We start from the raw sequence: 115,343 nt of genomic DNA on the forward strand, positions 1-115,343 counted from the left end.
TGAGTCCGTAGACTTTTAATTTTTCGTCTCGCAAGTGCCCACACAGATTGTCTGTTTCTTCTTTTTAAAGAGCTGACAGCTTTAAGTTAACTTCGCGATTTCTTGCTTCAGTTTGCTGTCTCAAGGGCTGCGTATACTACGCTACACCTTTTTATTCGTCAAGATCTTTTTTCAAAATTTTTGATCTTGTTCACCAACTTCATTATCGTCTGCTTTCGCTGACGCCGTGTCAGTGGATGCGCATTATAGGCACTTCTTTTTTTTTGGCAAGTGAAAAATCACTCTTAGAATTCCGTTTGTTTTTTATTTGTTCAGCAGCAATATTGATATACTCTAGATAAAGCAAAAATTGTTACTATAAAAATTCGAAAAATCAAAACGTTGCTTCAAGATACATATTGTTATATGTTTTGAACCATAAAAACACATAATTTCTATCAAGTATTCGTTTAACTATCATAAATATTAACGATTACCACCAATCAAATATTTTGCTTTATCTTTGAATACTAATTTAATGGTATACGCAACAAGAACACTTATAGTTAATGTACATATTAAAAAGCTAATAGCACCAAGTGATGCTAATTCACCATTATCTGTTTTGATAATGTATCCAAAAGGTGAGTTCAGTAACTGTGCTTCTAAAAGAATTACGATAATTTCATGAACAAAATAGATGGGAAAACTAACATTTGCCATAAAAGAAAAAAACTTAAATGTTTTACTTTCATTATTTTTATGGTTCAAGCCATCCAAAAAATAAAGTGCTAAAATAAATAAAATAATCTTTTGTAATGTATCATAATAAAGTTTTTCAACACAAAGATGATCAACATAGCGATAAGCAAATGGAATAAAAAAGCATAAACCAAAAAAGAAAATCACCAAAACTAAATTATCTTTAACTAGTTTCATAATTTTTTCATAATTTTGCTTTATCATCATTCCTGTCAAATAAACAGGTCCATAATGCAATAAATTTAGCAATGGCTGGGTATAATCAGGCTTGGTGAACATAACTACCCAGAACATCGAAACTAACCCTACGATAATCAAACTTTTTTTTGACCATTTATATAATAAAGGGCTAATTGCGAAAATAATAATAATCATCGGCATAAACCATAATGGCAAAAGCTGGGTTCCGGTCAACATCATTTTAATGATTGAAGTACTCGAACTTGGTTCCGTTAGCGAAAATATAGGTAAACTGGATAGATATTGGTAATGAAAATATAGGAAACAAAATATCGATACAGAAATATATGGGCAAACTACTGTTTTAAACTTAGATAAATAATACGCTTTTACATTATATTTATAAGTTAAATGCTGAAATAAAAACCCCGCAATTAATACAAAAAATGTTGTGAAATTAAAAGCAAATAAATTTAAAAAAGAAAATAAATAACTATTAGCAATTAAATGGCTATTTTTAAATACACCTAAACAATGGCTAAAAACAATCATAATGATGGCTACGCCACGCAATACATGAATAGAATGAATTTTTTGGGGTTTGACTATTGTCATTTCAGTTATCAAAACATAACAAAGAAAATTTGCTATACATTAGCACAAAATTTCAAGATAAAAACTAGTATTATTTTAGAAAATGCACAAAATATTTCTTGACAAATTTCTGAAAAAATTACAAATATTTATCAAATATAAACACAATTAGTTGTCTAGCTTACTCGCAGCAAAAGAACATAAAGGTATGATTTCACGTTTTTCTTGCTTTAATGTTTTTATCACAAGCTCAAGTAACTTATCTGCTATTCCTTGTCCACGATAATTAGGATCTGTATAAGTATGATTGATGGTTGCTTTATCTTGCCCAATTCGAGTAAACGTCATTTCTGCTATTTCTTGATTATTGTCATTACACACATAGAAACGATCGTTATCTTGTTTATATTGTAATGTCATAAAATTCCTCAATTAGTATGATTTTCATCGAAATTAATTAAATAAGAAAAGAAAAATTTGTTGGAATTTATTAAAAAAATAGTTTTAAACTTATAAAGTGAATAATTGATAAACCAAAATCAAACTATAGTATATCAATTATCCACATCTTATTAGATTATCAATGGAGCAATATTTAGAATAAACGTTTCGCTGTATTGTAAAGATCCATATCAAATGGTCTTTTCATATTATTGATAGCATCAATGATATCATGATGAACCAATTTACCATTTTGAATTCCGACGCAACGTCCAGCATGACCATCAATGAGTAATTCAACCGCATAAGCCCCCATACGTGAACCTAAAATTCGATCATAAGGTACAGGTGAACCACCGCGTTGTACATGGCCTAGGATAGTTGCTCGCGTTTCATGATGTACTGCTGCTTCAATATCTTTTGCTAATTGGTTTACATCACACATATGTTCAGTAACAGTGACTATTGCATGTTTTTTACCTTTAGCAAAACCTAATTTTATCTCTTCAATTAAGTCTTCTTTAGTATAAGAAACTTCAGGAATGATCATAAATTCACAACCACCAGCTACTGATGCACTTAATGTCAAATCACCACAATCTCGCCCCATAACCTCAATTACAGAAATTCGGTGATGTGAAGAACAAGTGTCTCTCAATCTATCTATAGATTCAACAACTGTACTTAATGCAGTAAAATAACCAATCGTGTAATCAGTTCCTCGGATATCATTATCAATGGTGCCAGGTAAACCAATACATGGAAAACCTTCTTCAGTTAATCGCATCGCACCCATATATGAACCATCACCACCGATAACCACTAAAGCATCAATTTGATGTTTCTTTAAATTAGCAATCCCTTTTTTTCTAATTTCTTGATCTTTAAATTCAGGAAATCGAGCTGATCCTAAAAATGTTCCACCTCGGGTAATGATATCTGAAACACTAGAACGATCTAACTTGACAATGCGATCTTCACAAAGACCCAAGTAACCATCATAGATACCGAAAACCTCTAAGCCTTCAGTTAACGCAGTTCTCACAACTCCACGAATAGCTGCATTCATCCCTGGCGCATCACCACCACTGGTTAAAATACCTATTTTTTTTATCATAAAAAATAACTCCAATTTATAAACCTTTGGCTATTATAAAGTCATAATAAATAACTAACAATATAAAGTTTAGAAGCTATTTTGAATAGTTTTTCAGCTGATTTGTTTCAAGAGGAACAACAGAAATCGGATCTTGATGGATAATCACTGTTGCTGGAGCAAATTCTCTAGAGATATGTTTTTCGATTGTATCAGCAACTGCATGAGCTTTTATTAATGGCATATCATCATCTAATTCAAGATGTAGTTGTATAAACTTCACCGGGCCTGCTTGTCTAGTTTTCAAATCATGAAAACCACGCACATTTGAATAAGAAGAGACAATTTCACTAATTCTTTGGTTATCACTTTCAGGTAAAGCCTTATCTAATAAGTCTTGAATTGCACTATAGGCTATTTTACAAGCATTATAAAAAATATATAACGCAATAAAGAATGCAAAACAGGCATCAGCATACGTAATACCATACCAGCTTAAAAATAGTGCAATAATAACTGCAATATTCATAAACAAATCTGAAGAGTAATGCAACATATCTGCTTGAATCGCTTTACTATTTGTCTGTTTTATCACATGCTTTTGATATAAAACTAATGTGGCAGTCACAACAACCGAAATCATAGATACGATAATACCGAATAAAGGGAACTCTATTGCAGTTGGATGAATAATAGATTTAATACTTGATAATAATAAAATGGTCGCCGAACCAATAATAAAAGCACTTTGTGCTAATGCGGCTAATGATTCAGCTTTTCCATGACCAAAAGTATGATCATCATCAGCAGGTTTTAATGCATAACGGACTAAGAAAAAGTTAAGCCCAGATGCAAGCAAATCAATACTTGAATCCAACAGTGATGCAAATAAACTCATTGAGCCAGTGAACCAGCACGTAATTAATTTAATAATGATAAGGAAAATAGAAATTAAAACTGCACTCAATGTCGCCTTTTTAATTAATTTTTCATACAAATGTGATTTTGACATTTGTTACCTATTTATTGGTAGGATTCTATCCCTTGTGGAAGCACCAATTGCGCAGCTACTTCGGCTGCAATCTTTTTGTCTAATAAAACTTCAATAATTTTTAAAGCAAAATCAATTGAAGTTGCAGGGCCTTGACTAGTAATAACTCTATTTTGAACATCAAAATAAACTCTATCCGATTTCCAATTTTTTATAGCATCTTTGGTTGATGGATAACCAGTCATATATGCATTAGGGAATAAATTATGATGTTGAAGAACCATCGCTGGGGTTGCACAAATAGCTGCAATAACAACTCCGGCTTGATGAGCTTGCTTTAATTTTTCAATTAATTGTTGAGAGTCTCGAAAGTTTTCAGCTCCAACTAATCCACCAGGTAAGATAATCGCATCAAAATGAATATCACTAACTTCAGAAAACGTTTTTTGAGTTAGGATAGTGACACCGCGAGAACATTGAACTATTTTATCTTCAGTAATACTTGCATAGGTAACTTTAATTCCAGCTCGTGTCAACAGATCAATTGTTGTCACGGCTTCAGTTTCCTCACAGCCATTTGATAAAAAAACTAATGCTTGCTTTGTCATATTACACCCCTTCCTATCAACTAACTGTCTTTACAAAATGTTAAAAATAGAACTATTTAACACGTTCAATGTTAGCGCCTAATTTTCTTAGCTTATTTTCAATATTATCATAACCACGATCGATATGGTAAATACGATCAACAATTGTTGAACCTTCAGCTATACATCCAGCCAAAACTAGACTCGCAGAAGCACGTAAATCAGTTGCCATTACTTGAGTTCCACTAAGTTTCTCAACGCCATGAGTAATCAGAGTATTACCTTCGATTTCGCCATGAGCTCCCATACGAATAAGTTCTGGTACATGCATAAAACGATTTTCAAAAATTGTTTCTTTGATAATTCCAGTGCCTTCTGCCACCATGTTTAATAATGAAAATTGGGCTTGCATATCAGTTGGAAAACCTGGGTGAGGTGCAGTATGAATATTAACGGCTTTTGCTCGTTTACCTTGCATATCTAAACAAATCCAATCTTCGCCAGTTTCAATATTGGCTCCCGCTTCCTTCAATTTTGATAATACAGCATCAAGTAAGCTTGGATCAGTTTTACGACAAGTTATTTTGCCGCGTGAAATAGCTGCAGCAACTAAAAATGTTCCAGTTTCAATACGATCAGAAACGACTGAGTGTACACCACCACCAAGACTAGCAACACCTTCAATTTCAATGCGCATAGTACCGGCACCAGTGATTTTAGCGCCTAACATATTTAAAAATTTTGCGGTATCAACTATTTCTGGCTCACACGCAGCATTTTCAATTATCGTTTTACCTTCAGCTAGAGTTGCTGCACACATAATAGTAACTGTCGCACCAACACTAACCTTATCCATTACAATATGAGCGCCTTTTAAACGACCATCAACTGTAGCTTTAACATACCCCTCATCTAAAGTAATTGTCGCACCTAATTGTTGTAGTCCAGTAATATGTAGGTCTACTGGCCTTGCACCTATTGCACATCCACCTGGTAATGAAACTTGCCCTTGACCAAATCGAGCAACAAGAGGACCTAGAGCCCAAATTGAAGCTCGCATCGTTTTTACAAGTTCATAAGGCGCACAATAGTTATCAATCTGACCTGCATCAAGATGAATAGAACCATTCCGTTGATATTTCACGCCTAATTGCTCAAGAAGTTCCAGTGTAGTATCAATATCTTTTAACTTGGGAACATTTTGTAATTCAACTGGTTTTTCAGCCAAAATTGCAGCAAATAAAATAGGTAGCGCCGCATTTTTAGCGCCAGAAATGACAACTTCTCCATTTAAAGAAGTTGGGCCTGTAACGTGAAACTTTTCCATTGTTAACTCTTATTCATTTTAAATGGCGATTATTATAAAAGTTATTCACTAATAGATAAATGAATTTTATCAAAATATGGTGACTATATTTGTCATCACCAATCCATAACAAAATAATTTCAATTATTTATTATCAATAAATAATTTGTTATCCCATACAAAATCAGATAAATATTAAATAAAAAATTCTTAATTTTGTTTTTAAATCAACTAGTAAGAAGTATAAATAGGTTTCAAAAACCCCGTTCCTCAACTTTTTTTACTAAAATTGATTAATTTCCTTATTTTCCTATTCACTACAATTTTATCGAAGTATGGTAAAATAGATAATATTCAATCTTATAAATCAAACAATACAATAATATGGATTACGATATTGCTATCATTGGACTTGGACCTGGAGGTAGTACCCTCGCACGTCTACTTAACCCATCTTTTAAAATTATTGCATTAGATAAAAAGCATCAAGCTGGTAATGAGGGTTTTCATAAACCTTGTGGTGGATTATTAGCAGATGACGCTCAAAAAGCATTTGTGCGACAAAAGTTAAATTTACCTACTGATATATTGACTGATCCACAAATTTTTAGCGTTAAAACGATCGATCTTCAATCCAAACTTATTCGTAATTATCAACGTAGTTATGTTAGTTTTGACCGACATAAATTTGACCTATGGTTAAAATCATTAATTCCCAACACTGTTAATGTTTTACATAACACACTATGTAAAGAAATCAGAAGAGTAATCGATGGATATCAAGTTACTTACATCGATGAAAATAAAATCGAACACAAAATTACGGCTAAATATGTAGTTGGTGCAGATGGCGCTAACTCGATTGTTAGACGAATGCGTTATCCTCATCATTCCATCAGACAATATGTTGCTATTCAACAATGGTTTACTGAAAAACATAAACGTCCTTTTAATACATGTATTTTTGATAATCAATCAACAAATTGTTATGCGTGGAGTATTTCTAAAGATGGATATTTCATTTTTGGTGGTGCTTTCCCGAAAAAAACAGCGAATCAACACTTTGAATCGTTGAAAGAAAAGCTAACAAAGCAAGGGGTTATTTTTGGAAAACCGTTAAAAACTGAAAAATGTCTTGTGGTTTATCCAAATCGCTTCCAAGATTTTTATACAGGCAATGAAAATATCTTTTTAATCGGTGAAGCAGCAGGTTTCATCAGCGCAAGCTCATTAGAAGGTATTAGTTATGCACTTGATAGCGCAGAGATTTTAAGCAAGATATTAAATAGTGGTATAGCAAAACCAAATAAGCGTTATTATCAAAAAACAATTCCATTACGCTTAAAGCTTTATAGCAAAATTATCAAGGCTAAAATACTGACTACACCATTGTGGCGTAAATTAATTATGAAAAGTAAAATTCAACATATCAAAACAATTTAATTTATAAAAAATGAAATAATGAAATATAACAAGGAAAAGACATTATGTTTGATGTCAACGATCTAATTCGCTTTAATCATGAATGGTCAGAAAAGATAGCACAGGAAGATCCTGAATTCTTTAAACAGCTCGCGGTTGCGCAAAATCCTAAATTTTTGTGGATCGGTTGTTCCGATAGTCGCGTTCCAGCAGAAAAGCTTATCAAACTAAAACCAGGTGAAATGTTTGTTCATCGGAACGTTGGCAACCAAGTGATTCATACGGATCTAAATTGCCTTTCAGTTGTCCAATACGCAGTTGATGTACTTAAAATCGAAGATATTATTGTTTGTGGTCATTTAGATTGTGGTGGTATCCGTGCCGCAGTTGAAAATCCTGATTTGGGCCTAGTTAATAATTGGCTACTTCATATCCGTGATTTATGGTTTCGCAACAGTTCTTTACTTGGTAAGTTTCCTGCTGATATTAGAATGGATATTTTATGTGAACTCAATGTAATTGAACAAATCTATAATTTAGGGCATTCGACCATTATTCAAGCAGCATGGCAACGTGGTCAAAAGGTTAATTTACATGGTTGGGTTTATGGGATCGATAATGGAAAAATTACAGATTTGCATATTACATCATCAAGTAGTGAAAATCTCGAAATCAACTATCGTGAAGCGATTTCTTATCTGTTAAATCTGCATAAATTACAATAAATTTATTTGAATCGATGGATAATTTGATTACTGCTACCTCGCCATAAAAGTTTAGGATCAGCGAGATCTTGTACAAATTTTCCATCAATCAAGACATCAATATAAGGCACTACAGATTGCTGTTCATCGGTTAATTCATTAAGTTTATAACCTGTCCATAACCAAATATCTTTATTATCACATTCGGCTTTTACTCGTTTAACTAATTTCAAAATGGTTGGCACATTTTTAGGGTGTAAAGGATCACCACCAGAAAGTGATAATCCTTGGCGTTTTATTTCGGTATCTTGTAAATCTTTAATGATTTGATCTTCAAGTGATTGTGTAAATGGCTTACCAGAGTTTATTCCCCATGTGCTTTTGTTATAGCAGCCAGGACATTGATGTACACAACCTGCTACAAAAAGTGTACAACGAGTCCCTTCGCCATTAACAACATCAACAGGATAATAACGATGATAATTCATAATAACAAAATTAATTTTTTAGCCTATTTGGCCATTATCCAAATGTTTAACTCGACGTTTTACTTCTTCTTGCTTACCGGCATTAAATGGACGAGCATCAGGACTTCCTAAATAACCACAAACACGGCGAGTAACAGAAACTTTTGACGAATCATGGTTACCACAACTAGGGCAAACAAATCCTTTGCTAGTACATGAAAACTCACCGGTATAACCGCATTCATAACATTCGTCAATCGGGGTATTAGTGCCATAATAAGGTACACGAGTGTAGCTGTAATCCCAGACATCCTCTAATGCTTTAACATTATTAATCATGTTAGGATACTCGCCATAACAAATAAATCCGCCACTTGCTACTGCTGGATAAGGTTTTTCAAACTCAATTTTTTCATATGGGTTAACCTTTTTCTCAACATCGAGGTGGAAACTATTCGTATAATAACCTTTATCTGTTACTCCAGGAATAATACCAAATTCAGCTGTATCTAAACGGCAGAATCGGTCACATAAATTTTCACTTGGTGTACTATATAAGCTAAATCCATAGCCTGTTTCTTTCTTCCATTGGTCAACAGCTTTAGCTAAGTGTTCAACTATTGCTATACCTTTTTTGCGTAAAGTTTCACTGTCAAATGGATGGGTTTGGTTTCCGTATAGTGCATTTAGTGTTTCATGTAGACCAATATAACCTAATGAAATTGATGCACGACCATTTTTAAAGATTTCAGAAACACTATCATCTTCTTTCAATCGAACGCCACACGCCCCTTCCATATATAAAATCGGAGCAACACGTGCTTTTACTCCATCAAGGCGAGCAATACGCGTCATCAATGCTTTTTTACAAAGGTTTAAACGTTTATCTAAAATTTCCCAAAAACGAGCTTCATCACCTTTTGCTTCAATTGCAATACGAGGTAAATTAAGGCTAATTACACCTAAATTGTTACGCCCGTCATGAATTTGTTGTCCGTCTTCTTCATAAACACCTAAAAAGCTTCGGCATCCCATTGGTGTTTTGAATGATCCAGTTACTTCAACAACTTTATCGTAATTTAAAATATCTGGATACATACGTTTGCTAGCACACTCTAATGCCAATTGTTTAATATCATAATTAGCATCACCTTGTTTATGGTTAATACCATCTTTAATAGCAAAAACAAGTTTTGGAAATACTGCTGTTTTATGATTTTTTCCTAACCCTTTTATACGCACTTTTAAAATTGATTCTTGGATAAGTCGTGATTCCCAACTGGTTCCTAAACCAAAACCAAAAGTAACAAAAGGCGTTTGTCCATTTGCAGTATGAAGTGTATTAACTTCATACTCTAAAGATTGAAATGCATCATAACACTCTTTTTGCGTACGGCTTTCTGCATACGCTTCAGGATTTGGAATATCCCACTCTTCTGCAACTTTTTTATGCTTTTGATAACTGATAGTCACAAATTTTGCTAGAATTTCATCAATTCGATTAATGGTTGTACCACCATAAATATGACTAGCGACTTGTGCGATGATTTGAGCGGTTACCGCAGTTGCAGTTGCAATAGATTTAGGTGGCTCAATTTCAGCATTACCCATCTTAAAACCGTTTGTTAACATCCCGTCTAAATCAATTAACATACAGTTGAACATTGGGAAAAATGGCGCATAATCGAGATCATGATAATGAATTTCACCACAATCATGTGCACGAGAAATATCTTTAGGTAACAAATATTGTTTAGCATAATGTCTTGCAACAATACCCGCTAATAGATCTCGTTGAGTTGGAATAACTTTACTATCTTTATTCGCATTTTCGTTCAAAATAGCAACGTTACTTTGTTCTATTAAGCCACGAATATCTTGATTCAAACGGCTACGTTCTTCACGCGCGCGATCACGATCATGTCGGTATTCAATATAAGTTCTTGCCAATTTTTTATAAGGCCCTGACATAAGTTGATTTTCAACGACATTTTGAATTTCATTGATATCAACACTTTCACGATCCATCATTTGATTGGTCACAACGCGAGCAACGGAGGCACAATAGTCTGGGTCATTAACATTGGCCGCAACAGCTGCTCTTATAATAGCGTCTTTAATACGAACCTCATTAAATGCAGTTTGACAGCCATCACGTTTGATTACTACGGGCATATATACTCCTCAATATTCATTAATAGTTAGCGCTTGGCATGAGTTTTATATCAACCTTAATAGTTGTTGTGGCTATTCAAAACTATTGATTTTTTATTAAAATATGGGCCTTTTGATATAAACTCGGATTTTCACATCGCTTTAGAAAACACTATATGTAGTAAATATTAGTAAATTATACACCATATATTGTGTTTTTCTAGTTTATTTAAAAAATAAATTTGCTTGACAAGGCCAACGCTAATAATTGCAAGTCTTTCGATGATTAATTTGAGAAAAATTTGGGTAGATTGGATATAAAAGATGGATAAATTTTGTATGAGTGCAACTGATTTTGCACTCATACATCGAATACAACAACAGATCTTAATCAGAATTAAGATTCAATATTTAACCAATCAGTATGGAACACACCTTCTTTATCGATACGTTTATAGGTATGAGCACCAAAATAGTCTCTCTGAGCCTGAATTAAATTAGCAGGTAGCACAGCTGAACGATAGCTATCATAATATGCTATTGCTGCCGACAAAGTAGGAACAGGAATACCTTGCGAAACCGCTAGACAAATAACATCACGTAATGATTGTTGATAAGCCTCAACCGTTTTACGAAAATATGGTGCTAACAGTAAGTTATCAATATTGTTATTTTCAGTATAAGCATCAGTAATTTTTTGTAAAAATTGCGCTCTAATAATACATCCTGCTCTAAAAATCTTTGCAATTTCACCATAATTTAATTGCCAATTATAATGTTCTGATGCAGCTTTTAACTGTGCAAATCCTTGCGCATAAGAGATAATTTTACCCATATAAAGTGCTTTACGTACTTTTTCAATTAAAGTTTGTTTATCTCCTGTAAAATCTACTTTTTCCGGCCCTTTAAGCACTTTTGATGCAGCTACTCGCTGATCTTTAATCGCTGAAATATAGCGAGCGAATACAGATTCAGTTATCAAAGATAAAGGCTCACCTAAATCTAATGCACTTTGGCTTGTCCATTTTCCGGTACCCTTATTACCAGCAGCATCAAGGATCATATCGACCAAATAATCGCCATTTTCATCTTTATATTTAAAAATGTCCGCTGTTATCTCAGTTAAATAGCTGTCTAATTCGCCTTTATTCCAATCAGCAAACACATCGGCAAGCTCATCATTTGTTAAACCAACAACATGTTTTAGTACACTATAGCTCTCTGCAATTAATTGCATGTCACCATATTCAATTCCATTGTGCGCCATTTTAACGTAATGTCCTGCTCCATCAGGACCGATATAAGCCACACATGGTTCACCATTCGCTTTAGCCGCTATTTTTTCTAAAATCGGAGCAACTAACTCATACGCCTCTTTTTGACCACCAGGCATAATTGAAGGTCCTTTTAATGCACCTTCTTCACCTCCAGAAACACCTGCTCCTATAAAATTAAAGCCTTCATCGGATAACATTTTATTACGACGAATAGTATCTTCAAAGAAAGCATTACCACCATCAATAATGATATCCCCTTTATCTAATAAAGGTCTCAGCTCATCAATTACGGCATCTGTTCCTTTACCTGCTTGCACCATAATTAATATACGCCGTGGTTTTTCTAATGAGTTAACAAAATCTTCAATACTATAATAAGGAACCAATCGTTTATCAGAATGTTCAGCCATTACTTGTTCTGTTTTATCTTTAGAACGATTATAAATTGATACTGAAAATCCTCGACTTTCGATATTAAGTGCAAGGTTTCGCCCCATAACGGCCATTCCAATAACACCGATTTGCTGTTTAGACATAATTTGGCTCCTTTATTTAATCTCTATAACCTTAACAAGGTTTGGTACTGTTACCTTAACGCTTATTAACAATATAAGTTATATATTGCCATAAAAAAAACCGTATCAATACATAATACGGCTTTTTTTCATTATTTTAATTAAAATGCTTTGGAATTAAGCGAATTATGAACGCTTCATCATTTCAAAAAACTCATCATTAGTTTTTGTCATGGCAAGTTTATCAATTAAGAATTCCATTGCATCAATTTCACCCATTGGGTTGAGGATTTTACGCAAAATCCACATTTTTTGTAGTTCATCAGGTGAAGTCATTAGATCTTCTTTACGCGTACCTGAACGATTAAAGTCAATAGCAGGGAATACACGTCGCTCAGCAATTTTACGTGATAAGTGAACTTCCATATTACCGGTACCTTTGAACTCTTCGTAAATGACTTCATCCATTTTAGAACCAGTATCAATTAAAGCAGTAGCAATAATTGTTAAACTACCGCCCTCTTCTACATTACGTGCCGCACCAAAAAAACGTTTAGGGCGATGTAACGCGTTAGCATCAACACCACCAGTCAATACTTTACCTGATGATGGAATAACGGTATTGTACGCACGAGCTAAACGAGTGATTGAGTCTAATAAAATAATGACATCTTTTTTATGTTCAACTAAACGTTTTGCACGCTCAATTACCATTTCAGCGACTTGAACATGTCTTGCTGCTGGTTCGTCAAACGTAGAAGCTACAACTTCGCCTTTAACTAAACGTTGCATTTCAGTAACTTCTTCTGGTCGTTCATCAATCATCAATACGACTAATTCACATTCAGGATGATTTACCGCTAAGCTTTGTGCAATGTTTTGTAATAACATTGTTTTACCCGCTTTTGGCGGAGCAACAATTAAACCACGTTGACCTTTACCAATTGGTGAAGCTAAATCAAGTACTCTTGCGGTAATATCTTCTGTAGAACCATTACCTCGCTCCATACGTAAGCGAGAATTAGGATGTAAAGGAGTTAAATTTTCAAAAAGGATTTTATTGCGAGCGTCTTCAGGTTTATCGTGATTAACTTCATTTACTTTTAATAAAGCAAAATATCTCTCACCTTCTTTCGGCGGTCTAATTTTGCCGGCAATGGTATCACCAGTTCTTAAATTGAATCGTCTAATTTGACTAGGTGAGACATATATATCGTCAGGTCCAGCCAAATAAGAACTATCTGCAGAACGCAAAAATCCAAAACCGTCTTGCAAAATTTCAAGTACACCATCGCCAAAAATATCTTCACCACTTTTAGCGTGTTGTTTTAATATTGCAAAAATAATATCTTGTTTTCTAAGGCGGGCAAGATTCTCAAGCCCCATATTTTTCTCACCAAGCGCTACAAGCTCGGAAACAGAAGTGTTTTTTAATTCAGTTAAATTCATAGTTTATAAATTCTTGAGGATAAAATTGATATGTTTACAATTACTGCTATTTTTGTATATTTCTTTCATTTACTTATAAAAAATTTTCTTTCTAGCAATATATAAAATTAATTTATTAATCAGCTTTTTCGATGATAATTATGTATTTGGGCATTGAATTTTAACCACTTTATCAAGAAAAACAATGGATTGCTGAAAGGGGTTTATGTAAGAAATTAGCAATTTACACTAAAATTATAGGTATGTCTATACTTAATTGCGATTTTTGGGAATAAAAAATAATAAGCGTAATAAAACGCTTATTATTTATATTTTTTCAATTGATTAAAGCTGTGGATCAATAAATGCTTTAAGTTGTGCTTTTGATAACGCACCTACTTGAGTGGCAACAACTTGACCATTTTTAAAAATTAATAGGGTTGGAATACCTCTAATCCCAAATTTTGGGGCAATATTCGGGTTTTGTTCAACATTTAATTTGGCGATAATAATTTTATCAGCATATTCTGGAGCTATTTCTTCCAAAATCGGGGCAACCATTTTACAAGGTCCACACCACTCAGCCCAAAAGTCAACCAATACTGGTTTAGTTGATTCGCTTATTACTTTATCAAATGTAGCTTCAGAAAGTGCAACAATGTTATCACTCATTTAATTATCTCCTAGAAAATTTGTCTAAAAATATATTAGGATATTTTCATACCTACCGCTAGTAATTATTCTAATAGGACATAATTATTAGTGAAGTTGTTGTATTTAGTATGCTACAATTACCAAATTCTGATAATTATATTCTAAACAATAATGATTCAATCATATCTTACAAAAACAACTTTCAATCAATTTCCCCTACACCCATTAGTCATAAAAGCGTTGGAGAAAAAAGGTTTCGTTTACTGTACCCCAATTCAAGAACAAACATTACCATTTACAACAAAAGGAATTGACATTGCCGGGCAAGGACAAACTGGAACGGGTAAAACGATTGCGTTTTTGGCATCAACATTTAATCATTTATTGAATAGTGCTCCATTACCCGATCATAAATCTAATCAACCAAGAGCTGTCATTATTGCTCCAACACGTGAGTTGGTTGTACAAATATACAATGATGCTCAAACTCTCTCAGAAGAAACAGGTATTAAATTAGGACTAGCTTATGGCGGTGATGGTTATGATAAGCAACTAAAGATGCTTTCTGCTGGAGTTGATGTATTAATTGCAACAACAGGAAGACTCATCGATTATGCAAAACAAGATTATATTAATTTAGGTGCAATCCAAGTTGCAGTTCTAGATGAAGCGGATCGTATGTTTGATTTAGGTTTCATCCGTGATATCCGATGGATATTTAGACATATGACATCGCCACAAAATCGTCTTACCATGTTATTTTCAGCGACGTTAACTCATAATGTTCGTGAATTAGCTTTTGAATACATGAACGAACCACAATATGTTGAAGTTGAGCCTGAACAAAAAATTGGTCACAGAATAAAAGAAGAGCTGTTTTTTCCGTCAAACGAAGATAAGTTAGCTCTATTACAAACGCTTATTGAAGAAGAGTGGCCTGACCGTAGCATTGTATTTGCTAATACTAAAGTTGCCTGCGAAAAAATCTGGCGTCATTTAGTTGCAGATGGCCATCGAGTAGGACTACTTACTGGTGATATCGCACAAAAAAAACGTTTATCCATTCTTGATAAATTTACCCAAGGTGATCTTGATATTTTAGTCGCAACAGATGTTGCTGCCCGTGGCTTACATATCCCAAATGTAACCCATGTTTTTAACTATGATCTTCCTGATGATTGTGATGATTATAGACATCGAATAGGTCGTACAGGACGCGCCGGTGCCGAAGGTTATTCAATTTCATTAGCTTGTGAACGTTATTCACAAAACTTACCTGCTATTGAAAAAGCCATTGATCACACTATTCCTGTTAGTCAATATGATCCTCAGGCGTTATTAACTAATTTACCAACACCTAAACCATTCAAAAGACCAACTCGTAGAAAACCATCATAATAAAGATTGTTGGTTAATCCCTAATTAGCATCGAATTTAATACCATCATTAAAAACTAAGTTTAATGATGGTATTTTCCTTATTAAAAGTAATTGATTAAATCAAATCTTGTTTTGTATTCAAGAAATTTTGATAAGCTAATTCAATTTCTTCTTTAGTTTCGGATGATAATGTTCCTACATGTCGATCATGTAGGGCTCCATATAAACCAAACAGAACATTAATTGACAGTTTTGGATTTTTACTTTTTATTCGATAAAAAGTTTCCAAATAACCGACTTCTTTAAATGTTTCTATATCGGTAATATCAGAACTTACCATCAATTTTTCCAAAGAAACCGTCATGTTGGGTAAAGATTTTAAACGACTTTGGTATCTAGCTACTTTTTCATCTAGATCTTGTTTTGCATGTTCAATGACCATTTTCACTATATCATGCAATTTTTTTCGATCTTGGCGTAACGCATCACTTGCTTTATAGTAATCAAGCAATTTATGTGATCCATCAAATACCAGATCAAGTGGTTGCATACCGAGTTCAACAAACATTGAACGATATTTATCATGGGCTCTCAGATAAACATCATTTTGATCGACCCAAGCAAACATAACTGATTCACTATTAAGACTAAATCCTCCAAAAAATGACCTTAATGAAATGTCTTCAATGCAAGAAAACTCCTGTTTAATATTCACTGCTAATGTTTTAAGCATATAAATTCCCTTTCACTTACCTTTATAAATAACTTTAACTAATATGTTTATGCTAAACTATATTAATTTTATTAATATTAAAACAACTAATTAACATTAATTAATAAATATGGGATCTGTCTTCCATAAATGAATATTTGTTTGATTTGTACTTGATTAATTAAATTTTTTTTGCTCTAAAAAAATTTAAGGTTTTTTTTAGCGGTTAAATATTTGTCAAATCTTAATATTTCTTAAAAAAGAAAAAATGCATTAACATTGTTATTCTGCTGTAATAATTATACAATCATCAATAATTAACTAAATGGTATCTATTATTGTCAACTTCAATCAACATGCTCAAAAACGTTATAATCCCGCTTTTTATGTTTTGTTCATTTGCCGTATCAGCAGATAAATTACCGCTGATTGAAGAATTGACATCCTGTAATCCTGACTTTTTTAATCATGTCTATGAGCATAGAGAAGAGTTAAAAAATCATACTAATGTTGAAATTTTTAATCATAATCAGGCTTATATTCCAGTCGAAAACCGCACAGACACGAATAAAAACTTCATTTATTTCAAAACGCCTATTCAATATAAAAACTTAAAACTCATCGGTTATTATGATAGTGCGATGGATTTGAAAAAAATGGGAAAATATTATTTCTGGGGATTCATCATTGATAATAATATGAATGAGATACGTGAAAGTTTGGACTTTTTAGAGTGGAAAAATATGGAAGATGATCTTCTGTATATTGCCAATCCAAGAATTCGAAATATTACTGACGATATCCAGGTTTGGCATAAAAACACAGGAACAGTAGTTGGAGTAAAAACAATACCAGCTCCAAATACTACCGAAAAGTTATTACTGCTTGAAAAAGGTGATAATATGCAACTCCTTATTTGTTCGATTCAGGGCGTTGTCACCAATAATCTACTTCGGCAAGAACGTCCCGATATTCAAATCGATAAAGTTAAATAGCTGACTCATCCATTTCACCAGTACGTATACGTATTACTTGCTCAACGTTATAAACAAATATTTTTCCATCACCAATTTTACCTGTTTGAGCGGTTTTCATGATAGTATCAATACATGTTTCTAAAATATCGTCAGCGACAACAAGTTCTATTTTTACTTTTGGTAAAAAATCAACCATATATTCAGCACCACGATAAAGCTCAGTATGCCCTTTTTGGCGACCAAAACCTTTCACTTCAGTAACGGTCATCCCCGTAATTCCTTGATCAGCAAGAGCTTCTCGAATATCATCTAGTTTAAAAGGTTTAATAATTGCTTCAATTTTTTTCATATCTCTTTGCCCTTAATTCGAGATTACCAATTCTTAAATCCAAAAGCAGAAGTAATTGGATATCGTCTACCTTTACCAAAATTACGAGTTGTAATTTTAGGACCTACTGCTGATTGACGTCTTTTATATTCGTTAATATCAACTAATTTAATCACTCGCCTTACAGTTGTTTCATCATAACCTTGCGCAACCAGTTGTTCAACGGAAAAATCGTGTTCAACATAGCCTTTTAATATCCCATCTAAAATATCATATGGAGGCAAACTATCTTCATCTTTTTGATCTGGTGCAAGTTCAGCTGAAGGTGGGCGTGTAATGACTCGTTCAGGAATAACAGGCGATCTACTATTTCGATATATAGATAACGCAAATACCATGGTTTTAGGTACATCTTTAAGTACATCAAAACCACCAGCCATATCACCGTAAAGTGTTGCATAACCAACCGACATTTCACTTTTATTGCCTGTCGTTAAAACTAATCTACGACGTTTGTTTGAAAGCGCCATTAAAATCACACCGCGGCAACGTGCTTGTAGATTTTCTTCAGTTGTATCTTTTTGTGTACCCATAAACATCGGCGTTAAAGAAGACATAAAAGCATCAAACATCGGTTCAATTGAAATAATATCAAATTCAACACCCAATATTTCAGCCTCTTCTTTTGCATCAGCAATACTAATATCTGCCGTATATCTGAACGGCATCATAACCGCTTGTACTTTATCTTTACCCAAAGCATCAACTGCAATTGCCAATGTTAAAGCGGAATCAATTCCACCAGATAATCCTAATACTGCACCTTGAAAACCATTTTTAGTAATATAATCGCGAGTCGCTAAAACTAATGCATCGTAAACATTTGCTAATGGATCACTTTTAGAATCAACAACTGGTTTATAATTATGTCCAAGATGAAAAATAGAAATTTGTTCTTCAAAAAAGTTGAGCTGATGAACGATATGGCCTTTATCATCACATACAAATGAGCCACCATCAAAAATAAGCTCATCTTGACCACCAATTTGATTCACATAAATAATCGGTAAGCCGGTTCTTAAAGCATGGTGTTTTATAAGTTCTTCGCGATTTTTCTGTTTTTCATAAGCATAAGGTGAAGCATTAATAGAAATAACCAGATCCGCATCCTGAGCGCCAATTCGATCAATAGGCTCACATTGCCAAAGATCTTCACAGATCAATAAACCAATTTTTTTACCTTTAAAATCGATAACACAAGTCTGCTCACCAGCACTAAAATAACGTTTTTCATCAAATACATCGTAATTAGGTAACTGCTGTTTATGGTAACACGCTATTTGTTGTCCTTCAGAAAACAATGATAACGCATTATAAACCACTCCATCTTGCCAATGAGGATGACCAACAATAACACTACATTGTTGACTAGCTTGCTTGATAGTCAATAAAGCTTGTTGACAACGAATTTTAAAATCATCGCGATAAATTAAATCTTCTGGAGGATAACCACAAATTGCAAGCTCAGATAAAATAATTAGATCATTAGAGGAATAGTTTTGTATCAATTCAATGATTTGCTGAGTATTACCTTCAATATCACCTACACGCCAATTTTTTTGTGCTAACACGAAAGATAAAGTCATATAAATTCAACATTACAGAAAAAAATTGCCAATAAGTTTAAATGATTCTAAGTTGCGCTGCCACTTTTTTATCGTTAACATTAAAGATTAAATTGGCATGAACTTATCTGGAAATAATTATGCAAAAGATACTAAATGTTGCGTTAGATAATCGCAGTTATCCGATCACTATTGGTGAAAACTTACTTAGTCAATTTGAATATTTCAAACTACATAGTGGCCAGAGAGTCCTCATTGCTACAAATGACACTATTGCTCCAATTTATTTACAGCAATTAATTAAAATGCTTGAAGATCATGGGGTCAAAACTGATTTCATTATTGTTCCTGATGGCGAGCAATACAAAACTATGGAAACTTGGAATAAAATCTTGACTGCTTTACTGGCCAACAATCATACTCGCAGTAGCATACTTATTGCACTTGGTGGTGGCGTTATTGGAGATGTGGCAGGTTTTGCAGCTTCCGCATATCAACGTGGCATAAAATTTATACAGGTTCCTACTACTTTATTATCTCAAGTAGATTCTTCCGTTGGTGGTAAAACTGCAATTAATCACCCTCTAGGTAAAAATATGATTGGTGCATTTTATCAGCCGCAATCAGTCGTAATTGATATTAATTGTTTAAAAACTTTACCACAAAGAGAACTTTCAGCAGGTCTAGCTGAAGTGATTAAATATGGCATTATAATGGATTGTGAGTTTTTTAATTGGCTAGAATTACATATAGATGATTTACTTAATTTAGATGTCGATGCATTAAGTTACTGTATTTATCGATGTTGTGAATTGAAAGCTCAGGTTGTCGCTGCTGATGAAACAGAACAAGATATGCGCGCTATATTAAATCTTGGCCACACCTACGGTCATGCAATTGAAGCTGAACTTGGCTATGGGAATTGGTTACATGGTGAAGCAGTTAGTGTTGGAATGCTAATGGCAGCTCAAACAGCTAAGTTACTTGGCAAATTTACTGATGAAGGTTTTGATCGGATTAAAAAGTTATTAATTAAGGCTAAATTGCCAGTAAAAAGACCTACACAGATGCCAAATGAATCTTATATTCCTCACATGTTACGAGATAAGAAAGTTCAATCTGGGCAAATTAGATTAGTTTTACCGACTAAAATAGGTTCTGTTGAAGTCATTGATGTTATTGATAAACAATTAATATTAAAAGCAATATCTTCTATCTAAATCTTATTTATCCTCATTGATATACGAGTACTTGTAATTAATTCAAGTATTCGTACACATTTGTTTCCACTCATTTGAATTAAACCCTTAAAATGTAAATAAATGTTTACAGGCTAATATTGTGTTTTATCTAACAATAAGTAAAATTTTAATTTACTATTTCGTAATTTTGTGTTTACATATTAAGTGTTTATGTAATCAATATTTTACATATAAAAAATATGCATGATTTTAACAAGGAAAATAAAATGTTAAAAGACACACTAAATAACGTTCGAATTAGAGATGAGCACATGTTAATTACACCAGAAGAAATTAAGAATCTTTATCCATTATCATCAGAATTAGAAAATCAAATTGCTTCATCTCGTCAAACTATTGTTAATATTTTAGAACGTCGTGACCATCGATTACTTATTGTTTGTGGTCCTTGTTCTATTCACGATACTGAAGCCGCAATTGAATATGCACATAAACTAAAAAAACTATCTGATGAAGTTAAAGATAACTTATTTATCGTTATGCGTGTTTATTTTGAAAAACCAAGAACCACTGTTGGTTGGAAAGGCATGATCAATGACCCACATATGGATAGTTCCTTCGATATTGAACATGGTTTAAAAAAAGCACGTAAATTACTTCTTGATATCACTAAAATCGGGTTACCAATTGCAACTGAAGCATTAGATCCAAATACACCTCAATACATCGGTGATTTAATTAGCTGGTCAGCTATTGGTGCAAGAACCACTGAATCACAAACTCACCGAGAAATGGCGTCAGGATTATCCATGCCAGTTGGCTTTAAAAATGGTACAGATGGTAGTTTAGATGTGGCGATTAATGCAATGAAATCAGCTTCAATGGCACATCGATTTGTAGGTATTAATCAACAAGGGCAAGTTACGGTATTACAAACTTTAGGTAATCCACATGGTCACGTGATCCTAAGAGGAGGAAAAACACCTAACTTTGATGCCGAAAATGTTGCATTATGTGAAGTTCAAATGAACAAGGCTAAATTAGTGCCTAATTTAATGATAGATTGTAGTCACGCCAACTCAAATAAAGATTACCGTAATCAACCAATTGTTGTTGACTCAATTATTGAGCAAATTAAGCAAGGCAACAATTCAATTATTGGTGTCATGATCGAAAGTAATTTATTTGAAGGAAATCAATCATCTGAGCAACCAAAAGAAAACTTTAAGTATGGTGTATCAGTTACTGATGCTTGCATCAATTTTGAAACAACTGAGCAATTATTGCGAAAAATGAACAATGACTTAGCAGAGCCTCTAAATAATAGGCAAAAGTAACCGATTAAAGTTTATATTATTTTTATGAAACTAAATCGCCGACAGAAGTCGGCGATTTTTTTATCCAAGTTGCTTGCGTGCATTGCGGAAAATTCGCATCCAAGGACTATCTTCGCCCCAATTATCAGGATGCCATGAATTGGTTACAGTCCTAAAAACTCGCTCTGGATGTGGCATCATTATAGTTGATCGACCATCACTTGACGTTACAGCTGTAATACCATTTGGTGATCCATTCGGATTTGCAGGGTACTGCTCTGTCGCTTTTCCAAAGTGGTCAATATACCTGACTGCCACTAAACCTGAAGCCTCTAAACGAGTTAAATGATCTAGATCTCTAGTTTCAACTTGACCTTCACCATGAGAAACCGCAATAGGCATATGCGAACCAGCCATATCAGTAAAGAGTAATGAAGGACTTGATTGGATTTTGACCAAACTAAAGCGTGCCTCAAAGCGTTCCGATACGTTTCGTACAAAACGAGGCCATAACTCAGCACCTGGTATTAGATCTTTGAGATTTGACATCATTTGGCAGCCATTACATACACCTAATGACAAAGTATCATTACGATGGAAGAATTGCTCAAACTCATGGCGAACTTGTTCATTAAATAAAATAGACTTAGCCCATCCTTCGCCTGCACCTAATACATCTCCGTAAGAGAAACCACCACAAGCAACGATGGTATTAAATTGATTCAATGTCACTTGCCCAGATAATAAATCCGTCATATGGACATCAATTGATTCAAATCCAGCTCGAGCAAATGCAGCAGCCATTTCAACATGCGAGTTGACTCCCTGTTCGCGTAAAATTGCAACTTTAGGCTTCACACCTTTGGCTATATAAGGTGCAGCAATATCTTGTTCTGAATCAAAAGTAAGGTGAACATTTAATCCCGGATCGTCATCATTTTGTTTGGCTTGATGCTCCTGATCAGCACATGCTGGATTATCTCGCAAACGCTGCATTTGCCAAGTGGTTTCTGCCCACCAAGTTCTCATGGTTAATCGAGATTCGCTATATACCACAGCACTGTTATTACGCACAATAAATTGCTGTCCGGCTTTAGCTGAACCTAATTTATAAATCGCATGGGACAGTCCAAAATGCTTAAAGCATGTCATGACTTCGTCTAAATCACTACCACGAATTTGAATAACTGCCCCTAGCTCCTCATTAAATAACGAGGCAATCACATCACTACCGAGAGAATGAATATCAACATCAATACCGCAATGCCCTGCAAATGCCATTTCAGCCAAAGTAACCAATAACCCACCATCTGAGCGATCATGATAAGCCAGTAGATTATTTTGAGCGACTAGCGTTTGTATCGCTTGATAAAAATCAGCTAATTCTTTAGCGTCATGAACATCAGCAGTTCTTTGTCCAAGATGGCGATAAACCTGCGCCAATGCCGTTGCACCTAATGCATGGTGACCTTTAGAGAGATCAACAAACAACAATAGATTATCCTGATCGGTGCGAAGTTGTGGCGTAACCGTTTTACGTACATCTTCAACTCGAGCAAATGCCGAAATCACTAATGATAAAGGTGAGGTTACCGTTTTTTGTTCACCATTTTGTTGCCATGTTGTTTTCATTGACATGGAATCTTTACCAACCGGAATAGCCAGACCCAACGTTGGGCATAGTTCTTCACCAATAGCTTTAACTGCTTGATAAAGGCCAGCATCCTCACCCGGATGACCTGCGGCTGCCATCCAGTTAGCCGAAAGCTTAATTCGCTTAATGCCGCCAATGTTTGTCGCCGCAATATTGGTAATTGCTTCACCAACAGCTAATCGTGCTGATGCAGCATAGTTAAGCAATGCAACAGGGGCACGTTCACCCATTGACATAGCTTCACCATAATAACTATCTAAACTTGCTGTTGTCACTGCACAATCGGCAACAGGTACTTGCCAAGGTCCAACCATCTGATCACGAGCAACCATGCCAGTTACCGAACGGTCACCAATCGTAATTAAAAAGGTTTTTTCGGCCACAACTGGTAAATGCAGTACCCGTTTCACTGCATCATATAAATTGATTTCAGATGTAGAAAAATGGTCACCTTCGGCTTGGCTTGACTTTACATCACGTAACATTTTAGGGGTTTTACCAAGTAAAACATCTAAAGGTAAATCTATCGGATTATTATTAAAATGCTCATCATGTAAAACTACTGCTTTATTTATTGTAGCTTCCCCGATAACCGCATAGGGTGCGCGTTCACGTTTACAAAGTTCATCAAATAGCTCAAGGCTTTCCGGATGAATAGCCAGTACATAACGCTCTTGTGATTCATTACACCAAATTTCTAACGGCGACATCCCCGGCTCATCACTTAATATTTTGCGCAATTCAAACTGACCACCACAGCCACCATCACTAACAAGTTCAGGCATAGCATTAGACAAGCCTCCCGCGCCTACATCATGGATAAATAAAATAGGATTTTTATCGCCAAGTTGCCAGCAACGGTCGATGACCTCTTGGCAACGACGTTCCATTTCAGGATTATCACGTTGAACCGAGGCAAAATCGAGATCCGCATCCGATTGCCCAGAAGTCATTGAGGACGCAGCACCACCACCTAAACCAATATTCATAGCTGGTCCGCCTAAAACAATTAGTTTGGAACCAATAGGAAATTCACCTTTCTGGATATGTTCTCGACGGATATTTCCCATACCACCAGCTAACATAATTGGTTTATGATAACCTCTGACCTCTTCGCCATTAAAGCTGTTTACTTTTTCTTCATAAGTACGAAAATAACCTAACAATGCTGGACGACCAAATTCATTATTAAATGCAGCGCCACCTAAAGGTCCATCCATCATAATATCGAAGGCGCTCACTATTCGATCCGGTTTACCAAAATCTTGTTCCCAAGGTTGCTCAAAATTAGGAATTCGTAAATTTGAAACGGAAAAACCAACTAAACCAGCTTTGGGTTTGGCGCCTTTTCCTGTCGCACCTTCATCCCGAATCTCACCACCACTACCAGTTGCTGCTCCTGGCCAAGGAGATATCGCAGTTGGGTGATTATGCGTTTCAACCTTCATGAGAATATCTGCATATTCCTGATGAAAATCGTAAGTTCGATTTTCATAATCAGCAAAAAAACGCCCCACTTTTGAGCCATCCATTACCGCAGCATTATCTTTATAAGCGGATGACACATAATCTGGCGTATTTTCAAAGGTGTTTTTTATCATTTTAAACAATGATTTTGGTTGTTTTATACCATCAATCACCCAGTCAGCATTAAATATCTTATGGCGACAATGTTCAGAATTCGCTTGACCGAACATATAGAGTTCAATATCTGTAGGATTACGGTTTAATTTTTGGAAACTTTCAACTAAATAGTCAATTTCATCCGGCGCTAAAGCTAAACCTAATTTTACATTAGCCTCTTCTAAAGCATTGCGCCCTTTTCCTAATAAATCAACAATGGTTACTGGTTTGGGCTGTTCAGTCTTAAATAATTGCTGAGCTTGCTCAAAGCTACTTAATACCGTTTCCATCATTCGGTCATGAATTAATGAAAGAAAAGTATTTTGTTGTATTGCCGTTAAGGATGAACTAACTTGTACATAATAAGCAATTCCACGCTCTATTCGATGGATTTGTGATAGTCCACAATTATGTGCTATATCGGTGGCTTTAGATGACCATGGTGAGATAGTGCCTTCGCGTGGGGTAACTAAAAAGAGTATTTTATTTGCTGGATTTTCTATCTTTATCTGCGCACTTTTGGGACCATATTGTAACAGCTTATCCAAGGTTAAACTCTGTTCGGAATTCAGCTCATCAGTCAGATCGATAAAGTGAATATATTGAGCTTCGATATTGACAATGGGGATAGATTGTTCACGACATGAGGATAGAATTTTATTAATACGAAATGTCGATAGAGCAGAAGAACCAGCTAAAATTTTCATGCTAAGTACTCTTTTTAAGCAAAAAAAGGAAAAAAATAGAACAACATTATAAAAGAAAGTAGCTAAAGAGGCTATCTTAAAAATCATTATATGATTTAATAAAAAAAGTTGAGGAGCGGGGTTTTTGAAAGCTTATTTACTCATTTTTACACTAATGTAGCACTTTGATTAACATATAAAAAACCGATTTCTTACAAATCATCTCTTTCATCTATAGGGTTAATTTTGGAGAATTAATACTAGAAGAATTATTTTTAATGCTTATAGCTATAAGATTGCTAAAAGAAGTAAAAAGGTAGAATAATATCTCAACAGCGATGACAATAAAAAACGCCAACTAAAGTTGGCGTTTTTTATTATATAACTAAGCTTCTCTATGATTAAGCTTCGTTCCAACTATCTCTTAAGCCTACGGTTCGATTAAAGACTAATTTATCTTCTGTCGCATACTTACTATCAAGACAGAAATAACCTTCACGTTCAAATTGATAAGCTTGTTCGGCTTTGGCTTTTTTCAAACTAGGCTCAACAAATCCTTGTTTAATAATTAAAGAATTTGGATTGATAGTTGATAAGAAATCCTCAGCGCTACCAGGATTTGGGGTACTAAATAAGCGATCATAAAGACGAATTTCAGCAGGTTTACCATACTTGGCTGATACCCAATGAATAACGCCTTTAACTTTACGTCCATCTTCAGGATTTTTATTTAATGTTGCCGGATCGTAACTACAATAAATAGTTTGAATATTACCTTCTGCGTCCTTTTCAACACGATCAGCGCGTATCACATAAGCATTACGTAGACGGACTTCTTTACCTAATACTAAACGCTTATAATTTTTATTAGCTTCTTCTCTGAAATCAGCTCGATCAATATAAATCTCGCGTGTAAATGTTACTTCGCGATGACCGAGTTCTGGCCTGTTAGGATGATTTGGCATACTTAAGACTTCATCAAGTGTTTCTGAAAAGTTTTCAATTACCACTTTAACCGGATCAAGTACCGCCATTGCTCGTGGTGCATTTTCGTTGAGATCTTCTCGAATACAAAATTCAAGTGTACTCATTTCAACGGTATTTTCTTGTTTGGTTACCCCGATTCGACGACAAAATTCACGAATTGAAGCTGGTGTATAACCTCGACGGCGTAAACCTGAAACGGTTGGCATACGAGGATCATTCCAACCATCAACAATTTCTTCGGCAACCAATTGTGTTAATTTACGTTTTGAGGTAATAGCATATTCTAGATTTAATCTAGAAAACTCATACTGATGAGGACGAGCTTGAATAGTAATATTATCTAAAACCCAGTCATATAAACGACGGTTATCTTGGAACTCAAGCGTACAAAGTGAATGGGTTATATTTTCAATAGCATCCGAAATACAGTGAGTAAAATCATACATCGGATAGATACACCATTTATTACCAGTTTGGTGATGCTCGGCAAATTTAATACGGTATAAAACTGGATCACGCATAACAATAAAAGGTGAAGCCATGTCGATTTTCGCTCTTAAGCAAGCTTTACCTTCAGCAAATTTACCCTCTTTCATTTGGATAAATAATGCTAAATTTTCCTCTATGCTTCGATCACGATAAGGGCTATTTTTACCTGGTTGTGTTAAGGAGCCTCGATACTCTCGAATTTCTTCAGGAGATAGTTCATCTACATAAGCTAATCCTTTATTGATAAGCTCTATGGCATATTCATATAAACGGTCAAAATAGTCAGATGAATAGCAAATCTCACCATCCCATTCGAATCCTAACCAGCGGACATCTTCTTTAATTGATTCAACATATTCAATATCTTCTTTGGCTGGATTGGTATCATCAAACCGTAAATTACATTTACCGTGATAATCTTGGGCAATACCGAAGTTTAAACAGATAGATTTTGCATGGCCAATATGTAAATAGCCATTAGGTTCTGGCGGAAAACGAGTATGCGTTGTTTTATATTTTCCCGCAGCAAGATCCGCATCAATAATTTGACGAATAAAGTTATTTGGACGAGTTTCGTTCTCTGTCGGTAAATCACCGCTCATAAAAAACCTCTGATTATATATGTTTACTCATAACCAATTTAGAAATGAGATTTATCACTTTTATCACTTCGACCGACGAATATAGCAAATTTTTTGTCTTTTCGAAACGTTAAAACAAGAGATTTCAGTTACCTGAAAAAAATAATTACCCTCAAACGGATAACACTCCTAAATAATTTTAACAATTATTTTAATTTTAACTTCAGTTATTCCTCTCCTGATTTTATCGAAACGACAAATCTTGCACCACCTAGTGGGCTAGTAACCACGAATGCTTTACCGTCATGAAATTCTGCCATTAATTTTACATAAGCTAAGCCTAACCCATAGCCACCAGTTGATCGTGTACGACTGGTGTCAAGGCGAGCAAAAGGCATAAAAATTTTTTCTCGAGAATCGAAAGGAATGCCTGCACCATCATCATCAATTTCCAAAATAACTCGGTTATCTTGTTTGGTTATATTTAATACTGCTTTATGGGCTGCATATTTAAACGCATTAAGTAGCAGATTTTTGACAATAGTTTCTGCCAAATTGATATCAATTTTAGCTTTAGCATCTTGGCTATGGCAAATGAGCTCAAAGCCCTTAGGTTTAAATAGTGCTAATGACTGACAAACTTTTTCACCCCATTGTTTTAACGATACAGTAGTAAAGTTTAATTCAATATTACTTTGCTGCATTTTAAAATAATTCAAACTAGCATTAATGAGGGTTTCAAGTTCATCTATATCATCACTCATTCCTTTTTGTAAATCAGATCTTTCTACTTCGTCTGTAGATTCTTCAAGCATACTTAACTCAAATCGCATTCGTGCAAGAGGGGTTCGTAGTTCATGTGCCATCGCATGTGAAATTGTTTGGTTAGTGCTGACAAGATGCTCAATGTGAGTCCCCATATTATTTAAAACATTGGCTAATGGTTTGAATAGCCAACCTTTCACATTTTCCGTTCGAGCCTTCAAATTGCCCTGTCCAAGTTGTTCTGCGGTTTGACGTATGTTGACCAGATCTTTCCATACAGCACTAAACGCGAAATAGATTAATATAAAAAAGATTATGGCACTAAATAATGCCCAAATAATAAGGAAAACGCTCAACGACATGGTATTTGATTCTAATATATCTCGCATTAGAATCGGCCCCAATTGTAATAAATGACCATCATTGAGATTGATATAGACAACTTCGTCATCACCATCATAAGCAAAATCAAGTTTTTCAAGTTCTTTTTTTACAGAATGAGATAATTCTGTATTTGCAGGTAACACTTTGATTGGATAACCAAAATATGGTTGTAACTCGTCAACTACTGCTTGCAGTGGACGCTGTTTATTTTCATCAATGTGTTTGCGAATTAAGTTGACTGTTCCTCTTTGTGATTCACGAAAAACGATATGATCATCTGGCATATCAGTTAATGATGAAGGTAGTGAATCAAACACTAATAATGCGCCATAGGCGATAATACATTGCAATGAAAGTAAAATAACTAGATAGAAGACGATGCGGCGGTTAAAAAATAGCGGTTTAGCTAATAACTGTCTCAATGGTTTTCCCCTTCGCGCATGAATAAATACCCCTTTCCTCGAACCGTTTTAATTCTTGAAGGATTATCAGGATCATCAAGGAGTTTACGTCTTAACCGAGAAATTCGGGCATCAATTGAACGATCGCTACCGTCAAAATCAATCCCTCTAACTTGGGAAAATATATCGTCTCTAGATAGAATCTTACCTGCGTTATTAGCTAACAACCAGAGTAAGTCAAATTCGGCAGTCGTTAAATCTATTTCATGCCCGTCTAATAACACTTTACGATTTTCACCATCAATCACTAAATTTTCAAAGGCTAAAGTATTATTGTTAAATAAAGCAATTTGCTCTTTTAGGCCTTCTTTTTCTGTTTCATTTTGCTTTCGGCGTAGCAATGCTCGAATCCGAGCTAGTAATAATCGTGGTTCAACCGGTTTAGCTAAATAATCATCAGCGCCTAACTCTAATCCCACGATTTCATCAATATTATCTTCGCTAGCCGTCATTATAAGAATATAGTTACTGAACCATGAACGTATATCTCGACAGATATCAAATCCAGTTTTTTCAGGTAACATTACATCTAAAATAACCAAATCAGGGTTGATTTGTTGTATTTTTTCTTCTGCTCCTTCACCACTATTATGCCAATCTACCCTATATCCTTGACGGATTAGGTAGACTTGTATTAAATTGGCTAATCTTTCATCATCTTCGATAATTAATATGCGTTCACTCATTTCTGATTCTCTTTACCGTAAAGTGGACTTCGAGATGCTTCATTATACAGGCAAATAGAGCCTCGTTACAAAATATATACAAAGAGCCAACAAAGTTAGCTACCACTTTGTGAGAAAATTGTCGCCAATATCTATAACTAGCAATTTTTACTTGGAATATGAATACTTTTTCATCAATTACTAATCATCTTTTTCAACCATCTTACACTCGCTATCACAACCCTATTATTTTGTGTGATTTTGATGGCACAATTAGTGTTAAAGATGTAACTGATACTTTACTTAGTCAGTTCGGCCAAGATGGCTGTGATGAGCTCGAAGAGTTGTGGGTTAGTGGTAAAATTGGTTCTCAAGAGTGTATGAGTAAACAGATTGCCTTAATGGACGCAAGCTTAGAGGAGCTTAATCAAGCATTGGCAAAAATTGAAATTGATTCTAGCTTTAAATCATTCATTAAGTATACCGAAAAAAAACATATACCAGTTCATGTAGTTAGTGATGGTTTAGATTATGCTATCCAATTTGTATTAAAGCGTCATGGTATTGAACATTTACCTATTTATGCTAATAAACTATTGCATGATAATCACAGAAGTTGGCGCCTTGAGTTTCCTTACGCTAATAAGGATTGTATAAAACAAAGTGGTAATTGCAAATGCAATCATGTAAAACAACAGCAACATTTTCCTCAAATATTGTATGTTGGTGATGGTACTTCTGATTTTTGCGTTTCACATCATGTCGATCTGGTTTTTGCTAAAGATAAGCTGATCAATTACTGTGAAAAAAATAACATTAAGCACACTGCTATTGTTAATTTTGCAGATGTAACAGAGGCTTTAAAACAAGCAGAGCAATCACTAATTCCAGTCATGATGGTGAAATAAAGGAACAATAATGAGTACAATTGAAGATTTATCTTATTTTTTACCAGGAAATAAAAATGGCGTGCTATTAATTCATGGTTTAACTGGCACACCAAATGAAATGCGTATTTTAGCCAATGGTTTACATAAAGCAGGATTTACTGTTTATGCAATACAATTGGCAGGTCACTGTGGTACTGAAGCAGATCTATGTAAAACAACTTGGCAAGATTGGTATAAAAGCGTTCAAGATGGCGCTGATTATTTAGCTAAACATGTAGACAACCTTTTTGTCGCAGGTTTATCAATGGGCGCACTTTTGGCGTTGAAACTTGCTGCAGATCGTCCAAATCAAGTTAAAGGTGTTGGTGTTCTAGCACCTACATTTTATTATGATGGTTGGAGTATGCCATTTTGGGCTAAAAAGTTTTTCTTTTTATTGGTCTATTTTAAAAAACTTGGCATTTTTCAAAAAGTCTCTTTTATTGAAAAACCGCCTTATGGTCTTAAAGATGAGCGTATCCGAGCGGTGGTATCAGAAAGCATGTTAAGTGGCGATGCTGCATCCGCTGGACTTGCTGGAAATCCATTTCCTGCATTAGCAGAAATGCAATTATTGGCAAAACATGTTCGCCAAGAATTACCAAAAGTTACGTCACCTTGTTTAATTATGCATTCAGGTAATGACGATATTGCCAATATTGAAACTAATGCAAAATTAGTTGAGAAGCATGTTTCTGGTCCAAAACGATTAGTTGTATTAAATGATAGTTATCATTTAATTACTATTGATAGCCAACGCCGTGAAGTAATTAAAGAGTGCGCTTCATTTTTTAATAATCTGGCAGAAGGAACTTAAGCATAATGTCATCCTTAGTTATTTTTCTTTGGGTTAGTAATATTTGTTTTGATACCTTAGGACAAGTTGCTTTTAAATATGCTGCAATATCACCTACCAATAGAGATGGATGGTACTATTGGTTAGATCTCGCCAAAAATCATTGGATTTGGATAGGAATATCATCTTACATTGCCGAATTTTTACTGTGGTTAGCTTTTTTAACTTTAGTTCCACTTTCCCAAGGTGTATTGCTCGCCTCATTTAATATCATTACTATCATGTTAGTAGGTCGGATTCTATTTAAAGAATTACTGACGGTATATCGTGTTATTGGCATGTCTTTAATTACTGCTGGTGTGATCTTTGTGGGGTTATCTTAATATGGCTAAGTTCTATTTAATTGGTTTTACCGTATTATTAATGTTTGATACGATTGCACAATGTAGCTTTAAATTGGCTGCCGAACATGCCCAGCCACTTTCGATGAGCGTTGAATGGATAGTTAGGGTATTTTCCGGTCATTGGATCTATGTATCAATAGCTGGCTACATTTTTACTTTCTTTACTTGGATGACTTTATTAAAAAAAGCGCCTGTAGGACCTGCTTTTGCAGCTTCACATTTTGAAGTTGTTACCGTAATGATTGCTTCAGTTTGGTTATTTAATGAACCTATCACTTTATTTAAGTTAATTGGAACTATATTGATTGTTTCAGGGATTTTGTTTTTAGCACTAGCAGAAAGTAAACTTGCGAAGAAAGATACTCATCATCGTTCTAAATAACTTCAAGATAAGGATTAAAAACCTGGCAAACTATATCAGTTCTTGAATGCTAGGTTTTTAAAGCTTTTAATAATGTTAAATTAAGTTGATGTTGTTCTTGTTGCCAATCATTTAACTTTTCTAATGATATTTCGGGCTGTTTGTCCAGTGAACTTAGTAATCTCTTAAACCAATTTTTAGGCTGCCATATCGATAATTCGCCCGTGATATCACTACCGATAATCCGGGGCTTAATAGATGTAATAGTATCTAATAAATGATAGGTTTGTAGTTTTCCTTGGTCCCAATTGGTATGAATAACTTCTTCACTTAAGGCATCTTTATCTATCGATAAATATATCGGTTTAGTATTACGGTATTGTTCGGATAGAAACTGAGTAATAAGATCATCTGGCGAATCAAAATAGCGAAAAGCATGACTTAAACCAATTTTCTTAGCCCAAGAGACATTAACATCCATGCTCCAATAAGTCAGTTTTTTATGAAACAATGGTGACCATCTATTTTCCCAAAAATGCCATAGGCCAATATCATGTGATGTAATTCCTAATACATGTACATGGCTAACAAAAGGTAAACTAGCCACATAGCTAACCCATGATCCACAGTGAATGCCAAACAGATAACGCATGTTATCTGGATGGTTGTCGAAAATAACTATTTCAATGGGATTTTCTTCTGTATATTGCTTAGCTAGCTGCTCAATAAGTAATAACGAAATATGGTGGTAATCACCGCTACCCATTAATACCGTACCATAGCTTTCTGGTAATGATTGTTGTAATACCTTTTTAAAGTTTTGGAATTTTTTTGTACTACAACCAAAGCGAATGACATCTTGCCACTGAGTAAAATCAATCGTTTTAGCATTATCAATTTCACCTACACTTTGATCAAAGTTAAGGATAACTAGCGATGTCATGCTACTTTCTCCTTATCAGTTTCGAAATGGCCAATTAATCTACGCAAAACAGCCCTTAATAAAGGGTTTCGTATATAAACTAAGTGTTTAGTTAAGGTAAAACTAGCACCTAAAGAAGCTTTAACTTCTGGATCAGTCCAACCTGCAACATAATTACTAAGTTTTTGTTGTAATGCATATTCAAGATTAACAAACCAACTAACAAAATAGAGGTTTAATTCTCTTGCTTGAGGATAAACCATTCCTATGTATTTATCGATTAAAACATTGTTCACTACAAAACAGATGTTATAACCAATTAATTGTCCATTATGATGATAAGTAAAAATACGTCCATTTGAGGATTTGCTTTGCAGTAATTGGGTGAAAAATGGCTTAGTTAATAAATCAAAATGTACTTCACTCTGCTCATATACATTCAGATAAAGTTGATAATATAGATCAAGAGTCGCCTCATCAAAAAAACAATCATCACCAGTTTGTAAGATGTTAATCTCCAATTTTTCACGGGACTTTAGTTTTCTTCTTAAATTTTTACGACGACTGTATGATAGTTTTGCAAAAAAATCATCGATCGACTCAAAATCAATTGGAACCCAAGCTAAAGCTTGTCCTTCAACTTCAATAAACCCCCGTTCTTTTAAGGAACCAATAATCTGTTTAGAATATTGATTATCCTGCTTACTAAGCAGAGGTGAATCGGATGGCAAATCTTTAACAATAACAAATGGATATTTTTTTGTATAAGCTGCCTTAACATTGTCAGCTAATTGATGCGCATCGATTTTATTAGTCAATAAACTATATTCTGAAACGGTTGTACCCACAAAGCATGTTTTTGGTTGTAACCAATGCCGCCATTTTTTATAAAAAGGCAATTTATGAACTTTATGTTTAAAATCATCATCAGCAGTTATGAGCAAATCAAACTTAGCGGAAAAAGCAGGTATACCGTCTTCACTCATCCAGCTAGTAAACTCTCGCGGAGGATGAGAAAGAAAATTGTTGATTAATTCATTAGGTTCTAATTGATTGATATATCGCATAACTTTCTATAAATGATCTGAAATTCCCGCTAATTGATATTAGCGGGATTATTTTGATTTAAGACTTAAAGTTCTTTTTTAGCTCGAGTAATTAATTGATCAAGTAGTTCAATACCTTGATCAATCTCTTGACGAGTAATATGTAATGAAGGAGCAAAAGTGATAACATTTTTGTAATAACCACCAATATCAAGCACTAAGCCCATTTTGTTACCTTTCCAATCAAGATCACCTGACATACCAATATCTACCATTTTATCAACTAATGCTTTGTTAGCTGTAAATCCATCTTCGGTACAAATTTCAGCACGAAGTGCAAGACCTAGGCCATCAACTTCGCCTATTTCTTTATGTTTCTTCTCAAGTGTTTTTAATCCTTCAAGGAAATATGCACCGCTATCCATTACCATTTTTTCGTAATCTGTTTCAGAAGTCATTTTTAATACTTCTAGGCCAACTGCGGTACCTAAAGGATTTGAAGCAAACGTAGAGTGGGTTGAGCCAACTGGGAATACTTCTGGATTGATTAACTCTTCACGAGCCCATAAACCACCTAATGGATTTAAACCATTAGTTAATGCTTTCGCAAATACCACCACATCAGGTTTAACATCAAAATGTTCAATTGACCATAATTTACCAGTACGATAAAAGCCCATTTGAATTTCATCAACAACTAATAAAATACCATATTGATCTAAAACTTTTTTCAGACCTTTAAAGTAATTACGAGGAGGAACAATATAACCACCCGTTGCTTGTAATGGTTCAGCATAAAATGCAGCATATTCTGCTTGTCCGACTTTTGGATCCCATACACCGTGATATTCAGTTTCAAATAAACGTGCAAACTCAGCAACTAAGTGTTCACCATATTCTTCTGCTGTCATTCCTTTTGGACGACGGAACGGATATGGGAATGGTACAAACATTGCACGATCACCAAAATGACCATAACGACGACGGTAACGGTAGCTCGAAGTAATTGAAGATGCACCCAAAGTACGACCATGGTAACCACCTTGAAATGCAAACATCAGGGATTTACCACCAGTAGCATTACGAACGACTTTTAATGAATCTTCAATACATTGTGAACCACCAACATTAAAATGAACTCGTCCTTGGTAACCGAATCGCTGTTCCATACCTTGAGCAATTGTTTTTGCTAATTCGATTTTAGTTGGATGTAAATACTGGCTAGCACATTGTGGTAAAGTATCGATTTGCTTTTTAAGTACGTTATTTAAACGCTCATTAGCATAACCAAAGTTACAAGCAGAGTACCACATTTGTAAATCAAGGAAGGCTTTACCTTCTTTATCATACATGTAACTACCTTCACAACCATCAAAAATCTTTGGTGGTTCAACATAATGCACGGTATCACCAAATGAACAGTATTTTGCTTCATCCGCTAATAACGTTGCATCGTCGGGACGACTATTAATCATTTCTAAAGTTGGTTTACTCATAATTTATCTCACTAATCCATATTCAAATATGACAAAATGTGGCATTATTATCAGAGAAAATGGATTGTAACAATGTACATTTAATGTATAGATTTTGTGACAACAAGCCTTGAGTGACAAAATAACTACAATAATTGTCTTAAATCATATCAGTATGAGTGGTTATCAAAATGAAAAAATTAAGCTGCATAATCTCACTATTATCAATGTTTCCTTTAGGGTATACTCATATTGCGTCAGCAGATCCTACTTCATTAGGCGTCGGTTTGGGTTGGTCTAACTCACCATATAAAAATTATAGTTCAAGTTACTATCCGGTTCCTCATATTGATTATGATAATGGCTATTTTTTTATTGATGATCTATCAGCTGGTATTTACGCTTTTAACAACGATAATCAAAGTTTATCATTTGGCGTTCGTTATCTTGCTAATGAATTTAAACCTCATGATTCTGACAATCATAAGTTAAGACAACTTAATAGTCGTCATTCCACTGTGTTAGCTGAAATTGATTATGATATCACCACTAATTGGGGTATTTTTTCAAGTAGTATTGGCGCTGATATGCTCAATAATAGTAATGGAATCTTAGTTAATGCCGACTATACTGTTCCTTATATACAAGGTAATTTAATTATCGCACCTACTATTGGTATAAACTGGGCTGATGGTAAACATAATGACTATTATTATGGTGTATCTCATAAAGAATCTTCACGTTCAGGATTACGCTATTTCAATGCAGATAGTTCTTTTACACCTTACTTTGAAATCGGTGCGCAATATTCTTTAACAGATAATATCGCTACTTTTGGCGGAATTCATATTGATAAACTGACTGGTGATGCAGCTGACAGCCCTATGGTTGATGATAGTACGATAACATCCATTTATATGGGCTTATCTTATAAATTTTAATACTTTTATTAAATCTTATTAATAATACTTTATTTTCTGTGAAAATCTTATTTTAATTATTTTAATTAAATAATTTTCATGAATTAATTTTTGGAAAAATTACACTATGCTTTGGTTTAAAAACGCAATTATCTATCAACTTAATAATGATAATTTACTGGATAAACAGACTATTGAAAATGCACTCAAATCTGCTTTATTTTCTCCTTGTGGTAATTTAGATACCACCAAAATGGGTTGGGTATCCCCTTACGATGATAACAATTTGGATGATTTTATTATTGATATGCAAGGGCATTTATTATTAAAAATAAAGAAAGAAACTAAAATTTTACCTGCACCTGTCATCAAACAAGCCTTAAATGAGAAGATTGACAAGCAAGAGAAGGCATTAAGCCGTAAACTTAGTAAAAATGAAAAAGCGACATTAAAAGATGAAGTGATGATCGATTTAATGCCTAGAGCATTTAGCAAATATAACTATTATTGGTTATGGATCGACATTGAAAATAAAAGGATTATTATCGATTGCAGTAGTTTTAAACTTGCTGAAGATATTCTAGCGATTTTACGGAAAGAACTTGGAGCATTAGCATTAACGCCTCTTTCCATCGAAAAACCGCTTGAAAAGATTATGACAACTTGGGTTAGAGAAAAACTTAGTTTTCCTCCTTTTATATTGGGTGATGAAGCAGAATTAAAAGATCCACTTGAGGGTAATGGGATTATCAGTTGTAAAAATCAAGATATTACAAGTGATGAAATGTTAGTTCATTTAGATTCTGGTAAATGGGTCACCAAACTTAAAATCATTGATGAACGTGGAATCAATTTTATTATTAATCCTGACTTAACATTGAAAAGAATTAAATTTGATTCTGTTATTTTAGATGAAAATGAAGATATTGGATCTGATGAATTTGATAAACGTTTAGAAGCTGATTTCTATATTATGGCTAACACATTATCAAACTCAATTAACGATTTATATATTATTATAAATAAGATTGTTTAATTTTTTTACAATATATTATCAATTATTCTAGATCCGAATAATAATTGTGCTATAATACGTAATAGATTATGTGTAACATAATTGGTCATTAAGTATAAAACACCGTAAAAATTAAGTAAAATTAAACAATAAAAGCAAATTAAACAACGTCTATTACAACAAATAAGTTGAGGCAAAAAAATGAAAAAAACAACTCTAGCTCTAGCAATGGCTGTTGCAAGTTTAACCGCTACTGCCGCTAATGCTGCATATGAAGACAATACTTTTTATGTAGGTGCTAAATTAGGTTGGTCAGAACTTTATAATCTAGACGCAAATAAAGTTCGTGGTTATGATAAAGATGAAGCTGGTATTAAAACTTCTAATAGAAGTAATGTTGCTGGCGGTGCTTTCCTTGGTTTCCAAGCTAATCCTTACTTAGCTTTTGAATTAGGTTATGATTGGTTAGGTTCTGCAAAATATAAAAGAACTTATCTTGGTGATCATTCTAACGCTGGTAACAGTAAAGTTTCAGCACAAGGCGTTTCTTTAACTGGTAAATTAAGTTACCCACTATCATTCATTTCTGACGATTTAGATATTTATGGTCGTGCTGGTGGAATGGTAACTATTGCTAAATGGAAAAATAGTGGTGATATCAAAGAAGCTTACGGCCGTGGTAAAACAAAAACTGATTTATCACCAGTTTATGCTTTAGGTCTTGATTATCGTCTTAACGAAGATTTCTCTACTCGTTTAGAATACCAATATGTTCAACATATTCATACTAAAACTCACGCATCTCCAGATGCAGGAACTGTAAGCTTAGGTATTACTTACCGTTTAGGTTCTCCATCTGTTGCAGCTCCAGTTGAAATCAAAACTGAAGTAAATCGTTATGTTTTAAATGAAGATGTGCTATTTGCTTATGCAAAATCTGATTTAAAAGCAGAAGGTCGTCAAGCACTTGATAATTTATTAACAACTCTTGTTAAAATTAACCCAACTCAAAGTGCTATCGTAGTAATTGGTCACACTGACCGTATCGGTTCAGATAGCTATAATCAAAAACTATCAGAACGTCGTGCACACACTGTATTGAACTATTTAGTTCAAAAAGGTGTTCCAGCTGAAATAATCACTTCACGCGGTATGGGTAAAGCACAACCAGTTACTGGTAATAAATGTAATGCACTTCGTGGCGCTGACTTAAAAGCATGTTTAGCACCAGATCGTCGTGTTGAAATTGAAGTTAAAGCACGTAACGTGCAAGAAGTCCAAGTAATTGATCAAACAAAATAGTTTTTGTTATTAATTACACCTTTGAACCCAGCTTCGGCTGGGTTTTTTCATTTATATGTTAATAATTAAATTATATCTTGCTTGAACCCTACAAATTATCCACAAAAAAGATTATAATTATTCCAGTATTGTTAGTATCCCAATTAAAGGAGTAGCCATGTCTACCTCGATTTGGCAAGATTGTCTTTCTCAATTACAAGAAGCGCTTCCTACAACAGAATTCAATTTATGGATTCGACCGTTACAAGTGGAAATGGTTGAGAATAAACTTTATATTTATGCTCCAAACAGATTTGTATTAGATTGGGTTAAAAATAAATATTTAACGACTATTTCGCAATTATTGAATAATTTACTGGGTAATGATTCACTAAAATTATATTTGGAAGTTGGTTCAACTTTATCTGTAGAAAAAAAATCTAAAATTAATAAATCTGATGTTGTACCTTCTTGGAAAACAACAAAAGAGAATAATAATAATCACACTTATTATTCAGGTATTAATCATAAGCATACTTTCAACAGCTTTGTTGAAGGTAAATCTAATCAACTTGCTGTTGCAGCAGCTAAACAAGTAGCTGAAAATCCAGGAAAAGCTTACAACCCTCTTTTTTTATATGGCTCAACAGGTTTAGGAAAAACTCACTTGTTACATGCTGTTGGTAATGAAATTATGGCAGGTAAAGCTAACGCTAAAGTTGTTTATATGCATTCAGAACGCTTTGTTCAAGACATGGTCAAAGCTTTACAAAATAATGCTATTGAAGAGTTTAAAAACTATTATCGATCTGTTGACGCTCTCCTTATTGATGATATTCAATTTTTTGCAAATAAAGAGCGTTCACAAGAAGAGTTTTTCCATACATTTAATTCATTGTTAGAAGGCAACCAACAAATTATCCTAACTTCGGATCGTTATCCTAAAGAAATTGATGGTGTAGAAGATCGTTTGAAGTCAAGGTTTGGTTGGGGATTAACCATCGCTATAGAACCACCAGAACTTGAAACTCGAGTGGCTATTTTGATGAAAAAAGCAGACGAAAACAAAATAAAATTACCTGAAGAGGTCGCTTTTTTCATTGCTAAACGACTACGATCAAACGTACGAGAATTAGAAGGTGCACTTAATCGAGTTATAGCCAATGCTAATTTTACAGGCAAATCTATCACCATTGATTTTGTCAAAGATGCTTTAAAAGATTTACTTGCCTTACAAGAAAAATTGATTACTATTGAAAATATTCAAAAAACGGTTGCTGAATATTATAAAATTAAAGTTTCTGACTTATTATCTAAACGCCGTTCTCGTTCTGTCGCAAGACCAAGACAAGTAGCAATGGCGTTAGCGAAAGAGCTAACCAACAAAAGCCTTCCAGAAATAGGTGATGGTTTTGGTGGAAGAGATCATACAACAGTATTACATGCATGTCGGAAGATCGCAGAGTTAAAAGAAGAAAGCAATGACATTAAAGAGGATTATTCCAATTTAATTCGAACATTATCAACTTAAAAAAGAATTAACACTATGAAATTTATTATAGATCGTGAAAAACTTATCAAACCATTGCAACTTGTTAGTGCGCCATTAGGTAGTCGACCTACCCTCCCCATTTTAGGTAATTTATTATTGCAGGTGAGTGAAAACACGCTATCCATGACGGGAACAGATTTAGAAATTGAAATGATTTCTCATATTCCCCTAACAGAGCCTAGTGAAGCGGGTGCTACAACTGTTCCAGCTAGAAAGTTTCTTGATATCTGTCGAAATCTTCCTAGTGATGCTCAAATATCGATAAGCGTTGACGATAATCGATTGATTATTCAGTCAGGTCGAAGTAAATTTTCTTTATCTACACTACCTGCATCAGATTTTCCTAATCTAGAAAATTGGCAAAGTGATGTTGAACTTTCTATACCTCAAAAGACTATCAAACGACTTATAGACGCAGTTCAATTCTCAATGGCTAACCAAGATGTAAGATATTATTTAAATGGTATGCTATTTGAAATTGAAGATGGTCTATTAAAAACCGTTGCAACTGATGGTCATCGATTAGCTGTGTGTGCTCAACCTGTTGGTCATGAGATCTCTGAATCCTGTTCAGTCATTTTACCAAGAAAAGGCGTAATTGAACTGGCAAAACTAGTTGGTGATAATGATGAGCTAGTTAATATGCAAATTGGTAACAATAATTTACGTATTAGTCTTGGCGATTTTACTTTTACTTCAAAACTTATTGATGGAAAATTTCCTGATTATAAACGTGTAATGCCTCGTAATCCTGATAAACCACTTGAAGTATCATGTGAAGAACTAAGAAATGCTTTATCTCGTGTTGCGATTCTTTCAAATGAAAAATTTCGCGGCATAAGATTATATGTACATAGCAATCAGATTAAAATTACTGCAAACAATCCTGAACAAGAAGAAGCAGAAGAAGTTATTGATGTAAAATACGAATCTCAAGAGCTTGAAATTGGTTTTAATGTAACGTATTTATTGGACATATTAAACACATTAAAATGCGATAGCGTCCAATTATTATTAACCGATGCAACATCAAGTGTGCAAATTGAAGATATCAACAACCAATCTGCAACTTATGTTGTTATGCCAATGCGCTTATAATTAACGATCATTTAAACTTCCGGCCTCGGCCGGAAACTTTACCGACATGACACTTTCTCAAATCAAAATTTATCACTTTCGAAATATTGATTATGCTGAATTATCATTATCCAAACATTTTAATTATATAGTTGGTGATAATGGTAGCGGAAAAACCAGCCTACTCGAGGCGATTTATATGCTCGGACATGGTCGAGCTTTTAGACATATTCAATCCAATCGAATAATACAACATGAAAAACCAGAGTTAGTATTATTTAGTCAAATTGAATCTGCACAAAAAACTCGAACAATAGGTTTATCAAAAACACGCCATAACGATAATACGATAAAAATTGATGGTGACGAAGGGTTTCGGTTGACGGATTTAGCTAAATTATTACCAATTCAACTTATTACGCCTGAAGGATTTGATCTACTTACCGGAGGACCAAAATATCGCCGTGCTTTTATAGATTGGGGGTGTTTTCATCACTATCCTGAATTTGTATCACTTTGGAATAACTTAAAACGCCTCTTTAAACAGCGTAATGCTTTATTAAAACAGTCATCAAACTATAATCAATTATTACCTTGGGATAAAGAGTTAGCACCGATTGCAGAAAAAATCAGCCAGATTAGGGCTAGTTATAGTCAAAATATATTTCCTCAAATTATGCAAACCTGTCATGATTTTCTACCAGAATATCAACTTAATTGCCAATATTATCAGGGCTGGGAGCATGGAATCAGTTATTCAGATATATTATATAGACAATTTGAAAGAGATAAGTTCATTAATTATACTTCGCTAGGTCCTCATAAAGCAGATTTAAAATTACGAATAGATAATATTCCTGTTGAAGATTTATTATCTCGGGGACAATTAAAATTACTCATGTGTGCATTACGTTTGTCTCAAGGTGAATATTTCTCAGAAACAACAGGCCAATCCTGTATTTACTTAATTGATGACTTTGCTTCAGAGCTTGATAAAAATAAACGTAACTTATTAGCAAAACGATTAAAATCAGCACAATCTCAAGTTTTCATTACAGCGGTTAATCAAGAGCAAATTAGCCATATGATCGATGAAAATGATAAGATTTTTCACATAAATTCTGGTATAATTTCTTAAATATACAAAATGATATAAATAATCAAATAAGTCGAGAAATCCATGTCTAACTCTTATGATTCTTCCAGCATTAAAGTACTTAAAGGACTTGATGCTGTCCGAAAACGCCCAGGTATGTATATTGGTGATACTGATGATGGAACAGGGCTTCACCATATGGTTTTTGAAGTGGTAGATAATGCCATTGATGAAGCATTAGCTGGTTATTGTCACCATATTGAAGTTACAATCCATCCTGATAATTCCGTTTCTGTACGAGATGATGGTCGAGGTATACCTACTGGCATCCATGAAGAAGAAGGTATTTCCGCAGCAGAAGTTATTATGACTGTTTTGCATGCCGGTGGTAAATTTGATGATAATTCATACAAAGTGTCTGGTGGTTTACATGGTGTTGGTGTTTCGGTCGTCAATGCTTTATCCGATAAGTTAGAATTAGTGATTTATCGTGAAGGTAAAATACATAAACAAATTTATCATTTAGGCGTTCCTGAAGAACCGCTAAAAATCATTGGTGAAACAACTGAATCAGGTACATATGTTCGTTTTTGGCCAAGTCCAGAAACTTTTTCTAACATTGAATTTGTGTATGATCATCTGGCAAAAAGATTACGCGAACTATCATTCTTAAATTCAGGTGTTTCAATCAAACTCACCGATGAACGTACAGGTAAAAGTGAACATTACCATTATGAAGGTGGTATTCAAGCTTTCGTAGAATATCTAAATAAAAATAAAAACCCAATTCATCCAAAGATTTTTTATTTTAGTACTGAGAAAGATAATATTGGTGTCGAAGTTGCACTACAATGGAATGACGGTTACCAAGAAAATATCTATTGTTTTACAAATAACATTCCTCAACGTGATGGTGGTACTCACTTGGCTGGTTTCCGTGGCGCTATGACACGTACATTAAATAACTACATGGAAACCGAAGGCTATAGCAAAAAAGCAAAAATTAGTGCTACAGGTGATGATGCTCGAGAAGGGTTAATTGCTGTTGTATCAGTAAAAGTGCCTGATCCTAAATTCTCATCACAAACTAAAGATAAATTGGTGTCATCTGAAGTTAAATCAGCAGTTGAGTCTGTAATGGGCGAAAAACTAGCTGAATATTTACTTGAAAATCCTTCAGATGCAAAAATTGTAGTAGGTAAAATTATCGATGCAGCGAGAGCTCGTGAGGCAGCAAGAAAAGCTCGCGAAATGACACGTCGTAAAGGCGCTTTAGATTTAGGTGGTTTGCCTGGAAAACTTGCTGATTGCCAAGAAAAAGATCCAGCTTTATCTGAACTATACCTAGTGGAAGGGGACTCTGCAGGTGGCTCTGCAAAACAAGGACGAAATCGTAGAAACCAAGCAATTTTACCGTTAAAAGGTAAAATTCTAAATGTTGAAAAAGCTCGTTTTGACAAAATGCTTTCTTCACAAGAAGTAGCAACGTTAATTACTGCTTTAGGTTGTGGCATTGGCCGTGATGAATATAATCCAGATAAAATGCGTTACCATAGCATTATTATTATGACCGATGCCGATGTTGATGGATCGCATATTAGAACATTATTGCTAACATTCTTCTACCGTCAAATGCCTGAGATCATTGAACGAGGTTATGTCTATATTGCTCAACCACCACTATATAAGGTCAAAAAAGGGAAACAAGAGCAATATATTAAAGATGACGATGCAATGACTCAATTCCAAATCGCTTTGGCATTAGAAGATGCATCTTTACATGTTAATGACCATGCTCCAGCTTTAGCTGGCGAAGCTTTAGAAAAATTAATTGCCGAATATCAGAAAGTCGAAAAATTAATTACTAAAATGGAACGTCGCTACCCTAAAGCCTTATTATCAGAATTAGTTTATCAAGAAGTATTAGATGAAAATATCTTGAAAGATCAACACAAAGCTGAAAATTGGGCAAAATCTATTGTTGAAAAACTATCTAATAAAGAGCAACACGGTAGTACCTACCTTTATAGTGCGGATTACAACGAAAAAGCAGAATTGTATATACCTGTTATTAAAGTAAGAACTCATGGTGTGGATACTAATTATGCATTAGATCAAGTGTTTATTCATAGTAATGAATATCGAAATATCTGCCATTTAGGATCACAATTGAAAGATTTACTTGAGGAAAGCGCATTTATACAACGTGGTGAGAGAAAACAACCAGTTAGCTCATTTGAAGATGCAGTTGATTGGTTAATTCGTGAATCTCGTCGTGGATTAACTATCCAACGTTATAAAGGTTTAGGTGAAATGAACCCAGAACAATTATGGGAAACAACCATGGATCCAGCAAGCCGAAGAATGTTACAAGTAACCATTAAAGATGCCATTGAAGCAGATCAATTGTTTACTACATTAATGGGTGATGAGGTGGAACCTCGTAGATTATTCATTGAAGAAAATGCCTTGAAAGCAGCTAATTTGGATTTCTAATTAATTATCTAATAAAAAACCAGACATTGTGTCTGGTTTTTTTTTGCAAATTTATTAAAAATTAAAAAGTAATTTTATGTGATAAATTCCATCTATTAACTTTAATTACTGACAAACAGACCTATTGATTTTTAAGTCTGAAACAGCTTTATTCATCTGCCTAATCATATCTTTAGGACTTTGTGCAATATACACTTTGCCACCTGTCGCATTTGCGATACAGTCTATTTTATGTTCACCTGCAATATCTACTATATTTATCTTCAAACGAGGTTTTTGGGTAGCTATATGATTAGCAAGAGTACAAATATTTGCACGCGTACAATTATCCTCACCATCACTAATTATAAGAATATAATCATCACGTTTTACACCGTCAAGCATTTGGCTGGCTTTTTCTAATCCGCTATAAAGTGGTGTTCCTCCACCACCAGCAGCACTTGGTGTTAATCTATTAATTTTACTTTTCAAAGCACCTCTACTTGAATAATTATAAAAAGGCGTAGTATCGGCTACTGGGCAACCATTAAGTGCCACCAATGAAATATTAATATTTTGCTGTATTTTATCAATACTTGTTAATGCAACTTTTTTACTGGTTGATAAACGAGTGGGTAAACGCGTCATTCGTTTGTCATAATCTATTTTATCTTGCTGAGACATACCTCTCGGATAACCATAGCTTAAATAATTGAAATATTGCCCGACTTCCATTGGTGATTCAGCTAAAGTTACAGTCATCGATAATGAATTATCGAATATTAATGCCATTTTAGATGGATTACTATTTTTGGCTAATTCTTCTTTAGTAATACAATTTGGTGGATTTTTTACTTTTGGCTTTGGTTCAGGTTTAGGTTCAGGCTTAGGCTCAGGATTAGTAATCGGATCTGGAACCGGTTTTGGTTTAACAACAGGTTGAGGTTCAGGAGCTTTAGGCTCTTGTTTTACTTCAGGCTTAGACTCAGGATTAGTAATCGGATCTGGAACCGGTTTTGGTTTAACAACAGGTTGGGGTTCAGGAACGTTAGGTTCTTGCTTTACTTCAGGCTCTGGTTGAGGCTTAATAACTGGTTCTTTTGGTTGTTCAACAGTTGGCTCTACTTTTTTTTCTTCCTTGACAGTTATAGGCTCGACGTTTTTAGATTCTTTAAAAGGATTAAAAAAGTACCATAATAATCCTAAAGCTGCTAATAAAAGTAAGGCTAAAATCAAAGTATACCACCATTTCCAGAAAGGTTTTGGTACTATTACTGGAGCAATTGGTAGTTCGATAGGTTCAAATGTATCGACAATAACCGGCTCATTATTGATTACATAAATATTATTCTTTAGGTTTTTAATTCTCAGTAACCATGAAGAAACTAAAGTTTTTTGTTCATTAGTTAAAGAAATTAATTTTACTGCTGTTTCAATATCATTGATTCTAGTAGCTAGAGTTTGTTTAATTTCAGATTTATGAGATTCGTCAATTATGTCATTAAGTAAGGTGGGTTGTCCTTCAAGATTTGTATACCAACCTATATATTGATTGCCTTCAATTAATTTTGGTGTTGCAAAAATTGAATATGTTCTAGCGGTTAGATGTGGTTTAAGTATTGAAAGTAAAGAACCATACTGTTCCAGTAACTGCATCTTGTTTAAATTACTTTGTTCAAAAGCTATGCGAGTTATTCTTTGCATTTCTTAACTTAATCCTCATCATTAGCCGGTAATTTGAAAAATTACTCGGTATTTTATTCGCAAATAGGCTTACTAATATTCATATTTGAAACTGCATTATTCATTTGATTAATAAGCTCTGTTGGACTTTTAGCTATATAAACATTTCCCCCCGTTCTTTTTGCAACACAATCTATTTTATGTTGCCCAGCTATATCAACAATATTTATTTTTAAACGTGGTTTTTCTGCTGCAATTTTAGTAGCAAGGGTACAAATATTAGCACGAGTACAATTATCCTCACCATCGCTGATAATTAAAATATAATCATCACGATTAACGCCATCAAGGAGTTTACTCGCCTGTTTAACACCACTGTATAATGGTGTTGCACTGTTATAGTCTAAAGGACGCAATCGTTTAATTTTATTTTTTAGTTTTTCTCTATTTTGATAAGAATAAAATGGTGTTGTTTGTGCTGCCGGACAGCTTGTTAATGTCACAAGTGAAATATCGATATTTTGTTGTATTTTATCAATACTTGTTACTGCAACTTCTTTGCTTTTTGATAAACGATTAGGTAAACGGGTCATCCGCTTTTCATAAGCTTCAGCTTCTTTCCGAGTCATTGAATAAAAATTAGCTTTTAAAAACTTATTAATACTTGCTTGTGACTCCATTAAGGTAATTGTCATGGAAGCTGAATTATCGAAAATCAAAACCATTTTAGGTGCGTCTTTATTATTGAGCACTTCTTCTTTAGGTACACAATCTTTTGCTTTTTCTACTGGTGCAGGTGCAGGTTCAGGAATAGGTTCAGGAATAGGTTCAGGAACCGGTTCTGGTTTAACTTTAACATCTTCTGGTACCGATTTTATTTCAGGCTCTTTTGGTGGTTCAACTATTGGAGTTGGTTCTGTTTTATGTTCTTCTACATTTTGAGCAATTATTTGCTCAGGTATTTTTTCTTTTCCATATGGACAGAAGAAGTACCAAAGTAAACCAAGCAATCCAATTAAAAATAAGGCAAGCAACAAGAAATACCACCACCGCCAAAATGATTTTGGTGGAACTACCGGTGGTGTTATAGGAGATTTAGGTAAAATAGGTTCTTCAAAAGTATTAACTATAACCGGATCATCGTTGATAACATAAATTGTATTACCCAAACTTTTAATTCTCGGCAACCAGGTTGATATTAAAGTTTGTTCTTCGATTGTTAATGACATCGTTTTAATCGCTAATTCAATGTCATTAATCCGAGTATATAGCGTTTTTTCAATCTGCTTTTTATGTTCCTCGTTTTCAATATTACTAAGTAAGACAGGTTGACCTTCAAGATTACTATACCAACCAACATATTGATTATTATCAATTAACTTAGGAATACCTAAAATTGAAAACGTCCGCTCTGTTAAATTTCTTTTTAACAATGCTAACAAAGAATTATATTGTTCTAACAAAGACGCTTTATTAGGATCACCATTATCAAATATAATTCTTGTTATTCGCTGCATTGTTTCTTTATTTCCCTATGTTCAACAAATTTTTTAGTTAATCAATATCAAATCATTGTTAAATATTTAACGCTTTTTGTAATCTTTGAAGCTTTTTATTTAACTTATCTAACTCAACTTGTTTTTCAATGTCAGATGCATTTGAATTATTAACTTTATTCATCTGCTGTTCAATGTCTTTAACTTGAGCTTGAAGATCATTACGATTTTTAGCTTTTGCTTTGACCTCATTGGTTAACTGAGTTAACTCAGTTTTTAATTTTTGTAATTGAGCTTGTTTTTGTTTAACACTCAGTGATGTAGAATTTTTCTGTCTCTCAATAGTTGCGTAAATTTCTCTAAACTGCGCATTAGCTCTTTTCTCGTTTTCTAATATTTGTTCTTTCTTATCAATACGAGCTTGATAATTACCAGAATAATTACAGCTAATTTTGTCCAAAATACCAATGTTTGTATTGGTTGGATCGCACTGTTCTGGCGTTGTTGAACAACCACTCAAAAAAACGAGCGAGCTTAGTAATAAAATAAGTGAAATCTTTTTCATATTAGCTTACCTTCACTGCTGAGCGTTGCTGAGTAACAAGGTTGACTTGCTTTTCAAGCACAGCAATTTGTTTATGTAATTGGTTAATTTGTTTATCAAGTTTTGAAACGTTTACGCCTGATCGTCGTTCTTGAGCAGAAATTGATATCCAATCTCTTTCAACTTTTTTCATACGAGATAATTTATCTGTTAAATAAGCAATGTTAGCATCAATTTGAGTTAAATCACGTTTAGCTTCGGTTTTATTCACTGTTTGTGACTTAATTTGATTATTTAATGTTTTAAGTGTTGCTAAATTTTTATCTAATACAGTTTTAGCTGTTTCTGTTACAGCTTGAACTTCATAAGTATTTTGCTGAACATCTTGAATATAAACATCAAGTCGCATTTCGGCATCAGCGTATTCTGCACGTTTAGTATCAAGATAGTAATTTGCACCCATCATTACACCACAACCCACTGCAGCTGACGCAATACAAGTACCTGCTTTACCACCTAATAAAAAACATCCAACACCAGCTACACCTGCACCTACAGCGCAAGACTGCCATGCTGATTTACTAAAGAACTTAGCACTATTACTTTTAGTTAAGGTAGGATCTACACCTTTAGTTCTTGCCCCACCCGAATTCTGACAACCAGTTAAAACCATTGAGATACATAAGGTTATCGTTACTATTAGTTTATTCATTATTTTTTCCCTTTTATTTCATTACATGTTTGAAGCCAAGTGGAACGCTCGATCTTCCCTGATTCAATATATTGATTAATATGTTTGAAATAGAGTTTTAAATAATCACTCATATTAGCCTTACCACTATTTTCTAAAATAAATTGTGTGGGTTTAGATTGATTATTAATCGTGTCTATTTCATAATTTGTAGCAGTATTTACAATCGTATCAGAATAATATTTTAGTATAAAATCACGCGCCTTTTTAGATTCATCTAAGACATTTTTTAAATTATTTAATTTCACTTTCGAGCACATATTTTCATCATCTAAAGAATCTATTTCGTTTGGATCACAGATTTCTTCAGTCATTGTTTCATACAGATTATTATTATATTCAAATTTATCATTCAAATCTGATACATTAGCACAGAGGAAAGCACCTAATTGTAGTGCTGATTGAATCGAGCGGTCTCTTTGTTCATCTCGCGCTTGATTAGCGCTGCGTAATAAGGCATTTAGTTGATTCAATTCCTTTTTAGTTTTTTCATCATCAACTTGTTTAGTGATTTTTTCAAGTTCATTGACAACATTCTCATTCTTCGAAATGCCAGCACCATTACCTAATTCGTTCCATTCTTGATCGAGCTGTTTTACCAGATCATTCGACTGAATAACTTCACTTGTATAAACTAAACGAAAACCAACATCTTTGCTTTTATATGCACTTTGAGCATCATAATAAGGTTTTTCCGTTCTAATAGCTGTTGTCATTGAGGATTCAGGGGTTAAATAACTGCCTCCTCGAACAATCATACCGCCTTGTTGTCCATGGTAACGATCAAGCTTATTCATACGGAATGAATCAAACATCATTTCACTTGCATTACCCAAAATATCATAGATATCAAGAGGGTTAGGTTCTAATCGCCCAATAAGCTGCAATTTACCATTTGCTGATTTAGCACCTGAGAACCAAGCATAATTTTCTAAGTTATTAGTCATAGGAAATCTTGATTCTCTAAATTCCGATTCCGTAACTTTAGACCCACCTCGTGCTGCATATTCCCATTCAGTATTACTGGGTAATCGAACATAACCTTTAGGTACATCAATTGATTTAACTGTAGATTGATTAAGTAACCATCGATTATATTTATCAGTAAAAGCAACGGCATCAAACCAACTAACTTCAGTAATTGGGAAAATAAGATTAGGTTTAGCGGTTGGACAAGTATCATTCATAACAGCTTGATATTGAAGTGCAGTAATTTCATATTTACCAATAAGAAAATACCTTTCCTTACCAGCATCGGAAAAACTACCAGATATATAATTAGGAGTCGCATACTCAGCAAAACCTAATTCTTTATTATTACTACCTAAAACAATTTTGACATCATCTAGTAGTTTACGTGTTGGTGTAAAAACTTTTTTCATCACCAAACTGCCTTCACATGGCATAGGTAAAATAACGTCATCATTTGAAGGTTTGGGATTATAAAATTTACTATCCCATGGTTCAGCATAACTTATACTCGAAATTAAACCTAATCCAATTGCCAAGAAAACTGGTCTAAAATTACGCTTCGCGTAGGCTTTCTGCTGGTTGAATACTAATAGCACCTCGTCCTCCTATCGCAACAACAACAAATGATATAAATAACGTTAATACAAATGCGATAATAAAATGATAAAATTGTAATTGACTTACAATTGGTTGTGAAACTAAATTTTTACCTAAGACCAGATTAAATGTACAATTCCCTAATAAAAAAAGTACACATGAAACAATAAAAGCTAAACAACTTAATGCCATCGCTTGAGTAAGCAAATAAAACATCACTTCCTTAGACTTAAATCCGATAAGTCTCATAAAAGCAATATCTTTACGCTTTCGCTCAATATTAGATAAAAATGAACCACTAAAGGATAATATACAACCAAAAATTGCGGTAATAGCAATCACGCTGAAAATAAAACTAAGCACCTTATCAATTGCTTGCATATTTTCAATTGCATTTGCTTGTGTTCGAGTTTCTATATTTTTTTCACGTAATTTCAATGATAAAGGCGCAACATTATCAAGAGAATTGGCATAAATTCGCGCTCTGGCAAATGAATCAGGATAAGTAGAATTAGCCAAACCGGTTCCGGTTGAAAAAATTTCACTTTGAAAACCGTCGTAAAAATGTTCCATTTCAATTAAAAGGTCTAAACTTACAAAGCCGGCTGCACGTCCATAATAAGTTTCAGGCACAATGCCAATAACCTCCAATTCCGTCATACCTTTTTCAATTTTGCCATCCAGTTGCCTTGTGATTACCATTTTTACTCGGCTTCCTATTTTTGCTTGCATTTTTTCAGCAGCTAGAGCGCTCAATAAAACTTGATTTTCTTGACTAATCAATGGCATATTTTGGGTTATCGGATCACCTTTTGCTGTTGGAAGAACTTCAACATTATTAACAAAATGTCCAGAATCTTTAAACATATCTGCTTGGGTATTCAATGAACGTGTAAGAGGAATAACAAATGCAGTTTCAGGTTGGTTTTTAATCCAATCAAACATTGACTGATCAAATTGTAAATTACCAACAATTTTTACTTCTAAATTTTGTGGATCATTAAGTAATTGATGGCGTAGCTGTGCAACAACACCATATTTTAAACTAAACAAAAGTAACAAGGGTGTAATAACTGATATTATTGAGGCAATAATACAAAATGATACTTTCTTGTCATACCATAAATCGGCCAATGATAATCGAGAAATAAACCGCCACTTTGATGTTACTTTATCCATATTTTACACCTTACTTTATAACGGACGGTAAAAATTCTGACGATTGCATAGATGTTAATTTTGCCGATAAAGTGAACAACCCTTTATTTTCAATTCGTTGCCAATCATGTGTAACAATCATTGCAGCAATATTATCTTGTTGAGCTTGTTCTATTATTAAATCAAATAACAAATTTGCATTATAAGGATCAAGAGCAGAGGTTGGCTCGTCAGCTAATAATAACGCGGGTTTATGAATAATAGATCGAATAAAAGATGCCCGTTGCCTTTCACCTATAGATAGTTGTTTCGGATATTTATTCAATAAATGAGCAATATTAAGTTTATCAACCAAATAGTCAAATCGATTAGAATCAACAGGTTTTCGCAATACTTTAGCTGATAACAAAATATTATTTTTAATATTTAAAAATGGAAGTAATCCACCAGTTTGTAACATAAAACCCAAATATTGCGCTCGGATATTAGCTAATTGATTAATATTATTCTGATGAATCACATTAGCAATGTCATAAGTTTCATTATCAACCATAAGATTATAACAATCGACTTCATCTGGCTTAAGAATCAAGCCTATCATCTCAAGTAAAGTACTTTTACCGCAACCACTATCACCTTTAATGACAACCACTTGCCCTGCTTTCATCGAAAGCTCAGGTAAACAAACCTTAAAAAAAGATTTACCGATCGGTCTAGAAATCACCAAATTATTTATAGTTAACATATTTTATGGCAACATTTCTAATGGAATCGGGTAAACGTTTTCTCTAGGGTCACTACCTTCAGATAGTGATATCCAACGATCAACATCAGCATTACATTTTTGGTAATAACGCACTTTACTATTTAGATTACGTATGAATTTTTCTTGTTCAATCCCACTCATACTTTTCCATGTCTCTTGATCAAGACTAGTTACATCACTTTTATACGGAATATTATCTAAATATTCACCTAATAGTCCTAAATCAGCAATTTTTGTGACTGAATCTGATTTTAATTTACTTGGATCTTGCCCCATCGCAGCAGCAACAGAACGTAATTGTGAGAACATATCATCGGCAGAAATTAACCCATCATTAGCAGCATTAGCGATTTTAGTTACAATATCGCTTAAATCACTTAATTGTGATTTAGTTAGTAAAATTCTAGGTTCTGCTGTTGGAATTGTCGGTTTAACAAAGTCTTTATCAGCTATCCAGGCTTTAAAAACTGACGGAGCCTTAGTGCCGTTAGTATCACCTAAATAAGCTAGCTGCATTGCTTTACCTAATAGTAAAGCATCTTTTAACATATTAGAGTCATTATCATCTTTGGCATTAAGGGCATTACCAACTGAAGACTCACCTTTATAGGCTAATTTAACTTGCTCTGATAATGCTTGAGCTAATGAATCTACTTTTTTACCAAACTCATTTACATCGCCAGCATTAACAGGATAATAAAGTGATTTATGAATAAAATCGTTATAGGTCAAATCAGAATATTGCTTTTCGGCCACTTGATGATCTTTTTCACCACTTGGCGTTTTTAAATGTAAAGCATAAATTGCAACACCTTTATGCTGTGCTTCAAGTCGTAATTGAGCAGCATCCATACCTGTACTTGAAAGCTTATCATCGCCAGGAATAGCGCTTGCATCAGTAATTAGAATCATATATCGAGCGCCAAAATTATTCCAATTAATATCATTTAACGCTTGTGCAACGCCCGCGTAAGAGTCCTCAGCAAAATAAGTTGTTGAGACCGTGGCTTGTTTAAGAGAAGCACTAAGTTTTTTGAATTCTTCCTTATTTTTTACTTGATTTGGATCTACAAATATCTTACTGACAAACTCCAATTTATCCGAAGCTTTTAAGCTTGAACGGAAGGATACCAATCCAAATTTAACCTGATCTTGTAACTGCTCTTTTTCAATACGCTGATAAACTCGTTCAACAGCCTCTTTTGTTCTCGATATATAAGGATCCATCGAAATCGTTGAATCAATAACAAACACAATTGCAGCTTTAAATGGAGCAACTTGGTTAGTATTATCATCCGAAGATGAGGTAGATGGTTTATTATTACTTTTAACCACCGCTTGTTGTTTACTAACTGAAGCCACCTCTAAAATTCGTTCATAAAAACCTTGCCCATTCATTACCTCCTCACCTTGTAAAATCGGTAATAAATAAAAATTATTCTTGAAATCAACAAATTCCTTAGGTTCTTGAGCCAGAATCTGTGGTACGGCTTTATTCTCTTTTAGTGCGTCTCGAATAGTTTTTAATAACGTTTCAGGATTATCCGCATCAACAATTGAGGCTAATGAGGCTTTATCTTTAAAAAATAACAGAGGGTCACGATCAACTGGATTTGTGAACACTAACGTCAATTGCATATTCCACTCAACCGCACATGAATTATTAATCCAACCAACTGTATTGCCGTAAGAATCTGGACCAACATTCAACCATTCTTGATTATTCTCATTTTTACGTTCATAGACATAATAACGAGAAAACGCAGGTACTGATTGGCCTTTAGCATCATTAATATTCTTCTTCAATTCACACGTCGGAGTACTAAGAACTCGCTGATAAAGTGTTGTTTTACCTGCTTGCTTTAATGGTTCTAAAGCTGACGTAACTAAAGGTAAGCAAGTAAGACTAAATCCGATAATCAATATTGAAATTAATGTTTTTTTCATACCTGTACCTTATTATTTTTGCAATTCAGCTAGGCGTTCTTTAGCTAAAACGTTATTAGGATCATTATTCAATGATGTTTCATACCAATAAATTGCGGTACCTTTATCAATTTTAAAGCACTGATTATCTTGATAAAATTTTTCATCATATTCTTTAGCATAAAGTAAAGCAATTTTAGCATTCAGCAAAGACTGATTAGCATATAAACGCTGAGCGATATTACATTTATTTGCTTGTTTTGCTTGATTTATTATCTCAATTATTGTGTCCGTATCAGGTTTTGACTGTAAACACTGTTGAATAAAAGATAAATCATTACTGTTTGCATTTGTAACGTCACACTGACTATTCATTGTCGCAGCCAAAGGACTCTTATCTTTTGAAAAGAAGAAATACCATGCCGCTACACTTAGACCAGCTAAAACTAATAATGTGATAAAAATTAGGATAATTATTCCCTTTTTACTTTTTGATTTAACTGGTTGTGGAGTAGAAACTTCTTCTGGTGTAATCGCAGGTTCAGGTTCAGGCTCAGGAGCTGCTTCTATTTCAACTTCAGGCTCGGCAATTACCTGATTTTCTTCTTCAGCAACAGGCAATTCAGTTTGAGGAACATCAGATTCTGAAGGTGCTTTAGAATCTGATTCAGTAAAATTCGAAACAATCTCATCAGGCTCAATTTTATCTTCTTCTATAGCATCAGATTGTTGAGTATTTAGAGCAGATGACGGAAATACTGTTTCACCAATATTAACAACACCACTATCGATATAGCTTTCATTTCGCTTATCACGGATCTGAATAAGAAATCTAACACGGTTTTCTTGAGACAATAATGAGTCAACTAACCACTCATCAACTTGGCCAGTTAATTGCTCATTATCTACCGACATATTAGTTAATGTATGCCAATTTTTTTCTGGTCCCCACTGATTAAGACCTGATAAATAATAACCATCCTGGTTACGTTGAATAAGCATATCAATATCGGCACTACCATTCCATTTTTGTGCCAAAAATTTAGCAATACCTGGCTTGTAGCCTTCTAATTCAATTTTTAATGCCATGATATCCTCTATTTCACAATTATAATTTTATCAATATGGATTGATAAATCTTTCATAATAGAAGGTAGTTTAAGCTACCTTTTTTATAATTATTAAATGATAACCATCTAATATAATCACAACATATTATTTTATTTGCGATTGTTTAAAGATAGTTAAAACCTCACCAAGTTGAGAATTTTGTTCTTGACTAATTTCACGCCCAGCGTGATGCCCGACATTTTCTTGAGCCAGCACAGCAAATGCAATAAACCAATCAAATATAGCAAACTGAGAATAATTTTTAGTCTTATCATCAAGCACTGGAAGTGGATGAGATAATTGACTTGAGAATTGGCTCAACGGTGAAGAAAATATAGGTTTACCTTGATTAACACGGCTTGTCGGTATTTCATTTGCTTGCCCTTGAATAAACCCAAGCCAAGCAATAAAGTCGGTCAAAAAGAGATGAATAGAGCTAATTTGTCGAGACTCAAGATCATCACGTTTACTTCCCATATTTTCGATATCTAAAATTTTCTGCGTTAAACTTGCTTCAAGTTTTAAACGGTTAGCGGCAGTTATTAATTCTTCAACAATAAAAGAGAGTGATTTTTGCTCAAGTCCAAAAAATTGTAATATATGTTTATCTAATACAATATTTCTTAAATGCTCCAACCATGCAGTAAATACGTTTTTCGCAAATTTTGATTCAGTAGGTAAACTAGCAACAGCTTTAGGTTTTAGAGGAGAGCTAGAATCGGGGAACAGCTCAAATTCAGTATTTAAACCAAAATCGTTTGAAGAATTATCTAATATATCATCACTACCTGTACTGCTAACTTCATTATTTATATGGCTTGAATGATAAAGAGCTCGAATAGTTTGATCTGGCAATTCTAAAACTTTAAGTAGTTCGCCTAATAATAACGCTTTACCTTGTAGTTCTTTTACTACACCACTAATGATTTGTTTTTTCTTACCAAGTTCTTCATCACTGCCAGCTTGATACCAAGTATCAAAACGCATATTGATGATATAATCTATTTTCTCATTGAGTTGCTCAACAATTCGTTGTTGTTTAACTTCAGTAATAGCGACTTGTTCTAAATATTGGCTAATCCGACCAATTCCACCATCATTTAGCTTCAACATCGCATCCCAAGCTTGGTCTGGATCGCTTACATACTCTTTAATATCTGGATTTTCAACAAATGTCTTTTTCAAAACTGACATTTCTTGTTGATAATTATCATTATAAGATAGTTCAAGATTTGCCTTGGCGTCGACATTTAAAAACGGTACATCAAATCCAGGTTTACGAACCAAAAATACATTATTAAATTTACCATTATTTGACCAATTGGATAACCAATCATAGCTACCAAAACGTTCTAAAATAGTTTGTTGTAATAATCCACCTTTACCCCAAGTATTACTTAGATTATCTTCTGATTGATGTAATGATGCTCCAATTCTTTTATCAAACATGGTAATAGCCCATAGCAAGCCAGCTTTTTTAGTAGCTCTTTTCTCAGCAGTTTCACCTTGCGTTTTATCAATCCAACGTTCTAATACTGGACCAACATCATTAACATCTGACTGTTTATCTGATGGTGTACAAACAACCAAAACATTCATTTCTTGGCTATCAGTGTATTTTTCAAATAGATAAGCAACTTTACCACGCAATAAAAGTTGAGCAATTGGATTACCTTCTTTGACATCAGAGATAGAAATTAAATTTAATCGACCTCGATATCCAGGAAAATCAAGTAGATCGACCTTCTCAAAAGTTGGTACTCGAGTTTGATTTACTAAGGGGAAGATTAATTCTGCGGTTAAAAAAGCTAATTGAGCTAATGATATCGAAGTTGGGATTCCATTGAGTGGAGTAACGGATACGGATGAATCTTTTTCCGTATTTAACCTTTCAAGCATATCAACATTCATTATGCTATCAATCTGTGACTTTTTACCATCATGCTCCTTCACCAATACTGAAAGAGGTGCATAAATAGTACTAGCATGGTTCAAACTTGACAAGGTCGTAGCTAACTGCACATAAATTGCAGTGAGTTCACTTATGCCTCCCCACAACACAGAGAATAAAGCACCTCGGTCTACAGTCGAAAGATAAGGTAGTAAAGACACAGCTTTCTCCCAATACCCTCCTTTTAAACCTTCAAGTGAATTACCAAAGTTTTCAGATAAATAATCATAGAGATCAACAATATCATCTTCAGTTATACCACCCGTATAATCAGATTGTTTTTTATTTTCAGATTGTTGAATAAGTTGATTTAACTCTGAAAATTCAATCTTATTCACAACTTTCTGTTGATCAAAATCTTTAAAATATGCATTAATTAAAATTTTAACAATTTCGATTTCTTGAAAAAGTTTAAGCTCTAGCGGATAGTTGGCAATGCCACCTTTAGCGGTACGACTAAATCGTGTAACAAGTCCCGTTGCCTCTTTACCACCGCCAACAGGATTGACATGATCAATAAAATCTAATATTTCATTATCGACAACGGTTTCAAGCTTACCATTCTCACCCGCAGCTAACGCTGAAATGAGATAAGATTTACCTGCTTGCGACAATCCGAAAAAGCCCACCGCAACAGATTTAGTTGACACATCACCTAATCGTTTTGCGCTATTACGCAAACGACGTAGATCTAGAATTAAATTATCAGCCTCATTGTTCAAACGCTTTGATGAATCTCGGGTTTGACTCACCCACTCTATTGCTTGTTCTGATGCTTGATAAACCTGTTCCCAGGATTTAGGGAGTTGTTCATTTAAATTTTTCATCGTTTTATCATTCCACTATCAAGCCAATATTGTGTGCTAATTAAACCTGAATTTACCATTGTGTTTAAATTAAGTTTGATATCCTTGGTTTTGTTACAAGCACGTCCATCTGAAGCTTTGACATCTTTAATATAAAAATTCTCAACAGTCTTTTGTCGATTTTTAATGCCTAAAGTTACCTCTAAAACCACACCCTCAGCACTCAACCGTTTAGCCACATCACTATTTTCAATAGTCAAAATATAAATTGGTGATGCAGGCCAACGATCGATTTCAAGCTGTTTAAAACCAAGCCTTGTTGTGCCCCTAATTTCGAAAGAATGGTCAGGAAAATCATAATCAGGATCATCTAAATCAATATCTTGATAATAAATATTTTCTTTCTTTATCATGTTTAGATTATCTAACAAACCAATGTATTTGACTGTTGAATATAAATCCATATTCGATGATCTAAAATAGAAATTCGGTAATCTTAAGTTTTTACTTAGAAAACATAACATAGCGCCAACAGCAGCCGTTGTTTTTGGATCATCAATACGTTCTTGTTTATGGAATGGATACCATCCACCTGTATAATAACCATGTAATGGTAATATACGTCCTACTGGCATTGATAATCGTGAACGGAAATAACTTTGTACACCTGGCAGCCGCGAAGGACGGCCAGTTAATAACAATACATCACATTGATAACAACTAATAATCTCTGATAACGCATCAAACGTTTTACAAATATTGTAATAATCACCACGAATAAATAAGTGATGAATACGTTTAAGGTCAATTTCCACATTTAGATCAAGCACAGAAAATTCAGGATTATTTAATGCTCGACTAATCGGTTCATTAATAAAATTCAGAACATGATCGGTCATCGCATTATTTTGCAGTAATTCACTAAATGTCATGTTATAAACATGCTGCTCAGCATGTAATGGATCATAAAGCTCATAAAGCTTTAATACATGTAAGCCTACTGGCGTAAACAGTTGTAAAGTTAATTGTTGGCGCAGTACTGCATCTTGTATTGATACCTGCTGAGAACCAATAATAGTAGATAAAATCGGGTTAGGATCTGCAAGCCCAGCTTGTTTTAGGCCATTGTTTAGCGAAGATAAAACGGTATCTTGAATAATATCAAGTAAAATATCATCACCAGCGACTTTAAATCCATCACGAAAACGTTGTGTCGGAACAATGTAAGCATTACTGCCACTAAGCTGTTTATTAGCACCATAATCAAGTTCATAATCATTTATAACTAAATCAGTTGTGCCACCACCAATATCAACGGTCGCAATCGTTAATTTTTGTTTATTGGTTTTATCTGGTCTGACCATTGAAGCGATAAACTCTTCTGATCGACCATTATAATTGTTTTGGGTTTCATTAAAGAGATAGACCACTTGGCCACAGGTCGCTTCATCCCACTGAATGTAAATTTCAGGGATGTTTGGCCATATACTTTTTAATTGTTCAGGATCACTAAAATCTATATCATCGTCAGAACTATCCCAACCTAAACTTTTCCATACCAAACCAATAGCTTGATAAACACAGCTTTTAAAGATAGCTTGTTCTGGTTTTGGCATCGCTGGAGGAATAGTAAGAATAATTGAACGTAAATTACGAGGCGTTCTAGCGTGTTCAAGCTTATTACGCTGAGCAACACTGTTTATTTGCATTAAAGCATGCATTAATACTTCACATAGCATAAATGTCATTAGTGAGCTACGTGAATATTTTGGATGAAACACAGGCATTTTACGATCAAATTCTTCCTCAATTTCATTACTGAGGACATGCAGTGCTTCACCATATTCATTAATTAAGCTAGAGAACGGCTCTGCCGTTGCAAAGGGTTCATGATCGCTCTTCACATAATGAGAATTGAATCGCCAACCTTGCTCATACTTCTCCTGATCCCACAAATAACGTTTTGGACTTGAAAGCCCAGTTGCACCTTCGTTCCCTTCACGACGACTAGCTAAACGACTGGCTTCTTTTCCAACTCGTACAATACTAGGCCAGCGGAAAGTATCACGTCGTCCACTTTGTAAAGAAAAGTGCTCTTTACCAAAAAAGGTTTGTGCAAATTCTACTCGGCTCTCAAACGGTTCATTATAGATATGTTCAGGTTGAGTTAAATCCCGAATTTCAAGCTCATAGCGACGATTTAAGCTATCTTTATCTTGAACGTGATCTTCAATTAGTATTCCACATGTTCTAGAATTACCAACATCTAAAATCATATCAACAGGAATTGATTTAACCACATCATCTCGATTATTTGAGACAATTTTGATTTTTGGTAACTGTAATGAATCAGCAAGCAAATTAAGAATATTTAAATAATGACCATAGTAAGCTTTATTATTTATTTCTAACTCAATATCATCTTTATGAATTTTTAGTCGCTCTGGTTGGGGCGCTAACTCTTGAAATAGATCAATTAACCAACTGGTGATCCACTTTTGCTCTAAGTACCAAGCAACTTGATCTGAACGATGAGCTAAACTAAAAACAGCTCCTGTTTTGACATCATTTTCAGTCGGCGCTAAATAAGCAACGTCCTGCATATTGCTGAAAATTTTTGTATCGAAGGCGAATGTAATGCGGTGTGTATTGCCATCAGCATCTTCACCTTCTGGAATACTAACAATTCGAACTCGACTCCAGTTATGCGGGCCTTTATCAAAACGCTCTGGTGGCATTGATCTTAAAACTGGCACAGGCAACCAAATGCCATCAAACAGTTTTAATGATTGGTCAACACTTATCTCTTGAGTTGGCGTAACAGCAAAAGAGAGATTATCCGGCGCAAAAAATTTACCACTATCGATATCTTCAATTAATCTAACTAGTGCTCCGCTTTCTGATGGATCAATAAAACAGCCATTAACTTTACTTCGCCATTTATTATCTTTCCAATCTATTTTTAATGCAAAATCAAGAAACTGAATTCCACTATTCATGATAAGTGTGACTTCTTGACCATAATTGCGTATTTCTGGAAGCATATACAAACCTATTGTTTTTTCATCGTAATTGGGAATGAAGTCCCGTTATCATAAACCCCCTGACAATCAGCTTGATTATTTTTGCCAGGTTTACACTGAATATTTGGTAATTTATATTTAGTATTATCACTACAAGTAGCTTCGGTATTACCCACAATATTTAAATTCGCGTTTTGAATACCACTACCGACCTTACCAACACATTTGACGCCATCACTACGAGTAAGCGTCACTTCACCATTGCCTTGATTAAAATTATAACTTAATTGTAATGGTTTACCGGTTGCTTTATCTTGAATACCGGCTCCAACTGACCATTGGCCATTTAAAAAGTTCGTTGACCCTTGCTTTAATGCATCAGTAGGTAAAGCTAAATTTTGGGATTGATTAGCATTGGTATCAGGTGAATTAACTTGATTAGAAGTGTTAGCTTCAGAATTATTAACGACATCTGGTGGTGTCGTTTGAGCATTTTTATCGTCATTATTCTGACCATTTTGATCCACGTTTTTATCATCAGGCGAATTAGGATTATTCGGGGTATTATTATCTTCACTCCCTTTATTTCCTTGATCACCTTGATCACCGTTATTTCCTTTATCATCAGGATTATTTGCATCAGGAGGCGTAGGTTGAAGTGGATCTGTAACACCATTTGCAGTATTTTCTACTGTTTCATTTGGAGCAGCAGGTGGTACAGCTGAATTATCAACAGCAGCAGAATCGGTAGGAACTGCATTCACTGCATTAGGATCTACAGCAACAGTCCGATTTGATACGACACCATTAACCACACCAACAGGTCTGTGATCTATGATAACTTCTTTAGGTTTTCCCTCAGAATCCTGTTTATTATCCTCTGGTTTTTTGAGTTCTTCTGGTTTTTCTTCTTTCTTTTCATTGTTAACAACAGAAGGATTAACTTTATTATCTATTGAGATATTTGGATCTAAAGTTATACTTGGTTTTAACCAATAACCTTTTAACCACAGCAACGCTAACAATAGTAATAAAAGGAGTAATAATCCCAATAACCAAACCCACCAACGCTTCCACCAAGGCTTTTTAACAACAACAGGTATTTTTTGAGAAGGTGCGGGTGCTGTACTTCTAAAGGCCTCTAAACAATAGAATGGCGAAGTCGCTTGTGGTGTTTGCGGATTAACAAAGCCCCAAAAAGTAATAACGGGTTTGCCATTAACAATATAAACAAACTGATTGCTAGGAAAGCGTATCGCCATCAAATTAGGCTCAAGGCTATCTGCGCTTTGTTTAGGATCATAGATAAGCCGACTAAAAAGTAGTTGGTCACCTTCTAAATTGGGGTTTCTAGATAATTTTTGACCTAATTCGATAACTTTGTTTTCAAAATCTTTAAGCAAAACTAGGGCAGATTCTTTTTCTGATTCACTAGCCGATGTCCAAGGAACAATATCATATTCCCCATCAGGTGAGTCTGAATCGAAAGGGATATACCAATCAACAATATTACCCTGATCATTACGTTGTGGGATAGCTAAACAATCTGAGTATTGACGCCCTAATTTGACTCGAAACATTTCTCGAATTTGAGAAGCAACAAGATAAGCTGCTTTACCATCATGCCCGAGCATTTTAAAATCTTTTATATCACCACTTCGGAGTAATGTGTTTGCCATATATTTCCTGATATTCCTTTAAATTACTTATATTTTTTGTAATTATTATTTAATTAAATCAATTCTATCAGAAATAGCAAGTTGTTGTCATTGTTAACCCAAAAGATAATATGATTTTTTTGTCATATTTCATTCTTTATAATGATTTAAGCTATAAATATTCAACTAATTAATGACTAAATTGTTAAATTAGACCTCAAAAACCCCGTTCCTCAACTTTTTTTTGATTTTTCTTTTAAAAATTCTTCATCCGTTAACACTCGTAGTGGTTGCATATCACTTTCTCCTCTTATAACCAAAGAAGGATCAGAACGTAAACACGCACCTCCATAATGGCCACCAACGGTGAAAGTACAAACTTGCAAATAACGATCATCAACTTTTGGCAAACACCATAATTCTTGATAAATATTTTCCTGTTTTGCAAATCGTCCAACAGTTTTATCCAACACTTGTTCATGACTACCAACTAACTCAATATCACTACCTCTTCGCCCAGCAATAGGCTTAATTGCGTAGCCTTTTTTGATTAAGTTGTCATTAAGTTCAAATGTAGATTCAAGCAAATAACGATGATTCGGAAATAGAGACCATAATACAGGTAAAATAGCTTTATTACTTGGGATTACAGTCCATAAAGGCTCAAAAACAGATACCTCAGGCCGCAGCAATACATCAATTAATCTAACGGCATTTTCAGGATGCCATGTTCGAATCGGCAATCCTGCTACTTGTGCTTCACTTTCTTGGCGTAATTGTTCAAGTACAGTTTCCCATGCCCACGTTTTCCAGACACAGGTAACTTGACGATCTTCATCATCAACTAAGCGTCCGCGTTTATCCCATCTTAACCCGGTTAGTCCTCGTAAAATTTTACTTTTAAATCCAGCTTGAGTCAGGGCCTTTTGCATAAATAGTGCATGATAATTTTCCTCATTGTCATTATCTTGCATAATGTGTACAAATGCTTTTGCGTCGCTATGCTTCCAACAACTAGCTAAAGCATTGAGTAATCCTGCACTCGGGTTTACCCCAACATTTAATTCGGCTTGGATTGCCCAATTTTCCAATATTTTTCCAGCTTCGGTATGACATGATGCAGAATCAGCATTGTATTCATAAACTTTAAAGCCTCTCTCATCCATACAAAAATCTAATCGGCCGGTGATCATTTGATAACGTCGTTGCTGCCAAGATAACCGAAGTCTAGGCCAAAGAATTTCAGGAATATTGAAATTGCATAATAAATTGTCATCTTTTAATACTTTATCTGTAGCATGTAAATACATTAAATGAAGTTCATTTGTGGCACGAATAAGTTCCTGTTCTGCACTTTCAGAAATAGTGAAATAGCGATATTGATCATCATGACTAATAGCATGGCCAGTTGCTGACACATAAGCGCTTTCTAACGGATCGTTTTCGTTTAGCCATTTGCCATCAAATTGACCATGATTTTCAATGTGTACGCTGTGGATATCGAGTAAGTGCTTATTAACTTCAGGTTGTGGTAGGCTATAAAGTGTATTATCTGTTTGAATCATCCAACCTAAAATTTTGGTATCATCAAAAGTATCATGTAAATAAAAACCATCATCAGATACGGTCATCTCCAACTCACGCGTCCATTGCTGACCAATAGGAAGTCGGGTATGGATAACATTTTGTTCCGCAATTCGAATTTTATTATCAAAAACTTCAGTAACAATAGCAACATGGCCTGTTCTATCAAATATACCGCCATCATCCCATATTAATAATGCTCCTGCTTCTGGCATTTTTTTACTGCCGTTAGCAAATGCTTGTAATGGTAAAATAGCTTCATTGATAACCTGGCGAAGAAACCTTAACGAGAAAATTTCATGTGCCATGCCAACATCAGTAAAAACAATACCATAATTTAAAAATAAAAATCTTCTGGCAAATTCAACACATTGCCACTTGTACCCCATATACTCATGACCAGAATAGCTTCGAAATGAAGCATCATTAGGAAATTGTTCAGGATCTAATGTTTCATAATCAGATGAATAAATTGCGACACCACCTGGTGCATAACCAAGTAATGTACCAAAAGGTTCTTTATTAGCGGATTGGGATGACATGTTATTTTAGCCTTTTAGAATAATAGTAAGGTAGGTTTTACTAAGCTATGTTAGAATTTGCTTATCATAGATCAAATTATAAGCTTTAAAAAGTGATGTTTATGGCTTGAAGAATAATAAATTGACTATATATATTAGCAAAAGTTAGTAGTTATATTGATAAAACGAGAAAAAGACTATTATGCAACAAACAAAATTAAATGAATTATTAGATTTCCCTTGTTCTTTCACTTATAAAGTAATGGGTGAAGCAAAACCTGAATTAGTTGATAAAGTGGTGTCAGTTATTCAGCGCCATGCGCCTGGAGATTATACACCGTCGATTAAACCAAGTAGTAAAGGTAATTATCATTCTGTTTCAATTACGATTAATGCAACACATATTGATCAGGTGGAAAGTTTATACAAAGAATTAGGTGAAATAGATATAGTGAGAATGGTTTTATAATTCTTTACTTTTTGGTAATTTTTTGCACAAAATAAGAGTCTTATAGTTGTAAATATGAGGCTCTTATATGAAACCAGAAACAATTGTTTTGCACGCAGGCTATACTCCTGAACCAACCACTCACTCCGTCGCTGTTCCCATATATCAAACGACATCTTATGCTTTTGATGACACACAACATGGTGCCGATTTATTCGATTTAAAAGTCGCGGGGAATATTTATACTCGAATAACAAATCCAACAAATGCAGTACTTGAAGCACGTGTTGCTGCTCTTGAAGGTGGTATAGGCGCTCTTGCGGTAGCATCTGGTATGGCGGCTATTACTTACGCAATACAAGCCATCACATTTGCTGGAGAAAATATTGTTTCAGTGTCTAAACTTTATGGTGGCACATATAATTTACTTGCTCATACATTGCCTAATTTTGGTATTACAACTAAATTTGCACCACACAATGACCTAAACGCTATCGAAAACCAAATTGATGACAAAACTAAAGCCATATACTGTGAAAGTATAGGTAATCCAGCTGGTAACCTTGTTGATTTGACTGCACTTGCTGATATTGCCCATCGGCATGGTATACCATTAATTGTTGATAATACAGTTGCCAGCCCTGCCCTTTGCCGACCATTTGAATTTGGCGCTGATATAGTTGTACATTCATTAACTAAATATATCGGTGGGCATGGCAATAGTTTAGGTGGAATGATAGTTGATTCTGGTAAATTTCGTTGGAAAGATCATGCCGATAAGTATCCTATGTTAAACCAACCAGACCCTTCTTATCATGGCGTTTCTTATACTGAAAGCTTTGGTGATGCAGCTTATATTGCACGTTGTCGAGTAATACCTCTTAGAAATATGGGAGCAGCTTTATCGCCATTTAATACGTTCTTATTATTGCAAGGCCTTGAAACACTCTCTTTACGTATTGAACGTCACTGCCAAAATACACTTAAAGTTGCTAAGTATTTGGCTTCACATCCTCAAGTTGAGTGGGTCAATTATGCAGGGCTTATTGATCATCCAGAACATCATCTAGCCGTAAAACAAATGGATAATGGATTACCTGCCGGTATTTTGTCTTTTGGTATTAAGGGTGGAAAACAAGCTGGTGCAAAATTTATTGATGCCTTAAAATTGATTATTCGTTTAGTCAATATTGGCGATACGCGTTCATTAGCTTGTCACCCAGCATCAACTACGCATAGGCAACTCAATGATGAAGAATTGCAAAAAGCTGGTGTAAGCCAAGAAATGATACGTTTATCAATTGGTATTGAACATATCGATGATATTATTGAAGATTTAGAGCAAGCACTTAACTCTGCTAAATAATAAATTTGATAATATGAGGGATGAGTATCATCCCTCTTTTTAAAAATTAACCTAAAATTTTAGTTAATTCATTAGTCACAGCTGAAACAGCTTGTGTTCCATCAATGCGGTAATATTTAGTTCGACCTTCTTTCGCTTCATGTTGATAATAGTTAACTAAAGGTTTAGTTAAATCATGATATTCAACAAGACGTTTACGAACAATCTCTTCATTATCATCTTTACGGATAGTCAATGGTTCACCCGTTACGTCATCAATATTTTCCACTTTCGGCGGATTATGACGAATATGATATACACGTCCTGAACCAGCATGAATACGGCGACCACTCATACGATCAATAATAACTTCATCAGGTACATCAAATTCAAGCACATAATCTACATTAATTCCGGCTTCTTTCATTGCATCCGCTTGTGGAACTGTGCGAGGAAAACCATCTAATAAAAAGCCTTTTTCACAGTCGCTTTGTGCAATACGCTCTTTAACTAAAGCAATAACTAACTCATCAGTAACAAGCTTACCATTATCCATAAGCTCTTTTGCTTGTAGACCTAGTGGGCTACCTGCTTTTACCGCTGCACGCAACATATCACCCGTTGAAATTTGGGGAATGCCATATTTTTGCATAATAAATTGAGCTTGAGTTCCTTTTCCTGCCCCTGGTGCGCCTAACAAAATAATTCGCATAAAATAACCTCTTATGGCTTTAAATATAAATTTCTATTCTGGTAAATAATGAAATATCACTTTACTGCTGGAGATTAAGCCATCAGTGTGACAAATGTAGTTTATAGCACCACAACCTTTAACTATTTGAGCACTTTGCTGACAAATTGGACAGATATACTGTTCTAGATAATGTTGCTTGCAATGAGGACAGTCATAATGTTGTGGCGACACAATGTCCATTTTATTATGGCATTTCGGACAAATACCTTCTTGCCCCTCATCAATACTCTTTTTTGTTGTCATACGTTATTTACGCCCCCGTACATGTTTCATTAATCGACGACGTTTACGTTGTTGGGAAGCCGTCAAACTATTTTTTCGGCCTTCAAATGGATTTGCGCCTTCTTTAAATTGAATTCGTATTGGTGATCCCATAATTTTTAATGAGCGTCTAAAATAATTCATTAAATAGCGTTTATAAGAATCAGGTAAATCTTCAACCTGATTACCATGAATAACAACAATTGGTGGGTTGTATCCACCTGCATGAGCATATTTTAATTTTACTCGACGCCCTCTCACTAATGGTGGCTGATGGTCATCTTGTGCCATTTGCATGATTTTGGTTAATAATGCAGTATTAACACGACGTGTCGCACAATCATATGCTTCTTGGATCGAGTCAAATAAGTTTCCTACACCACTGCCATGAAGTGCAGATATAAAATGTAAACGAGCAAAATCGATAAAATCAAGCCGATCATCTAACGTCGTTTTTACTTGCTCTTTGATATCTTGTGATAAACCATCCCACTTATTGACTGCAATAACAAGTGAGCGCCCACTATTAATAATGAAACCAAGCAAGGACAAATCTTGATCAGATATGCCTTCTCGGGCATCTATTACTAAAATAACAACATTAGCATCTTCTATCGCTTGCAGGGTTTTAATAACAGAGAATTTTTCAACGGTTTCTGTTACTTTACCTCGTTTACGAACTCCCGCTGTATCTATCAAGATATATTCACGATCATCACGCGTCATGGGGATATAAATACTATCGCGTGTTGTGCCGGGCATATCATAAACGACAACCCTCTCCTCACCTAAAATTCGATTAGTTAGTGTTGACTTACCTACATTTGGTCTTCCAACAATAGCAACTTTGATTGGCTGGTTGATGAGTGAGTCAGCTTCATCTTCAATGTCATCATAAGATTCAGGAAGCTCTTCATCTTCTGAATCATTTGATATGATTTCATGCTGATCATCTTCAAAATGGAAAATAGGATCGAGTACAGTTTCAATTAAAACATTTACACCACGACCATGACTTGCTGCAATCGGATGAATGTCCCCTAATCCTAAACTATAAAAATCAGATATTGCGCTATCTGCATCAATACCATCAATTTTATTAGCAACTAAAAATGTTGCTTTTTCACGAGCGCGAAGATGCTTAGCAATTGCATGATCAGCAGGCATAGCACCAGCTCTTGCATCAACTAAAAAAAGGACAATGTCTGCTTCTTCAATTGCTTGTAGGGATTGTTCCGCCATAAAGCTTTCAACCCCATCTTCGGTGCCATCAATACCACCAGTATCAATGACTATATATTCATGCCCTTTGATTTCTGCTCGTCCGTATTTACGGTCACGAGTTAATCCCGGAAAATCAGCTACTAAGGCGTCTCGAGTTCGAGTTAATCGATTGAATAAAGTCGACTTTCCTACATTCGGACGACCAACTAGTGCGACAACAGGTACCATATTTTTTCTCTAATTACCTTAATTTTTTGTGAATGCGTAAATATCACCATTTTTAGCTTGGACAATAACTTTATTGTCGACAACTAATGGTTTCGAAATCAATCCACTACTACTAACTTGTGTTTTAGCAACGACTTCACCGTTATCTTTACTTAACCAATATAGATAACCTTCAAAATCACCAAGAACAATATAGTTTTCATATAAAACAGGATCGGTTAATTGACGATGTAACAAATCAGCTTGAGTCCATAGTACTGTACCACCATTTTTGCTGACGGCTTGTACATTATCATCTTGATCTACAACAAATAAATGTTGACTATCAACTGCAAAACTATGCGTTGACCCCATCTCTTTACGCCATACAATCTGACCATTACTTAAGTCAAGTGCTACAACATTACCATTGTACCCAATTGCATAAGCTAAATTACCTTCGATAACAGGGGTTGAATCAACATCATTCAATTTTGCAATTTCAGTTGATCCACTAGGTTGTGAAATACGTTGTTGCCAAATCAGTTGTCCATCGTTTAAGTAGTAAGCATTTACATGACCAGTGTCATCACCAAGTATTGCTGCACCATGTGCAATTGTTGGGGTGGAATTACCTCTTAATGAAAGAGGTGGAACCTCAAGCATTACATCCCATACATCCTCACCGGTATTACGATTCAAAGCTTGTAAATTACCACTTGCGGTATAAACAATGAGTTTATCTTCTGAAGAAATAGGACGAGCAAGTACTTCGCCTTTTACTGGTTTTTCCCAAATAACATTACCATCATTACGATCTAAAGCATATACAACAGCACGTTCACTACCAACATATACATATTTATCATCAGCACTTACACCGCCAGAAAATAGCGCTGTTTTGCTGCTAAATAATGTACTTTTTGATAAATTTTTATCCCATATTGTATGACCATTTAATAGATCAATAGCTTTAACTTGTCCGCTTCGGCTAGCAGCATAAATAGCATTATCATAATTAATAGGACCTAATAATGAATAAATATGTGTATTGCCTGATGTACTATTTCGCCATACTTCTTTTATTGAAAATTGGTTACTTACTTTCGGCGAAGGTGATACTTGTACTATCTCTTCTTCTCCACCAAACAATGAACATCCAGCAAGTGAAAACATAAAAACACTAATAGAAAGACATTTTGTTAACTTCATTGTATAAACCCTTATATCAGGATAAATTAATTTTTATTTTCTTGCGCTGCATTTACGTTAGCTTCTGCTTCTTGCTCTGCTTTATCTTTGGCGGCTTGAGCTTCTTGTTCAGCTTGTTGCTTATCTTTAAGATATTGAGCCTGATTTAACTTCATTTTGATATTTTTATCTAACTGTTCTGTAGGCAATGAAGCTTTAGAATTATTTTCCCCTGATTGATCAGCTGGAGCAGGAGCTAATGCAACATTATAAGCCGCAACAGCTTCAGCATAATTATTCAATTTCATATAGGCATCACCACGAATATCATTAACTACAGGTACCCAACTTTTTTCAGTTACCTTATTTAAGGTCGCTAAAGCATCCTGATAACGTTCAAGTTGATATTGTATTTTTGCAATACGAATATAACTGATTGATTTAATAACTTCTGAATCAGTTTTACTTAATGAATCAGTGAGTAACTTTTCAGCTTTTGGATAATCTTTCAATTCTTCAACGTAAAATTTAGCTGCTTTTAAATTAGCAAAAACACTATAAATAGTATTATCACTCTCCGCGAAGGAGACTAATTCATTTACTGAATCTGGATTATTTTTGTCTAAATTAGCTATTAATTGTTCATACCGTTCGGAAGATTCAATCGTTTTTTCTAATTTGTAAGATTGCCAGTAACGCCAGCCATAAAAAGCTAATAATCCAATTACTATAACTGCAACAATGATTTTCCACGTTTTAGCAAGAAATTCTTTTATCTCTGAAACTTGTTCTTCGCCAGATAATTGATAACTCACGTTTTTCTCCTATTTTCCTTAACTTACAATATTGCCAAACACGTTTGAACAATCTCTTTTTGTGCAACTTCAACTTGTTCGCCTGTTTGTAAATTTTTAATTGTTACTGTTTGATTGGCAATTTCATTTTCGCCAATGATTACAGCTATTTTAGCACCTAATTTGTCAGCTTTGGCAAATTGTTTCTTAAAATTACTACTACCGTAATTTGTAACAATTCTTCTATCAGGTAAACCATCACGTAATGTTTCCGCCGTTCTTTGTGCAGCAGATATTGTTTGCTCATCACCAGAAGATATCATATAAATATCAATCGAGTTGTCACGATTTAAAGAAGGGTTAACCGCTTGTACAAGCAATACTAAACGCTCAACTCCCATGGCAAAACCTACAGCAGGGGTTGGTTGTCCACCAAGCTGACTAACAAGCCCATCATAGCGCCCTCCACCACACACGGTACCTTGAGCACCTAAACTGGTAGTAACCCATTCAAAAACAGTTCGATTATAATAATCTAAACCACGAACTAATCTTTGATTAATATTATATTTTATTCCTGCGTTGTCCAATAAATGACATAACCCATCAAAATGATTTTTAGATTCTTCATCTAAATAATCAAATAATTTTGGCGCCTGATTAAGCAATTCTTGTACAACAGGATTTTTTGAATCTAACACACGTAATGGATTAGTATACATTCTACGTAAACAGTCTTCATCTAATTTATCTTTATGTTGCTCTAAGAAGCTAACTAACGCGTTACGGTAATTGGATCTAGCTTCAACTGAGCCAATTGAATTGAGTTCAAGTGTAGTATGCTTTTCAATACCAAGAGCTTTCCAAAAACGAGCGGTTAATAATATAAGCTCTGCATCAATATTCGGTCCTTCAAGGCCAAATACTTCAACACCAAATTGGTGGAATTGGCGATAACGCCCTTTTTGAGGTTTTTCATAACGAAATGCAGGCCCTAAATACCATAAGCGCTGCTCTTGATTATAAAACAGACCATGTTCAATTCCTGCACGAACACAACCTGCTGTAATTTCTGGGCGTAGAGTGAGACTTTCATCATTACGGTCGTTGAAAGTATACATTTCTTTTTCAACGATATCTGTCACTTCACCAACTGCTCGTTTAAATAATCCAGTATCTTCAACAATTGGGGTTCTAATTTCATTATAACCGTAACTATTTAGCACACCTTTGACAATTTTTTCAATTTGTTGCCATGTTGCACTATCACTCGGGAGTAAATCATTCATTCCCCGTATTGATTGGATTTTTTTTTCAGTCATATTTTTATTCGCTATCTAATAAGATTATAGTTCAGTGGTTGCTATTCTATTTTTCAAAATTAAGGCTTTAGCCCGTATTTTAGCTTCCAACTCATCTATCATTTTTTCATTATCTATACGCCCTATGCGCACACCATCTTCATAAAAACCGCTTTTATTGTGCCCACCAGCAACACCCATTGTGGAAGCTAACGCTTCACCAGGACCATTAACAACACAGCCAATAATAGAGACATCCATCGGTGTTATAATATCTTCAAGTCGTTGCTCTAGCGTATTAACGGTACTAATTACATCAAATTCTTGTCTTGAACAAGTTGGACAAGCAATGAAATTAATCCCTCTAGATCGGATACGTAAAGATTTCAAAATATCAAATCCAACTTTGACTTCTTCCGTCGGATCGGCAGCAAGTGAAACTCTTAATGTATCGCCGATACCTTCAGATAGCAATAAACCGAGCCCAATTGCTGATTTTACAGCACCTGTACGAATGCCTCCGGCTTCAGTTATTCCTAGATGTAAAGGCTGCTTAATTTGTTTTGCCAATAATCGATACGAATCAACTGCGGTAAAAACATCTGACGCCTTAACACTTACCTTAAATTGATCAAAATCAAGCCTATCAAGAATATCTACATGGCGCATCGCAGACTCAACTATCGCTTCTGGTGTTGGTTCACCATACTTTTCTTGGATATCTTTTTCTAGCGAACCTGAATTAACACCAATACGTATTGGAATATTTTTATCTTTAGCACAATCAACTACTGAACGAATTCTCGATTCATTACCAATATTACCAGGATTAATCCTTAAACAATTAACACCATATTCAGCAACTTTTAAAGCTATTCGATAATCAAAGTGAATATCGGCAATCAAGGGAACTTTTACTTGTTGCTTAATAAATTTAAATGCTTCAGCAGCATCCATCGTTGGAATAGAAACGCGCACAATATCAACACCAACACGCTCAAGCGTTTGGATTTGAGCTACTGTTTTCTCTACATCTGTTGTTCGTGTATTGGTCATGGATTGGACAGCAATAGGAGCTCCACCTCCAATGGGCACATCACCGACATAAATTCGGGTAGATTCTCTCCTAACAATTGGTGATTCTTGATGACTCATAAGATGCCTAATCACATTACAAAATAACTAGGTCGCGATCTTAACAAGATTTGGGGCAAATGTCTGTATGTGAATTCGAAAATTTGCTAACTGTTAACGCGATCAAAAGCCCCAGGAGAAATATAATGGCTAACTTCAACGTAATTATTTTTGTTTTGACAGGTAGCGTAATATAATCCAATACCTAATAACAAAATAAAAATGAATAAAGTAATAAAGATAATCTTTTTACTATGACTTTTTTTATTATCTATTGATTCGAGTTTGAAAGGTTGTTTTGCTGAATATTGCTTTGCTAATGCCTCAAGATAAGGTTGATATTCTTCACTAGGTAAACCAACAATTTTTGCATAGTTTTGAATATAGCTTTTAACAAGAACATAAGGGGCATGGACTAACTGATTATTTTCTATTTCTGAAATAACTTGAGTTCTAACATGAATTTGAGCAGAAATATCTTTTTGGGTTAAGCCCTTGTTATCCCTTAAATCGGAAAGAATCTTACCCAACGTAATATTATTTTCCATCATTTTCTCTTATTTTGCCTTCCATTAGTTTACACAACTTTAACTTATTTTTACATAATTTTATATATTTTTACATATTTCAAAAATTAATCAATCCTTTTTGCATTAAACCACTGTTTTGGCGTCTCAATTTCATTTTGTGCAGCGACTAATTGTAATTCATATTCATTTTGTTTTAATGTTTCAAGCATAACAGCATAAACTGCAGAGGTAGTATGTTCGAAAGCTTCGACCATTGATTTACCAAGCATTATATTTGCTAAAAATAGCCCGCTAGTCACATCGCCAACACCTACTGGTTGCTTAACACCAAAATCGACTAAGGGACGATCAATATGCCAAGCTTCATCCATAGTTACAAGCAACATTTCAAAACGATCTTTTTGATAACCTGCTCGACTTAAGTGTTTAACTAATAAAACTTTAGGCCCTTTTTGACAAATTGAGCGACAAGCTAAAATTGCTTCATTAACATTACTGATTGGTTGTTTACCATTAAGTTCCTCTAGCTCTAAGATATTTGGAGCCATCATATCTGCAATAGGCAAAGCGGTATTACATAAAAATTCGGATACACCTGGCGCAACAAAACAACCTTTTTCAGGATGTCCCATTACCGGATCACAAAGATAAATTGCTTCAGGATTTACTGCCTTTACTTTCTTAACTATGTCGATGATTGCATTACCTTGCTCTGGAGATCCCATATACCCACTTAATACAGCATTACATCGGTCTAATTCCCCAATAGCATTAATTCCTTCAGCAATATCTACCAAATGAGATGCTGACATTACCGATCCAGTCCATTGACGATACTGGGTATGATTTGAAAATTGAACCGTATTTAGAGGCCAAACATTCACACCCAAACGACGCATTGGAAATACAGCTGCACTATTACCTGCATGACCAAATACAACATGAGACTGAATCGATAAAATATTTTTCATGAAATCATCTCCAAATGAGTAAGCAGTAGTATTTTTTACCTCGACGCAATAATGTATAACGATTAAAGAGTTTATCACTACTAGAAAAACGATAATCTGTTGTGGAATTACGTTCACCATTAACAGAAATAGCATTTGATTCAATCATTGTTCTTGCCTGACCTCTTGAAGGTGCAAAATCTGCATTAACGATTGCTTGTTGCAAATCTAGCTCTTCTTCAACAGCCAATGTAGGCATACCATCTTGAGCTAACTGCTCAAAATCAGCTTCAGATAAGTCAGTTAACTTACCAGAAAATAAACTTTCAGTGATACGTTTCGCTGCGGTTAAGCCATCTTCGCCATGAACTAAACGAGTAACTTGCTCAGCAAGTACATATTGAGCTCTAGGGGCTAAGCCACTATTCTTATCCTCTTCTTCCAATGCATCAATTTCTTCCAATGACATGAATGTAAAGAATTTAAGGAAACGATAAACATCGGCATCAGCAGTATTAATCCAAAATTGATAAAATTTATACGGGCTGGTTTTTTTAGGATCTAACCATACTGCACCGCTTTCAGTTTTACCAAATTTGGTTCCGTCCGATTTAGTAATTAATGGTACGGTTAAACCATAAACTTGTTTTTGATGTAAACGACGAGTTAAATCGATACCTGCGGTAATATTACCCCATTGATCAGAACCACCTATCTGTAACACGACATTATGTGCTTTGTTTAGGCTTGCAAAATCATAAGATTGTAACAAGCTATAAGAAAACTCAGTAAATGAAATACCTGACTCATCGCGGTCAATACGTTGCTTAACAGATTCTTTATTAATCATTGAATTGACGGAAAAATATTTACCAATGTCCCGTAAAAAAGATAAAACATTCATGCCACCAAACCAATCATAGTTATTGGCTACAATAGCTGCATTATCACCACATTCAAAATCCAAAAACGGCGATACTTGTTGTTTGATTTTCTCACTCCATTCAATAACAGTATCTTCAGTGTTAAGCTTACGTTCAACTGCTTTGAAGCTTGGATCCCCAATTAGTCCTGTTGCACCACCAACTAATGCAATTGGTTTATGACCAGCCAATTGAAAACGTTTTAAACAAAGTAATGGAACTAAATGACCTAGATGCAAACTGTCAGCTGTTGGATCAAAACCACAATATAGCGCAATAGGATTTTTTTCGATTAATTCCATTAGCGCGTTTTCATCAGTAAGTTGAGCAATAAGTCCACGCTCTTGCAGTTGTTTGATCACATTTTTTGTCATGATATTTTACCTATTAACGTTTCTATTCTATTTAATTACATTTATTTATTATGATATCTTTTATACGCTTGTTCAAAATGATCTTCGACTATTTCATTTGGTTTTTTGTCTAATAAACTAAAAATAACTATTGCTATTGACGCAAATAAAAAACCTGGAATCAAGGAATACAAATTAAACCAATTGAAATTTATCCAAAGTAAAACGGTAATTGCTCCCGTTATCATTCCTGCTAGTGCACCATTGCGAGTCATTCGAGCCCAGAAAACCGAAAATACAACAATAGGGCCAAATGCCGCTCCAAATCCTGCCCAAGCATGACTGACTAAATCAAGCACACTGTTATTTGGGTTTATTGCGAGTAAAATAGCAATAACTGAAACTAATAAGACCATAACACGCCCAACCCAAACTAATTCTCGTTGTTTAGCCTTTGGTCTGATAAATGCTCGATAGAAATCTTCAGTTAATGCACTTGAACAAACTAATAATTGGCAACTTAGGGTACTCATTACTGCAGCTAAGATAGCTGCAAGCAAAATACCTGCAATCCACGGATTAAAAAGTAATTTAGATAATTCGATGAAAATACGTTCATGCTTACCATCATCAATTAAATACGCTAAATTTGGATTGTTAGCAAAAAAAGCTATACCAAAGAAACCAACTGTAATAGCACCGGCTAAACACAAAATCATCCATGTCATACTAATTCGACGAGCGTTTTTCATTACTTCGTGTGAATCAGCAGCCATAAACCTTGCTAAAATATGGGGCTGACCAAAATAACCAAGTCCCCATCCTAATAAAGAGATAATGGCAATAAAATCCATATGTGAAAAGATGTTTGTGTAATCGGGATTTAATGATTGAATATTAGCCAACGCATCTGAAAAACCCCCAGCATTTATCATAACCATGATTGGGGTTAAAATTAATGCAAACATCATTAAACTAGCTTGAATAGTATCTGTCCAGCTGACCGCTAAAAAACCACCGATAAAAGTATAAGCAATGGTTGCACCTGCACCAGCAAGCATAGCCCAGCCATAACTAAGGCCAAATGTACTTTCAAATAATTTAGCGCCAGCAACTACACCAGAAGCACAATAAATTGTGAAAAAAATTAAAATTATTACTGCCGAAATAATTCTTAGTAATGAGCTGTTATCATCAAATCGACGAGAAAAATAATCAGGTAAAGTTAATGAATTATGATTTATTTCAGTAAAAACTCTTAGCCTACCCGCAATAAGAAGCCAATTTAAATAAGCTCCAATTATTAAACCTATTGCAATCCAACTTTGTGAAATACCAAATAAAAAGACTGCACCCGGCAATCCCATTAATAACCAACCACTCATATCTGAAGCACCAGCAGAAAGTGCAGTCACTACACTACCGATACGTCGCCCACCTAATATGTAATCACCAAAATTTCGCGTTGCACGGAATGCAAAAAAACCGATAGCAATCATTCCTAATATGTAAACAGCAAAGGTGACAATCATTGGTAATGACATTTTTATAATAAACCTTGAATGATGAAATTAAAAAATAGTTGGCTAGCTTACCACAAAAAGCCAATGCTAAAAAGCAGGTGATTTCTGCAGATAAATGTTAAATAAAAAAGAAAAAACAATTCAAAAGTAAAAATATTTTATTATTTTCCAATAGATAGATTTTTAATAGTCTTAACTTTTATAAAAACTCAATAGATCCTACGGTTAAATCTAAAATAAAAGTATATAATATTAATTAACCATCTTATGTTTATAATATATTGTGAAACAATCAACACGAATACAAATTTTAGAAAGACTAAAAGATCATATTAAAGATCCTACAACCGAATTGGTGTATCAAACACCGTTCGAGCTACTTATTGCCGTTGTACTTTCAGCCCAAGCTACAGATGTTAGTGTTAATAAAGCTACAAAACCGTTATTTGCGATTGCAAACACTGCAGAGCAAATTTTAGCGTTAGGCGTCGATAAATTAAAAGATTATATTCGCACAATAGGTTTATATAATAGTAAAGCTGAAAACATTATTAAAACTTGTCAGATTTTGGTTGATAAATATCAAGGACAAGTCCCCGAAAACTTTGATTCATTAATTGCGCTACCTGGTGTGGGTAGAAAAACAGCCAACGTTGTGTTAAATACAGCTTTCGGCTGGCCAACTATTGCGGTCGATACACATATATTTAGGGTAAGTAATCGAACTGGTTTTGCTCCAGGTAAAACCGTTGAAGCAGTTGAAGAGAAGTTACTAAAAGTGGTACCAAAGGAGTACAAAATAAATTGTCACCATTGGTTAATATTACATGGTAGATATACATGTATTGCTAGAAAACCTCGTTGTGGATCTTGTGTTATTGAAGATTTGTGTGAATTTAAAGAAAAAGTTTATCCAGAGTGAGAATCAATGTCGAATAAATTTATATTAGATCATGAAGACATAGACTTGTTTAAAAATAGTATTGGTAAAACCAAACAGCTCAAACAAGATACTGTGATTCATAAACCTCAAAAACGATCTCAAAAGCTAATAGAAAATCAAAAAATTCAACATGAAAAAGTAAATAATGAATTTTACTTTTCTGATGATTACCAACCTCTATTACAAGAAGATCCGATTCGTTATAGTCGTGAAAACTCAGATCCTAATGAATTGAAAAAATTACGACGTGGATTTTATGCACCTGAATTCTTTTTAGATTTACATGGATTAACTCTGCAAGAAGCGAAAAAAGAAATAGCAGCATTAATCGCCGTTTGTTTAAAAGAAAATGCCAATTGCGCTTGCATCATGTATGGGCACGGTAAAAACATATTAAAAAAACAAACCCCAATGTGGTTAGCCCAGCATCCTAATATCATTTGTTTTCATCAAGCACCGAAAGAATTTGGCGGCAGTGCAGCATTACTTATTTTATTTGATACCATCAATAACTAAAAAATAAATTTTAAATATATAAGGAATAAAAAAATGAAATTATTAAAAAAAATAAAACATGTTTATTTATTTCTAATACTTGCTATCTTTATAACTGCATGTGGCGGACTTGATGCAATTCCTTCAGAAAAAAGTAACTATATTGGCAAATGGCAAGGTGAATATATGGTGATAACTATCACTAAAGACGCCAAAGTTATTTACAATTATAAAAAAGATGGGGTAACTAAAAGCGTTGAAGGGCCGATACAAGAATTTATTGGTGATGATTTTAAAGTAGGGGTTTTAGGTTTAAATTCTTTATTCAAAGTAAGTAAGCCTCCTTATTTTGAGGACGGTCAATGGAAAATGGTCATTGATGATCAATTAGTTATCAAAACATCGTATTTTTAATCACTTTAAAATAAAAAAGCCAGCATAGTTGCGCTAGGCTGGCAAACATTGGAAGCAATGTGAGCAATGTCATACTTTTTCAGAAGTCTTGCGACGCTCTAATCAAGTACATCTTAATGATAATAATTCTCATTATTAAAAGCAAGCGTTTTTTTTGACTTTTTTCAAAAAATAAAAGAAAAATGTAAACCACCAATTTTTTTTAATATGAAATCATTGTGTTAGCTTTAGAATAATAGAGAATAATAGAGAGGAATACAGGGCTATGTCACCCTGTATTTTTGTAATGGTGATTTTTTAGTTGATAATTTGAAATGATAAGTTTAACTTATTTTAGGTTATTACTATTTTTGATAGATAAATTCAACCCCTTCTTCGTCACTGTCATCCCAATCATCAAAATCATCGTCATCAAAAGCCTCATCCATCGCTTGTTGGTGATAATCATCCCACATAAATTCAACTTTTTCTGCTGCCGTTTCTGCTTCTTCTGCTTCACGAGGATGCGCATTCATGTAGTCCATTAGATCCCAACATAAAGCTTTTACCCCTTCATGATTAACTGCTGAAATCACATAATATTTATCATTCCAGTCGAGTGCTTTTGCAATTTCTGCTGCACATTTGGCACTTTCTTCTTCACCCAATACATCCATTTTATTGAAAACTAACAAGCGCGGTTTATTGGCTAATTTTTCACTATATTGGTGAAGTTCTTGAATAATAACTTTAGCATTTTCAATTGGATCTGATTCATCGATTGGAGCAATATCAATTAGATGAACTAAAATCCTACAGCGTTCTAAGTGTTTTAAAAAACGAATACCAAGTCCTGCGCCATCCGATGCGCCTTCAATCAACCCTGGAATATCAGCAACAACAAAACTCTGCTCATTATCCATTCTAACTACCCCTAAACTAGGTACTAAAGTTGTAAATGGATAATCAGCGACTTTCGGTTTTGCTGCTGAAACTGAACGAATAAACGTTGATTTACCTGCATTAGGCAAACCTAACATACCAACATCAGCTAATAGTAAAAGTTCTAGTAGCACATCACGTTTTTCACCCGGTGTACCATCAGTCTTTTGTCTTGGAGCTCGATTCACTGATGATTTAAAACGTGCGTTACCAAGCCCATGAAAACCACCTTTAGCCACAAGGACTTTTTGTTGATGATGAGTTAGATCACCAATAATTTCACCAGTATATTTGTCAGTGATACGAGTCCCAACAGGTACTTTAACGGTAATATCTTTACCTCGCTTGCCGGTACAATCAGAACCTTGTCCATTTTGACCACGTTCAGCGCGATAGTTCTTTTCAAATTGAAAATCCACGAGTGTGTTTAGATTTTCATCGGCAATAAAAAATACATCGCCACCATCTCCACCATCGCCACCATCAGGACCACCTTTAGGTATATATTTTTCACGACGGAAACCAACACAACCATTGCCACCGTCACCAGCTTCCACTCGAATTGAAGCTTCATCTACAAATTTCATTATTTGTCCTCTTTTTTCGGTTAATCAGCCAGCCCTTTCTAGGTTGCCATAAATGATGTCCAACTGTTGCAAACATTGCACCTGCTACAACAGATACCGCGCCAATATAACCTATAATATTTAAATATTGCATTACAAACTTTTCTGGCCATAGTAAAGCAAATAAATCTGAGAAAATCAGTGCAAAAAGTGGTGTCAGTGTTGTTATAGCACTTACTTGCGCAGCTTGCCAACGCTCCATTGCCATAACTAAAGCACCATAAGCAATAATGGTATTTAAACCACAAAAAATAATTGCAAACAATTGACTAAAATCAGCATTAGCAATTTTAGTCGGCGATGCTAGAGGCCATAAAAAGATACTACATATAAGATAAATCAACCAAAGTAGCTGCTCTGCTCTTAATTTTCTTAATAATACTTTTTGCGCTAATGCATAACATGCCCATGATATAGAGGCTAATAAGGCCAGCCACACACCTATACCATATGAAGACATATTGGCAAAGAGATCTGCTAGATTTTCATTAAAAAATAGCGCTAAACCAATTAACAATATAGTAATACCAATAATTTGTGTTGGTCTTAATTTCTCTTTGAAAATAAAAGCACTAGAAATCATAAATATGACAATGCCAGTTTGTCCAACAACTTGAGCTGTAGTTGCAGATAAATACTGAACAGCTGTAGCAAAAAGCGCAAAATTACCTAATAAACCAAATCCGGCAATCATTAATAGAATAAAACGGCGTCGTTTTTTAAACATCATCAAATTAGGAAATTGTTTTTTATAAGCCAACCAAAGCGTTATACCTACTGCTGATATACTTAAGCGTGACCAAGCTAACGTTAATGGATCAATAACAACTAATGCATATTTCATAGCAATTGGCACGAGTCCCCACATCACTGACGTCAACATGGCTAGCGCAAAACCTAATTTAACATTTTGCTGTTTTATCATAATGAATTAATTTATATAAATTTCAAGAAATGAAAAAAGCCCCACAATAACTGTGAGGCTTCTATAACTTATGAACCGCTGGTTTATTAGCTGTTAGCAACTACACTAACATAACGGCGGTTTTTAGGTCCTTTAACTTCAAACTTAACTTGTCCATCAACTAACGCGAATAGGGTATGATCACGACCACAACCTACATTAGTACCTGGGTGGAATTGAGTTCCACGTTGACGAACTAAAATATTACCAGCAAGAACTTCTTGAGAACCATAACGTTTAACACCTAAACGTTTACTCTGGGAATCACGACCATTACGTGATGAACCACCAGCCTTCTTATGTGCCATTGTTCGATACTCCTATTAAGCGATTGCAGTGATCTTCACATCAGTGAACCACTGACGGTGACCTTGTTGTTTACGATAGTGTTTACGACGACGGAATTTAACAATTTTCACTTTCTCGCCACGACCGTGCTCAACAATCTCTGCTTTAACTGTTGCACCTTCAACAAACGGAGCACCAACTTTGATGTCTTCACCATTTGCTACCATTAAAACTTTATCGAAAACAACTTCTGCACCTGTTTCGACTTCAATTTTTTCCAAGCGAACGACTTGTCCTTCGCTAACTCGGTGTTGTTTACCACCACTTTGGAAAACTGCGTACATACTTAACTCCGCAATAAAAAGCAGACGATTCCTGATTTAACATATATGTCTGCATTGATTAATCTTATAGGGCGTGAATTTTACGCAAAATTTATGCTTGTTGCAAGCGCTGTTTAATAAAAGATCGCAAAAAGTCATAAAAAAGATCTTTGATCAACGGTTTTCACGATACAATAGAGCTAAATTATTATTTATTTAAACAATATTTAACACAAAAATATTGAGTATCGATATGCTAAAAAGAAAATTTCGCTACAGTGCATCTATTTTAAATCGTTTAACACTTTTAATGTTTTCTTTAGGTGCCATGGCGTTATTAGCTTTGTTTTTATCAATACAAGTAGCTAATGATACTAAAGGCAGTGCTTATATGATAAACCAATTGGGTTTAATTAGGATGAAAAGCTATCAATTTTTAGCCATGATCCCGATTGAAAAAAAGGACTATGATCGACTTAATATTTTTAATGATATTCCGTCTTCTGAGCAATTAAAATTATTTGAACGTTACCATTTAATTGATGAGCTTAACCAATTACAGTCTCAATGGATAACTGATATTGTCCCCAAAATTAAACAAGCAAACAGTATAGATGAAATAAAAAATGAAATTGATAAGTTTGTAACTCAGACCGATAAATTAGTCCATCAAATTGATCAAAAAACAGAAAATCAAATCCATTATATATCACAATTGCAATTTGTTTTTATCATTCTTATTGTTCTATTTCTTCTTGCGCAAATTTACTATTTACGTCGTTATCTTCTTGCGCCTTGGCGCAAATTAATTAATATGGCTGAATCTATTTCGCAACATAACTTTAGCCAACGATTTAACAGTAAGAAAAGTAAAAAGAACGAATTTGATTTATTGGGGCAAGCCTTCAATGAAATGGCAGAACAAATTGAATTGCAGTACCAATTATTAGAAGAACGTGTCACAGAAAAAACTGCCGAATTACAACAAATCAATAAAATATTGTCGTTTCAGTATCAAGCTATAAAACAACTGCACACATCAGATCCATTATGTGAACGCTTTTTAATTATACTCCGCCAGCTTGAGGAATTAGTGCCATTAACACAGTTTCAAATTCGTTTTTATGAGTCGGATAATATAGAACATTATCAACAAATCAGCTATGCCAACCAACAAAGACTACCTTATTGCCAAAATTCAGAATGTAACGCTTGCCTTATTCCATCAAAATCTTATCAAGAAAATGGATTTCAACGTTATTGGTATCTTCAAGAAAAAGGTGAAAAATTTGGTATTTTATTTGCTCTACAACCATCAACAATGCATCTAAGTGCAGAACAAGAAAATTTAATTACAGCCTTAGTCGAGCAAATGACGACAGCACTAATGCTTGATAGGCAAATAGAACAACAAAAACAATATCTATTAATGAAAGAGCGCTCAGCAATGGCCAGAGAGCTACATGACTCTATAGCACAATCTCTTTCTTGTTTAAAAATTCATCTTAGTTGCTTACAAATGCAACCAGATTTAACCTCACAGACAAGTAGTGATTTGCTAGCTATTATGCGTACAGAAGTTAATATTACATATTCTCAATTAAGAGAATTAATAACTTCTTTTCGTTTACGTCTTAATCAAACCGGTTTTTATGCCAGCTTAATGGAATTGATCGAAGAATTTAATCAAAAATTGAAATTTAAAATACAAGCTGAATATCAACTACCTCTCAATGTCATTAAGAGCAAATATGCATTCCATCTATTGCAATGTGTACGCGAATCTTTAAATAATATTTATAAACATGCTAATGCAACACAAGTTAAAATAAGTTTAACTATTGATGATAACCAGATTATTACTGTCAGCATAAAAGATAATGGTATTGGTTTACAAAATAATGCTAATCAAGATAATCATTATGGATTAATAATTATGCGTGATAGAGTTGGAATATTAAATGGAAATTTAACCATTAATAGTAAGCCTAATCTAGGTACTGAGATTGTAATAACGTTTAAAGCAACTACAATGATCCCATTTAAAATGATAGAAGAATAACAAATGGAACAAGTTAAAAGTTCAATATTACTTATTGATGATCATCCCATGTTAAGAAATGGGGTTAAGCAGCTTATAAAAACAATCAATAATTTTGAGGTTATCGGTGAAACAGGCTCTGGCTTAGAAGGGGTTATGCTTGCAGAAACACTTGATCCGGACATTATATTATTAGATATCAATATGAATGATGTGAATGGATTAGAAATCTTGCGTTATTTACGAGAAAAAAATATTTCTGCACGAATCATTATATTTACTGTATCAGATGCAAAAGAAGATATCATTACTGCTATCAAAACCGGTGCTGATGGCTATTTATTAAAAGATATGGAACCGGAAAACCTTCTGAAAGCATTAATAGATATTTCTGAAGGCAAAATCACCATGGATGAAGCAATTTCACCTATTATTCTTGATTATATGCGTCATGGTGGAGGCACGACTACAAATCAGTCCCATAATATTAATTTACTCACACCAAGAGAACGAGAAATATTTAATTTATTAGTTCAAGGATTATCAAATAAATTAATAGCGAAAGAGTTAGATATTGTCGAAAACACAGTAAAAGTCCATATAAAAAGTATATTTAAAAAATTAAATTTTAAATCAAGAATGGAAATGACTGTATGGTATTTACAAAGTAAAGAATAGCTAGTACTAATTATGCCATTCTTCACTTTATCTAACATTAAAGTTTAGAAAACCAATTTAACTTTTTGCGTAATGCAACTACACGTCCAATAATAATTAAACTAGGACTACAAGCATGTAATGCAAGTTGAGTAAGATCACATAATAATCCCTCTACAACTTTCTGATTGGCTTTTGTACCTTCTTCTACTATAGCCACAGGTATATTACTATCCATACCATGTTTAATTAATTGTGTTTTAATATTTTCTGCTTGTGATAATCCCATATAAAAAACGAGAGTCTGTTTTTCAGCAGCTAAACTTTGCCAATCCAAATGAGTGCCATCTTTCAAATGCCCCGTAATTAAACGAACACTATGAGCATAATCACGATGAGTTAATGGTATTCCACTATAGGCTGAGCATCCTGAAGCAGCTGTAATTCCTGGTACTAACGAAAAAGGAATATTAGCATCAAATAGTGTTTCAAGCTCTTCTCCGCCTCGACCAAAAATGAAGGGGTCACCACCTTTAAGTCTTACTACTCGCAACCCTTTTTGGGCTTGCTCAAGTAATATTTGATTAATTTGTTCTTGTGGCACACAATGAAAACCAGGCCGCTTACCGACAAAAATTCGCTGAGCATCTCGTCGAGCTAAATTCATTATTTCATCGGATACTAATCGATCGTAAACAATAATATCGGCTTGTTGAATTTGTTGAAGAGCTTTTAATGTCAACAACCCTGGGTCACCCGGACCGGCACCAACTAAAACCACTTCACCTCGATAATCAACGGGCTCTTCAAATAATTCATTAGTTAACATTTCAACTTTTTCTGAATCATTATTAGCTATAGCTTGAGCTAACCTATCATGTGTAAATAGCTTTTCCCAGAATCTTCTTCGTTCAGTCATGCTTTGATAAGTTGCTTTTACTTTATTACGCAAATAACCAGCATATTTCGCTAGTTTGCCAATATTTTGCGGTAAAATCGCTTCTAGTTTTTCACGTAATAACCGTGCCAATACAGGAGCATGACCTTCTGAAGATATCGCAACCATTATTGGAGAGCGATCAATAATAGAAGGCATAATAAAACTAGCACCTTTAGGTGAATCAACGATATTACAAAAAATACGTCGCTTTTCTGATTCTATACTGACTTGCTGATTGGTTTGTTGACAATCTGTTGCGGCAATAACTAACCATTTATTATCGAGTAGTTGTGTATCAAATTCACCTTGTATTAAAACCAATTGTTTTTGTTCTTGCCAACAGACAAATTGCTGAGTAAATTCAAGAGCATTGACAGTTAAATTTGCGCCAGCTTCAAGCAATAACCGAGCTTTACGCTCGGCTATTTCCCCACCACCAACTAATAAGCAATCACGGTTTTCTAATTTACAAAATAAAGGTAAATAATCCATAGACTTTAAAAACAACCATTAATATCTTATTGATCTAAAAAATTTACTGTTAATAATCCAATAATTCTTAAAAACAGTAAGCTAAACAATTACAACCTTATTCAATAATGATTAAGGTCGATCTGCTTTAGGTGTTGAAAACCAATATCCTAAGCCCATAAAGAGTGCTCCAGATACTAAATTACCCAACGAAACCCATAACAAGTTATGCCCAATACCACCTAAAGTATAGGCATCAGTATGATTTCCAAACCAAGAAAGAGAAAATAACGTCATATTAGCAACACTATGCTCATACCCACAAGCAATAAATGCCAATAAACACCACCATATAGCAATAAATTTAGCTGAACCTTCAACTCGATTTGCCATCCAAATAGCTAAACAAACTAACCAATTACATAAAATTCCACGAAAAAACAGCGCCATTGCGGGAGTGGATGTTTTTGCTAATGCCGCAGTATGTATAAGGGAAGTATCTGTTGCCAATAATGGGCTTGCAGCCCAATAAAATAAAGCAGCGACAAAAATAGAACCCAGTAAATTGCCTAGCCACGTTTGTGGTAATACCCACCACATTTGAAAGTGTGTAATCTTTTTAGCTTGAACACCAAATGTTAAAAACATGGTATGCCCAGTAAATAACTCCGAGCCCGCTATAACAACTAACGTTAATGCAATTCCAAATGTTGCTCCCATAACTAAAGGTCTAACTGATGCATCAAGCAAATTACCCAGCGTAAAAATTAATATGATACCCAGACCAACATAAGCACCAGCCATAGCAGAACTTAGCCAAAACCCTATAGGATTGGTTTTAGCTAATTTAACAATACGTGCTGCATTAACAGCACATTTATTAATTGTTTCTGTATACATTTATTATTCCTATTTTTATTTATTAGTTAAATTTAACTTTAACAAATCCATCATTATCAATTTTGACCTCATAGTGTGCGATGGAATAACTTGCATCTTCAAAACAATAACCATCTTTTAAACGAAAGCGTTGTTTTTTCAGAGGACTAGCAACCCATAATTCATTTTCATGCTCACAAATAATCCCCCTAGAAAGCACACTAGCATTAGCAAAAGGATCAATATTACTAATCGCATAAAGCTCGTCAGAATGAAAAGGACGAAAAACAGCGACATGCTCTTTACCAACTAAAGCACAAACTCCTGTTTCAGGAAAAATATCTTCAATTTTACAGATAGTTACCCATTGACTCATAATCTACTCTCCTGACATAACTTGACGTTCTTCAAGGGTGGCGGGACGATGTTGTTGTCGCTCAGGTACAAACTGAACATTATCGTCTCGTTTAGGACTATTAATAAAATGAGCAAACCGGATTTGTGCTTCTGGATTATTAACAGTTTCTTTCCATTCACAGACAAAAAGCTTACGAATGCGAGCCATCTCTTTTTCAAGTTCGTCATTGATACCTAATTTGTCATCAATAATGACACTACGCAAATATTCGATCCCCCCCTCAAGGTTTTCAAACCAGACAGAAGTCCGTTGTAATTTATCCGCTGTACGAATATAGAACATAAGGAAACGGTCTAGGTAGCGAATAAGGGTTTCTCGATCTAAATCTGCAGCTAAAAGATCGGCATGACGAGGTTTCATACCACCATTACCACAAACATAAAGATTCCAACCTTTTTCAGTTGCAATAACGCCAATATCCTTACCCTGAGCTTCGGCACATTCACGGGTACAACCTGAAACACCAAGTTTGAATTTATGAGGCGCTCGAATACCTTTATAGCGGTTTTCTAATTTGACACCTAAACTAACACTATCTCCTACCCCAAACCGACACCAAGTGCTACCTACGCAAGTTTTTGCCATACGTAATGCCTTAGCGTAAGCGTGACCACTCTCAAAACCAGCATCAATCAGTTCTTTCCAGATAGCAGGAAGATCATCTTTTTGCGCACCAAACAACGCTATACGTTGTGAACCAGTAATTTTTGAATAGAGATTGTATTTCTTAGCAATCTGACCAATTGCAATCAATCCTTCCGGGGTAATTTCACCACCAGCACTACGAGGAATAATTGAATAAGTACCATTTTTTTGAATATTACCTAAAAAGATATCATTACTATCTTGTAACGGTACAAGATCTGGTTTAAGAATATAATTATTCCAACATGAAGCTAATATAGAGCCAACTGTTGGTTTACAAACTTCACAGCCATAGCCGGTACCATGTTTTTTTATCACTTCATCAAAGGAAGTTAATCCTTCAACACGAATTAAGTGAAAAAGCTCTTGCCGAGAATATTTAAAATGCTCACAAAGTGCATGGCTTACTTCAATACCTTGTTTCGCTAATTCCAAATTAAGGATTTGCGTTACTAGTGGTATACAACCACCACAACCACTACCCGCTTTAGTTTCAGCTTTAATTGCAGCAACAGTATGACAACCAGCATGAATAGCTTGAACAATTTTTGCCTTTGTCACATCAAAACAAGAACATATTTGTGCACTATCAGGTAATGCGTCAGCGCCTAATGCAGGCTTAGCACCTGCATGTGATGGTAAAATTAGAGAATCAGGATGTTCAGGTAAATCCATATCATTAAGCATCAGTTGCAGCAAGTTACTATAATCAGATGTATCACCAACTAAAACAGCACCTAATAGTTTTTTATTATCATTAGATACCACTAACTTTTTATAAACTGGTACACTTTCATCTAAATAAACATAGCTTCTGCTAGCTATTGTTTTAGCCTTTGCATCACCAATACTACCAACGTCGACACCCATTAATTTGAGTTTAGCACTCATATCGGCACCTTCAAATTTAGCGCTTTCACCGATTAAATGTGCTAAGGCAACTTGTGCCATTTTGTAACCAGGTGCAACTAAACCGTAAACTTTACCTTGCCAACAGGCGCATTCACCTATGGCATAAATATCCGGATCTGAAGTTTGACAATAATCGTTAATAACGATACCTCCTCTAGGTCCAATATCTAATTCACACGCTTTAGCTAATTGGTCATTGGGACGGATGCCAGTTGAAAAAACAATAAAATCAATTTCAAGTGATGAACCATCAGAAAATTGCATAACTTTACCTGATGGGGTATGAATAATTTCTTGAGTATTTTTGCTTGTATGAACTCCAACTCCCATCTCTTCGATTTTTCTACGCAGTTGATCACCCCCCATTGCATCAAGTTGCTCTGACATTAAGACTGGAGCAAATTCGACAACATGAGTTTCAACACCTAAGTTTTTCAATGCACCAGCAGCTTCAAGTCCAAGTAAACCTCCACCGACAACTGCACCTATTTTACAATTACTAGCACAATCACGAATCGCATCGAGATCTTCAATGGTACGATAAACAAAACAATTCGCCCCTTCAGCACCTTTAATTGGAGGAACCCATGGATAAGAGCCCGTTGCAATAATCAACTTATCATAAGAAACAATACGCCCAGTTTGTGAATGCACCTCTTTACGTTGGCGATTAATCAAAATAACCCGTTCATTAAGTAAAATATTAATATCATTTTCTTGGTACAAGCCTTCCCGAACTAAAGACAGTGCTTCTGCAGTATGGCCTGAAAAATAGGAAGAAAGATGAACACGATCGTAAGCTACTCTTGGTTCTTGGCAAAAGATGGTAATTTTAAAATTATCAGACTGCATTTTTTCGATAATTTCTTCGACAAAACGATGTCCAACCATCCCATTGCCTATAATAACGAGATTGGTTTTACTCATAAAAAGCTCCAAATTTATTTTTAATTCAATTATTTAATTTTTATCTATACGATATTTTAAGGAACTTTAAATAGAATATAATTACCCTCAAGGATTACCACTTTAGTAGTAGATTAAATAATAAGCTTTAAAACAATAAGTTATCATTTCTGACTAACTAAATATCAATGAAAATTAACAAATTAATGAGATCAACCTCTCAAACTAAAGTAAAAAAACAATTGCCAATTTAGGACAAACCAGTATAATTAGCCGACTAAATAAATTAGGTAAAGCAATTGAATTACAACTCAAGAATACTTCCTTCGCGCGAAACTTTAGCAAAAGCACAAAGTTTTAATGATGAAATTATCGAGGTTTCAGGCGTTGATCTGGTCCTAAGTTTAATTACTACTGCCGATTTAATTCGTTCTAATATTTATGCACAACTTGCAAAAGATTATGATGTTTCTGAAGGAAAATTTGCATTGCTAATGTCATTGTATAGTGAAGGTGAAACCTGCGCTAGCGAGCTAGCATTGAAAGTTGGCGTCACTCCTGCAACTGTCTCAGTAATGGTTAAACGGATGTTAGCTGCGCAAGATCCTTTAATATCGATGACGAAAAGTGGGGAAGATGGTCGTTCTCGACTAATCAGGCTCACCACAACTGGTGTAAATCTTATACAAAAAGCGCTACCTAATCACTTAAAATCGATTCGTGCTTTTGCTCAGGTTTTAAATGCACAAGAGCAGGAATCTTTAATTGCAATGTTACGTAAATTATTACGTAAATAATTGCTTTTAATCACTAAAAATCATGATATTTTAACAATATACTTAGCTGACTAAATAAATGAAAAATAAACTAAACTTAGATTTACCAAAAAACATTAAAATTCCTGCTATATTTTTATTGCTACTTCTAATTGGATCAACATTGATTTGTCTTGGTTCAAGGAACGATGCAGTAACTGTTGCTAAAAGTATCAAATCAGGCGTATTAACTGCTGATGAAATCAATGTTGCATTTCAAAATGTAGGTGGCAAAGTCATTAAACGGTTTGTCCAAGAATCACAATTTGTAAAAAAAGGCGATCCATTAATGCAACTTGAAGATACTGATACGCAGCTATCAATAGATCGCTTACAAGCGTTAGTTGATAGTCAAACAGCCGCAGTTAATCAAGAACAAGCAGCAATCGAAATCACTGAAAATGAAACTAACCTCAATGAATTATCAACGTGGCGGAAAATAGAAGAAGTTAAAGCGAACTTAGAAGCTGCAATATCTTCTCGAGACTTAGCTAATACTGAATTTCAACGTCATACTCAATTAAGAAAAACTGGAGGTACTTCACAATCACAACTTGATGCTGCACGCAATGCCTACATTAATTCAAAAATGCAAGTTGTACAGATTGAAAGTCAATTATCAACATTGATGATTGGTGCATCACCTGAGCAAATCACCCAGTTTGAACAAACTAGAAATGCAACGGGTATGACATTGCAGTCGATTACTATTGCTAGACAAAAACTGCAAAATCGCCAAAATCAACTTGCTCAAATCCGTGCTCAACTCGCACAAGCCGAAGCTGATTTAAAACAACTGAAAGTAAATTATAGCCGCCTTACATTAGTTGCACCAGAAGATGGAAAAGTACTAAAACTAATGTTTGAAGATGGTGAAATGGTGCCTGCTGGCGCACCAGCAGTATTGTTAGAAACAGACCGTAAATATGTTGACATCTATGTTAACGAAAAAATGGTTAATGATTATCAACCTGAAACTAAAGTAAAAGCTAATGTGATTGCCCTAGACAAAACAGTAAAAGGTACTGTCCGTTTTGCAACCGCGGCGCCTTCATTTGCTGATTTACGAATGACTCGGGAACGAGGACAGGCAGATTTAACATCTTATCAAGTCAGAATTTATATAGAACCTATACCGCATTTATTAACTGGTATGACAATTGAGGTTGATCAATGATGCAAAACATCATTAAATCTATGCTTGAAGAGCTTGATGCTATGTTATCAGGCCACTTCATTCCTTATTATAAAGTGTGCTTAGGTTTAGCTGCTATCGTATCACTTGTTTTTTCAATTGTGCTAAGCCATGGTTCAGTTTTTGAAGGAAAAATTGCTGTTATTGATCTTGATGGTTCCAATTACTCAACTGAATTAATCAGTAAAGTAAATACTTCACCATTTATTGAAATAACAGAAGTAATTCGCTCACCAATAAATCCAATTACATTAGTATCACACGACCGTAATTTAGGAGTGTTATATATTCCTAAAGGACTTGAAAAGTCTCTAAAAAAAGGGGATCAAACCGTTAAGTTAGGTTATTTTGCTGATGATTCAAATGACGCACAAAATGCCAAGGTAATGCAAAGTCTTAATGAAATCATCCCTGAATCAGGTGCTGAATTGAGCGTTGGCAAAGTTGCAGCATTAGGACTTGGAAGAGAAGCAACTGAAGCAACCTTATCACCAATGCAATTAAAAACTAGGACCATGTTTAATCCGTCTAGTTCATCAACAATATCCACTATAATCTATTTCGTTTACTTCTTCTCGTCATTAACGTATGGATTAACATCATTAATGATAATTGGCCGATTAAAAACAATGGGGATGTGGAATACCGTAATAGAACGTGGTTTTATACCACTATTAGCGAGAACCGTGCCTTATGCCCTATTTTATACCACTGCTTTAACTTTAATTACTGCAATACTGGTTTTATTTGGACAATTACGTTTTGATGGTAATTACTTTGTTTTTGTACCTAGTGTATTTATGACTGGACTCGCTTTTGGCTGGTTAGGCTTCTTATTATCTTGGAATACCAATCATCCAGGTGAAGGTGCTAGCAGAATGATTTTCCTTGTTCCACCAGGATTCATTATGGGTGGCTCAACCATGGCGGTAGGCATTATGCCAATCTGGGCATTTTATGTCAGCCACGCATTTCCATTAGTTTGGCTCTTCCGCTTTTTCCGCGATATAGGTATACGAGGACGCTCATTTGTCGATATGTTATCAACATATGGGATATTTATTATTTATTTAACCGTTATTGCTTTTATCGTGATGATGTTTGTTAATCGCTTGAAAAAACCAGACAATCAAACGCAAATTAATTAATTTATTCATACATAAGTTATTGAAACGCTTCCGCGGTTCAATAACTTTCTTCTTTACTATTATTCCAAGCGACCAGTGATGATGAAAATTGAATATTTTTATCAATCCACCGTTCAAATTCGTCATTTAACCAAATTAAACCGGCGAAACCCACCACCTAAAGTGACGTTAGAAATGGGGAATTTCCCAATTAACATGCAGGGCTTTTGTACTTTTTCAACCTTTAAACAAGCGATGAGTAAGGCAACGCAATAACCTTTATCTGATTGAAAGTATGCATAAATTTATGCTAAATTTTGTATGCTTTCAATCTAAAGACGGTTAAATAGATTGCGCTTGTGTGGAGCAAAAGCAGGTTGCCGGGTGTTATCCTATTAGCAAAACGTTTTTTTATTAATAATGAATTGATCGCTACCTGTGATTTTTTCAACAATCAGATCATTAAAGTTATCGATAGTTAGCTGGGCATGATGATTAATCAAATTAGACATATTAACACCAATCACCTGACAATTAGCCTTATTTGCTGACTCAATGCCCGCAGCGGAATCTTCAAAAACAATACACGAACTGGCGGCTAAATTTAACAGTTTTGCGCCTTGCAAATAGCCGTCTGGAGCTGGTTTGGTGTTAGCCACCATTTCGCCGGTGATAAATACCGACGGTTTAGCAACCTGTAGCAAACTAAATCTTGCTTCAGCCACAATTTTAGTGCCGGAAGTAACAATCCCCCAAGGGATATTCATTGATGATAATAGCTGCAGAAAATCGCTTGCGCCAGGTATTTCATCAATCCCTTGTACATCATTTGACTCCAATTGTTCCATCCAATGATATTCTTGCTCAATCAAACTAGCAGGCTGGTCAGGTAAAAACAGCTTAATATTATCGATAGCTTTACGCCCATGAATGGTTGTTAATACCTTAGTGGCATCTAAATGATGCCGCTGAGCAAATTTCAACCAGCAGCGCTCAACTGCTGGTAGAGAGTTCACCAAAGTACCATCTAAATCAAACAAAATACCTTTAGCTTTCATATTATAGTTTACCTGCACTTCCACAAATACGAATTTTATCTTCCACAATTTTCGCCATTGCCAGTTTAGCCGGTTGCATGTAGTGCCTTGGATCGTTAGCATCCGGTTGAGCTTGAAAGTATTGTTTCAACGCATCTGAAAAAGCAATTTTTAATTCAGTTGCCACATTCACTTTACAGATACCTAATGAAATCGATTTTTTCACCATTGCTTCAGGTATTCCCGAAGCGCCATGCAACACCAGAGGAATCGCAACTTTATCGCGTATTTTGGCTAATCGATCAAAATCCAATTTAGGCTCACCTTTATACATACCATGAGCCGATCCAATTGCCACCGCTAAAGAATCGATGCCTGTTCGCTCGACATATTCCCTTGCCGCATCCGGATCAGTAAAGGCGCTGTCTTTATCATCCACAACAAGATCGTCTTCTTGTCCACCCAGACGCCCTAATTCAGCTTCAACACTGGCATTAAATTTATGACTAAATTCGACCATTTTACGCACAATGTCAATATTTTCTTCAAAGGGATGATGTGAAGCATCGATCATAACCGAGCGAATACCGCCGGCAATTTTGGCTTGAATATCATCGACATCTTCATGGTGATCAAGATGCAAAGCAAACGGGAAATGTTTAATTTGGGCCGCTGTTTTACAAATGTTGATTAAATACTCTGTTCCGGCATAACGATAAGTGCCGGGGGTCGCGGCTAATATAACCGGAGACTGCAACTGTTTTGCGGTATCAACCACAACTTGAATTGTTTCAAGGTTGTGAATATTAAATGCCGGAACAGCATAATTTTCACGTTGCGCTTTTTTTAACATCTCTTGACTTGAAATAAGATACATAATAACTCCTTAATTAATATTTAATAAATTTGGTTAACAATAACTTGTTGGAAATAATCATCATAATTGTGCATATTCACAAAGCCGGTTTGCGATTCCATGGCATTTAACATGCCCATCGTCATCGCCCTTTTGAGCATGGTTTCTATCGATTCGTTTTCATGAATGCTTACTGCAAGACCCGCTAACGTCACATCGCCAGACCCAACCGGATTGACAACATCAATTTTAGGAATTGAAACTTGATAATATTGCTGATGACAACGAGCAAAAGCTCCATTTTTACCCAGTGAAATGATGATAAAAGGGATTGCATTCAGCAGTGGATGATCAACCGCCTTAATCAACGAAGCAGTATCATTAACATCAATATCCATCTGAATTATTTGTTGTAATTCATCTTTATTCGGCTTAATTAAGTAAGGTTTATGTTCAGAGACCAACGTAGCTAATAACATTTTGCCGGAGGAATCTAGTAAAACAGGAATGGCTTTTTTATTGGCGATTTGAATTAATGTGGCATAAAAATCAACCGGGAAACCTTGTGGTAGAGATCCTGAAATGGTCATTACCTTGGCTTTATCCACTAACGTTTGATAGTGCGCTAAAAAGGCATCCACCTCTTTTTGTTCGAGTGTTGGCCCAGATTCTAGAATTTCGGTTTGATTACCTTCATGTAATATCGCAATACAATTACGTGATTCATGTTTAGTAACATAAAAATGGTAATGGATATTGTCACTATCTAACTGTTTTTGAATATACTGGCCGGTTGTACCGCCAACAATACCTGAGGCTAACACATTGATGCCCGAAAATTTCACACCTCGTGTGACATTTAGCCCTTTACCACCGGCGGTTTTTTTAACATTTGTAACACGATTAATGTCATTAATATGGAGTGTATTGAGTGGATAAGAGATATCCACAGAAGGATTCATGGTAATTGTTAATATCATATTCTCGCCTACATATTGATTGCAAAATCATATCGTTGGGAGAAATAACAAGCTTAAACAATTAAATTAGTTTAATAATATTAATCAACATAATAGCCAACAACAATCCATTGTCATTATTACGTTAACTATATAAAATCAACTATTTAGCTAAAAAATCTTTTAAGCTTTATTCAAAAAGATACACAATCACCAGTCAAAATTTAAACAGCTATAAAATCAATGCCTTTTTCTTCAAATTGTTGTTTATAGCTGTTATCGACATCAGTATCGGTAATAATGGTACTTAGTTTATTAAGTGGTAATACGATATTAATGCCATTTCGTCCAAATTTTGATGAATCTAAAACTGCAATAACCTGCCTTGCCGCATTAGCCATCACACTACTGATAGTGTAGCCTTCGTTAAACGTTGTTATTCCTCTTTTTGCATCTATTCCATCTGCACCAACAAACAAAATATCAGCAGAAATGCCGTCTAACGATTGCTCAGCAATTTTTCCATGAAAAGAACGAGTCTTATGCCTCAGCGTACCACCACACATAAATAACATAATGTCACTGTTGTCCGACAAAATAAATGCAGAAGTAAGGCTGTTGGTAATGACAGTGATATGCTTGAGTTTTACTAACTCTTCAGCTATCAACATTGTAGTACTACCACTATCTAAAATAATGGTATCACCCTCTTTGACATGTTTAACTGCTTCAATTGCAATACGTTTTTTAGCCTCTATAAAACGCTGATAACGTTCTTCTAATTGCAATTCTTTAAATGATTTTAAATCGCCTTTACTCATGATTTTGGTTGCCCCGCCATGGAATCGAGTCAAAACACCTTGTTTTTCCAGCAAACGAAGATCTGTTCTGATTGTCACTTCCGAAACATCATATTGTCCTGATAAATCACTAACCAAAACAGTTCCTTTCGCATTAATAAGTTCGACTATTTGTTGACGTCTTTCACTTGCATTCATAATATTTCCTTTTTCGAAAATTCTTCAGCAGTGTATAACAAACAAAATCAAAAGATAAGCGCTCATTTTTAATAGCTGATCTAAATCAGATAATTAAATGCAATTTAATAAAATTTTACCGTTCATTGGATGACCGTTTAATGCACTAACTTGTTGAGTAAATTCATTAAAATCACCCACCCCTGCAATTAGCTCATCTAACCTGATTTTACCGTCAACAAAAAACTGACTAACGAGTTGCCACTCTTTGCCAGGCCATGGTGCAGAGTAATTCATCCAGCTTCCTAAGATCTCAAGCTCTTTTCGTAAAATCATCCCGAATGTTTTTTCTGAAAGAGTCACATCATGATGCATTGTGCCAATCAAACCGACTTTGGCTCTAGCGCCAGCTATTTCAATGGCTAAGCTTACTGTCGCTGGTGTGCCGGCGGTTTCTAATACCACCTGATCAAATCGATGTGGCATCAGTGCTTCATAGATCGCCGAAGCTGTCATATTTTTAGAGTGATAAACCGCATCAGCACCTAGCTTTTTAGCCAGATCTAAACGCTCTTGATTAATATCTAATACCGCAACAAATTTAGCTCCCATCGCTTTGGCGCACTGCATAGCAAGCAAACCAATGGTACCGCCACCAACAATCACCACATTCTTATTTTGACAACCGTCAGCCAATAACAGTGCATGCATCCCAACAGTCATTGGCTCAAAAAATGCCCCTTCGATAGGGCTAACACTTTTCGGTAACTTAAAGGCGTTTCTCTTATTTATGACGATATACTGTGCCAATCCGCCAGTAATTCTTGAGCCAACGAAGGTGTAATGTTTACAAAGTGAATAGTAATGTTTTTGACACTCATCACATTTAAAACAAGGCAATAAAGGTACACAAGAGATCAGATCACCAATCTCAAACTCTGTCACATCGCTGCCCATTTCGACAACCGTGCCACTAAATTCATGGCCAAGTGTGATTGGGTAAAAATGTGCACCATGATGAAAAATGCGTGGAATATCAGAACCACATAACCCGCAATACGCCACTTTCACCAGAATTTGATCTGGTGAAGTGATTTTGGGCATCTCAATATCTTCTACAGATAAAGTCCCCTCATCATTAACAACGACTGCTTTCATATTATTTTCCTATGTTAATAATCAAATAGGTTGCTGTTCTAACGTCCACTGGTTTAACAGTGAACGTTACTTAATGGATTTAAAAAATGGCTTTTTTATTGCTCATTTACGCTATTTGCACCTTCTACATATTGCTGTTTTAATAACAATTTGTATTTTTGCGCGCGTTGCCAGGTCAAAAATAGGCAAAACAGGTAAAAGAGACCAATGCAGGCAAACCCGATCGGTTGTTTTAAATTAACCAGTTGAACTAAGATATAAGTAATTGGCGAACCACCTTGATCCATCGCACCAACCGAGATGCCATTACCAGCAGTAATAGTACCGGCATTGACGGCAAGCTGAGTGGTTAGTGGCACCATTTGCGTGGCAATCCATAAGGTAATAGCAATAATGATTGAACCGGAAATAATAATCCTAAACAGATTGCCTTGATGAATCGCCACACCCATTGCGATAAAAAAGCCGATAGTTGCTAAGTCACCAAAAGGAAGAACTTCATTACCGGGCAGCACAATGGCAATAAAAATACTTAACGGGATAAAAATTAAGCTGGCAGAAACAACAGTTGAATGACCTAACAATAGTGCCGGATCTAAACCGATAAGGAAGTCTTGCCCACCAAATTTTGATTGAAGATGTTTACGTGCTTGTTTAGATATTGGGGTTAAACCGTCCATGATAGGTTTAATTACTCTTGGCATTAATAGCATTACCGCTGCGGTTTGAATCGCAAGTTGCAAGGTCTGTTTAACACCATAACCGGCTAATACGCCTAATAAAATCCCCATAAATAGACCAACTGTGACTGGCTCGCCAAATGCGCCAAATCTTTTTTGCATATCTACCGCATTGAAATTAATCTTTCTAATGCCAGGTATTTTTTCAATCACCGCATCGACAAATACCGCTATCGGTCCACAATAGGCCGAAGTACCATGTGGCACAGCAATGCCGTCAAGTTCAAAAAAATCTTTGGTATCTTTAGCAAACCAATCCCCCAATTTATAAGCAATAATTGCATGTACAACCACGCCAGCAATACCTAGCCAGTAAGAGCCGGTTGCAATATAAACCAGCGCCCCGCTGAAGGTCATATGCCAAATGTTCCAAATATCAACATTAACAACACGGGTTAATCTTAAAAGTAACATGGCAATGTTTACTGCAATGGCAATGGGAATGGCAACCAGCGCAATTTGCGATGCCCACGTCATAGGGGCTGCGCCAGGCCAACCAACATCGACAACATTCAAACTAATATCAAATCTTTCTGCCATAGCTTGAGCTGCCGGCCCAACTGAGCTGGTTAATAAGCCAACCACCAAACCAATACCGACAAAGCCAATCCCAATATGAATCCCGGCTTTTAATGCATCACCAATTTTCATTCTTAGCGAAAGTGAAAACAGAATAATCACAATGGGTAGCATTACAGACGGTCCCAAATCTAAGATGTACTGCATAATTTCAGTAAACATAGGTTCATCCTTTTAAAATAGACAATATTTTTGCTTTTAACTGCTCAATTCCAACGCCAGACACAAAAGGCATACCATGCACAATCGGAATATCGCCAAATGTTTGATCCATTTTTGCCGTCGTACAGATCAGGTCGACATCATCAATAAAGGTATTAATTTCATTAATACGACACTGCACTAAATCGAGCTCAATATTATTTTCATTACATAGCTCTTTTATTTCTTCTGCTGCTAAAGTTGACGTCGCAACGGCGCCACCACATGCAACAATAATCTTTTTTTTCATAATGCCTCCTAAACAACTTATTGATTAAATATCACTTCATTAAAACGTTCGACCACTTCGTTTTGCGAACGACTTAATAAAAAGTGATAAAATTCTTTATCTTGTAAATGGGTAAAAAGTGCTTTCAACAGTGATAGTTGATCAGCTGGTGAAGTCACTACCAATGAAATAATCAATGAAACATCAACGGTGCCATCGTCATCTGCACGTTGAAACGAAACCGGAGATTGGGTGCGAAGAATAAAAATCGCAGGACTGTTAGCATGTTCAGCTTCACAATGTGGAATAGCCACCGCATAGCCATCGAGCAAAATACCGGTTGGATATAATGCTTCCCGATCAAGTAAAGCTTTCAAATGGCTCTGTTTGACAATCCCTTTTTTTTGTAACTGTTGACTTAAATAAGTCAGTAAGGCTAACTCATTGTCAAATTTAAGATTGTCTTCGAAAAGAAGCTGACATTTATTCATATTTACTCTCCATTTTTTATCTTTTTAATGTTACGTTTTAAATTATAACTTTCGAAAACAAAAACAATATCGAAAGATTAAATACTTTCGAAATAAAAAACAAATAAGATTTTATATTTTTGTGATCGAAATCTATTTTTTAAAATAAACTTGAGATCCCAAATCGTGATAAAGACCTTTACCCAAAACAAAGTATGATCCAGATCACAAAATCAACTTTTTTGAATTGCAATAATGGATTAAAATGTCAAAATGTTACCCGTAACAGGTTATTTTGGAGAATAACGTAATGACACAACAAAGGAAAAATGTTTTCGTATTCATGGGTGTATCAGGTAGCGGTAAATCGGTTGTTGCAAAACAAATAGCCGATAACCTAAATGCCGCTTTTCTAGATGGTGACTTTTTACATCCCAAAGCCAATATATTGAAAATGCGCAGCGGTACCCCGCTAAATGATAACGACAGGATGCCTTGGTTAAACTTAATTAGTAATGCTGCATTTGCAATGAGTAATGTCAATGATATTTCGATTATTATCTGCTCAGCATTAAAAGAAAAATATCGAGACATTATTCGTGGAGAAAATGAAAATGTGCACTTTATTTATTTAAAAGGAAGTTTTGATGTTATCTCCCAACGTTTAGCTAAACGCCAAGGACATTATCAAAAAACAGGAATGCTACAGTCGCAATTTGACGCATTAGAAGAACCAACAGCCAATGAAAAAGATGTTTATGCTATCAATATTGAACAACCACTAAATGGTGTTATTGAAGATAGCATGAAGGTTATTAATTCGATATGTCATTGTGAATAAATTTATAAAAGTTCAGAAATTATAATAAATATAATCTAAGAGGTTAATGTGAATTCCACTATTTTAGCTGTAACTCAGCGCATTATTAATCGCTCTAAAGCAACACGTGAAGCTTATCTGCAAAAAATAGAACATGCTATGTTAAAGAAAGTTACCCGAGCAAGTTTGCCTTGTAGTAACTTAGCTCATGGCTTTGCCGCTTGTTGCCTCGATGAGAAAAATGATCTTAAAAATATATTAAAAAGTAATATCGGTATTATCAGTTCTTATAACGATATGTTATCAGCACATAAACCTTATGAATTTTATCCAGAACAAATTCGAAAAGTGCTACATGAAGTCGGCGCTGTTGGCCAAATGGCTGGAGGGGTACCGGCTATGTGTGATGGTGTAACCCAAGGCGAACCGGGTATGGAAATTTCGCTAATGAGTCGAGATGTAATTGCAATGTCTGTTGCCGTTGGGTTATCACATAATATGTTTGATGGCGCACTGTATCTAGGAGTCTGCGATAAAATTTTACCAGGATTATTTATTGGGGCCCTATCTTTTGGGCATTTACCCGCTATCTTTGTTCCTTCTGGACCGATGCCTTCAGGTTTACCAAATAAAGAGAAAGTTCGCATTCGTCAACTTTATTCAGAAGGAAAAGCTTCTCGCGAAGATTTATTAGAATCTGAATCAGCCTCATACCATACCAGTGGAACTTGTACGTTTTATGGCACGGCAAATAGTAACCAAATGGTCATTGAGTTAATGGGATTACATTTACCTGGAGCCGCTTTTGTTCACCCTGAAACAACATTACGCAATGAACTAACCAATGCCGCTGCAAGACAGATCACTCGTTTAACTAACCAATCAGGAAACTATATGCCCGTTGGTAAAATGGTGGATGAAAAAGTAATTGTTAATGGTTTAGTTGCGCTTTTAGCCACAGGTGGCTCAACCAATTTGACTATGCACATTGTCGCCATGGCTAAAGCGGCGGGTATTGTTATTAATTGGGACGATATTTCAGACTTATCAACAGTTGTTCCGTTATTGAGCCGAATATACCCTAATGGGCCGGCCGACATTAACTACTTCCAAGCAGCAGGTGGAACTTCATTATTGGTCCGAGAACTATTATCCGGTGGTTTGTTACATGAAGATGTTGAAACTGTAGTTGGCCATGGACTGAGCCGTTACACGAAAGAGCCAATTTTAGAAAACGGTAAACTCATCTTCCGCGAAGGTCCTAAAGAATCTTTAGATGAAAATGTGATTGCTTCAATAAAAAAACCTTTCAACTCTCATGGTGGCTTAAAAGTGATGTCTGGCAATTTAGGGAGAGCGATAATGAAAACGTCTGCTGTTACCGATGAGCACCAAATTATCGAAGCACCTGCAGTAGTCTTTAATAGTCAGTATGATTTAGATGCAGAATACAAAGCCGGCAACCTCAATAAGGACTGTGTTGTAGTTGTTCGTTATCAAGGCCCAAAAGCTATCGGTATGCCAGAGCTACATAAATTAATAACACCATTGGGTGTTTTGCAAGATCGCGGCTATAAAGTTGCGTTATTAACTGATGGACGGCTATCTGGCGCATCAGGCAAAGTACCGGCAGCTATTCATGTTACACCTGAAGCCTATGCAGGTGGATTATTAAGCAAAGTTGAACAAGGTGATATGATCCGAGTCAATGGTCAAACCGGTGAAATAACACTATTAGTTGATGAAGCTGAACTCGCAAAACGCAGTCCAGCACCAATCGATTTAACCGATTCCCATAAAGGTTTTGGTCGAGAACTTTATACAGTTGTTAGAGAAAATTTATCTTCAGCTGAAGAAGGTGCTGTTAGTTTTTAATCAAACTTATCTGTCGCAAAATGCGGCAGATATCGTAAAAATCCCCCTAAAAACCCCGTTCCTCAACTTTTTTTATCTATTGCTTAGTCTATTTTTTTACAAAATTATCAACCAACAAATTAACCACATCTTTCATTTTGCCACTCAATGATGCCTTTACACTATAAAGCGCCATTCCCATTACTTGTGAAGTATGAATTTCAGGCGGCATAACTAATTCATATTCGTTTGTCTTAACATCTAATAATGCAGGTCCAGGGTGAGCTAAAAATGATTGCACTGCGGCTTCAAGCAAATCTGAACTATCGACACGAATAGCAAATAATCCCATCGCTTCAGCTACTTTAGCAAAATCAGGATTTTTTAAATCAGTATAGTGATCGACAAGCCCTTCTGATTTTTGTTCCAATTCAACAAAGTTAAGTGAGCTATTATTAAGTACAACAACTTTGATTGGCAGGTTTTCTTGAATTGTGGTTAACAAATCGCCTAACAACATACTAATACCACCATCTCCTGATAAGGTAATGACTTGACGATTAGGAAAAGCTTTTTGTACACCTAATGCTTGTGGCATCGCATTGGCCATAGTGCCATGTTTTAAACTAATAACTGTCCGTCTTTTACCATTGGTTGAAAAATGACGGCAAGCCCAAACCATAGCAGAACCAACATCTGCACATAGTACGGCATCATCATTGGCATATTTATCAATCAATTCGGTTAAATATTGAGGGTGAATAACCGTTTTTGATGGTATCGCTTTCTTACCTAATTTATCAATTGCTTTAGTGTGTAATTCACGACATTTATCTAAAAATGCACTGTCTGCTTTTTCATTAACTAATGGCAATAAAGCGGCTAGGGTTGGTTTACTTGCACCTACAACACCAATATCTACACTATGGCGATGACCTAGATGAGTTGCATCGATATCTACCTGAATAATTGTTGCGTCATCTGGATAAAATTGTGACCACGCAAAATCAACACCAAACATCAAAAGCACATCACACTCTTTTATCGCCGTTGCGCCAGACTCCATACCAAACATCCCTGTCATACCAACGTTATACGGATTATCATATTCGACGAAATCTTTAGCTCTTGAAGTATGAACAATTGGTGACTTTAATTTTTTTGCTAACGCAACTAATTCATCATGAGCTTCTGATACTCCATGACCTGCAAATATTGCCACTTTACTGTTTTTATTTAGAATTTCTGAGATTTGTGCTAGCTCTTCATCAGATGGCCGAATTACTGGTTTCGGGTGAAAAATTTTATGTCCACTATTATCTTCAACTTTGACTAAACTTATATTATAAGGAATAACTATAACAGCAACACCTCGTTGATTTATTGCCGCTTGTACAGCTGCTGTAGTAATTCGTCGCGCTTGTGTTGGATCCGAAATTTGCTGACAAAAGACAGAACAGTTTTTATAAATAGATTCAAAATCAACCTCTTGCGGAAAATCAGTTCCTTGTTGAGAGGTAACTAACTGGCTAGCCAGTAAAACCAATGGTACTTTATTGCGTTGTGCTTCATAAATACCATTTATAAAATGTAGGCTTCCTGGTCCACAAGAACCAGCACAAGCGGTTATTTGATCGGTAAGATAAGCTTCAGCTCCTGCAGCAAAAGCACCCACTTCTTCATGACGAACATGTACCCATTCAATATCACTTTTTTTGATAGCAGACGTAATTTGATTTAAGGTATCTCCAACAATACCATAACAATGTTTAACCCCCGCTTGAGATAACACTTCAATAATAATTTCCGCAACAGACTTTTTTGATGACATATTGACTCCTAAATATGGTTTTAAAATTAAACGCATCAAGTTGACTAAATTACACCTAAGTTTTATGAATGCGAAGAGCTTAAAAATAAAACAGCAAAAAATGTTAAAAATGTCATTTTAACCATAGTTGATACTTAAGAATCTTTACTTCAAGATATTCCCTATTACAATAAATCAAGGTATTATGTCAAAAATATAATCAACTTCATGAGCTACCTTTTGTGGAACATTCGTCATCTGGACATAGTTTTTTATCATCAATGTCTGCTCTTTTACCTAATTATATAATCGAATATTACCCACTCATTACTGTTTGTTTGTTACTTTTTATTGCGATTTTATTGTTTTCATTCAGTAAATTAAGAATGGATATTATTGCGTTATTGACGATAACTGCAATTACCGTCACGGGTGTATTAACTCCGGCTGAAGCGCTTGCGGGATTTAGCGATCCCAATATTATCCTCATTGCACTGTTATTCGTAATCGGTGAAAGTTTAGTAAGAACGGGTATCTCTTACAAAATGAGTGAATATATCTTAAAAGCAGCAGGTAAAAATGATATTCGAATTATTACCTTTATTATGTTAGGTGTAGCTCTACTGGGTTCGGTTATGAGCTCAACTGGTGTAGTTGCAATCTTTATTCCTGTTGCTATCAGTATTGCTAACCATACAGGTATCCATGTAAAAAAATTGATGATGCCACTGTGTATTGCAGCATTAATTAGTGGCATGATGACTCTTGTCGCAACAGCTCCAAACCTTGTAGTAAATAGTGAACTTAGCCGAGCTGCATTAACCGAGTTTGGCTTCTTTTCAATTACGCCAATAGGCCTTGGCGTATTAGTTGTTGGTGTGATTTATTGTTTATTAACACGCAATTGGTTACTTACAGCGGACCAAGTCACCGCTAACAATAGTTTACCTCAAAGACGTAAAATTACCGATTTAATTAGAGATTATAAATTAATTGGCCGAGCTCACCGCGCACAAATTCTTGCTGGTTCTCCTTTTGTTGGGCGAACCATTGATGGATTACATTTACGTACTGAGCATGGTGTAAATGTAATTGGTATTGAACGTTGGCGAAAATTCCAAAAAGTGCTCATCCCTGTAAATGGTAGTACTGAATTTAGAGAAAACGATATTCTTTTATTGGACATGTCTCATTCCGAAGCTGACTATCGCACATTTCTAACCACTAACAATCTTGAACCAAAAGTATTACGTGGTGAATATTTTTCAGAACAAGTCAAAGAAGTCGGTATGGCTGAAGTTGCATTGCTGCCTGAATCATCATTATGTGGAAAGACTCTTAATGAAATTGATTTTAGGGAAAAATATTTTCTGACCGTTATTGGAATCTGGCGAAACCATGCACCAGTTGAAACCAATAACCTATTCCAAGAACGACTAGAAATGAGCGATACACTTTTGGTATGCGGAGACTGGGGATCTATACAAAAACTACAAACTCGGACTAGTGATTTTGTGGTACTTGATTACCCATCAGACATTGATGATGTTGCACCAGCAAGCTCTCAGGCTTTTATCGCACTATTTAATCTAGCGGTAATGATTATTTTAATGGTGACAGGTATTGTCCCAAATGTTGTTGCTGCACTGATTGCTTGTTTATTAATGGGTGCCACCCGCTGTATTGATATGGCAAATGCTTATAAATCAATTCATTGGCCAACATTAATTCTCATTATTGGTATGATGCCTTTCGCGGTAGCGTTAAATAAGACGGGAGGGATTTCGCTCATATCACAATGGCTTGAAATCCACTTACGTTCATTTGGCCCTTACATGGTGTTAACTTTTATCTTTTTATTATGCTCAACGGTAGGATTGTTTATTTCTAATACCGCAACCGCAATTTTAATTGCACCAATTGCGATTGATTTAGCAATAAAATTTGGATATTCACCCTATCCATTTGCTATGACCGTTGCTATTGCGACATCTGCATCGTTTATTACACCTGTTTCATCACCTGTAAAAACAATGGTTGTTGCACCTGGTGGATATAGCTTTAGTGATTTTGTTAAAGTTGGTGTGCCGTTAACCTTTTTGGTTATGTTAGTTGATATAGCGTTGGTACCAATATTTTTTCCATTTTAAGTAAAATAAAAACATAATTAATTGGTTAAATATAAGGTTGCTAAGTTGTTTGTGGATTTTTACTATTATTTTATCCATAAACTTTTCATCAGCTATTATGAGATTTCGCTATGATTCAAGATTACTTAACGCTATAACCACCTTTACTCGGTATACATATGATATCCATTATGAGTACAGTGATGTGATTAAGGATTATTAGGTCAATTTAAAGTATAATATCTGTCATATTTTGATTATGGATATATTACGCATGTCACACACAACAAATCCCCTAAAGATTATTTTTGCTGGTACGCCTGATTTTGCTGCTACCCATTTAAAAGCATTAATTGATGCTAAACATAATGTTATTGCAGTTTTTACTCAGCCCGATCGCCCTGCTGGACGTGGCAATAAGTTAACTGCAAGTCCGGTTAAACAATTAGCAATCGAAAATCATCTTCCTGTTTATCAACCTGCTACACTCAAAACTGAAGAAAATCAGAAAATCATTGCTGAGCTCAATGCCGACATTATGATTGTGGTAGCATATGGTCTTATTTTACCGCAAGCTGTGCTTGATATGCCTAAACTAGGTTGTTTAAATGTGCATGGTTCATTATTACCAAGATGGCGAGGCGCAGCTCCTATTCAACGCGCTTGTTGGGCTGGTGATACTTTAACCGGTATCACAATTATGCAAATGGATGCAGGGCTTGATACGGGTGATATGTTATATAAACTCACCTGTCCAATTGAACCTTCTGATACCAGTGCAACGTTATATAACAAATTGGCGCAATTAGGTCCAGAAGGACTACTTGATACCTTAACACTAATTACCGAAGGAAAAATCCAACCTGAAAAACAAGATCCATCACAGGTCACTTACGCTGAAAAATTATCTAAACAAGAAGCTAAACTTGATTGGAACCTATCGGCACAGCAACTGGAACGTTGCATTCGCGCCTTTAATCCTTGGCCTGTTAGTTATTTTGACGTTAATGGCGAGCCAGTAAAGGTATGGCAAGCAGAAGTGATAAAAACATCCCACAATCGACCTGTTGGCACTATTTTACAAGCAGATAAAAAAGGAATATGTATTGCAACAAGTGATGGCGCATTAAATATGACACTTTTACAACCTGCTGGTAAAAAACCAATGTCTGCTCAAGATCTATTGAACTCTCGCAAAGCATGGTTTGAAGTAGGTAAGATACTGGGGAAATAGTTAAAAAGATATTACAGGATAAATTCCTGTAATATTATCGTTTTTTGGCTAACAACGTCGCAAAGCGGAGCTTTATTCGGTTGCCATGGATATCCGTTTTATGCAGTTCGCCAACATCTTCATTGTATTTTAGGATGTCCCAATTTTGATAATAATTAAGTAACTCATTCTCTTTAAACGTAAACGAAAATCCTACAGTGCAAGGAAAATCATCAGTTGACATAGCGCAAACAATTAAATTATAACCACCCGTTTTAGTTATGTTTTGCATATTATGAATGATATCGGGAATTCTATCTGGTTGTAAAAACATCATTACAACAGTTGAAATAATTAAATCGTAGTTACCTTTTAAATTAGCCTGATTAATATCATAAATAGATGCATTGATATCCGATAAATGATCGTTTGCAATAATTTCTTGTAAATTACTAATACTCATTTCTGACTTATCAACGGCATCAACATCAAAACCAAGTAGCTGTAGATAGAGTGAATTACGGCCTGAACCACAACCTAAATCTAGTGCTTTTCCGGCCTGAATGATTTGACAGACTTCCAACACGTCAGAATGGGTTTTAGTCATCTGATATTTTTTCTGGCTATAATCCTCAGGTTGACAATAAAAAGCCAACTGGCACTGCAAATCATCTGAAACTTGAGCTATTCGATGCCATTGCTGAGGCTCAATAAATGGAGGCTGATGCTCAACATCAAAAACATATTGAGAAACGATATCGCCTTGCTCGGTTAACATATCAAAATTGATATAACCTTTTATAATGTTTAATTTTGCCCAAGTACCTAGTTGTGTATTATGTTTTTCACGAAACAAATCGGGTAAAGTTTTTGCATCCCAAACAGGTAACGTTTTATAGCAAACTAAATCTTTATCTTTCATCATGAAGTACCAACAATGTCATCTAATAGTTGAGTATTATAGTCAAGTATTAAACAAATAAACAACTTATTTTTAGAAATAAAATGACGATTAAATAAGGAAAAATAAATTTATAGTAGCGAAGTTAACTATATCAACATATAATCATCAGCATTCTAGAATATATAGTAAAAAATATTAGAGGAACAATTTATGGGATTTTTAACAGGTAAACGCATACTGGTTACCGGCGTTGCAAGTAATCGTTCTATTGCTTACGGTATTGCAAAAGCGATGCACCGTGAAGGCGCAGAATTAGCTTTTACTTATCAAAGCGAAAAATTAAAAGGCCGTGTTGAAGAGTTTGCTGCTGATTTTAATTCTAAAATCGTTTTACCTTGTGATGTTGCGCATGATGAAAGCATCACAACATTATTTACAGAGCTAGCTAAAACTTGGGATAAATTCGATGGTTTTGTTCATGCAATTGCCTTCGCTCCTGGTGATCAATTAGATGGTGATTATGTTAATGCGGTAACTCGTGAAGGTTTTGCCATCGCACATGATATTAGCTCTTATAGCTTTGTTGCTATGGCTAAAGCTTGTCGTTCAATGCTAAATCCTGACTCAGCATTAGTCACTCTTTCTTATTTAGGCGCTGAACGTGCAATTCCTAATTATAACGTTATGGGTCTTGCTAAAGCATCTTTAGAAGCAAATGTACGTTATATGGCAAATGCAATGGGACCTGAAGGTATTCGTGTAAATGCAATTTCTGCTGGCCCTATTCGTACTTTAGCTGCATCAGGAATTAAAGATTTCAAAAAGATGTTATCACATTGTGAATCAGTAACCCCTATTCGTCGTACAGTAACCATTGAAGACGTAGGTAATTCAGCTGCATTCTTATGTTCAAATTTATCGTCAGGTATTACAGGTGAAGTCATTCATGTTGATGGTGGCTTTAGCATCGCAGCGATGAATGAATTAGAACTTAAGTAATATAGTAGAATATTTTAATGAAAGGCTAATTGTAAAATTAGCCTTTTTTATTGCATAAAAGTAAATCTATCAATGATTAAGCTTTCTTAGATTTAATATGAATGCCTATTTTGCTAAGTAACGACACAAATAAACTGTTGTCTCGCTGACTTGCACATCAAATTGACTCTCTTTGGCGACATGAAAAATCTGCCCGGCTTCAAAAATTTGCCAATCAGTTGCAGTAGGTAATAAAACTTTGAGCGAACCAGTTATCACTGTCATTTCTTCTGGATTATTGGTACTAAAAACATATTCGCCAGGCATCATCACACCAACAGAGGCTTTACCCGTTGAGCCATTTTCAAAACCTATAGACTTCACTTTTCCATCAAAATAATCATTAATTTCTAACATAAAAACCCCTCTCCTCAACTTTTTTTATAAATTTTATTAAACTTATTATTATCAGCTTAATTGATTTCAATTAGCTATCCAACGATTATTTATTAGTTAAAAGTTATTTTTTAAACCAAAATCGCATCAATAACTAAGATATTATTAAAACTTCCTAAATTACAAAGAAAATAGCATACAGAAGCGTTTTTTTCCGTTAAAATTTAACATTATTTGCTCAGTAACAGTTTGTTGGAGAAAACATGAAAATAGCAAAAAATACAGTTGTAAGTTTAGCATATAAAGTTCGTACAAAAGATGGCGTGTTAGTTGATGAAGCTACAGCAGCTGCGCCACTTGAATATTTACAAGGTGCAGGAAACTTATTACAAGACCTTGAAAATGCGTTAGAAGGCCATCAAGTTGGTGATAAATTTGATGTGGAATTAGTTAACCCTTATGGTGATTTTAACGATGCATTGGTACAAAATGTACCGCGTGATGTTTTTGTTGGAGTTGATGACCTCGAAGTTGGTATGCGTTTTTTTGCTGATACTGACCAAGGTTCTTTACCCGTTGAAATCACGGCTATTGATGGCGATACCGTTACTATTGATGGTAACCATATGTTAGCTGGCCAAGACTTAAATTTTAATGTTGAAGTGCTTGCTATTCGTGAAGCGACACCTGATGAGATATCTCATGGTCATATTCATGGTGCACACGATCATGGACATGGTGGCTGTGGTTGTGGTGGTCACGATGATCATGACGATGATGAAGAAAGCGGTTGTTGTGGCGGTGGAAACGGCAGTTGCGGATGTCACTAATATTTAAATAAAATAGAATTTTAAAAGCGCTGATTAGCGCTTTTTTTGTAAAATAGTCTCGATCTTTGCGAACCATTTCACAACTTTTCATCTGTTTCGTTATCAATTTATAAAAATTAATCAATAATCTCATTTTAAAAAAATGGGAATACCATTATTATGTCAACACAATGCAGACTCTTGATGCCACGAGAAAAATTATTACAATTTGGTGTTGAAGCGCTGTCAGATGCTGAATTACTTGCTCTTTTTTTACGTACGGGAACTCGTAATTTACCAGTATTAACGTTATCTCAAAAATTATTAAATGAATTCGGTTCCTTTTACCATTTAATGAATGCAAGTCATGATGAATTTTGTAAAAAAGAAGGTTTGGGAACAGCTAAATACACTCAATTGAAAGCGGTGGTTGAACTATCTCATCGTTATTTAAAAGTTAAAATGACCAAAGAAAATTATCTTACATCACCTACTTTAACTCATCATTATCTAGCTAATCGTTTAATGGATAAAGATCGTGAAATTTTTATGGTTATTTTTCTAGATAACCAGAATCACGTGATTAATTGTGAGGAGATGTTTGTAGGAACATACAACTGCGTTGAGGTTCACCCTAGAGAAGTCGCTAGAAAAGCCTTGCAATACAATGCGGCAGCATTAATTTTAGCACATAACCATCCTTCAGGCTTAGCTGAACCAAGTCAAGCTGATCGTGCATTAACTAAAAAAATCGAACAAGTTTGTGAATTAATTGATGTCCGTGTTATCGATCATCTCGTCATTGGTAAAGGTGAATACGTCTCTTTTGCGGAACGAGGATGGATTTTATAATAACTTTTACTTACAATATAAAATTAAATAGCCATTAAGTAACAGACTATGAACCAACAATTGGAATTATTAGAAACAAAAGTTGCATTTCAAGAGATGACCATTGAAGAATTAAATCAAATGGTGGTTAATCTACAGGCCGATATCAGCAAACTTAAAGAACAATTAACGTTATTATCACAAAAATTACAAGCAACCCAAACATCGAACATAGCAAGTTTATCAGAAGAAACTCCGCCTCCACATTATTAACTTATAGCATTAAAATGTTTTGAAGAATTCCTACTAATTACGGACAAAATGGTGGCTATATCATTTGCCATCCCGCTTAAAATTGCTGGTACTTATATTAAACTTTGGTAGTTAAATCTATAATAATTAGCTAATAAAAAACCGGCTCATTAGCCGGTTTTAATTTTAAGCTTTAATTATTTATTCAGCTGCAACTTCTGCTTCTACAGCAGGGCGATCAACTAATTCAATATAAGCCATTGGAGCATTATCTCCATCACGGAAACCACATTTTAAAATGCGTACATAACCGCCAGGACGGGTAGCAAAACGTGGGCCTAAATCTGAAAATAATTTTTTCACTGTATCTTTATCACGGATACGAGCAAAAGCCAAACGGCGATTAGCTACGCTATCGCTTTTGGCTAGCGTAATTAACGGTTCAACAACACGACGCAACTCTTTTGCTTTAGGCAATGTAGTTTTGATGATTTCATGTTCAACAAGTGAACTAGTCATGTTACGAAACATTGCTTGACGATGGCTGCTATTTCGGTTCAGTTGACGACCACTTTTACGATGGCGCATAACTTTATCCTTCTTATATAAATTTTATTTTAGTCTTCAACAATACTTGCTGGTGGCCAGTTCTCAAGACGCATGCCTAAAGACAAACCACGAGATGCGAGCACATCCTTAATTTCAGTAAGTGATTTCTTACCAAGATTAGGGGTTTTAAGTAACTCAACTTCGGTACGTTGTACTAAATCACCAATATAATGAACTGCTTCTGCTTTTAAGCAATTAGCAGACCGAACAGTTAATTCGAGATCATCTACTGGACGTAGAAGAATCGGATCAAATTCCGGTTTATCTTCTTTAACTTCAGGTTGACGTACATCACGTAAATCAACGAAAGCTTCAAGTTGTTCAGCCA

102 protein-coding genes (1 of these 102 running past the window's edge) are annotated in these 115,343 nt (G+C 34.9%); 36 read left to right on the forward strand and 66 right to left on the reverse strand.

From position 1 onward, the window contains the following. Positions 1 to 465 precede the first annotated feature (465 nt). From J3U16_RS03350 to murA, 6 genes are all read right to left on the reverse strand, one after another. Positions 466 to 1,536 (reverse strand): acyltransferase, encoded by a 1,071-nt coding sequence (locus J3U16_RS03350; RefSeq protein WP_267330587.1) that lies wholly within the window; start codon positions 1,534 to 1,536, stop codon positions 466 to 468. A gap of 147 nt (positions 1,537 to 1,683) precedes the next feature. Further along, complete coding sequence (locus J3U16_RS03355) at positions 1,684 to 1,935, reverse strand: GNAT family N-acetyltransferase (protein ID WP_065734913.1); 252 nt, start codon at positions 1,933 to 1,935, stop codon at positions 1,684 to 1,686. A gap of 175 nt (positions 1,936 to 2,110) precedes the next feature. Further along, complete coding sequence (pfkA, locus tag J3U16_RS03360; protein ID WP_065562788.1) at positions 2,111 to 3,073, reverse strand: 6-phosphofructokinase; 963 nt, start codon at positions 3,071 to 3,073, stop codon at positions 2,111 to 2,113. Between the two features lie 76 nt (positions 3,074 to 3,149). Next, entirely contained in the window at positions 3,150 to 4,064 is a 915-nt protein-coding gene (locus tag J3U16_RS03365; RefSeq protein ID WP_065734914.1) for a cation diffusion facilitator family transporter, read from the reverse strand. 11 nt (positions 4,065 to 4,075) lie between these two features. Beyond that, entirely contained in the window at positions 4,076 to 4,651 is a 576-nt protein-coding gene (locus J3U16_RS03370; protein WP_065562786.1) for a DJ-1 family glyoxalase III, read from the reverse strand. 52 nt (positions 4,652 to 4,703) lie between these two features. After that, the gene (murA, locus tag J3U16_RS03375) at positions 4,704 to 5,957 is read right to left on the reverse strand and encodes a UDP-N-acetylglucosamine 1-carboxyvinyltransferase (RefSeq protein WP_065734915.1); all 1,254 of its coding nucleotides are present in this window, start codon (positions 5,955 to 5,957) and stop codon (positions 4,704 to 4,706) included. Between the two features lie 363 nt (positions 5,958 to 6,320). Between murA and J3U16_RS03380 the strand changes: the two genes are divergently transcribed. Then, positions 6,321 to 7,379: an FAD-binding protein gene (locus J3U16_RS03380; RefSeq protein ID WP_267342502.1), complete on the forward strand. Its 1,059-nt coding sequence runs from the start codon at positions 6,321 to 6,323 to the stop codon at positions 7,377 to 7,379. 44 nt (positions 7,380 to 7,423) lie between these two features. Continuing rightward, positions 7,424 to 8,083: a carbonate dehydratase gene (can, locus tag J3U16_RS03385; RefSeq protein ID WP_065562862.1), complete on the forward strand. Its 660-nt coding sequence runs from the start codon at positions 7,424 to 7,426 to the stop codon at positions 8,081 to 8,083. A gap of 2 nt (positions 8,084 to 8,085) precedes the next feature. Here can and nrdG read toward each other — a convergent pair whose 3' ends face one another. From nrdG to trxA, 5 genes are all read right to left on the reverse strand, one after another. Next, positions 8,086 to 8,550, reverse strand: coding sequence for an anaerobic ribonucleoside-triphosphate reductase-activating protein (nrdG, locus tag J3U16_RS03390; protein WP_065562863.1), 465 nt, complete (start codon positions 8,548 to 8,550; stop codon positions 8,086 to 8,088). An 18-nt stretch (positions 8,551 to 8,568) separates the two neighbouring features. Beyond that, a complete protein-coding gene (nrdD, locus tag J3U16_RS03395; RefSeq protein ID WP_065562864.1) occupies positions 8,569 to 10,704 on the reverse strand; it encodes an anaerobic ribonucleoside-triphosphate reductase in 2,136 nt (711 codons plus the stop codon). A 376-nt stretch (positions 10,705 to 11,080) separates the two neighbouring features. Continuing rightward, entirely contained in the window at positions 11,081 to 12,496 is a 1,416-nt protein-coding gene (gene gndA / locus J3U16_RS03400; protein WP_267330585.1) for an NADP-dependent phosphogluconate dehydrogenase, read from the reverse strand. 165 nt (positions 12,497 to 12,661) lie between these two features. Beyond that, positions 12,662 to 13,924, reverse strand: coding sequence for a transcription termination factor Rho (gene rho / locus J3U16_RS03405; RefSeq protein WP_065734919.1), 1,263 nt, complete (start codon positions 13,922 to 13,924; stop codon positions 12,662 to 12,664). A gap of 324 nt (positions 13,925 to 14,248) precedes the next feature. Then, positions 14,249 to 14,575: a thioredoxin TrxA gene (gene trxA, locus J3U16_RS03410; RefSeq protein WP_065734920.1), complete on the reverse strand. Its 327-nt coding sequence runs from the start codon at positions 14,573 to 14,575 to the stop codon at positions 14,249 to 14,251. Positions 14,576 to 14,728: 153 nt separating this feature from the next. On the opposite strand from trxA, the gene rhlB reads away from it, so the two are divergent. Further along, positions 14,729 to 15,955, forward strand: a complete 1,227-nt coding sequence (rhlB, locus tag J3U16_RS03415) for an ATP-dependent RNA helicase RhlB (RefSeq protein ID WP_267330584.1) — start codon at positions 14,729 to 14,731, stop codon at positions 15,953 to 15,955. A 96-nt stretch (positions 15,956 to 16,051) separates the two neighbouring features. Here the strand turns inward: rhlB and J3U16_RS03420 are convergent, their stop codons facing one another. Continuing rightward, the gene (locus J3U16_RS03420) at positions 16,052 to 16,669 is read right to left on the reverse strand and encodes a TfoX/Sxy family protein (protein ID WP_065734922.1); all 618 of its coding nucleotides are present in this window, start codon (positions 16,667 to 16,669) and stop codon (positions 16,052 to 16,054) included. Positions 16,670 to 17,034: 365 nt separating this feature from the next. Here J3U16_RS03420 and J3U16_RS03425 point away from each other — a divergent pair, with 365 nt between their 5' ends. Then, the gene (locus J3U16_RS03425; RefSeq protein ID WP_141677504.1) at positions 17,035 to 17,643 is read left to right on the forward strand and encodes a hypothetical protein; all 609 of its coding nucleotides are present in this window, start codon (positions 17,035 to 17,037) and stop codon (positions 17,641 to 17,643) included. Here the strand turns inward: J3U16_RS03425 and glnB are convergent. Beyond that, positions 17,636 to 17,974, reverse strand: a complete 339-nt coding sequence (gene glnB / locus J3U16_RS03430; RefSeq protein ID WP_267342503.1) for a nitrogen regulatory protein P-II — start codon at positions 17,972 to 17,974, stop codon at positions 17,636 to 17,638. The two genes, J3U16_RS03425 and glnB, sit on opposite strands and share 8 nt — an antisense overlap. Before the next feature lie 23 nt (positions 17,975 to 17,997). Continuing rightward, on the reverse strand, positions 17,998 to 19,605 hold the full coding sequence (locus tag J3U16_RS03435) for an NAD+ synthase (protein WP_416380743.1): 1,608 nt from the start codon (positions 19,603 to 19,605) through the stop codon (positions 17,998 to 18,000). Between the two features lie 113 nt (positions 19,606 to 19,718). Here J3U16_RS03435 and aroB point away from each other — a divergent pair, with 113 nt between their 5' ends. Further along, positions 19,719 to 20,798 (forward strand): 3-dehydroquinate synthase, encoded by a 1,080-nt coding sequence (gene aroB / locus J3U16_RS03440; RefSeq protein WP_267330582.1) that lies wholly within the window; start codon positions 19,719 to 19,721, stop codon positions 20,796 to 20,798. Positions 20,799 to 21,046: 248 nt separating this feature from the next. Then, positions 21,047 to 22,117, forward strand: a complete 1,071-nt coding sequence (locus J3U16_RS03445; protein ID WP_065562872.1) for a 3-deoxy-7-phosphoheptulonate synthase — start codon at positions 21,047 to 21,049, stop codon at positions 22,115 to 22,117. Between the two features lie 60 nt (positions 22,118 to 22,177). Here the strand turns inward: J3U16_RS03445 and purL are convergent, their stop codons facing one another. From purL to J3U16_RS03465, 4 genes are all read right to left on the reverse strand, one after another. Beyond that, a complete protein-coding gene (purL, locus tag J3U16_RS03450; protein ID WP_267342505.1) occupies positions 22,178 to 26,080 on the reverse strand; it encodes a phosphoribosylformylglycinamidine synthase in 3,903 nt (1,300 codons plus the stop codon). Between the two features lie 380 nt (positions 26,081 to 26,460). Then, on the reverse strand, positions 26,461 to 28,137 hold the full coding sequence (glnS, locus tag J3U16_RS03455) for a glutamine--tRNA ligase (protein WP_267342506.1): 1,677 nt from the start codon (positions 28,135 to 28,137) through the stop codon (positions 26,461 to 26,463). A gap of 206 nt (positions 28,138 to 28,343) precedes the next feature. Next, positions 28,344 to 29,687 carry an ATP-binding protein gene (locus J3U16_RS03460; RefSeq protein WP_065562875.1) on the reverse strand — a complete coding sequence of 448 codons (1,344 nt, stop codon included), beginning with the start codon at positions 29,685 to 29,687 and terminating at the stop codon, positions 28,344 to 28,346. Then, complete coding sequence (locus J3U16_RS03465; RefSeq protein WP_065734928.1) at positions 29,684 to 30,412, reverse strand: winged helix-turn-helix domain-containing protein; 729 nt, start codon at positions 30,410 to 30,412, stop codon at positions 29,684 to 29,686. The genes J3U16_RS03460 and J3U16_RS03465 overlap by 4 nt, the downstream gene beginning before the upstream one ends. A 158-nt stretch (positions 30,413 to 30,570) precedes the next feature. Between J3U16_RS03465 and J3U16_RS03470 the strand changes: the two genes are divergently transcribed. The 4 genes from J3U16_RS03470 to J3U16_RS03485 are packed head-to-tail and all read left to right on the forward strand — an operon-like array spanning position 30,571 to position 32,902. Beyond that, positions 30,571 to 31,299, forward strand: a complete 729-nt coding sequence (locus tag J3U16_RS03470; RefSeq protein ID WP_065562877.1) for an MtnX-like HAD-IB family phosphatase — start codon at positions 30,571 to 30,573, stop codon at positions 31,297 to 31,299. A gap of 10 nt (positions 31,300 to 31,309) precedes the next feature. Then, positions 31,310 to 32,137 carry an alpha/beta hydrolase gene (locus tag J3U16_RS03475; RefSeq protein WP_065562878.1) on the forward strand — a complete coding sequence of 276 codons (828 nt, stop codon included), beginning with the start codon at positions 31,310 to 31,312 and terminating at the stop codon, positions 32,135 to 32,137. Positions 32,138 to 32,142: 5 nt separating this feature from the next. Next, positions 32,143 to 32,499 (forward strand): EamA family transporter, encoded by a 357-nt coding sequence (locus tag J3U16_RS03480; RefSeq protein WP_065562879.1) that lies wholly within the window; start codon positions 32,143 to 32,145, stop codon positions 32,497 to 32,499. Position 32,500: 1 nt separating this feature from the next. Next, complete coding sequence (locus J3U16_RS03485; RefSeq protein WP_220225264.1) at positions 32,501 to 32,902, forward strand: DMT family transporter; 402 nt, start codon at positions 32,501 to 32,503, stop codon at positions 32,900 to 32,902. 49 nt (positions 32,903 to 32,951) lie between these two features. Here the strand turns inward: J3U16_RS03485 and J3U16_RS03490 are convergent, their stop codons facing one another. From J3U16_RS03490 to J3U16_RS03500, 3 genes are all read right to left on the reverse strand, one after another. Next, positions 32,952 to 33,824 (reverse strand): arginase family protein, encoded by an 873-nt coding sequence (locus J3U16_RS03490; RefSeq protein WP_267342507.1) that lies wholly within the window; start codon positions 33,822 to 33,824, stop codon positions 32,952 to 32,954. Further along, positions 33,821 to 34,870 (reverse strand): GNAT family N-acetyltransferase, encoded by a 1,050-nt coding sequence (locus J3U16_RS03495; protein WP_065562882.1) that lies wholly within the window; start codon positions 34,868 to 34,870, stop codon positions 33,821 to 33,823. The genes J3U16_RS03490 and J3U16_RS03495 overlap by 4 nt, the downstream gene beginning before the upstream one ends. Before the next feature lie 65 nt (positions 34,871 to 34,935). Then, a complete protein-coding gene (locus J3U16_RS03500; protein ID WP_110422514.1) occupies positions 34,936 to 36,345 on the reverse strand; it encodes an aspartate aminotransferase family protein in 1,410 nt (469 codons plus the stop codon). Between the two features lie 170 nt (positions 36,346 to 36,515). Here J3U16_RS03500 and J3U16_RS03505 point away from each other — a divergent pair, with 170 nt between their 5' ends. The 7 genes from J3U16_RS03505 (at position 36,516) to gyrB (ending at position 45,761) form a co-directional block, all read left to right on the forward strand. After that, positions 36,516 to 37,265: a MipA/OmpV family protein gene (locus J3U16_RS03505; protein WP_081299519.1), complete on the forward strand. Its 750-nt coding sequence runs from the start codon at positions 36,516 to 36,518 to the stop codon at positions 37,263 to 37,265. 106 nt (positions 37,266 to 37,371) lie between these two features. After that, positions 37,372 to 38,280 (forward strand): recombination-associated protein RdgC, encoded by a 909-nt coding sequence (locus J3U16_RS03510; RefSeq protein WP_065562883.1) that lies wholly within the window; start codon positions 37,372 to 37,374, stop codon positions 38,278 to 38,280. 180 nt (positions 38,281 to 38,460) lie between these two features. Then, positions 38,461 to 39,561, forward strand: coding sequence for a porin OmpA (ompA, locus tag J3U16_RS03515; protein WP_065562884.1), 1,101 nt, complete (start codon positions 38,461 to 38,463; stop codon positions 39,559 to 39,561). Between the two features lie 157 nt (positions 39,562 to 39,718). Then, positions 39,719 to 41,071 (forward strand): chromosomal replication initiator protein DnaA, encoded by a 1,353-nt coding sequence (gene dnaA / locus J3U16_RS03520; protein WP_065562885.1) that lies wholly within the window; start codon positions 39,719 to 39,721, stop codon positions 41,069 to 41,071. Between the two features lie 15 nt (positions 41,072 to 41,086). Further along, complete coding sequence (dnaN, locus tag J3U16_RS03525; protein WP_065734935.1) at positions 41,087 to 42,190, forward strand: DNA polymerase III subunit beta; 1,104 nt, start codon at positions 41,087 to 41,089, stop codon at positions 42,188 to 42,190. A gap of 46 nt (positions 42,191 to 42,236) precedes the next feature. Then, complete coding sequence (recF, locus tag J3U16_RS03530; protein ID WP_065562887.1) at positions 42,237 to 43,307, forward strand: DNA replication/repair protein RecF; 1,071 nt, start codon at positions 42,237 to 42,239, stop codon at positions 43,305 to 43,307. 42 nt (positions 43,308 to 43,349) lie between these two features. Next, complete coding sequence (gyrB, locus tag J3U16_RS03535; RefSeq protein ID WP_267330576.1) at positions 43,350 to 45,761, forward strand: DNA topoisomerase (ATP-hydrolyzing) subunit B; 2,412 nt, start codon at positions 43,350 to 43,352, stop codon at positions 45,759 to 45,761. Between the two features lie 105 nt (positions 45,762 to 45,866). On the opposite strand, the gene J3U16_RS03540 is transcribed toward gyrB, so the two are convergent. The 13 genes from J3U16_RS03540 to gss all read right to left on the reverse strand — a co-directional run bounded on the left by J3U16_RS03540 (position 45,867) and on the right by gss (position 66,307). Continuing rightward, positions 45,867 to 47,444, reverse strand: coding sequence for a VWA domain-containing protein (locus J3U16_RS03540; RefSeq protein ID WP_267330575.1), 1,578 nt, complete (start codon positions 47,442 to 47,444; stop codon positions 45,867 to 45,869). A gap of 53 nt (positions 47,445 to 47,497) precedes the next feature. Continuing rightward, positions 47,498 to 48,940 carry a VWA domain-containing protein gene (locus tag J3U16_RS03545; protein WP_267330574.1) on the reverse strand — a complete coding sequence of 481 codons (1,443 nt, stop codon included), beginning with the start codon at positions 48,938 to 48,940 and terminating at the stop codon, positions 47,498 to 47,500. A gap of 58 nt (positions 48,941 to 48,998) precedes the next feature. Continuing rightward, positions 48,999 to 49,484 carry a hypothetical protein gene (locus J3U16_RS03550; RefSeq protein ID WP_065562891.1) on the reverse strand — a complete coding sequence of 162 codons (486 nt, stop codon included), beginning with the start codon at positions 49,482 to 49,484 and terminating at the stop codon, positions 48,999 to 49,001. A gap of 1 nt (position 49,485) precedes the next feature. Next, positions 49,486 to 50,175 carry a hypothetical protein gene (locus tag J3U16_RS03555; RefSeq protein ID WP_065562892.1) on the reverse strand — a complete coding sequence of 230 codons (690 nt, stop codon included), beginning with the start codon at positions 50,173 to 50,175 and terminating at the stop codon, positions 49,486 to 49,488. Next, positions 50,175 to 51,782 carry an SUMF1/EgtB/PvdO family nonheme iron enzyme gene (locus tag J3U16_RS03560; RefSeq protein ID WP_267330573.1) on the reverse strand — a complete coding sequence of 536 codons (1,608 nt, stop codon included), beginning with the start codon at positions 51,780 to 51,782 and terminating at the stop codon, positions 50,175 to 50,177. The genes J3U16_RS03555 and J3U16_RS03560 overlap by 1 nt, the downstream gene beginning before the upstream one ends. After that, positions 51,739 to 52,962, reverse strand: a complete 1,224-nt coding sequence (locus J3U16_RS03565; RefSeq protein WP_267330572.1) for an ABC transporter permease — start codon at positions 52,960 to 52,962, stop codon at positions 51,739 to 51,741. Before J3U16_RS03565 ends, J3U16_RS03560 begins: the two co-directional genes overlap by 44 nt. A 10-nt stretch (positions 52,963 to 52,972) precedes the next feature. Further along, positions 52,973 to 53,686: an ABC transporter ATP-binding protein gene (locus J3U16_RS03570; RefSeq protein ID WP_267330571.1), complete on the reverse strand. Its 714-nt coding sequence runs from the start codon at positions 53,684 to 53,686 to the stop codon at positions 52,973 to 52,975. Between the two features lie 3 nt (positions 53,687 to 53,689). Beyond that, positions 53,690 to 55,654, reverse strand: a complete 1,965-nt coding sequence (locus J3U16_RS03575; protein WP_267330570.1) for a vWA domain-containing protein — start codon at positions 55,652 to 55,654, stop codon at positions 53,690 to 53,692. A 12-nt stretch (positions 55,655 to 55,666) separates the two neighbouring features. Further along, complete coding sequence (locus J3U16_RS03580; RefSeq protein ID WP_267330569.1) at positions 55,667 to 56,722, reverse strand: hypothetical protein; 1,056 nt, start codon at positions 56,720 to 56,722, stop codon at positions 55,667 to 55,669. Positions 56,723 to 56,848: 126 nt separating this feature from the next. Further along, on the reverse strand, positions 56,849 to 59,521 hold the full coding sequence (locus J3U16_RS03585) for a putative virulence factor (RefSeq protein ID WP_267330568.1): 2,673 nt from the start codon (positions 59,519 to 59,521) through the stop codon (positions 56,849 to 56,851). Continuing rightward, positions 59,518 to 62,544 carry a virulence factor SrfB gene (locus tag J3U16_RS03590; RefSeq protein ID WP_065562899.1) on the reverse strand — a complete coding sequence of 1,009 codons (3,027 nt, stop codon included), beginning with the start codon at positions 62,542 to 62,544 and terminating at the stop codon, positions 59,518 to 59,520. The genes J3U16_RS03585 and J3U16_RS03590 overlap by 4 nt, the downstream gene beginning before the upstream one ends. A gap of 8 nt (positions 62,545 to 62,552) precedes the next feature. Further along, positions 62,553 to 64,202 (reverse strand): SrfA family protein, encoded by a 1,650-nt coding sequence (locus J3U16_RS03595; RefSeq protein WP_267330567.1) that lies wholly within the window; start codon positions 64,200 to 64,202, stop codon positions 62,553 to 62,555. A gap of 212 nt (positions 64,203 to 64,414) precedes the next feature. Then, complete coding sequence (gene gss, locus J3U16_RS03600) at positions 64,415 to 66,307, reverse strand: bifunctional glutathionylspermidine amidase/synthase (protein ID WP_065734945.1); 1,893 nt, start codon at positions 66,305 to 66,307, stop codon at positions 64,415 to 64,417. A 181-nt stretch (positions 66,308 to 66,488) separates the two neighbouring features. Here gss and ybeD point away from each other — a divergent pair, with 181 nt between their 5' ends. Next, positions 66,489 to 66,755 (forward strand): DUF493 family protein YbeD, encoded by a 267-nt coding sequence (ybeD, locus tag J3U16_RS03605; protein ID WP_034883735.1) that lies wholly within the window; start codon positions 66,489 to 66,491, stop codon positions 66,753 to 66,755. A gap of 67 nt (positions 66,756 to 66,822) precedes the next feature. Next, on the forward strand, positions 66,823 to 68,100 hold the full coding sequence (locus tag J3U16_RS03610; RefSeq protein WP_267332071.1) for a bifunctional O-acetylhomoserine aminocarboxypropyltransferase/cysteine synthase: 1,278 nt from the start codon (positions 66,823 to 66,825) through the stop codon (positions 68,098 to 68,100). A 46-nt stretch (positions 68,101 to 68,146) separates the two neighbouring features. On the opposite strand, the gene adk is transcribed toward J3U16_RS03610, so the two are convergent. The 11 genes from adk to putP form a co-directional block, all read right to left on the reverse strand. After that, on the reverse strand, positions 68,147 to 68,791 hold the full coding sequence (gene adk, locus J3U16_RS03615; protein ID WP_267330565.1) for an adenylate kinase: 645 nt from the start codon (positions 68,789 to 68,791) through the stop codon (positions 68,147 to 68,149). Between the two features lie 33 nt (positions 68,792 to 68,824). After that, entirely contained in the window at positions 68,825 to 69,076 is a 252-nt protein-coding gene (locus J3U16_RS03620; RefSeq protein WP_065734947.1) for a zinc-ribbon domain-containing protein, read from the reverse strand. A gap of 3 nt (positions 69,077 to 69,079) precedes the next feature. Continuing rightward, complete coding sequence (der, locus tag J3U16_RS03625) at positions 69,080 to 70,546, reverse strand: ribosome biogenesis GTPase Der (protein ID WP_065734948.1); 1,467 nt, start codon at positions 70,544 to 70,546, stop codon at positions 69,080 to 69,082. 18 nt (positions 70,547 to 70,564) lie between these two features. Continuing rightward, positions 70,565 to 71,737, reverse strand: coding sequence for an outer membrane protein assembly factor BamB (bamB, locus tag J3U16_RS03630; protein ID WP_267330564.1), 1,173 nt, complete (start codon positions 71,735 to 71,737; stop codon positions 70,565 to 70,567). A 26-nt stretch (positions 71,738 to 71,763) separates the two neighbouring features. Then, entirely contained in the window at positions 71,764 to 72,531 is a 768-nt protein-coding gene (locus tag J3U16_RS03635; protein WP_267342508.1) for a YfgM family protein, read from the reverse strand. 23 nt (positions 72,532 to 72,554) lie between these two features. Beyond that, positions 72,555 to 73,832 carry a histidine--tRNA ligase gene (gene hisS, locus J3U16_RS03640; protein ID WP_065734951.1) on the reverse strand — a complete coding sequence of 426 codons (1,278 nt, stop codon included), beginning with the start codon at positions 73,830 to 73,832 and terminating at the stop codon, positions 72,555 to 72,557. 24 nt (positions 73,833 to 73,856) lie between these two features. After that, on the reverse strand, positions 73,857 to 74,966 hold the full coding sequence (gene ispG / locus J3U16_RS03645; RefSeq protein ID WP_065734952.1) for a flavodoxin-dependent (E)-4-hydroxy-3-methylbut-2-enyl-diphosphate synthase: 1,110 nt from the start codon (positions 74,964 to 74,966) through the stop codon (positions 73,857 to 73,859). 86 nt (positions 74,967 to 75,052) lie between these two features. Further along, positions 75,053 to 75,493 carry a helix-turn-helix domain-containing protein gene (locus J3U16_RS03650; protein WP_267342510.1) on the reverse strand — a complete coding sequence of 147 codons (441 nt, stop codon included), beginning with the start codon at positions 75,491 to 75,493 and terminating at the stop codon, positions 75,053 to 75,055. A gap of 86 nt (positions 75,494 to 75,579) precedes the next feature. Next, positions 75,580 to 76,446: a pyridoxal kinase PdxY gene (gene pdxY / locus J3U16_RS03655; RefSeq protein ID WP_065734954.1), complete on the reverse strand. Its 867-nt coding sequence runs from the start codon at positions 76,444 to 76,446 to the stop codon at positions 75,580 to 75,582. Positions 76,447 to 76,450: 4 nt separating this feature from the next. Continuing rightward, on the reverse strand, positions 76,451 to 77,722 hold the full coding sequence (tyrS, locus tag J3U16_RS03660; protein ID WP_218060057.1) for a tyrosine--tRNA ligase: 1,272 nt from the start codon (positions 77,720 to 77,722) through the stop codon (positions 76,451 to 76,453). A 41-nt stretch (positions 77,723 to 77,763) separates the two neighbouring features. Then, positions 77,764 to 79,251 (reverse strand): sodium/proline symporter PutP, encoded by a 1,488-nt coding sequence (putP, locus tag J3U16_RS03665; protein WP_065562912.1) that lies wholly within the window; start codon positions 79,249 to 79,251, stop codon positions 77,764 to 77,766. A gap of 256 nt (positions 79,252 to 79,507) precedes the next feature. On the opposite strand from putP, the gene nth reads away from it, so the two are divergent. Genes nth through J3U16_RS03680 form a run of 3 tightly spaced genes read left to right on the forward strand, consistent with a single transcriptional unit; the run spans position 79,508 to position 81,076 of the window. Continuing rightward, on the forward strand, positions 79,508 to 80,146 hold the full coding sequence (gene nth / locus J3U16_RS03670; RefSeq protein ID WP_065562913.1) for an endonuclease III: 639 nt from the start codon (positions 79,508 to 79,510) through the stop codon (positions 80,144 to 80,146). 6 nt (positions 80,147 to 80,152) lie between these two features. Beyond that, positions 80,153 to 80,683, forward strand: coding sequence for an endonuclease SmrB (gene smrB / locus J3U16_RS03675; RefSeq protein ID WP_065562914.1), 531 nt, complete (start codon positions 80,153 to 80,155; stop codon positions 80,681 to 80,683). A gap of 33 nt (positions 80,684 to 80,716) precedes the next feature. After that, complete coding sequence (locus J3U16_RS03680) at positions 80,717 to 81,076, forward strand: hypothetical protein (protein ID WP_065562915.1); 360 nt, start codon at positions 80,717 to 80,719, stop codon at positions 81,074 to 81,076. A gap of 344 nt (positions 81,077 to 81,420) precedes the next feature. Here the strand turns inward: J3U16_RS03680 and cgtA are convergent, their stop codons facing one another. The 4 genes from cgtA to rplU all read right to left on the reverse strand — a co-directional run bounded on the left by cgtA (position 81,421) and on the right by rplU (position 84,219). Then, the gene (gene cgtA, locus J3U16_RS03685; protein WP_065734956.1) at positions 81,421 to 82,584 is read right to left on the reverse strand and encodes an Obg family GTPase CgtA; all 1,164 of its coding nucleotides are present in this window, start codon (positions 82,582 to 82,584) and stop codon (positions 81,421 to 81,423) included. Beyond that, complete coding sequence (locus tag J3U16_RS03690) at positions 82,568 to 83,548, reverse strand: DMT family transporter (RefSeq protein WP_065562917.1); 981 nt, start codon at positions 83,546 to 83,548, stop codon at positions 82,568 to 82,570. Before J3U16_RS03690 ends, cgtA begins: the two co-directional genes overlap by 17 nt. A gap of 86 nt (positions 83,549 to 83,634) precedes the next feature. Further along, on the reverse strand, positions 83,635 to 83,895 hold the full coding sequence (gene rpmA / locus J3U16_RS03695; protein ID WP_034883716.1) for a 50S ribosomal protein L27: 261 nt from the start codon (positions 83,893 to 83,895) through the stop codon (positions 83,635 to 83,637). Positions 83,896 to 83,910: 15 nt separating this feature from the next. Continuing rightward, entirely contained in the window at positions 83,911 to 84,219 is a 309-nt protein-coding gene (gene rplU, locus J3U16_RS03700) for a 50S ribosomal protein L21 (RefSeq protein ID WP_065562918.1), read from the reverse strand. A gap of 232 nt (positions 84,220 to 84,451) precedes the next feature. On the opposite strand from rplU, the gene narX reads away from it, so the two are divergent. Continuing rightward, complete coding sequence (narX, locus tag J3U16_RS03705) at positions 84,452 to 86,260, forward strand: nitrate/nitrite two-component system sensor histidine kinase NarX (protein ID WP_267330561.1); 1,809 nt, start codon at positions 84,452 to 84,454, stop codon at positions 86,258 to 86,260. Between the two features lie 3 nt (positions 86,261 to 86,263). Next, a complete protein-coding gene (narL, locus tag J3U16_RS03710) occupies positions 86,264 to 86,917 on the forward strand; it encodes a two-component system response regulator NarL (protein WP_220225295.1) in 654 nt (217 codons plus the stop codon). A 37-nt stretch (positions 86,918 to 86,954) separates the two neighbouring features. Here narL and cysG read toward each other — a convergent pair whose 3' ends face one another. From cysG to nirB, 4 genes are all read right to left on the reverse strand, one after another. Then, a complete protein-coding gene (cysG, locus tag J3U16_RS03715) occupies positions 86,955 to 88,328 on the reverse strand; it encodes a siroheme synthase CysG (protein ID WP_065562921.1) in 1,374 nt (457 codons plus the stop codon). 111 nt (positions 88,329 to 88,439) lie between these two features. Continuing rightward, positions 88,440 to 89,207: a nitrite transporter NirC gene (gene nirC, locus J3U16_RS03720; RefSeq protein ID WP_065562922.1), complete on the reverse strand. Its 768-nt coding sequence runs from the start codon at positions 89,205 to 89,207 to the stop codon at positions 88,440 to 88,442. Between the two features lie 22 nt (positions 89,208 to 89,229). After that, positions 89,230 to 89,562, reverse strand: a complete 333-nt coding sequence (gene nirD / locus J3U16_RS03725) for a nitrite reductase small subunit NirD (RefSeq protein ID WP_065562923.1) — start codon at positions 89,560 to 89,562, stop codon at positions 89,230 to 89,232. Positions 89,563 to 89,565: 3 nt separating this feature from the next. After that, positions 89,566 to 92,088, reverse strand: a complete 2,523-nt coding sequence (gene nirB / locus J3U16_RS03730; RefSeq protein WP_267330560.1) for a nitrite reductase large subunit NirB — start codon at positions 92,086 to 92,088, stop codon at positions 89,566 to 89,568. Positions 92,089 to 92,366: 278 nt separating this feature from the next. On the opposite strand from nirB, the gene J3U16_RS03735 reads away from it, so the two are divergent. The 4 genes from J3U16_RS03735 to J3U16_RS03750 all read left to right on the forward strand — a co-directional run bounded on the left by J3U16_RS03735 (position 92,367) and on the right by J3U16_RS03750 (position 95,480). Then, positions 92,367 to 92,864: a MarR family winged helix-turn-helix transcriptional regulator gene (locus J3U16_RS03735; protein ID WP_065562925.1), complete on the forward strand. Its 498-nt coding sequence runs from the start codon at positions 92,367 to 92,369 to the stop codon at positions 92,862 to 92,864. A gap of 58 nt (positions 92,865 to 92,922) precedes the next feature. Further along, on the forward strand, positions 92,923 to 94,059 hold the full coding sequence (locus J3U16_RS03740) for an HlyD family secretion protein (protein WP_267330559.1): 1,137 nt from the start codon (positions 92,923 to 92,925) through the stop codon (positions 94,057 to 94,059). Further along, on the forward strand, positions 94,056 to 95,225 hold the full coding sequence (locus tag J3U16_RS03745) for an ABC transporter permease (RefSeq protein ID WP_267330558.1): 1,170 nt from the start codon (positions 94,056 to 94,058) through the stop codon (positions 95,223 to 95,225). The genes J3U16_RS03740 and J3U16_RS03745 overlap by 4 nt, the downstream gene beginning before the upstream one ends. Positions 95,226 to 95,303: 78 nt before the next feature. Further along, a complete protein-coding gene (locus J3U16_RS03750) occupies positions 95,304 to 95,480 on the forward strand; it encodes a hypothetical protein (RefSeq protein ID WP_176713967.1) in 177 nt (58 codons plus the stop codon). Between the two features lie 119 nt (positions 95,481 to 95,599). Here J3U16_RS03750 and J3U16_RS03755 read toward each other — a convergent pair whose 3' ends face one another. From J3U16_RS03755 to gatA, 8 genes are all read right to left on the reverse strand, one after another. After that, a complete protein-coding gene (locus tag J3U16_RS03755) occupies positions 95,600 to 96,262 on the reverse strand; it encodes an HAD-IA family hydrolase (protein ID WP_267330557.1) in 663 nt (220 codons plus the stop codon). 1 nt (position 96,263) lies between these two features. Next, on the reverse strand, positions 96,264 to 97,118 hold the full coding sequence (locus tag J3U16_RS03760; protein ID WP_220225300.1) for a tagatose bisphosphate family class II aldolase: 855 nt from the start codon (positions 97,116 to 97,118) through the stop codon (positions 96,264 to 96,266). Between the two features lie 20 nt (positions 97,119 to 97,138). Further along, positions 97,139 to 98,077 carry a tagatose-6-phosphate kinase gene (gene lacC, locus J3U16_RS03765; protein WP_220225301.1) on the reverse strand — a complete coding sequence of 313 codons (939 nt, stop codon included), beginning with the start codon at positions 98,075 to 98,077 and terminating at the stop codon, positions 97,139 to 97,141. Positions 98,078 to 98,280: 203 nt separating this feature from the next. Beyond that, the gene (locus tag J3U16_RS03770; protein ID WP_065734965.1) at positions 98,281 to 99,054 is read right to left on the reverse strand and encodes a DeoR/GlpR family DNA-binding transcription regulator; all 774 of its coding nucleotides are present in this window, start codon (positions 99,052 to 99,054) and stop codon (positions 98,281 to 98,283) included. A 93-nt stretch (positions 99,055 to 99,147) separates the two neighbouring features. Beyond that, complete coding sequence (locus tag J3U16_RS03775; protein WP_267342512.1) at positions 99,148 to 100,191, reverse strand: alcohol dehydrogenase catalytic domain-containing protein; 1,044 nt, start codon at positions 100,189 to 100,191, stop codon at positions 99,148 to 99,150. A gap of 95 nt (positions 100,192 to 100,286) precedes the next feature. Further along, the gene (locus J3U16_RS03780) at positions 100,287 to 101,672 is read right to left on the reverse strand and encodes a PTS galactitol transporter subunit IIC (RefSeq protein ID WP_267332086.1); all 1,386 of its coding nucleotides are present in this window, start codon (positions 101,670 to 101,672) and stop codon (positions 100,287 to 100,289) included. A 4-nt stretch (positions 101,673 to 101,676) separates the two neighbouring features. Continuing rightward, complete coding sequence (gene gatB, locus J3U16_RS03785) at positions 101,677 to 101,961, reverse strand: PTS galactitol transporter subunit IIB (protein ID WP_065734968.1); 285 nt, start codon at positions 101,959 to 101,961, stop codon at positions 101,677 to 101,679. Between the two features lie 17 nt (positions 101,962 to 101,978). Continuing rightward, complete coding sequence (gatA, locus tag J3U16_RS03790) at positions 101,979 to 102,431, reverse strand: PTS galactitol transporter subunit IIA (protein ID WP_065734969.1); 453 nt, start codon at positions 102,429 to 102,431, stop codon at positions 101,979 to 101,981. Between the two features lie 289 nt (positions 102,432 to 102,720). Here gatA and J3U16_RS03795 point away from each other — a divergent pair, with 289 nt between their 5' ends. Both J3U16_RS03795 and edd read left to right on the forward strand, forming a co-directional pair. Beyond that, a complete protein-coding gene (locus J3U16_RS03795; protein ID WP_065562927.1) occupies positions 102,721 to 103,251 on the forward strand; it encodes a gluconokinase, GntK/IdnK-type in 531 nt (176 codons plus the stop codon). A 48-nt stretch (positions 103,252 to 103,299) separates the two neighbouring features. Further along, positions 103,300 to 105,105: a phosphogluconate dehydratase gene (gene edd / locus J3U16_RS03800; RefSeq protein ID WP_065734970.1), complete on the forward strand. Its 1,806-nt coding sequence runs from the start codon at positions 103,300 to 103,302 to the stop codon at positions 105,103 to 105,105. Between the two features lie 88 nt (positions 105,106 to 105,193). On the opposite strand, the gene J3U16_RS03805 is transcribed toward edd, so the two are convergent. Then, the gene (locus J3U16_RS03805) at positions 105,194 to 106,915 is read right to left on the reverse strand and encodes a thiamine pyrophosphate-dependent enzyme (RefSeq protein WP_065562929.1); all 1,722 of its coding nucleotides are present in this window, start codon (positions 106,913 to 106,915) and stop codon (positions 105,194 to 105,196) included. Positions 106,916 to 107,175: 260 nt separating this feature from the next. On the opposite strand from J3U16_RS03805, the gene J3U16_RS03810 reads away from it, so the two are divergent. Beyond that, a complete protein-coding gene (locus tag J3U16_RS03810; protein WP_065562930.1) occupies positions 107,176 to 109,044 on the forward strand; it encodes an SLC13 family permease in 1,869 nt (622 codons plus the stop codon). A 253-nt stretch (positions 109,045 to 109,297) separates the two neighbouring features. Beyond that, a complete protein-coding gene (fmt, locus tag J3U16_RS03815; RefSeq protein WP_267330553.1) occupies positions 109,298 to 110,257 on the forward strand; it encodes a methionyl-tRNA formyltransferase in 960 nt (319 codons plus the stop codon). Positions 110,258 to 110,291: 34 nt separating this feature from the next. On the opposite strand, the gene tehB is transcribed toward fmt, so the two are convergent. Then, a complete protein-coding gene (gene tehB, locus J3U16_RS03820; RefSeq protein ID WP_267330552.1) occupies positions 110,292 to 111,161 on the reverse strand; it encodes an SAM-dependent methyltransferase TehB in 870 nt (289 codons plus the stop codon). Positions 111,162 to 111,350: 189 nt separating this feature from the next. Between tehB and fabI the strand changes: the two genes are divergently transcribed. Next, the gene (gene fabI / locus J3U16_RS03825; protein WP_065562933.1) at positions 111,351 to 112,139 is read left to right on the forward strand and encodes an enoyl-ACP reductase FabI; all 789 of its coding nucleotides are present in this window, start codon (positions 111,351 to 111,353) and stop codon (positions 112,137 to 112,139) included. A gap of 105 nt (positions 112,140 to 112,244) precedes the next feature. Here the strand turns inward: fabI and ppnP are convergent, their stop codons facing one another. Beyond that, complete coding sequence (gene ppnP / locus J3U16_RS03830; RefSeq protein WP_065562934.1) at positions 112,245 to 112,535, reverse strand: pyrimidine/purine nucleoside phosphorylase; 291 nt, start codon at positions 112,533 to 112,535, stop codon at positions 112,245 to 112,247. A 242-nt stretch (positions 112,536 to 112,777) separates the two neighbouring features. Here ppnP and slyD point away from each other — a divergent pair, with 242 nt between their 5' ends. The 3 genes from slyD (at position 112,778) to J3U16_RS03845 (ending at position 114,427) form a co-directional block, all read left to right on the forward strand. Continuing rightward, positions 112,778 to 113,344 carry a peptidylprolyl isomerase gene (gene slyD / locus J3U16_RS03835; RefSeq protein WP_065562935.1) on the forward strand — a complete coding sequence of 189 codons (567 nt, stop codon included), beginning with the start codon at positions 112,778 to 112,780 and terminating at the stop codon, positions 113,342 to 113,344. 159 nt (positions 113,345 to 113,503) lie between these two features. Next, positions 113,504 to 114,175, forward strand: coding sequence for a RadC family protein (radC, locus tag J3U16_RS03840; RefSeq protein ID WP_065562936.1), 672 nt, complete (start codon positions 113,504 to 113,506; stop codon positions 114,173 to 114,175). A 48-nt stretch (positions 114,176 to 114,223) separates the two neighbouring features. Further along, on the forward strand, positions 114,224 to 114,427 hold the full coding sequence (locus J3U16_RS03845; RefSeq protein WP_065734973.1) for a SlyX family protein: 204 nt from the start codon (positions 114,224 to 114,226) through the stop codon (positions 114,425 to 114,427). Positions 114,428 to 114,607: 180 nt separating this feature from the next. On the opposite strand, the gene rplQ is transcribed toward J3U16_RS03845, so the two are convergent. Together rplQ and J3U16_RS03855 are read right to left on the reverse strand one after the other, a co-directional pair. Then, entirely contained in the window at positions 114,608 to 114,994 is a 387-nt protein-coding gene (rplQ, locus tag J3U16_RS03850; RefSeq protein ID WP_086362668.1) for a 50S ribosomal protein L17, read from the reverse strand. A 29-nt stretch (positions 114,995 to 115,023) separates the two neighbouring features. Next, a protein-coding gene (locus J3U16_RS03855) for a DNA-directed RNA polymerase subunit alpha (RefSeq protein WP_065562938.1) crosses the window boundary here: on the reverse strand, positions 115,024 to 115,343 show its 3' portion. It continues 670 nt past the right edge of the window; 320 of the gene's 990 nt are visible here — the last part of the coding sequence; its start codon lies beyond the right edge, outside the window; it ends in the stop codon at positions 115,024 to 115,026.

Origin of the sequence: Gilliamella sp. B3023, assembly GCF_026536845.1 — a bacterium.
GTDB classification, from domain to species: domain Bacteria; phylum Pseudomonadota; class Gammaproteobacteria; order Enterobacterales; family Orbaceae; genus Gilliamella; species Gilliamella apicola_E.

Excerpts from the sequence above, each read along its gene's own strand:
- J3U16_RS03350 (WP_267330587.1), bottom strand. The coding sequence starts at position 1,536 with ATGACAATAGTCAAACCCCAAAAAATTCATTCTATTCATGTATTGCGT.
- J3U16_RS03355 (WP_065734913.1), bottom strand. The coding sequence starts at position 1,935 with ATGACATTACAATATAAACAAGATAACGATCGTTTCTATGTGTGTAAT.
- pfkA (WP_065562788.1), bottom strand. The coding sequence starts at position 3,073 with ATGATAAAAAAAATAGGTATTTTAACCAGTGGTGGTGATGCGCCAGGG.
- J3U16_RS03365 (WP_065734914.1), bottom strand. The coding sequence starts at position 4,064 with ATGTCAAAATCACATTTGTATGAAAAATTAATTAAAAAGGCGACATTG.
- J3U16_RS03370 (WP_065562786.1), bottom strand. The coding sequence starts at position 4,651 with ATGACAAAGCAAGCATTAGTTTTTTTATCAAATGGCTGTGAGGAAACT.
- murA (WP_065734915.1), bottom strand. The coding sequence starts at position 5,957 with ATGGAAAAGTTTCACGTTACAGGCCCAACTTCTTTAAATGGAGAAGTT.
- J3U16_RS03380 (WP_267342502.1), top strand. The coding sequence starts at position 6,321 with ATGGATTACGATATTGCTATCATTGGACTTGGACCTGGAGGTAGTACC.
- can (WP_065562862.1), top strand. The coding sequence starts at position 7,424 with ATGTTTGATGTCAACGATCTAATTCGCTTTAATCATGAATGGTCAGAA.
- nrdG (WP_065562863.1), bottom strand. The coding sequence starts at position 8,550 with ATGAATTATCATCGTTATTATCCTGTTGATGTTGTTAATGGCGAAGGG.
- nrdD (WP_065562864.1), bottom strand. The coding sequence starts at position 10,704 with ATGCCCGTAGTAATCAAACGTGATGGCTGTCAAACTGCATTTAATGAG.
- gndA (WP_267330585.1), bottom strand. The coding sequence starts at position 12,496 with ATGTCTAAACAGCAAATCGGTGTTATTGGAATGGCCGTTATGGGGCGA.
- rho (WP_065734919.1), bottom strand. The coding sequence starts at position 13,924 with ATGAATTTAACTGAATTAAAAAACACTTCTGTTTCCGAGCTTGTAGCG.
- trxA (WP_065734920.1), bottom strand. The coding sequence starts at position 14,575 with ATGAGTGATAACATTGTTGCACTTTCTGAAGCTACATTTGATAAAGTA.
- rhlB (WP_267330584.1), top strand. The coding sequence starts at position 14,729 with ATGATTCAATCATATCTTACAAAAACAACTTTCAATCAATTTCCCCTA.
- J3U16_RS03420 (WP_065734922.1), bottom strand. The coding sequence starts at position 16,669 with ATGCTTAAAACATTAGCAGTGAATATTAAACAGGAGTTTTCTTGCATT.
- J3U16_RS03425 (WP_141677504.1), top strand. The coding sequence starts at position 17,035 with ATGTTTTGTTCATTTGCCGTATCAGCAGATAAATTACCGCTGATTGAA.
- glnB (WP_267342503.1), bottom strand. The coding sequence starts at position 17,974 with ATGAAAAAAATTGAAGCAATTATTAAACCTTTTAAACTAGATGATATT.
- aroB (WP_267330582.1), top strand. The coding sequence starts at position 19,719 with ATGCAAAAGATACTAAATGTTGCGTTAGATAATCGCAGTTATCCGATC.
- J3U16_RS03445 (WP_065562872.1), top strand. The coding sequence starts at position 21,047 with ATGTTAAAAGACACACTAAATAACGTTCGAATTAGAGATGAGCACATG.
- purL (WP_267342505.1), bottom strand. The coding sequence starts at position 26,080 with ATGAAAATTTTAGCTGGTTCTTCTGCTCTATCGACATTTCGTATTAAT.
- glnS (WP_267342506.1), bottom strand. The coding sequence starts at position 28,137 with ATGAGCGGTGATTTACCGACAGAGAACGAAACTCGTCCAAATAACTTT.
- J3U16_RS03465 (WP_065734928.1), bottom strand. The coding sequence starts at position 30,412 with ATGAGTGAACGCATATTAATTATCGAAGATGATGAAAGATTAGCCAAT.
- J3U16_RS03470 (WP_065562877.1), top strand. The coding sequence starts at position 30,571 with ATGAATACTTTTTCATCAATTACTAATCATCTTTTTCAACCATCTTAC.
- J3U16_RS03475 (WP_065562878.1), top strand. The coding sequence starts at position 31,310 with ATGAGTACAATTGAAGATTTATCTTATTTTTTACCAGGAAATAAAAAT.
- J3U16_RS03480 (WP_065562879.1), top strand. The coding sequence starts at position 32,143 with ATGTCATCCTTAGTTATTTTTCTTTGGGTTAGTAATATTTGTTTTGAT.
- J3U16_RS03485 (WP_220225264.1), top strand. The coding sequence starts at position 32,501 with ATGGCTAAGTTCTATTTAATTGGTTTTACCGTATTATTAATGTTTGAT.
- J3U16_RS03490 (WP_267342507.1), bottom strand. The coding sequence starts at position 33,824 with ATGACATCGCTAGTTATCCTTAACTTTGATCAAAGTGTAGGTGAAATT.
- J3U16_RS03495 (WP_065562882.1), bottom strand. The coding sequence starts at position 34,870 with ATGCGATATATCAATCAATTAGAACCTAATGAATTAATCAACAATTTT.
- J3U16_RS03500 (WP_110422514.1), bottom strand. The coding sequence starts at position 36,345 with ATGAGTAAACCAACTTTAGAAATGATTAATAGTCGTCCCGACGATGCA.
- J3U16_RS03505 (WP_081299519.1), top strand. The coding sequence starts at position 36,516 with ATGAAAAAATTAAGCTGCATAATCTCACTATTATCAATGTTTCCTTTA.
- J3U16_RS03510 (WP_065562883.1), top strand. The coding sequence starts at position 37,372 with ATGCTTTGGTTTAAAAACGCAATTATCTATCAACTTAATAATGATAAT.
- ompA (WP_065562884.1), top strand. The coding sequence starts at position 38,461 with ATGAAAAAAACAACTCTAGCTCTAGCAATGGCTGTTGCAAGTTTAACC.
- dnaA (WP_065562885.1), top strand. The coding sequence starts at position 39,719 with ATGTCTACCTCGATTTGGCAAGATTGTCTTTCTCAATTACAAGAAGCG.
- dnaN (WP_065734935.1), top strand. The coding sequence starts at position 41,087 with ATGAAATTTATTATAGATCGTGAAAAACTTATCAAACCATTGCAACTT.
- recF (WP_065562887.1), top strand. The coding sequence starts at position 42,237 with ATGACACTTTCTCAAATCAAAATTTATCACTTTCGAAATATTGATTAT.
- gyrB (WP_267330576.1), top strand. The coding sequence starts at position 43,350 with ATGTCTAACTCTTATGATTCTTCCAGCATTAAAGTACTTAAAGGACTT.
- J3U16_RS03540 (WP_267330575.1), bottom strand. The coding sequence starts at position 47,444 with ATGCAAAGAATAACTCGCATAGCTTTTGAACAAAGTAATTTAAACAAG.
- J3U16_RS03545 (WP_267330574.1), bottom strand. The coding sequence starts at position 48,940 with ATGCAGCGAATAACAAGAATTATATTTGATAATGGTGATCCTAATAAA.
- J3U16_RS03550 (WP_065562891.1), bottom strand. The coding sequence starts at position 49,484 with ATGAAAAAGATTTCACTTATTTTATTACTAAGCTCGCTCGTTTTTTTG.
- J3U16_RS03555 (WP_065562892.1), bottom strand. The coding sequence starts at position 50,175 with ATGAATAAACTAATAGTAACGATAACCTTATGTATCTCAATGGTTTTA.
- J3U16_RS03565 (WP_267330572.1), bottom strand. The coding sequence starts at position 52,962 with ATGGATAAAGTAACATCAAAGTGGCGGTTTATTTCTCGATTATCATTG.
- J3U16_RS03570 (WP_267330571.1), bottom strand. The coding sequence starts at position 53,686 with ATGTTAACTATAAATAATTTGGTGATTTCTAGACCGATCGGTAAATCT.
- J3U16_RS03575 (WP_267330570.1), bottom strand. The coding sequence starts at position 55,654 with ATGAAAAAAACATTAATTTCAATATTGATTATCGGATTTAGTCTTACT.
- J3U16_RS03580 (WP_267330569.1), bottom strand. The coding sequence starts at position 56,722 with ATGGCATTAAAAATTGAATTAGAAGGCTACAAGCCAGGTATTGCTAAA.
- J3U16_RS03585 (WP_267330568.1), bottom strand. The coding sequence starts at position 59,521 with ATGAAAAATTTAAATGAACAACTCCCTAAATCCTGGGAACAGGTTTAT.
- J3U16_RS03590 (WP_065562899.1), bottom strand. The coding sequence starts at position 62,544 with ATGCTTCCAGAAATACGCAATTATGGTCAAGAAGTCACACTTATCATG.
- J3U16_RS03595 (WP_267330567.1), bottom strand. The coding sequence starts at position 64,202 with ATGGCAAACACATTACTCCGAAGTGGTGATATAAAAGATTTTAAAATG.
- gss (WP_065734945.1), bottom strand. The coding sequence starts at position 66,307 with ATGTCATCCCAATCCGCTAATAAAGAACCTTTTGGTACATTACTTGGT.
- ybeD (WP_034883735.1), top strand. The coding sequence starts at position 66,489 with ATGCAACAAACAAAATTAAATGAATTATTAGATTTCCCTTGTTCTTTC.
- J3U16_RS03610 (WP_267332071.1), top strand. The coding sequence starts at position 66,823 with ATGAAACCAGAAACAATTGTTTTGCACGCAGGCTATACTCCTGAACCA.
- adk (WP_267330565.1), bottom strand. The coding sequence starts at position 68,791 with ATGCGAATTATTTTGTTAGGCGCACCAGGGGCAGGAAAAGGAACTCAA.
- J3U16_RS03620 (WP_065734947.1), bottom strand. The coding sequence starts at position 69,076 with ATGACAACAAAAAAGAGTATTGATGAGGGGCAAGAAGGTATTTGTCCG.
- der (WP_065734948.1), bottom strand. The coding sequence starts at position 70,546 with ATGGTACCTGTTGTCGCACTAGTTGGTCGTCCGAATGTAGGAAAGTCG.
- bamB (WP_267330564.1), bottom strand. The coding sequence starts at position 71,737 with ATGAAGTTAACAAAATGTCTTTCTATTAGTGTTTTTATGTTTTCACTT.
- hisS (WP_065734951.1), bottom strand. The coding sequence starts at position 73,832 with ATGACTGAAAAAAAAATCCAATCAATACGGGGAATGAATGATTTACTC.
- ispG (WP_065734952.1), bottom strand. The coding sequence starts at position 74,966 with ATGAGTCATCAAGAATCACCAATTGTTAGGAGAGAATCTACCCGAATT.
- J3U16_RS03650 (WP_267342510.1), bottom strand. The coding sequence starts at position 75,493 with ATGGAAAATAATATTACGTTGGGTAAGATTCTTTCCGATTTAAGGGAT.
- pdxY (WP_065734954.1), bottom strand. The coding sequence starts at position 76,446 with ATGAAAAATATTTTATCGATTCAGTCTCATGTTGTATTTGGTCATGCA.
- tyrS (WP_218060057.1), bottom strand. The coding sequence starts at position 77,722 with ATGACAAAAAATGTGATCAAACAACTGCAAGAGCGTGGACTTATTGCT.
- smrB (WP_065562914.1), top strand. The coding sequence starts at position 80,153 with ATGTCGAATAAATTTATATTAGATCATGAAGACATAGACTTGTTTAAA.
- J3U16_RS03680 (WP_065562915.1), top strand. The coding sequence starts at position 80,717 with ATGAAATTATTAAAAAAAATAAAACATGTTTATTTATTTCTAATACTT.
- cgtA (WP_065734956.1), bottom strand. The coding sequence starts at position 82,584 with ATGAAATTTGTAGATGAAGCTTCAATTCGAGTGGAAGCTGGTGACGGT.
- J3U16_RS03690 (WP_065562917.1), bottom strand. The coding sequence starts at position 83,548 with ATGATAAAACAGCAAAATGTTAAATTAGGTTTTGCGCTAGCCATGTTG.
- rpmA (WP_034883716.1), bottom strand. The coding sequence starts at position 83,895 with ATGGCACATAAGAAGGCTGGTGGTTCATCACGTAATGGTCGTGATTCC.
- rplU (WP_065562918.1), bottom strand. The coding sequence starts at position 84,219 with ATGTACGCAGTTTTCCAAAGTGGTGGTAAACAACACCGAGTTAGCGAA.
- narX (WP_267330561.1), top strand. The coding sequence starts at position 84,452 with ATGCTAAAAAGAAAATTTCGCTACAGTGCATCTATTTTAAATCGTTTA.
- narL (WP_220225295.1), top strand. The coding sequence starts at position 86,264 with ATGGAACAAGTTAAAAGTTCAATATTACTTATTGATGATCATCCCATG.
- cysG (WP_065562921.1), bottom strand. The coding sequence starts at position 88,328 with ATGGATTATTTACCTTTATTTTGTAAATTAGAAAACCGTGATTGCTTA.
- nirC (WP_065562922.1), bottom strand. The coding sequence starts at position 89,207 with ATGTATACAGAAACAATTAATAAATGTGCTGTTAATGCAGCACGTATT.
- nirD (WP_065562923.1), bottom strand. The coding sequence starts at position 89,562 with ATGAGTCAATGGGTAACTATCTGTAAAATTGAAGATATTTTTCCTGAA.
- nirB (WP_267330560.1), bottom strand. The coding sequence starts at position 92,088 with ATGAGTAAAACCAATCTCGTTATTATAGGCAATGGGATGGTTGGACAT.
- J3U16_RS03740 (WP_267330559.1), top strand. The coding sequence starts at position 92,923 with ATGAAAAATAAACTAAACTTAGATTTACCAAAAAACATTAAAATTCCT.
- J3U16_RS03745 (WP_267330558.1), top strand. The coding sequence starts at position 94,056 with ATGATGCAAAACATCATTAAATCTATGCTTGAAGAGCTTGATGCTATG.
- J3U16_RS03750 (WP_176713967.1), top strand. The coding sequence starts at position 95,304 with ATGATGAAAATTGAATATTTTTATCAATCCACCGTTCAAATTCGTCAT.
- J3U16_RS03755 (WP_267330557.1), bottom strand. The coding sequence starts at position 96,262 with ATGAAAGCTAAAGGTATTTTGTTTGATTTAGATGGTACTTTGGTGAAC.
- J3U16_RS03760 (WP_220225300.1), bottom strand. The coding sequence starts at position 97,118 with ATGTATCTTATTTCAAGTCAAGAGATGTTAAAAAAAGCGCAACGTGAA.
- lacC (WP_220225301.1), bottom strand. The coding sequence starts at position 98,077 with ATGATATTAACAATTACCATGAATCCTTCTGTGGATATCTCTTATCCA.
- J3U16_RS03770 (WP_065734965.1), bottom strand. The coding sequence starts at position 99,054 with ATGAATGCAAGTGAAAGACGTCAACAAATAGTCGAACTTATTAATGCG.
- J3U16_RS03775 (WP_267342512.1), bottom strand. The coding sequence starts at position 100,191 with ATGAAAGCAGTCGTTGTTAATGATGAGGGGACTTTATCTGTAGAAGAT.
- J3U16_RS03780 (WP_267332086.1), bottom strand. The coding sequence starts at position 101,672 with ATGTTTACTGAAATTATGCAGTACATCTTAGATTTGGGACCGTCTGTA.
- gatB (WP_065734968.1), bottom strand. The coding sequence starts at position 101,961 with ATGAAAAAAAAGATTATTGTTGCATGTGGTGGCGCCGTTGCGACGTCA.
- gatA (WP_065734969.1), bottom strand. The coding sequence starts at position 102,431 with ATGAATAAATGTCAGCTTCTTTTCGAAGACAATCTTAAATTTGACAAT.
- J3U16_RS03795 (WP_065562927.1), top strand. The coding sequence starts at position 102,721 with ATGACACAACAAAGGAAAAATGTTTTCGTATTCATGGGTGTATCAGGT.
- J3U16_RS03805 (WP_065562929.1), bottom strand. The coding sequence starts at position 106,915 with ATGTCATCAAAAAAGTCTGTTGCGGAAATTATTATTGAAGTGTTATCT.
- J3U16_RS03810 (WP_065562930.1), top strand. The coding sequence starts at position 107,176 with ATGTCTGCTCTTTTACCTAATTATATAATCGAATATTACCCACTCATT.
- fmt (WP_267330553.1), top strand. The coding sequence starts at position 109,298 with ATGTCACACACAACAAATCCCCTAAAGATTATTTTTGCTGGTACGCCT.
- tehB (WP_267330552.1), bottom strand. The coding sequence starts at position 111,161 with ATGATGAAAGATAAAGATTTAGTTTGCTATAAAACGTTACCTGTTTGG.
- fabI (WP_065562933.1), top strand. The coding sequence starts at position 111,351 with ATGGGATTTTTAACAGGTAAACGCATACTGGTTACCGGCGTTGCAAGT.
- ppnP (WP_065562934.1), bottom strand. The coding sequence starts at position 112,535 with ATGTTAGAAATTAATGATTATTTTGATGGAAAAGTGAAGTCTATAGGT.
- slyD (WP_065562935.1), top strand. The coding sequence starts at position 112,778 with ATGAAAATAGCAAAAAATACAGTTGTAAGTTTAGCATATAAAGTTCGT.
- radC (WP_065562936.1), top strand. The coding sequence starts at position 113,504 with ATGTCAACACAATGCAGACTCTTGATGCCACGAGAAAAATTATTACAA.
- J3U16_RS03845 (WP_065734973.1), top strand. The coding sequence starts at position 114,224 with ATGAACCAACAATTGGAATTATTAGAAACAAAAGTTGCATTTCAAGAG.
- rplQ (WP_086362668.1), bottom strand. The coding sequence starts at position 114,994 with ATGCGCCATCGTAAAAGTGGTCGTCAACTGAACCGAAATAGCAGCCAT.